The 115,343-nt window shown below is 74.7% G+C and carries 97 protein-coding genes, 1 tRNA gene and 1 pseudogene (1 of these 99 running past the window's edge); 52 read left to right on the forward strand and 47 right to left on the reverse strand.

Features of this window, described 5'->3' with window-relative positions:
* The first annotated feature begins 163 nt into the window (after nucleotides 1-163).
* The 3 genes from O2W14_RS18565 to O2W14_RS18575 all read left to right on the forward strand — a co-directional run bounded on the left by O2W14_RS18565 (nucleotide 164) and on the right by O2W14_RS18575 (nucleotide 3,668).
* The gene (locus O2W14_RS18565; protein WP_269177611.1) at nucleotides 164-1,249 is read left to right on the forward strand and encodes a glycosyltransferase family 4 protein; all 1,086 of its coding nucleotides are present in this window, start codon (nucleotides 164-166) and stop codon (nucleotides 1,247-1,249) included.
* A 417-nt stretch (nucleotides 1,250-1,666) separates the two neighbouring features.
* On the forward strand, nucleotides 1,667-2,614 hold the full coding sequence (locus O2W14_RS18570; RefSeq protein WP_269177612.1) for a glycosyltransferase family 2 protein: 948 nt from the start codon (nucleotides 1,667-1,669) through the stop codon (nucleotides 2,612-2,614).
* 103 nt (nucleotides 2,615-2,717) lie between these two features.
* Nucleotides 2,718-3,668, forward strand: a complete 951-nt coding sequence (locus O2W14_RS18575) for a glycosyltransferase family 8 protein (protein ID WP_331253611.1) — start codon at nucleotides 2,718-2,720, stop codon at nucleotides 3,666-3,668.
* 9 nt (nucleotides 3,669-3,677) lie between these two features.
* On the opposite strand, the gene O2W14_RS18580 is transcribed toward O2W14_RS18575, so the two are convergent.
* From O2W14_RS18580 to O2W14_RS18595, 4 genes are all read right to left on the reverse strand, one after another.
* Nucleotides 3,678-4,979, reverse strand: coding sequence for a lipopolysaccharide biosynthesis protein (locus tag O2W14_RS18580; protein WP_269177614.1), 1,302 nt, complete (start codon nucleotides 4,977-4,979; stop codon nucleotides 3,678-3,680).
* Nucleotides 4,980-5,158: 179 nt separating this feature from the next.
* Nucleotides 5,159-6,211, reverse strand: a complete 1,053-nt coding sequence (locus O2W14_RS18585; protein WP_269177615.1) for a glycosyltransferase — start codon at nucleotides 6,209-6,211, stop codon at nucleotides 5,159-5,161.
* Between the two features lie 253 nt (nucleotides 6,212-6,464).
* The gene (locus O2W14_RS18590; protein WP_269177616.1) at nucleotides 6,465-7,787 is read right to left on the reverse strand and encodes a hypothetical protein; all 1,323 of its coding nucleotides are present in this window, start codon (nucleotides 7,785-7,787) and stop codon (nucleotides 6,465-6,467) included.
* A gap of 103 nt (nucleotides 7,788-7,890) precedes the next feature.
* Nucleotides 7,891-8,871, reverse strand: a complete 981-nt coding sequence (locus O2W14_RS18595; RefSeq protein ID WP_269177617.1) for a glycosyltransferase — start codon at nucleotides 8,869-8,871, stop codon at nucleotides 7,891-7,893.
* 387 nt (nucleotides 8,872-9,258) lie between these two features.
* Here O2W14_RS18595 and O2W14_RS18600 point away from each other — a divergent pair, with 387 nt between their 5' ends.
* Entirely contained in the window at nucleotides 9,259-10,635 is a 1,377-nt protein-coding gene (locus tag O2W14_RS18600) for a glycosyltransferase family 2 protein (RefSeq protein WP_269177618.1), read from the forward strand.
* 21 nt (nucleotides 10,636-10,656) lie between these two features.
* Here O2W14_RS18600 and O2W14_RS18605 read toward each other — a convergent pair whose 3' ends face one another.
* The 3 genes from O2W14_RS18605 to O2W14_RS18615 all read right to left on the reverse strand — a co-directional run bounded on the left by O2W14_RS18605 (nucleotide 10,657) and on the right by O2W14_RS18615 (nucleotide 14,501).
* Nucleotides 10,657-12,060 carry a glycosyltransferase family 2 protein gene (locus O2W14_RS18605; protein ID WP_269177619.1) on the reverse strand — a complete coding sequence of 468 codons (1,404 nt, stop codon included), beginning with the start codon at nucleotides 12,058-12,060 and terminating at the stop codon, nucleotides 10,657-10,659.
* The gene (locus O2W14_RS18610; protein ID WP_269177620.1) at nucleotides 12,032-13,405 is read right to left on the reverse strand and encodes a Wzz/FepE/Etk N-terminal domain-containing protein; all 1,374 of its coding nucleotides are present in this window, start codon (nucleotides 13,403-13,405) and stop codon (nucleotides 12,032-12,034) included. The genes O2W14_RS18605 and O2W14_RS18610 overlap by 29 nt, the downstream gene beginning before the upstream one ends.
* A 118-nt stretch (nucleotides 13,406-13,523) precedes the next feature.
* Nucleotides 13,524-14,501, reverse strand: a complete 978-nt coding sequence (locus O2W14_RS18615) for a glycosyltransferase family 2 protein (RefSeq protein ID WP_269177621.1) — start codon at nucleotides 14,499-14,501, stop codon at nucleotides 13,524-13,526.
* 169 nt (nucleotides 14,502-14,670) lie between these two features.
* On the opposite strand from O2W14_RS18615, the gene O2W14_RS18620 reads away from it, so the two are divergent.
* Entirely contained in the window at nucleotides 14,671-15,360 is a 690-nt protein-coding gene (locus O2W14_RS18620) for a polysaccharide deacetylase family protein (protein ID WP_269177622.1), read from the forward strand.
* Entirely contained in the window at nucleotides 15,357-16,979 is a 1,623-nt protein-coding gene (locus O2W14_RS18625; RefSeq protein WP_269177623.1) for a glycosyltransferase, read from the forward strand. The genes O2W14_RS18620 and O2W14_RS18625 overlap by 4 nt, the downstream gene beginning before the upstream one ends.
* Here the strand turns inward: O2W14_RS18625 and O2W14_RS18630 are convergent.
* Both O2W14_RS18630 and O2W14_RS18635 read right to left on the reverse strand, forming a co-directional pair.
* A complete protein-coding gene (locus O2W14_RS18630; protein WP_269177624.1) occupies nucleotides 16,963-18,147 on the reverse strand; it encodes an ABC transporter ATP-binding protein in 1,185 nt (394 codons plus the stop codon). The two genes, O2W14_RS18625 and O2W14_RS18630, sit on opposite strands and share 17 nt — an antisense overlap.
* Nucleotides 18,148-18,978 carry an ABC transporter permease gene (locus O2W14_RS18635; protein WP_269177625.1) on the reverse strand — a complete coding sequence of 277 codons (831 nt, stop codon included), beginning with the start codon at nucleotides 18,976-18,978 and terminating at the stop codon, nucleotides 18,148-18,150.
* Nucleotides 18,979-19,240: 262 nt separating this feature from the next.
* Here O2W14_RS18635 and O2W14_RS18640 point away from each other — a divergent pair, with 262 nt between their 5' ends.
* The 8 genes from O2W14_RS18640 to O2W14_RS18675 all read left to right on the forward strand — a co-directional run bounded on the left by O2W14_RS18640 (nucleotide 19,241) and on the right by O2W14_RS18675 (nucleotide 29,167).
* The gene (locus O2W14_RS18640; protein ID WP_269177626.1) at nucleotides 19,241-21,352 is read left to right on the forward strand and encodes a glycoside hydrolase family 16 protein; all 2,112 of its coding nucleotides are present in this window, start codon (nucleotides 19,241-19,243) and stop codon (nucleotides 21,350-21,352) included.
* Between the two features lie 122 nt (nucleotides 21,353-21,474).
* A complete protein-coding gene (locus O2W14_RS18645) occupies nucleotides 21,475-22,575 on the forward strand; it encodes a glycosyltransferase (RefSeq protein WP_269177627.1) in 1,101 nt (366 codons plus the stop codon).
* Nucleotides 22,576-23,637: 1,062 nt separating this feature from the next.
* On the forward strand, nucleotides 23,638-24,315 hold the full coding sequence (locus O2W14_RS18650; protein WP_269177628.1) for an SGNH/GDSL hydrolase family protein: 678 nt from the start codon (nucleotides 23,638-23,640) through the stop codon (nucleotides 24,313-24,315).
* Between the two features lie 91 nt (nucleotides 24,316-24,406).
* Nucleotides 24,407-25,153 carry an alpha/beta fold hydrolase gene (locus O2W14_RS18655; protein ID WP_269177629.1) on the forward strand — a complete coding sequence of 249 codons (747 nt, stop codon included), beginning with the start codon at nucleotides 24,407-24,409 and terminating at the stop codon, nucleotides 25,151-25,153.
* A complete protein-coding gene (locus tag O2W14_RS18660) occupies nucleotides 25,150-26,673 on the forward strand; it encodes a Mur ligase family protein (protein WP_269177630.1) in 1,524 nt (507 codons plus the stop codon). The genes O2W14_RS18655 and O2W14_RS18660 overlap by 4 nt, the downstream gene beginning before the upstream one ends.
* A 55-nt stretch (nucleotides 26,674-26,728) precedes the next feature.
* Nucleotides 26,729-27,847 carry a D-alanine--D-alanine ligase family protein gene (locus O2W14_RS18665; RefSeq protein ID WP_269177631.1) on the forward strand — a complete coding sequence of 373 codons (1,119 nt, stop codon included), beginning with the start codon at nucleotides 26,729-26,731 and terminating at the stop codon, nucleotides 27,845-27,847.
* 119 nt (nucleotides 27,848-27,966) lie between these two features.
* The gene (locus O2W14_RS18670) at nucleotides 27,967-28,476 is read left to right on the forward strand and encodes a GGDEF domain-containing protein (protein ID WP_269177632.1); all 510 of its coding nucleotides are present in this window, start codon (nucleotides 27,967-27,969) and stop codon (nucleotides 28,474-28,476) included.
* A gap of 178 nt (nucleotides 28,477-28,654) precedes the next feature.
* The gene (locus tag O2W14_RS18675) at nucleotides 28,655-29,167 is read left to right on the forward strand and encodes a hypothetical protein (RefSeq protein WP_269177633.1); all 513 of its coding nucleotides are present in this window, start codon (nucleotides 28,655-28,657) and stop codon (nucleotides 29,165-29,167) included.
* Between the two features lie 401 nt (nucleotides 29,168-29,568).
* On the opposite strand, the gene O2W14_RS18680 is transcribed toward O2W14_RS18675, so the two are convergent.
* The 4 genes and pseudogenes from O2W14_RS18680 to fdh all read right to left on the reverse strand — a co-directional run bounded on the left by O2W14_RS18680 (nucleotide 29,569) and on the right by fdh (nucleotide 36,242).
* Nucleotides 29,569-30,558 carry a D-alanine--D-alanine ligase family protein gene (locus O2W14_RS18680; RefSeq protein WP_269177634.1) on the reverse strand — a complete coding sequence of 330 codons (990 nt, stop codon included), beginning with the start codon at nucleotides 30,556-30,558 and terminating at the stop codon, nucleotides 29,569-29,571.
* A 62-nt stretch (nucleotides 30,559-30,620) separates the two neighbouring features.
* On the reverse strand, nucleotides 30,621-31,835 hold the full coding sequence (nrfD, locus tag O2W14_RS18685; RefSeq protein ID WP_269177635.1) for an NrfD/PsrC family molybdoenzyme membrane anchor subunit: 1,215 nt from the start codon (nucleotides 31,833-31,835) through the stop codon (nucleotides 30,621-30,623).
* On the reverse strand, nucleotides 31,835-32,911 hold the full coding sequence (locus tag O2W14_RS18690) for a 4Fe-4S dicluster domain-containing protein (RefSeq protein WP_269177636.1): 1,077 nt from the start codon (nucleotides 32,909-32,911) through the stop codon (nucleotides 31,835-31,837). The genes nrfD and O2W14_RS18690 overlap by 1 nt, the downstream gene beginning before the upstream one ends.
* Nucleotides 32,912-32,948: 37 nt before the next feature.
* Nucleotides 32,949-36,242: pseudogene (fdh, locus tag O2W14_RS18695) on the reverse strand (formate dehydrogenase).
* Between the two features lie 235 nt (nucleotides 36,243-36,477).
* Between fdh and O2W14_RS18700 the strand changes: the two are divergent.
* The 10 genes from O2W14_RS18700 to O2W14_RS18745 all read left to right on the forward strand — a co-directional run bounded on the left by O2W14_RS18700 (nucleotide 36,478) and on the right by O2W14_RS18745 (nucleotide 50,734).
* Nucleotides 36,478-36,729, forward strand: a complete 252-nt coding sequence (locus O2W14_RS18700) for a hypothetical protein (RefSeq protein WP_269177637.1) — start codon at nucleotides 36,478-36,480, stop codon at nucleotides 36,727-36,729.
* A gap of 176 nt (nucleotides 36,730-36,905) precedes the next feature.
* Nucleotides 36,906-39,482 (forward strand): putative bifunctional diguanylate cyclase/phosphodiesterase, encoded by a 2,577-nt coding sequence (locus tag O2W14_RS18705; protein WP_269177638.1) that lies wholly within the window; start codon nucleotides 36,906-36,908, stop codon nucleotides 39,480-39,482.
* Nucleotides 39,479-42,082: a diguanylate cyclase domain-containing protein gene (locus O2W14_RS18710; RefSeq protein ID WP_269177639.1), complete on the forward strand. Its 2,604-nt coding sequence runs from the start codon at nucleotides 39,479-39,481 to the stop codon at nucleotides 42,080-42,082. Before O2W14_RS18705 ends, O2W14_RS18710 begins: the two co-directional genes overlap by 4 nt.
* Nucleotides 42,083-42,197: 115 nt before the next feature.
* On the forward strand, nucleotides 42,198-42,851 hold the full coding sequence (locus O2W14_RS18715) for a hypothetical protein (protein ID WP_269177640.1): 654 nt from the start codon (nucleotides 42,198-42,200) through the stop codon (nucleotides 42,849-42,851).
* A gap of 43 nt (nucleotides 42,852-42,894) precedes the next feature.
* Nucleotides 42,895-43,791 (forward strand): S24/S26 family peptidase, encoded by an 897-nt coding sequence (locus tag O2W14_RS18720; protein ID WP_269177641.1) that lies wholly within the window; start codon nucleotides 42,895-42,897, stop codon nucleotides 43,789-43,791.
* Nucleotides 43,792-43,851: 60 nt separating this feature from the next.
* On the forward strand, nucleotides 43,852-44,679 hold the full coding sequence (locus O2W14_RS18725; protein ID WP_269177642.1) for an MBL fold metallo-hydrolase: 828 nt from the start codon (nucleotides 43,852-43,854) through the stop codon (nucleotides 44,677-44,679).
* Nucleotides 44,676-45,299, forward strand: a complete 624-nt coding sequence (locus tag O2W14_RS18730; protein WP_269177643.1) for a DedA family protein — start codon at nucleotides 44,676-44,678, stop codon at nucleotides 45,297-45,299. The genes O2W14_RS18725 and O2W14_RS18730 overlap by 4 nt, the downstream gene beginning before the upstream one ends.
* Nucleotides 45,296-47,440, forward strand: a complete 2,145-nt coding sequence (locus tag O2W14_RS18735; protein WP_269177644.1) for a phage holin family protein — start codon at nucleotides 45,296-45,298, stop codon at nucleotides 47,438-47,440. The genes O2W14_RS18730 and O2W14_RS18735 overlap by 4 nt, the downstream gene beginning before the upstream one ends.
* Before the next feature lie 159 nt (nucleotides 47,441-47,599).
* Nucleotides 47,600-48,592, forward strand: coding sequence for a glucosyl-3-phosphoglycerate synthase (locus tag O2W14_RS18740; protein WP_269177645.1), 993 nt, complete (start codon nucleotides 47,600-47,602; stop codon nucleotides 48,590-48,592).
* Between the two features lie 54 nt (nucleotides 48,593-48,646).
* The gene (locus O2W14_RS18745; protein WP_269177646.1) at nucleotides 48,647-50,734 is read left to right on the forward strand and encodes a hybrid sensor histidine kinase/response regulator; all 2,088 of its coding nucleotides are present in this window, start codon (nucleotides 48,647-48,649) and stop codon (nucleotides 50,732-50,734) included.
* Between the two features lie 21 nt (nucleotides 50,735-50,755).
* Here the strand turns inward: O2W14_RS18745 and O2W14_RS18750 are convergent, their stop codons facing one another.
* Nucleotides 50,756-53,512: a hybrid sensor histidine kinase/response regulator gene (locus O2W14_RS18750; protein WP_269177647.1), complete on the reverse strand. Its 2,757-nt coding sequence runs from the start codon at nucleotides 53,510-53,512 to the stop codon at nucleotides 50,756-50,758.
* A 244-nt stretch (nucleotides 53,513-53,756) separates the two neighbouring features.
* On the opposite strand from O2W14_RS18750, the gene O2W14_RS18755 reads away from it, so the two are divergent.
* The 3 genes from O2W14_RS18755 to O2W14_RS18765 are packed head-to-tail and all read left to right on the forward strand — an operon-like array spanning nucleotide 53,757 to nucleotide 56,676.
* Nucleotides 53,757-54,143, forward strand: a complete 387-nt coding sequence (locus O2W14_RS18755) for a response regulator transcription factor (RefSeq protein WP_269177648.1) — start codon at nucleotides 53,757-53,759, stop codon at nucleotides 54,141-54,143.
* A complete protein-coding gene (locus tag O2W14_RS18760) occupies nucleotides 54,140-55,213 on the forward strand; it encodes a HEAT repeat domain-containing protein (protein WP_269177649.1) in 1,074 nt (357 codons plus the stop codon). Before O2W14_RS18755 ends, O2W14_RS18760 begins: the two co-directional genes overlap by 4 nt.
* On the forward strand, nucleotides 55,210-56,676 hold the full coding sequence (locus tag O2W14_RS18765) for a glycosyltransferase family 2 protein (RefSeq protein WP_269177650.1): 1,467 nt from the start codon (nucleotides 55,210-55,212) through the stop codon (nucleotides 56,674-56,676). Before O2W14_RS18760 ends, O2W14_RS18765 begins: the two co-directional genes overlap by 4 nt.
* A gap of 68 nt (nucleotides 56,677-56,744) precedes the next feature.
* Here the strand turns inward: O2W14_RS18765 and O2W14_RS18770 are convergent, their stop codons facing one another.
* A complete protein-coding gene (locus O2W14_RS18770; RefSeq protein WP_269177651.1) occupies nucleotides 56,745-57,410 on the reverse strand; it encodes an HAD family hydrolase in 666 nt (221 codons plus the stop codon).
* Nucleotides 57,411-57,493: 83 nt separating this feature from the next.
* Between O2W14_RS18770 and O2W14_RS18775 the strand changes: the two genes are divergently transcribed.
* Nucleotides 57,494-58,018, forward strand: coding sequence for a DUF5946 family protein (locus O2W14_RS18775; protein ID WP_269177652.1), 525 nt, complete (start codon nucleotides 57,494-57,496; stop codon nucleotides 58,016-58,018).
* 41 nt (nucleotides 58,019-58,059) lie between these two features.
* Nucleotides 58,060-58,734, forward strand: coding sequence for a TetR family transcriptional regulator (locus O2W14_RS18780; protein ID WP_269177653.1), 675 nt, complete (start codon nucleotides 58,060-58,062; stop codon nucleotides 58,732-58,734).
* 7 nt (nucleotides 58,735-58,741) lie between these two features.
* On the opposite strand, the gene O2W14_RS18785 is transcribed toward O2W14_RS18780, so the two are convergent.
* From O2W14_RS18785 to O2W14_RS18795, 3 genes are all read right to left on the reverse strand, one after another.
* A complete protein-coding gene (locus O2W14_RS18785; protein WP_269177654.1) occupies nucleotides 58,742-59,389 on the reverse strand; it encodes a TetR-like C-terminal domain-containing protein in 648 nt (215 codons plus the stop codon).
* A 114-nt stretch (nucleotides 59,390-59,503) separates the two neighbouring features.
* Complete coding sequence (locus tag O2W14_RS18790) at nucleotides 59,504-59,836, reverse strand: hypothetical protein (protein ID WP_269177655.1); 333 nt, start codon at nucleotides 59,834-59,836, stop codon at nucleotides 59,504-59,506.
* An 87-nt stretch (nucleotides 59,837-59,923) separates the two neighbouring features.
* Entirely contained in the window at nucleotides 59,924-60,814 is an 891-nt protein-coding gene (locus tag O2W14_RS18795; protein WP_269177656.1) for a 1,4-dihydroxy-2-naphthoyl-CoA synthase, read from the reverse strand.
* Nucleotides 60,815-60,921: 107 nt separating this feature from the next.
* Here O2W14_RS18795 and O2W14_RS18800 point away from each other — a divergent pair, with 107 nt between their 5' ends.
* Nucleotides 60,922-61,725, forward strand: coding sequence for an endonuclease/exonuclease/phosphatase family protein (locus O2W14_RS18800; RefSeq protein ID WP_269177657.1), 804 nt, complete (start codon nucleotides 60,922-60,924; stop codon nucleotides 61,723-61,725).
* Nucleotide 61,726: 1 nt separating this feature from the next.
* On the opposite strand, the gene O2W14_RS18805 is transcribed toward O2W14_RS18800, so the two are convergent.
* The gene (locus O2W14_RS18805) at nucleotides 61,727-62,188 is read right to left on the reverse strand and encodes an NUDIX domain-containing protein (protein ID WP_269177658.1); all 462 of its coding nucleotides are present in this window, start codon (nucleotides 62,186-62,188) and stop codon (nucleotides 61,727-61,729) included.
* An 88-nt stretch (nucleotides 62,189-62,276) separates the two neighbouring features.
* Between O2W14_RS18805 and O2W14_RS18810 the strand changes: the two genes are divergently transcribed.
* Nucleotides 62,277-62,633, forward strand: coding sequence for a VOC family protein (locus O2W14_RS18810; RefSeq protein WP_269177659.1), 357 nt, complete (start codon nucleotides 62,277-62,279; stop codon nucleotides 62,631-62,633).
* A 64-nt stretch (nucleotides 62,634-62,697) separates the two neighbouring features.
* On the forward strand, nucleotides 62,698-62,991 hold the full coding sequence (locus O2W14_RS18815; protein WP_269177660.1) for a hypothetical protein: 294 nt from the start codon (nucleotides 62,698-62,700) through the stop codon (nucleotides 62,989-62,991).
* 46 nt (nucleotides 62,992-63,037) lie between these two features.
* Here O2W14_RS18815 and O2W14_RS18820 read toward each other — a convergent pair whose 3' ends face one another.
* Together O2W14_RS18820 and O2W14_RS18825 are read right to left on the reverse strand one after the other, a co-directional pair.
* Entirely contained in the window at nucleotides 63,038-63,616 is a 579-nt protein-coding gene (locus O2W14_RS18820) for a hypothetical protein (RefSeq protein ID WP_269177661.1), read from the reverse strand.
* Nucleotides 63,616-65,313, reverse strand: coding sequence for a PHP domain-containing protein (locus O2W14_RS18825; RefSeq protein WP_269177662.1), 1,698 nt, complete (start codon nucleotides 65,311-65,313; stop codon nucleotides 63,616-63,618). Before O2W14_RS18825 ends, O2W14_RS18820 begins: the two co-directional genes overlap by 1 nt.
* Before the next feature lie 181 nt (nucleotides 65,314-65,494).
* Between O2W14_RS18825 and O2W14_RS18830 the strand changes: the two genes are divergently transcribed.
* The 3 genes from O2W14_RS18830 to O2W14_RS18840 are packed head-to-tail and all read left to right on the forward strand — an operon-like array spanning nucleotide 65,495 to nucleotide 67,412.
* On the forward strand, nucleotides 65,495-66,061 hold the full coding sequence (locus tag O2W14_RS18830) for a TIGR00730 family Rossman fold protein (RefSeq protein ID WP_269177663.1): 567 nt from the start codon (nucleotides 65,495-65,497) through the stop codon (nucleotides 66,059-66,061).
* 26 nt (nucleotides 66,062-66,087) lie between these two features.
* Nucleotides 66,088-66,285, forward strand: a complete 198-nt coding sequence (locus tag O2W14_RS18835) for a hypothetical protein (protein ID WP_269177664.1) — start codon at nucleotides 66,088-66,090, stop codon at nucleotides 66,283-66,285.
* An 11-nt stretch (nucleotides 66,286-66,296) separates the two neighbouring features.
* A complete protein-coding gene (locus tag O2W14_RS18840) occupies nucleotides 66,297-67,412 on the forward strand; it encodes an NAD(P)/FAD-dependent oxidoreductase (RefSeq protein ID WP_269177665.1) in 1,116 nt (371 codons plus the stop codon).
* A gap of 13 nt (nucleotides 67,413-67,425) precedes the next feature.
* On the opposite strand, the gene O2W14_RS18845 is transcribed toward O2W14_RS18840, so the two are convergent.
* The 5 genes from O2W14_RS18845 to O2W14_RS18865 form a co-directional block, all read right to left on the reverse strand.
* Nucleotides 67,426-68,451, reverse strand: a complete 1,026-nt coding sequence (locus tag O2W14_RS18845; RefSeq protein WP_269177666.1) for a GGDEF domain-containing protein — start codon at nucleotides 68,449-68,451, stop codon at nucleotides 67,426-67,428.
* Between the two features lie 116 nt (nucleotides 68,452-68,567).
* Nucleotides 68,568-69,485: a hypothetical protein gene (locus O2W14_RS18850; RefSeq protein ID WP_269177667.1), complete on the reverse strand. Its 918-nt coding sequence runs from the start codon at nucleotides 69,483-69,485 to the stop codon at nucleotides 68,568-68,570.
* Nucleotides 69,486-69,932: 447 nt separating this feature from the next.
* The gene (locus O2W14_RS18855; RefSeq protein WP_269177668.1) at nucleotides 69,933-70,793 is read right to left on the reverse strand and encodes a GIY-YIG nuclease family protein; all 861 of its coding nucleotides are present in this window, start codon (nucleotides 70,791-70,793) and stop codon (nucleotides 69,933-69,935) included.
* A 38-nt stretch (nucleotides 70,794-70,831) separates the two neighbouring features.
* A tRNA-Ser gene (locus O2W14_RS18860) sits at nucleotides 70,832-70,919 on the reverse strand.
* A gap of 235 nt (nucleotides 70,920-71,154) precedes the next feature.
* The gene (locus O2W14_RS18865) at nucleotides 71,155-72,963 is read right to left on the reverse strand and encodes a fibronectin type III domain-containing protein (protein WP_269177669.1); all 1,809 of its coding nucleotides are present in this window, start codon (nucleotides 72,961-72,963) and stop codon (nucleotides 71,155-71,157) included.
* Between the two features lie 359 nt (nucleotides 72,964-73,322).
* Here O2W14_RS18865 and O2W14_RS18870 point away from each other — a divergent pair, with 359 nt between their 5' ends.
* Nucleotides 73,323-75,116 (forward strand): helicase-related protein, encoded by a 1,794-nt coding sequence (locus O2W14_RS18870; RefSeq protein ID WP_269177670.1) that lies wholly within the window; start codon nucleotides 73,323-73,325, stop codon nucleotides 75,114-75,116.
* Between the two features lie 90 nt (nucleotides 75,117-75,206).
* Here the strand turns inward: O2W14_RS18870 and O2W14_RS18875 are convergent, their stop codons facing one another.
* From O2W14_RS18875 to O2W14_RS18895, 5 genes are all read right to left on the reverse strand, one after another.
* Nucleotides 75,207-75,365 (reverse strand): hypothetical protein, encoded by a 159-nt coding sequence (locus O2W14_RS18875; protein ID WP_269177671.1) that lies wholly within the window; start codon nucleotides 75,363-75,365, stop codon nucleotides 75,207-75,209.
* A gap of 3 nt (nucleotides 75,366-75,368) precedes the next feature.
* Nucleotides 75,369-76,394, reverse strand: coding sequence for a class E sortase (locus O2W14_RS18880; RefSeq protein WP_269177672.1), 1,026 nt, complete (start codon nucleotides 76,392-76,394; stop codon nucleotides 75,369-75,371).
* Nucleotides 76,395-76,494: 100 nt separating this feature from the next.
* Nucleotides 76,495-77,325, reverse strand: a complete 831-nt coding sequence (locus O2W14_RS18885; protein ID WP_269177673.1) for a MaoC/PaaZ C-terminal domain-containing protein — start codon at nucleotides 77,323-77,325, stop codon at nucleotides 76,495-76,497.
* Complete coding sequence (locus O2W14_RS18890; RefSeq protein ID WP_269177674.1) at nucleotides 77,322-78,662, reverse strand: 3-oxoacyl-ACP reductase; 1,341 nt, start codon at nucleotides 78,660-78,662, stop codon at nucleotides 77,322-77,324. The genes O2W14_RS18885 and O2W14_RS18890 overlap by 4 nt, the downstream gene beginning before the upstream one ends.
* A 168-nt stretch (nucleotides 78,663-78,830) precedes the next feature.
* On the reverse strand, nucleotides 78,831-80,114 hold the full coding sequence (locus O2W14_RS18895) for an acetyl-CoA C-acetyltransferase (RefSeq protein WP_269177675.1): 1,284 nt from the start codon (nucleotides 80,112-80,114) through the stop codon (nucleotides 78,831-78,833).
* Between the two features lie 91 nt (nucleotides 80,115-80,205).
* Between O2W14_RS18895 and O2W14_RS18900 the strand changes: the two genes are divergently transcribed.
* Entirely contained in the window at nucleotides 80,206-80,856 is a 651-nt protein-coding gene (locus O2W14_RS18900) for a TetR family transcriptional regulator (RefSeq protein ID WP_269177676.1), read from the forward strand.
* The gene (locus O2W14_RS18905; RefSeq protein ID WP_269177677.1) at nucleotides 80,853-82,892 is read left to right on the forward strand and encodes an acyl-CoA dehydrogenase family protein; all 2,040 of its coding nucleotides are present in this window, start codon (nucleotides 80,853-80,855) and stop codon (nucleotides 82,890-82,892) included. The genes O2W14_RS18900 and O2W14_RS18905 overlap by 4 nt, the downstream gene beginning before the upstream one ends.
* Before the next feature lie 187 nt (nucleotides 82,893-83,079).
* Here the strand turns inward: O2W14_RS18905 and O2W14_RS18910 are convergent, their stop codons facing one another.
* Complete coding sequence (locus O2W14_RS18910) at nucleotides 83,080-86,499, reverse strand: glycoside hydrolase family 3 N-terminal domain-containing protein (RefSeq protein WP_269177678.1); 3,420 nt, start codon at nucleotides 86,497-86,499, stop codon at nucleotides 83,080-83,082.
* Nucleotides 86,500-86,815: 316 nt separating this feature from the next.
* Here O2W14_RS18910 and O2W14_RS18915 point away from each other — a divergent pair, with 316 nt between their 5' ends.
* On the forward strand, nucleotides 86,816-87,523 hold the full coding sequence (locus O2W14_RS18915) for a trimeric intracellular cation channel family protein (protein WP_269177679.1): 708 nt from the start codon (nucleotides 86,816-86,818) through the stop codon (nucleotides 87,521-87,523).
* Between the two features lie 6 nt (nucleotides 87,524-87,529).
* On the opposite strand, the gene O2W14_RS18920 is transcribed toward O2W14_RS18915, so the two are convergent.
* Entirely contained in the window at nucleotides 87,530-90,370 is a 2,841-nt protein-coding gene (locus O2W14_RS18920; RefSeq protein WP_269177680.1) for a SpoIIE family protein phosphatase, read from the reverse strand.
* A gap of 162 nt (nucleotides 90,371-90,532) precedes the next feature.
* On the opposite strand from O2W14_RS18920, the gene O2W14_RS18925 reads away from it, so the two are divergent.
* Together O2W14_RS18925 and O2W14_RS18930 are read left to right on the forward strand one after the other, a co-directional pair.
* Nucleotides 90,533-91,624, forward strand: a complete 1,092-nt coding sequence (locus tag O2W14_RS18925) for an EAL domain-containing protein (RefSeq protein ID WP_269177681.1) — start codon at nucleotides 90,533-90,535, stop codon at nucleotides 91,622-91,624.
* A 56-nt stretch (nucleotides 91,625-91,680) separates the two neighbouring features.
* Nucleotides 91,681-91,854 carry a DUF1059 domain-containing protein gene (locus tag O2W14_RS18930; RefSeq protein ID WP_269177682.1) on the forward strand — a complete coding sequence of 58 codons (174 nt, stop codon included), beginning with the start codon at nucleotides 91,681-91,683 and terminating at the stop codon, nucleotides 91,852-91,854.
* A gap of 99 nt (nucleotides 91,855-91,953) precedes the next feature.
* Here the strand turns inward: O2W14_RS18930 and O2W14_RS18935 are convergent, their stop codons facing one another.
* Nucleotides 91,954-92,877, reverse strand: coding sequence for an aldo/keto reductase (locus tag O2W14_RS18935; protein WP_269177683.1), 924 nt, complete (start codon nucleotides 92,875-92,877; stop codon nucleotides 91,954-91,956).
* 383 nt (nucleotides 92,878-93,260) lie between these two features.
* Between O2W14_RS18935 and O2W14_RS18940 the strand changes: the two genes are divergently transcribed.
* A complete protein-coding gene (locus tag O2W14_RS18940) occupies nucleotides 93,261-93,548 on the forward strand; it encodes an HU family DNA-binding protein (RefSeq protein WP_237492505.1) in 288 nt (95 codons plus the stop codon).
* 151 nt (nucleotides 93,549-93,699) lie between these two features.
* Nucleotides 93,700-94,653, forward strand: a complete 954-nt coding sequence (locus O2W14_RS18945; protein WP_269177684.1) for an acetamidase/formamidase family protein — start codon at nucleotides 93,700-93,702, stop codon at nucleotides 94,651-94,653.
* Between the two features lie 76 nt (nucleotides 94,654-94,729).
* Here O2W14_RS18945 and O2W14_RS18950 read toward each other — a convergent pair whose 3' ends face one another.
* A complete protein-coding gene (locus O2W14_RS18950) occupies nucleotides 94,730-95,284 on the reverse strand; it encodes a DinB family protein (RefSeq protein ID WP_269177685.1) in 555 nt (184 codons plus the stop codon).
* An 11-nt stretch (nucleotides 95,285-95,295) separates the two neighbouring features.
* Here O2W14_RS18950 and folP point away from each other — a divergent pair, with 11 nt between their 5' ends.
* Genes folP through O2W14_RS18965 form a run of 3 tightly spaced genes read left to right on the forward strand, consistent with a single transcriptional unit; the run spans nucleotide 95,296 to nucleotide 98,184 of the window.
* Nucleotides 95,296-96,177, forward strand: coding sequence for a dihydropteroate synthase (gene folP / locus O2W14_RS18955; protein WP_269177686.1), 882 nt, complete (start codon nucleotides 95,296-95,298; stop codon nucleotides 96,175-96,177).
* A gap of 51 nt (nucleotides 96,178-96,228) precedes the next feature.
* Entirely contained in the window at nucleotides 96,229-97,188 is a 960-nt protein-coding gene (locus O2W14_RS18960; protein WP_269177687.1) for an alpha/beta hydrolase, read from the forward strand.
* A 9-nt stretch (nucleotides 97,189-97,197) separates the two neighbouring features.
* Entirely contained in the window at nucleotides 97,198-98,184 is a 987-nt protein-coding gene (locus O2W14_RS18965) for an NAD(P)H-quinone oxidoreductase (protein WP_269177688.1), read from the forward strand.
* A gap of 43 nt (nucleotides 98,185-98,227) precedes the next feature.
* Here the strand turns inward: O2W14_RS18965 and O2W14_RS18970 are convergent, their stop codons facing one another.
* A complete protein-coding gene (locus tag O2W14_RS18970; protein WP_269177689.1) occupies nucleotides 98,228-99,445 on the reverse strand; it encodes a cysteine desulfurase-like protein in 1,218 nt (405 codons plus the stop codon).
* A 77-nt stretch (nucleotides 99,446-99,522) separates the two neighbouring features.
* Between O2W14_RS18970 and O2W14_RS18975 the strand changes: the two genes are divergently transcribed.
* Together O2W14_RS18975 and O2W14_RS18980 are read left to right on the forward strand one after the other, a co-directional pair.
* Complete coding sequence (locus O2W14_RS18975; RefSeq protein ID WP_269177690.1) at nucleotides 99,523-100,059, forward strand: bacterial proteasome activator family protein; 537 nt, start codon at nucleotides 99,523-99,525, stop codon at nucleotides 100,057-100,059.
* Between the two features lie 166 nt (nucleotides 100,060-100,225).
* The gene (locus tag O2W14_RS18980) at nucleotides 100,226-100,504 is read left to right on the forward strand and encodes a hypothetical protein (RefSeq protein ID WP_269177691.1); all 279 of its coding nucleotides are present in this window, start codon (nucleotides 100,226-100,228) and stop codon (nucleotides 100,502-100,504) included.
* 39 nt (nucleotides 100,505-100,543) lie between these two features.
* Here the strand turns inward: O2W14_RS18980 and O2W14_RS18985 are convergent, their stop codons facing one another.
* The 5 genes from O2W14_RS18985 to serS form a co-directional block, all read right to left on the reverse strand.
* Nucleotides 100,544-102,079, reverse strand: coding sequence for a chemotaxis protein CheW (locus O2W14_RS18985; protein WP_269177692.1), 1,536 nt, complete (start codon nucleotides 102,077-102,079; stop codon nucleotides 100,544-100,546).
* 5 nt (nucleotides 102,080-102,084) lie between these two features.
* Nucleotides 102,085-104,868: a methyl-accepting chemotaxis protein gene (locus tag O2W14_RS18990; protein WP_269177693.1), complete on the reverse strand. Its 2,784-nt coding sequence runs from the start codon at nucleotides 104,866-104,868 to the stop codon at nucleotides 102,085-102,087.
* Between the two features lie 207 nt (nucleotides 104,869-105,075).
* Entirely contained in the window at nucleotides 105,076-105,885 is an 810-nt protein-coding gene (locus tag O2W14_RS18995) for an HAD family hydrolase (RefSeq protein ID WP_269177694.1), read from the reverse strand.
* The gene (locus tag O2W14_RS19000; RefSeq protein WP_269177695.1) at nucleotides 105,878-106,906 is read right to left on the reverse strand and encodes an HAD family hydrolase; all 1,029 of its coding nucleotides are present in this window, start codon (nucleotides 106,904-106,906) and stop codon (nucleotides 105,878-105,880) included. Before O2W14_RS19000 ends, O2W14_RS18995 begins: the two co-directional genes overlap by 8 nt.
* The gene (gene serS / locus O2W14_RS19005; protein ID WP_269177696.1) at nucleotides 106,903-108,207 is read right to left on the reverse strand and encodes a serine--tRNA ligase; all 1,305 of its coding nucleotides are present in this window, start codon (nucleotides 108,205-108,207) and stop codon (nucleotides 106,903-106,905) included. The genes O2W14_RS19000 and serS overlap by 4 nt, the downstream gene beginning before the upstream one ends.
* A gap of 120 nt (nucleotides 108,208-108,327) precedes the next feature.
* Between serS and O2W14_RS19010 the strand changes: the two genes are divergently transcribed.
* A complete protein-coding gene (locus O2W14_RS19010; RefSeq protein WP_269177697.1) occupies nucleotides 108,328-108,753 on the forward strand; it encodes a hypothetical protein in 426 nt (141 codons plus the stop codon).
* A 22-nt stretch (nucleotides 108,754-108,775) separates the two neighbouring features.
* On the opposite strand, the gene O2W14_RS19015 is transcribed toward O2W14_RS19010, so the two are convergent.
* Nucleotides 108,776-109,066, reverse strand: a complete 291-nt coding sequence (locus O2W14_RS19015; protein WP_269177698.1) for a DUF1540 domain-containing protein — start codon at nucleotides 109,064-109,066, stop codon at nucleotides 108,776-108,778.
* 105 nt (nucleotides 109,067-109,171) lie between these two features.
* Between O2W14_RS19015 and O2W14_RS19020 the strand changes: the two genes are divergently transcribed.
* Genes O2W14_RS19020 through O2W14_RS19030 form a run of 3 tightly spaced genes read left to right on the forward strand, consistent with a single transcriptional unit; the run spans nucleotide 109,172 to nucleotide 111,288 of the window.
* Nucleotides 109,172-110,602 carry a GuaB1 family IMP dehydrogenase-related protein gene (locus tag O2W14_RS19020; RefSeq protein WP_269177699.1) on the forward strand — a complete coding sequence of 477 codons (1,431 nt, stop codon included), beginning with the start codon at nucleotides 109,172-109,174 and terminating at the stop codon, nucleotides 110,600-110,602.
* The gene (locus O2W14_RS19025; RefSeq protein WP_269177700.1) at nucleotides 110,599-110,946 is read left to right on the forward strand and encodes a metallopeptidase family protein; all 348 of its coding nucleotides are present in this window, start codon (nucleotides 110,599-110,601) and stop codon (nucleotides 110,944-110,946) included. The genes O2W14_RS19020 and O2W14_RS19025 overlap by 4 nt, the downstream gene beginning before the upstream one ends.
* A gap of 15 nt (nucleotides 110,947-110,961) precedes the next feature.
* The gene (locus tag O2W14_RS19030; RefSeq protein ID WP_269177701.1) at nucleotides 110,962-111,288 is read left to right on the forward strand and encodes a GroES family chaperonin; all 327 of its coding nucleotides are present in this window, start codon (nucleotides 110,962-110,964) and stop codon (nucleotides 111,286-111,288) included.
* Nucleotides 111,289-111,331: 43 nt separating this feature from the next.
* Here O2W14_RS19030 and O2W14_RS19035 read toward each other — a convergent pair whose 3' ends face one another.
* The 5 genes from O2W14_RS19035 to pheA all read right to left on the reverse strand — a co-directional run.
* Nucleotides 111,332-111,808: a MerR family transcriptional regulator gene (locus O2W14_RS19035; RefSeq protein WP_269177702.1), complete on the reverse strand. Its 477-nt coding sequence runs from the start codon at nucleotides 111,806-111,808 to the stop codon at nucleotides 111,332-111,334.
* A gap of 10 nt (nucleotides 111,809-111,818) precedes the next feature.
* Nucleotides 111,819-112,652, reverse strand: coding sequence for an SDR family NAD(P)-dependent oxidoreductase (locus tag O2W14_RS19040; RefSeq protein WP_269177703.1), 834 nt, complete (start codon nucleotides 112,650-112,652; stop codon nucleotides 111,819-111,821).
* On the reverse strand, nucleotides 112,649-113,677 hold the full coding sequence (locus tag O2W14_RS19045) for an NAD(P)-dependent alcohol dehydrogenase (RefSeq protein ID WP_269177704.1): 1,029 nt from the start codon (nucleotides 113,675-113,677) through the stop codon (nucleotides 112,649-112,651). The genes O2W14_RS19040 and O2W14_RS19045 overlap by 4 nt, the downstream gene beginning before the upstream one ends.
* A 42-nt stretch (nucleotides 113,678-113,719) precedes the next feature.
* The gene (locus O2W14_RS19050) at nucleotides 113,720-114,721 is read right to left on the reverse strand and encodes a quinone oxidoreductase family protein (RefSeq protein ID WP_269177705.1); all 1,002 of its coding nucleotides are present in this window, start codon (nucleotides 114,719-114,721) and stop codon (nucleotides 113,720-113,722) included.
* 144 nt (nucleotides 114,722-114,865) lie between these two features.
* Nucleotides 114,866-115,343, reverse strand: the end of a protein-coding gene (pheA, locus tag O2W14_RS19055) for a prephenate dehydratase (RefSeq protein WP_269177706.1). The gene runs 494 nt beyond the window's last position; the window shows 478 of its 972 coding nt (coding positions 495-972); its start codon lies beyond the right edge, outside the window; its stop codon occupies nucleotides 114,866-114,868.

Raw genomic sequence — 115,343 nt, forward strand, 5'->3', positions numbered from 1 at the left:
TGCGGGTCGGGCCGGTGGAGCTGCGCGAGTCGCAGGTGATGAAGCTGTCCCGGCTGGCCGAGGGCGCCACCTACAAGAACGGACCCGCCGGGTGTGTGAGGCTGTCGGCGTGGCCCCGGGCGATGCAGCTGCTCCGACGACGCGACCCCTGCGGTGGTTGCTCATGGCCGGTCACGTGCCGGCGGACGGCCGGGGCGGGGGCATCGTGCGCTACACGGTCGAACTGGCCCGCGCGCTCGGCCGCCGCGCCGACGTCGAGCTGCACCTGCTGACCTCCCCCGCCGCGGCCGGGCCGCTGGCCGAGCTCGCCGGGGGCAGCGACCGGGTCGTGCCGCTGCCGGCGGTGCCCGACGCCGCCGTCCCGGCGTTCGAGCGGTTCGCGCTGGGGCGGCGGCTGGGGTCCCGGTTCGACGTCGTCCAGGGCACCAAGCACCTGCTCCCCCGCGGCGTGACCGCCCGCACCGTGCTCACCGTGCACGACCTGCTGCTGTTCGACCGGCCGGCGGACTTCCCGCTGCCCAAGCGCACGCTGCTGGGCAGGCCGTACGCCGGGTCGCTGCGGCAGGCGGACACCCTGCTGTGCGTCAGCGCGGCCACCCGTGACCGGCTCGTCCGCTGGGACGCCGCACTGGCGGGCCGCGCCGCCGTCGCGCCGCTCACCACGAGCCCGCAGCTGCTCGACAGCGTCCCGGTCGCCGTCCCCGCGCTGGTCGGCCGGCCCTTCGCCCTCGTGGTCGGTGACGCCTCCCAGCGCAAGAACGTCGCCGTGGCCGTCTCGGCCATGGCCCGGGTCGTCCGCCGACGCCCGGACGCCGTCCTGGCACTCGTCGGCCCGCCGGCCTGGGGCGCCGAGGCCTACGGCCCCGACCACGCCGCCCTGCTGGCCAGCGGGAACGTCGTCCAGCTCACCGGCGTGGACGACGGGACGCTCCGCTGGTGCTACGAGAACTGTGCGGTGGTGCTGGCGCCCAGCCTCGCGGAGGGGTTCGGTCTGCCGGCCGTCGAGGCGCTGGACCTCGGCGCGCCGCTGGTCACCTCGCTGGACCCGGCGCTGGTCGAGGTCAGCGGGGACCGCGCCGAGCACCTGCCCGCCGACGACGTCCCCGGCTGGGCCGACGCCGTGCTGCGCCACCTCGACCGGCCGGCGTCCGGTCGAGGTGGGCCCGCGCGCCGTCGGCGCACCTGGGACGACGTGGCGGCGGAGACCGTCGCCGCCGTCTCCGGCTCCCCGGACCCCGCCGCGAGCTGAGCCCGCACGCCCGCCGGGCCCCACCCGGAGCACCGGGGGCCCGGGCGGACCGGGTCGGGCGGACCGGGTCGGGCGGACCGCCGGCGCACGGTGGTCGGGCACGTCCCCGGGGCGCCGAGAGCGGAGGGCGGCGAGAACGCCTCCGGGGGGACCTCCTCGCGCTCGGCGACGTGCTCCGCGGCCGGTCCACCCCCGAGCGCGTCCCCGACGTGCCCGCTGCCGGGGACACCCGTGGTCCGCTCCCCCGAGGACGCCGGCCCGCCCCGGCCGGACGGGCGACAGGTGCCGCCTGCCGGTGAGTCGCAGGTCGCACTGCTCCGGGGCCGCAGGCGGGAGGCCGCGCCCACTACCCTCCTTGTGCCCCGGCACCTGCAGGAACGGTGCCACCCGCCACACCCAGCGACGATGGAGGACTCGGTGCCCGGCTCGACCCCCCGCTCGAGCCGACCCGCTCGACGTCCCGCCGGTGCGGACGACGCGACGGCTGCCCGCACGGCCGTCGTCCTCGCCTCCGCCAACCGGCCCGAGCTCCTCGGTGAGGTCGTGGCCGACCTGCAGCGGCAGACCCACCGCGACTTCACCCTCGTGCTCTCCGTGCCCGACCGCGCCAGCCTGCCCGCCGGGCCGCTGCCCGAGGGCACGGTCGTGGTCCACGACCGGGGGCTGGCCGCGCAGCGCAACGCCGGCCTGGCCGCGGTGCCGGAGGCCACCCACGTGTTCTGCTTCGACGACGACGCCGTGGTGCGCGAGGACTTCCTCGAGCAGGCGCTCCGCTTCTTCGCCGACCACCCCGACGTGGTCGGTCTCACCGGCCGGGTGCTGCTGGACGGCGCCGCGGGCGAGGAGGTCGTGCGGGCCGAGGCCGACGACGCGCTCGCCGCCTCCTCGGCCGAACCGCTCTCGGGCGCCTGGGCGCCGAGCCGTGAGCTGTACGGCTGCAACTTCGCCTTCCGGGCCGACGCCGTCGGGGGCGAGCAGTTCGACGCACGCCTGCCGCTGTACTCCTGGCTCGAGGACCACGACTTCGCCCGCCGACTGATGCGCCACGGCGCGCTGGCCAAGGTCCAGGACTGCGTCATCGTGCACCGCGGGGTCAAGTCCGGTGGCCGGATGGCGCACGAGCGGCTCGGCTACTCCCAGGTGATGAACCCCGCCTACCTGCACCACGTCGGCAGCTTCCCGATGTGGCTCACGCTGTACGAGACGCTCCCGCGGGCGGCCAAGAACCTGGTGCGGGCCGTGCGTGGCCCCGAGGCCGACTGGCGCCGGGAGCGCGTGCGGGGCAACCTGCGCGCGGCCGGCGACATCGCCCGTCGTCGCTTCACCCCCGAGCGCATCCTCGAGCTGCCCGTCTCCCGGGACTGACCCACCCGTCGTCGCCGTGGACGCGGGACCGGCCCGGCACCGCCGGAGCCGTACCGGACGTCTTCGACCCGACCGGCCCATCCGACACGACGGAGGCACCACGATGACCCGCGCAGTCTGTTACACGGCGACGGCTGGATACCTCTTCCAGACGGTCGTGAGCGCCGTCCAGGCCCGCCGGCACACCGCCGCCGGCGTCGACGTGACCGTGGTCTTCGTCGGCGACGCCACCTCGGTCGAGCACCGGGTCTTCGAGCGGATCTGCACCGAGCACGGGATCACCGTCCTCACCGCCCCGCAGGCCTCGCTGCGCGGGTTGCACCCCATGTACGCGCGGCTGTTCCTGGACCTCCTGCTCCCGGCCGAGGTGGACGAGGTGCTCTACCTCGACGGGGACACCCAGGTCGTCGACGACATCACCCCCCTGGTCGAGGCGAGCGTCCCACCCGGAGGGGCGCTGGCCTCGCTGGACCCGATGGTCTTCAACCGGCGCGCCGACGCCAGGGCGCGGGCCCGGATCGACCGCTGGTGGGACGCCAGCGGCATCCCCGCGGCCGTGCGCGAGAGGTACGTCAACTCGGGGGTGCTGCGGATCGCGCGCCGGGACATCGCCGGCCTGCGGGACCACGCCCTGCAGCAGACCGCCGAGGAGCGCGCCGCCCTGAGGTTCCCCGACCAGGACGCCATCAACACGACCCTCGGCGACCGGATCGTGCCGGTGTCGATGAGCTGGAACTTCCCTGGGTTCCTGCTGGACACCCAGCTGGTCGAGCTCGCCCCGCCGCGCATCATCCACTTCATGTCCGACCCGCGACCGTGGAACGCGGCCCTCACCCCGTGGGGGGAGACCCACCACCGGCCCTACGTCGACTTCACCCGGCAGCACCCGGAGGCGGAGCCGTACTGGTCGCGGCTCACGGGGGTGCGTCTGCTCCGCTACCGGGCTCAGCAGCGCTTCAAGCGTGCGACGGAGCGCCGCGTGTGGCAGTCCCCCGAGGCTGCCCGGGCGGTCACCGAGCTGGAGCGCGGCACGCTGGCCCTGCCGGCCCGCTGAGGTCGGCGGTCACCACCGGGAGCCGTCTCGGCCCAGGCCGGGGACGCGGGCCAGCACCAGCCGTGCCGACCGCCGGCCCTCCCGCCACAGCAGGGTGACGTCGGCGGACTTGGGGACGACGAAGTGGTGCACCGCCAGCCCCAGCACGCGTGAGGCGGCCAGCACCATCAGACCCGTCTGGACCGCGGCGCTGATGATGCTGGCCCAGCAGGCGCCGACCACACCGGCGTGCGGCACCAACAGGACGAAGGCGGTGACGTTCACCGCGAAGGTGCAGGCGTAGACGCTGCTCCGCAGCCCTGGCCGGCCCGACGACGCCAGACCGGCACCGGCCATCGGCCCCGGGATGTACAGCACGGCCGCGACACAGAGCAGGAGCGTCGGGACCACCGCGTCCTGGAACTCCGCCCCGAACAGCGGGGCGATCCACCAGGGTGCGGTGGCACCGATGGCGACCGAGACGACCAGCCCCAGCAGGAGCGTCACCCGGGTCGCCCGGGCCAGCTGCGGCGGGTTGCTCGACCGGCTGTTCACCCCGTGCAGGGCGTTGGAGACGGCGAGGGCGAACAGGACCGGGACGTCGGTGACCGCCGTCGCGACGCTGTACAACCCGAGGTCCCGGACGCTGGACAACGGCGTCATCAGCACCTGGTCGGTCTTCGCCACCAGCATGCTCGCCACCGAACCGAACCACGTCCTGCCGCCGTAGGCGACCAGCGGGACGAGCACCCGGCCCGCCGGCCGGGACGCGCCGCTGCCCCGCCGGCGCACCAACGGCCAGTAGACGACGCCGGCGACGAGCGGGACGGTGAACGTGACGACGACGGCGACCGTCGGGGTGAGGTCCCCGCTCAGCCACAGGCCCACCAGGAGCAGCACCCGCAGGCCGGCGGTGGCCAGGCTCTCCGTGGCCACCGCACCCCACATCTGCTGCCCCATGGCGGCCCCGCGGGCCGCGCCGACGAAGAGCACGGGGACGGTGAGGACCATCGCCAGCAGCATGAGCCGGCCGAGCGCGGCGTCGCCCGCGGACAGCAGGGGGAGGACCGCCCACGCGAGCACGAGGCACAGCGCCCCCAGGACGGTGGACAGGGCGACCGACCAGGCCAACGCGTGCCGCGTGACCCTGGGGTCCTTGGCGGTGAGGTAGGTCAGCGCGTCGGGCAACCCGAGGGTGGCGACCGAGCCGGCCAGCACCGCTGGGACGATCGCCGCGGTCATCTCCCCGCGGCCCGCCGCACCCAGCGCGCGGGCGAGGACCGGCTGGGTGAGCACGCCCGCGACCGGCACGAGCAGGCTCGAGGCGCTCATCAGCACGACGGCGCGGCGGAGCCCGGCCCCGGCGGGCGGGGCGCTCGGCAGCCCGGTCGACGGGCTCACCCCGGACGGGGACGGCCCGACGACCGACGCACGGTCCAGCGGGCCCGGCCGCAACGGCTCGGGTGCCCCGGCAGTGCCGGCGGGGCCGAGGAGCTCCCCGCCGGGCCCGCTCACAGGACCGATCGGTAGACCCGGTCGTAGTCCGACTGCACCCGCTGCACGGTCAGCGCCTCCAGCCCGTCCCGTGCCCGGGCCTGCCAGCTCGCCAGGACGGCGGGGTCGCTCATCAGCTCCCGCAGGACCGCGGCCATCGCCGAGGGGTCGGACGGCGGCACGAGCTGGCCGGCGCGGCCGTGGTCGAGGACCTCCGGGATGCCACCGACCGCGGTCGCGACGACGGCGCAGCCGGCCGCCCGCGCCTCCGCGACGCTGAGCCCGAAGGGCTCGTCGAGGGAGGCGGAGGCGTACACGTCGGCCTGCTCCAGCAGCCCCCACGGGGTGGGGGTCGACCCGATGAAGTGCACCGACGCCCCGAGACCGGACCGCTCGACGAGCTCTTCCAACCGCTCGCGGTCCGGCCCCTCCCCGATGATGTTGAGGTGCCAGCCGGGAGCGTGTGGCAGCGCCTCACCGAAGGCGGTGATGATGTCGCCGACGGCCTTGCGTGCGTGCAGGCCGGAGAGGCTGACCACGCACGGGGTCGCCATCTGCCGCACCTCCCTGCCCTCGCGGAGCTCCTCCCGCGCGGAGGCGACCGGGCCGTTCAGCACGGTCACCGTGCTGCGCGCCGGGAAGCCCCGGGCCAGGAGCGCCGTCCGCTCGGCCTCGCTGACCGCGACCACCACCTTGCCGAGCCGCATGAGCGCCGAGTGCCGGTCGAAGGAGTTGTGCATCGTGGTCACCAGCACGGCTCCGGTGAGCTTGGCCACCGGATGGGCCAGCACGGCCGAGGACATCATGTGCGCGTGGACGATCTGCGGCCGCACGTCGCGTGCCAGTCGCAGCAACGCCCAGCCGCTGACCAGCGGAGCCCGCAGGCCGACCGCCTCGGGCACGTCGACGACGCGGACGCCGTGGCGTCGGAGCAGTTCCTCGTAGGAGTTGCGGGTGCTGGCGAAGGTGACCTGGTGTCCGGCGTCCGCCTGGGCGCAGGCCAGGTCGACCGCCATGTGCACGTGCCCGTTGTTCTCGTACGCGTGCTTGAGCACGTGCATGATCTTCATACGTGGTGACGCCCTTCTGCTGGCTCCGGTGGTCATGGAGCGGACGCACGCAGTGACGATCCGCCTCCCACGAGGGAGGCCGACGGACCCGAGGAGGCGTCTCCGGTGGGCCGGCGGTTCGAGACCGCGGACCCGTGGCCCCGCGACCGCTCCTGGCCCGCTGGCCACCGACCTGCATCCGGCTCGAGCGACGTTGCCGAGCGCATGACTGTCAGGCGCGCACCTTACCCACCGGCCGCCGCCTCCGGGCCGGTCAGCGAGCTGGCGAGGGCGTCCCGACCGCAGTTCCCGTCCTGGGTGTGTTCCGGCGCTCGACCCGGGACGCCGCGTGCGCCAGCACCCCCAGGGACAACCAGAGCACGCCCGTGCTGTCGGACAGCTCCGGCCCGGACACCGCCCTGCCGATCACGAGGGCGATCAGCGCCCAGGCGGCCGGCCGTGCGTGCGGGACGCTCCAGGCTCCCCGGACCAGCACCACCACGACCGCGATGAACAGCACCGTCCCGACGATCCCGACGGTGCTCAGCAGGGTGGCGAAGAACGACGACCCGCGGTTGGCACCGAGGCCGGTGCCGATCCCGTAGGTGTCCAGCAGCAGCCGCAGCGAGGTGCTGTCGGACGAGGAACGGTCCACGTAGGAGGACGAACCGACCTTCTCCCCGACCTGTTCGCCGATCACGGCGGCCAGGTAGGGCAGGAGGAACAGCGAGGCCAGGGCCGCGGCACACAACGCACTCACCGCCGACCGCTGGAGCGAGCCCCCGCGCAGGACGAAGCTGGACGTCGCGACGAGGGCCGCCACGGCCACGAGGGCGATGCCGGCGATCAGGAAGGTCGTCGACGTCGAGATCGACCCGAGGAACAGCGCGGCGGCGCCGACCAGGAACACGCCCAGCTTGCGGGGTCCCCGCACCTGGCCGAACCGGGAGGCGCAGTAGGCGATGGTGACCAGGCAGGAGCCGGCGAGCCCCGCCGGCTCGGAGAAGATGCCGCGCACGCGGGGGGCGCCGCCGGGCAGCGTCTCGATGAAGGCGAACGCCGGCGAGTTGTCGAAGACGCCCTCGGGGAAGGGCAGCCCCGCGTTGATGTGCGCCCAGCTCCACAGCGACAGCAGGGTCGCCAGGCAGGTCGCCGTGCCCACCAGTTCCGGCCCGGCCCACCGCGACCTCGCCAGGAACGCGACCACGGCCACGCTGAGCAGCAGGTAGGCGATCTGGGCCAGGTTGGACTTGGTCACCACGCCTGCGGCCAGGGCCGCCCCCTCGCCCTCGGGGCGCAGGACGGGGAGCCCGTTGAACAGCAGCGGGGCGACCAGCGTCGTCAGCACCGCGCCCACGACGAAGAGCACGAGCAGCCGGCTCCCGGTGACCGGACGCCCCGGCCCGGCGGACGCCTGCCGGGACCGTTGGAGCAGGCGCAGGACCACCCCGGCGACGGCACCGACGGCCACCGCGTAGAAGGTCGGCACCGCGACGGCCCCGACCACGAAGGCGGCCCCGACGGGCGTCGCCCCGCCCAGGGCGAGTGCCCGCCCGTACCCGCGCCGGTTGAGCACGCCGTAGACCACGACCGCCACCGTGACGAGCGTCAGGCTGGTGATGGGTCCTCCTGGGCGACGAACGTGGCCGGACCCGGCCGGCGGTCCGCGTGCACCCGCGGCCGCCGGGGGGTGCACGCCCTCACGTGCCGGGCCATCGTAGACGGAGCAGGGGCCGCACGAGGCGTCCCGGGACGGCGAGCACGACCAGGCACCAGGCGGCGATGGCCAGCCGGGCGGGCCAGGGCTCAGGGCCGGGGTGGACCGGGGACCGGAGGACGTCGAGCACGAGCCGTCCCGGCCCGTCGCCCGGCAGCGGTCGCTGCCCGGGCGTCAGGCGCGCGGCCGCGGTGCGGAACTGGACGAGCTCGCGGCTGCGGAACAGGGGGCGGTCGTCGACGTCCGGGGCCGGCGTCCCGATCGACCGGTGGGCGAAGTGCCATCGCGCCCGGGCGCGTTCCACCTCACGGGCGAAGCGGGTGTCCTCGGTCAGCAGGTGGCTGTCGTTCGCCTCGTGCTGCCGGTAGCCGACCACGACCTCGGGCAGCGTGACCACGTCCCCGTGCAGGGGGGCCGCGGCCAGACACCCCGAGTCGGCGGAGTCCCCGATGCTCGCGTCCAGCGGGAAGATGCGCTCGAGGAACCAGCGGGCGTAGGCGTTCCCGGACCCGGGCGGGGTCGGCTGGGCCGAGGTCTGCAGCACCCAGTGCCGCACCCGTTCCGGGGTCGGCACCGGCCGCCATCGGGGGAACGGCCGGCGGAACGGCGCTCCGCCGGCGTCGATCCGCTGCATCCGGAACTGCGCCTTGCTGACCGAGGGCCGCCACACCGCGACCAGCAGCTCGGGGAGCTCGGGCGGCAGCAGGTCGTCGGAGTCGAGGAAGATCACCACGTCGCCGGTGGTCGCGGCGAACCCGCGGTTGGCCGCGGCGCGCTGGCCCTGGTTGCGGCCGGTCAGCAGCAGCACGCGCCCCTCGTACTGCCGGAGGACGCCGGTCGACCCGTCCGTGGAGCCGTCGTCCACGACGACCACCTCGACGTCGGGCCACCGTAGGGCCAGGGCGCTCTCCACGGCTTCGCCGACGTACCGGGCGTAGTTGTAGTTGGCGATCACCACGCTCACGCGCCTCACGCGGGTGCCGCGCTCGCCACTCGACCGCCCCGCACGTGACCTCCTCACCCGGCCGAGACGCTGCGGGACTCGGTGCGTCGCCGACCCGGGACCCCGGGCCGCGCCCGGCAGCCTAGGCGCGGGGAGGCCCGGGCAGGCGCATCGGCGTCCTCGGCCGTCCGGGACCCGCACCGCCGGCCGGCCGAGCCGGGCCCCCGGCGCCGGTCGCCACGCACACCCCGCACGGGCGAGGTCCCGTCGTCCGCCGACCCGGGTGCTGGCGCGCGCGTGCCGTCGGGCGCATGATCTCGTCCCGGGTCCGCCGGACCCGTGCCCGCCTGCACCGTGCCCGCTGGGCGGTCGGGCCGCACGTGGTCCGCCGTCGTCCCTGGAGACCCGTTGATCCTGAAGAAGGCGCTGCGCCTGAGCCGGCGGATGTGCCGGCCGGGCACGTCCCGGCTCTTCTCCTCCCTGGTCGTGGCCGACGTCGACCTGGACCGGGGCACCGCGACGGCGCAGCCGCCCCTGACCCCCGCCGACACCGCGCCGGAGGGGGTGCACGCCCTCGTCTGGCTGCACGGCGTCCCGATCGGGGAGATGACCGTCCCCGGTCCCCCCGCCGACGTGCTGGTCGGGCTGCCGGACCTGGCGCGCGCCGCCACCGCGACGGCCGCGGCGGGGCACCTCGCCCGGCACGGTCGTCCGGTCGGCCCACGCGAGGGCCGCGACGACCGCTCGCCGTGTCTCGCCGAGACCTCGTGGCGTGCCCGGGTGGACGGCTCGCTGGTGACGGTGGCCGTCTGCACCCGGGGCCGCCCCGAGGACCTGGAGCGGTGCCTGCAGGCCCTCGCCGACCTCACGGTGGACGTGGCGGAGGTCCTCGTGGTCGACAACGCCCCGACGGACGACCTGACCCGGGAGGTCGTCGCGCGCCACCCGCGGGCCCGGTACGTCCGGGAGCCGAGGCGCGGTCTGTCCTGGGCCCGCAACCGGGCGCTGCTCGAGGCGCGCACGCCGTTGATCGCCTTCACCGACGACGACGTCCTGGTCCACCCGCGGTGGGCGGAGGCGCTGCTCATGGCGTTCGACGCCCATCCCGGGGCCACCGTCGTCACCGGCCTCGTGGCACCGGCGGAGCTGTCGACCCGCGCCCAGGTGGTGTTCGAGGCCTGCGGCGGGTTCGGCCGGGGCTACGACCACCGGTGGCTGCAGGCGGCGTCGACCAGCCCGCGGGACGCCGCTGCGGCCGTGCACCGCATCGGGTCGGTGGGCACCGGCGCGAACATGGCCTTCCGGCGCGACCGGCTCGTGTCGATGGGCGGGTTCGACCCCGCGCTGGGGTCCGGCACGGTGACGCGTGGTGGTGAGGACCACGAGGCCCTCTGCCGGCTGCTCGCCCACGGGGACCTCATCGTCTACGAGCCCGCCGCCGTCGTGCGGCACCGTCACCGCCGCACGATGGCCGAGCTCCGCGAGCAGCGCGTGGGCGACGGCATCGGCAGCGCCGGCGTGCTCGTCGGTGCCGGGGCGACGCTCGGGCGTGCACACCACCGCTGGTGGACCCTGGTGGCGGCGCGGTGGTTGCTGGTGAACACGGCGTGGACCCTCACCGGGAGCCTGCTCCGTCCCGCGGCGCGGCCGATGTCGCTGACCGTCGCCACCGCCCGTGGATGGGCGACCGCCCTGACGCGGCACAGCTACCGGCGGGCGGTCACCCAGGCTCGGCTCCAGGCGCAGGCACACCCGGACGAGCCGCTCCTGGCACCCGCCCGCTGAGCGGGGCTGCGGTCCGGCTGCTCAACCGCGGGGGTGCACCAGCGGGGGCGCGGTCGGCTCCGCCGGGTGGGCGGCCGCCTGCTCGGCCGCCTGGCGCAGTGCCCTGCGGTAGAGGTCGCCGGTGGCGGCCCGCGCCGCCCCGCGGGCGTCCGCCCACGACAGCACCGGCGGGAAGAGCTCGGGGTACAGCAGGCTCCGGGCGGCGTTGAGGACGTGGTGGTGGACCGCCCAGCGGACCGCCTGCCGTCGCAGTCCGGCGTACTGCCGCCCGCCGTACCGCCGGCCCGCGCCCAGCCACCAGCTGTAGGACCCCGTCCCGTCGCCGCGTCGCTGCCGGGCCAGGCCTGCCATCGTCGCGCGGTGCCGGTGCCGGACGACTGCGGACGGCTCGTAGACCAGCGCGTGGCCGGCGGCGACGAGCCGGAACAGCAGCTCGTGGTCGCCGCCTCCTCCGGTGGGCGTGCCCACGTCCAGCGCCGGGTCGAAGCCGCCCAGCGCCAGGACCGGCTCCCGCAGCACCGCCATGTTGGCCCCGGTGCCGGTGTCGCCGAGGTCGGCGTGCTCGCGGCCCGCCGGGACACCGGGCGAGGACCGGAACACCCGCCGCGCGTAGCCGCGCCCGAAGCCGCGCGCCTCGAAGACCACCTGCGCCGGGGTGGACAGCTCCAGGGGCACGACCAGGCCGGTGACCGCGGCGGCCCCGGGCACCTCGGCGAAGCCACGGAGCAGGCCGTCGACCCAGCGGGGGTGCACGAGCGCGTCGTCGTCGGTGAAGGCGACGACGGGGGTCCGCGCCTCTAGGAGGGCCCGGTTGCGCGCCCAGTCGAGCCCCGCGCGCGGCTCGCGGACGTACCGGGCGAACGGGAAGTCGGCCACGACCCGCCGGGTGCTGTCGTCCACCGACGCGTTGTCGACCACCAGGACCTCGGCGACCGTGGTCGCCAGCGCGCCGATCGCCGTGAGGCAGTGCACCAGGTCCTCCGCCCGGTCCCGGGTGCAGACGGCGACGGTCACCCCCGACCCGTCGACGGACCCGGCCGGTCGCCCGGCGGCACCGGCCTCCGGGGCGGGACCCGCGGCCGCGGCTGCGGCCGCGTCCGCGGCGAGGGGGAGCAGCCGCGTGGACAGCTCCTCCGGACGCCCCTCGACGGTGACGTCGGCGACCGGGCGCCCTCCCGCCCACACGATCGCGTACACCCCCTCGGGGGCCTCCGCGAACGGCGTCGGGCCGGCCTGCGGGGCGAGCTCACCGGTGTCGAGGTCGACGTCGACGACCGTCAGGGCGCGGAGGTACCGCCCGCGGGGCCCGGTCCGCATCCGGGGGTTGCTCGGGCCGGGCAGCGCACGGCGCAGCAGACCGCGCACGAGCCGCACCACGCGGGCCGGCGGTGCGGGGTCAGGCGCGGGACTCGAGATCGGGGTCACCGGAGGTCCCCGGTCGGTTGGACATCCCGCCGCCGAGGTCGAGGTCGCGGACGTGGTCGACGGCCACGCTGATCGACGTCACGCGGACCCCGGCCAGCAGCTCGAGGGCGAACTGGAACTCCGAGCGCTTGGTCTGCCCGGACTCCACGACCACCAGCGCGCTGCCGGCGAGCGCGGCCGCCACCGCGGACTCCGAGCGCTCGACCAGCGGCGGGCAGGCCAGGATGACGTGGTCGAAGCGGGCGCCCAGCGAGTCGAGCACCTGGCGCATGGCCGGGGTGCTCAGCCGCTGCGCCGACGAGCTGTCCACGTGCCCGGCGGGGACCTCGTGCACGCGGTCCCCGATCGCCAGCGTCACCACGTCGTCGAGCTCCGCCGCGCCGTTGAGGACGTCGGCCACCCCCAGCGCCGACGAGGTCGGTTCGGCCGGGCTCCCGCGGCGCGCGCGTGCCCCTCCGTCGGGCACGCGGAAGTCGAGGTCCAGGACGACCACGTACGACCCGATCTCGCCGAAGGCCGCGGCGAGCTGCCGGGCGACGGCGTGCCCGTCGGAGGCGCCGGTGACACCGGCGACGGCGATCGTCCCGCCCACGTGCGAGCCGAACTGGAGGTTGGCCCGCAGCTGGCGGAAGGCCTCGAGTCGCGCGTCGGTCTCGGACAGGTGCCGCGAGCGCTTCTTCGGCCCGGTCGGCATGGACGTGAGGGTGGCCAGTCCGACGCCCCGCGGGAGGTCGGCGCTGGACCGGATCGTCGTGGACAGCGCATCGGCGACGACCACGGCGGCGAGACCCAGCACCAGCCCGACGGCCAGTCCGATCATGAGGTTGTTCCGGGGCCGGGGCTCGGTCGCGGTCTCCGGGACCTCGGCCGGCTGGACGACGGCCAGCCGCACCGCGGGCACCGGACCGGAGGCGTCCAGCCTGGCGGCCTCCGCGCCGAGCGCGGTCGCCACGGCGTTGGCGCGCTCCGCCACGACCGCCGGGTCCGTGCCACCGGCGGTGATGTCGACGAACGAGGTCTCGGCGCGAGCCGTCGCGGTCACCGACTCCCGCAGCGTGGCCACGTCGTCGGCGCCCCCGCGGGCGACCACCACCCGGTCGAGGACGGCGGTGGTCGTCACCAGGCTGGCGTACGTCGCCGCCCGCTCGGTGGCGAAGCTGTTGCCGTTCTGCAGGTCCGTCGGCGTCCCGTCACCGGGGACGGACACGTACAGCGAGGCGGTGGAGTAGTACGTGGCCGGGGTGGCGAGGGTGAGGGCGACCGCTGCCGCCACACCGAACACGGCGCCGAGCAGCACGACCCACCAGCCCCGCCGGAACAGGCGCACGTAGTCGTGCAGACTCACGCAACCACCTTCAGGCCGGAGGGTGTGCCGGGAGCTGCACTGCGATCCGGCCTGGACACGTCCGCAAGACGGTAACAGAGGACGGCGCGCCCTCCTGATCATGACGCAGCGTCGTGGATCACCTCGTCGGCGTCGAGCGCTCCTCGCCCACGGTGTCCCGGAAGCGGTCCAGCCAGCCGTCCGCGACCGGCGGCAGGGCCGGGGCCACCGGCGCGGTCCTGCGGGTCAGGCGGCCGCGGACCTTGTCCCGGGTCATGCGGAGCGAGGTGCCCGGCGGGAGCGTGGTGAACGCCTCGCGGGCGAGCTGCGCGGCGGCGCGGCGGTCGCCGAGGCCACGCGCCATGGACCACATCGACGAGTACCACCAGGCCCGGTCGGCGGCGAAGGACCGGCCGTCGGGCAGCCGGCCGTGCACCCGGGCCAGGTGCGTCAGCTCCCGCATCACCCCGAGCGGGTCGTGGAACATGCTGTCGGGGTGGACGAAGTACCCCACGAGCGGGCGGTCCACCGAGGCGACCGGCGAGGCCAGCGCCAGCCGGAGGTCGAAGTCCCAGTCCGCCAGGATCGAGATCGTCTCGTCGAACCCGCCGACCTCACGGGCCAGCGCGGTCTCCACCAGCAGACCGGACCCGCCCCCGGGCACCACGTTCATCTCCAGCAGCGCGTCGTCCACCCGGCCGGACGGCGGTGGCGCGTGGTAGGTCACGACGTCCAGGGCGCGGTCGACGTGCAGCGCGCCGGAGCACGACCAGCGGGCACCCGCGGTGGCCGCCATCGCGGCGAGCTGGTCGGCCGTCTTCGTCGGGGCCCACAGGTCGTCGTCGTCCACGAAGGCCGTGTACGGGGTGGTGACCAGGGCCAGGCCGGCGTTCCGGGCCGCGGAGACCCCCTTGCTGCGCTCGTGCCTCAGCACGCGGACACCGGGGAGGTCGAGTTCCCGGAGGGCCGCGGTGGTGCCGTCGGAGCCCCCGTCGTCGACGACCACGACGGCCATCCCCACCTCGGTCTGCGCGCGGACGGACTCCAGCGTGCGCAGCAGCAGCCCGAGCCGGTCGTGCGTGGGGACGACGGCCGTCACGGTGGGCGGCGGTGCCACGGGACCCCCTGTGCTCGCTCGTCACCAGCAGCCCGGGTGACGTCCTGTGCGGAGTCTCGCACGCACGGACGCTCACCCGCAGGGACGACGGGTGACGCCGGCGCCGTCCGCAGGACATGATGCGGTCCCGTCCGGGGCGACCGGACACGCACACCGACAGGAGCCGCTCGTGCTGCGCACCCGTGACATCGCCGGCGGCATCGGCCGCCGCGCCCGGCGCGCCCGGTGGTCGGTGGTCGAGTCGATCGGCCGGGTGGAGCGGCGGGTGGGCGCCGGCGAGGTGGCGCTGACCTTCGACGACGGCCCGCACCCCGACTCGACCCCACGGGTCCTCGACCGGCTGGGCGAGCTGGGCGTCGTCGCGACGTTCTTCTGCGTCGGGCGCAACGCGACGGCCCACCCGGAGATCGTCCGCCGCGCCCTGGCCGAGGGCCACGCTGTCGGGTCGCACAGCGGCACCCACCCCGACCCGGCGGAGCTCGGCATCGGCCCGCTCGCCGGGGAGTACCGGGACGGCCGGGCGGCCGTCACGGCGGTGGTGGGCCGGGAGGTCCCCCTGTTCCGGCCGCCGCACGGGCACCTCACACCGCGCAGCGCCGCCATGGTCCGCCGGCAGTCGCTCCGCCCCTGGCTGTGGACGGTCGACCCGACGGACTGGCGTCCGGGGGTCACCGCCGCCGAGGTGGCCGCCGTGGCGACGTCGGCGGTCTCCGGGGACGTCGTCCTGATGCACGACTGGGTGGAGCAGCCCTGGGCGCCGGAGGCGCTGGACCGCTCGGCGACGATCGAGGCGCTCCCGGCGGTCGTGCGGTCGGCCCGGGACCGGGGCCTGGTCTTCACCACCCTGCCCGCCCGGTGAGCGGCTCCCCGCCCGAGCTGGTCTCGGTCGTGATGATCTTCCGGGACGCGGTGGAGTTCTTCGACGAGGCCATCCGCAGCGTCCTGGCGCAGGACCACCCGCTGGAGCTGCTGCTCTGCGACGACGGCTCCGGGCCGGAGAGCACGGCGATCGCCCGGGACTGGGCGGCGCGGGAGCCTGCCCGGGTGCGCTACCTGGACCACCCGGGCCACGGCCACCAGGGGATGAGCAGCACCCGCAACCTCGGCATCCGCGCCGCTCGCGGCGACCTGGTCGCCTTCCTCGACGCCGACGACGTCTGGCTGCCCGGGCACGTGGCCCACGAGGTGGCCCTCCTCCGCGCCCACCCGGACGCCGGGCTGGTGTGCGGCCAGGCGATGGAGTGGCACTCGTGGCGGCCCGGCGCGACCGGCGACGAGTGGACGCCGCTGCCCTGGCCGCCCGGCACCGTCGTCGCCGTCCCGCGGATGCTCACCGCCACGCTCCGGCGCGGCGCCCACCGGACGCCCACCTGCAGCCTGATGGTGCGGCGCTCGCTGCTGACCGAGGTGGGCGGCGCCGCGGACGAGTTCCCCGGCATGTTCGAGGACCAGGCACTGCTGGCCGCGCTGCACACCGCCGCACCGGCGGTCGTCAGCGGCACCCGCACCGCGCTGTACCGGCGGCACGCCGCCTCCACGACCGCGCGGGCCGTGCGCGACCTCTCGTACCACCCCTGGACGCCCAACCCGAGCATGGAGACCTACCTCCGGTGGCTGGAGGCCCGGCTGGCCGGGTCGCCCGCGGGCGGGGACCCCGAACTGCACGCGGCCCTGGAGACTGCCCTCATGCCCTACCGCAGCGAGCACCGCCGCCGTCCTGCCGTCCGCTCCGCCGTCGCCCGTGTCCTCCCGGCGGGGGCGGCGCGCGTGGTGCGCGGCGTGGCGCGCCGGGCGCGGGACCTCGCCCCCGCCCGCGTCGGGCTGCTGCGCCGGGTCGAGCCGCTGAGCCGGCAGTTCGGCTACGACCGGGGGCTCCCGGTCGACCGCCACTACGTCGAGCAGTTCCTCACCGAGCACGCCCACCTGGTCGCCGGGCGGGTCCTGGAGGTCGGCGACCGCGACTACACCCGGCGCTTCGGGCAGGACCGGGTCACCCGGTCCGACGTCCTCAACGTCCGCGCCGGGCACCCGGAGACGACCCTCGTGGGCGACCTGGCGGACGGCGCCGGGCTGCCCTCCGACACCTTCGACTGCGTCGTGCTGACGCAGACCCTCCACCTGGTGCACGACCTGCCGGCCGCCGTACGGACCCTGCACCGCATGGTGCGGCCGGGCGGGACCGTGCTGGCCACCTTCCCGGGCATCTCACCGGTGAGCGACGACGAGTGGGCGGACACCTGGCAGTGGGCCCTGACCCCGGTGTCGGCCCGCCGGCTGTTCGGCGACGTGTTCGGCGCCGAACACGTCGAGGTCGCCCACCACGGCAACGTGCTGACCAGCGCGGCCTTCCTCTACGGGATGGCGGCGCACGAGCTCAGCGCGAGAGAGCTGGCGGTGACGGACCCCCAGTTCCCGATGCTGATCACCGTGCGGGCGGTCCGGCCGGCCACCCCCGGACCGCTCACCCCAGCGGGCTGACCTCCACCGGCAGGTCGTAGACCAGCACCCGGTCGGGCCGCCCGCGGTCGCTGCCGTGCAGCGTGAAGGTAGCCGCGGCCGGCTCGTCGAGCAGCTCGTGCTGGGCCGTGCCGAACCACACGCCGACCGCGAAGGTCCCCACGTTGAGGATCGGCGGCACCGACACCCGCGCCCGCTGCCGCCCCGGCCGGAAGGAGACCGGCCCGCTGTCACCGGCGGTCACGTCGAGCACCCGCACCCCGGTCCGGGTGGTCACGTAGACCGCCAGGTCGAGCCCGGGTACGGCCTCCGCCAGGTCGAAGTCGACGTCGATCTCGATCGGGTCGTCGCGCAGGAGGGCCGCCTCGGCCCCGCGGCCGCCGGAGCTGACCCGGACGTCGAGCACCTGGAGCGGGCCGGAGCGGATCAGCGCCGACGACGAGCCGGGGGCGCTCAGGCCGGAGGACAGGTAGTCGCGGACGATGTCGCTCGAGGCACCCTCCGCCCGGACGGCACCGGCCTCCATCCACAGCGAGCGACGGCAGAGGCTGCTGAGCGTGTCGAGGTCGTGGCTGACGAACACCAGGGTGCGCCCCTCGCGCTCGGCCTGTTCCATCCTGCCCAGGCACTTCCGCTGGAACTCCGCGTCGCCGACCGCGAGGACCTCGTCCACCACCAGGACGTCGGGCTCCAGGTGCGCCGCCACGGCGAAGGCCAGCCGCAGCGACATGCCACTGGAGTAGCGCTTGACCGGGGTGTCGAGGAACTGCCGGACCCCGGAGAACTCGACGATGTCGTCGAAGGCGCGGCCGATGTCCCGCCGGGACATCCCCAGGATGGCCCCGTTGAGGTAGACGTTCTCCCGCCCGGTGAGCTCGGGGTGGAAGCCCGTCCCGACCTCCAGCAGGGCCGCCACCCGCCCCCGCGTCCGGGACACCCCGCTCGTCGGTGCGGTGATGCCGGTCATCACCTTCAGGATCGTGCTCTTCCCGGCCCCGTTGCGGCCGACGATGCCCACGCTCTCGCCGTCGGCCACGGTGAAGGAGACGTCCCGCAGCGACCAGAGCTCCCGCGGCTCCGGGCGGCGGCCGGTCAGCCGCCGGGCCCCGGCGACGAGCGCCTCGCGGGCGGTGCGCTGCTCGCCGAGGACGTAGCGCTTGCTGACCCGGTCGAACTCGATGCGGTCCACTCAGATCACGTCGGCGAAGGAACGCTGGGCGCGGTTGAAGTAGGCCACGCCGCTGACCAGCAGGACCCCTGCGCTGACGACCGAGACCAGCAGCTGCCACCCGGGCCACGGCGTCCCCAGGAAGGACCAGCGCCCGAGGGCGATGACGCCCACCATCGGGTTGACCGCGTACAGCTGCGCCTGCCACCCGGACAGGGCAGTGGCGGCGTAGGCGACGGGACTGGCGAACAGCAGCACCTGCAGGACCGGCCCCACCGCGTGCTGGACGTCCCGGTACCGCACGTTCAGCGCCGACAGCCACAGCGCGGCGCCGAGGGCGGTGACCACCATGAGCACCAGCCAGAGCGGGGCTGCCAGCAGCCGCCAGGTCGGGCCCACCCCGTAGACCACGGTGGCGACCTCGACCAGGACGAGGGAGACGGCCAGGTCGACACCCGGGGAGAGCAGCGCGGCCGCCGGGGCGGCCATCCGCGGGAAGTAGACCTTGCTGACCAGGCTGGCGTTGGCCACCAGCACCTGGCCCCCCGCGGTCACCGACGTCGAGAAGTAGGTCCAGCTCACCATCCCCACCAGCGCGAAGACCGGGTACGGGACGCCCTGACTGCTCACCCCGGCCAGCCGGCTGAAGACCAGCGTGAACACGACGACGCTCGCGATGGGCTGGGCGAGCACCCAGATCGCGCCGAGCACCGCCTGGCGGTAGCGCAGCTTGACGTCGCGGACGGCGAAGTACCAGATGAGGTCGCGGGAACGCCACAACGCCGTCCAGGCCCGGTCCTGGACCATGCCCCGCGCGGTGTTCTCCGTCCAGGGGCCGAGGTGGTCGCTCACGGGCGGGGCCACCGGTCGGCCAGTCGTGTCACGGGACCCTCTCGGTGGACTGCGTGCCTGCGCGGACCATTCTGGCGGGAGGGTGCCACGGCCCGGGCGGTGACCTGCCCCACGTACCGCCGCACCTGCCACCGACGGGGTGGACGGACGCTCCCGCGGCGGCCCTGGCCGGGCCCGTGTCGCGTGTAACTTCGTCGGTGCCCTCGTCACGCCGTCCGGACCGGTGCGTCGCTGCGTCGACGCCCGAGCCCGAGAGGACCCCATGTCCCGCAGGTCGCTCGTCGCCGTGCTGGCGGGCGTGCTGGTCGCAGCCCTCGCCGCCCTCGCCGTCGTGGTGCTGGTGCACCGCTCGTCGGTGACGGTCTCCGCGTCGTCCACGCGCGCCGGCACCGACGCCGGCGACCTGCTGGGCGGGGACGGCGACGCGCCCGACGGTGACCGGGACGTGGCCTGGCAGAGCGACGGCGAGGCCGTCGGCGCCTGGGTGCGGCTGACCTGGCCCGAGCCCACCGAGGTCGACCACGTGGAGGTCAGCACCCCCGGCGACCCGGCGACCGCCTTCGGCTCGGCCACGGTCGAGTTCGACGGGGGTCCCTCGGTGCTGGTCACGGCGGACGCGTCCGGCCGGGCCACGGCCGACTTCCCGGCCCGCCGCGTGTCGAGCGTCCGCCTCGTCATCGCCACCGTGCCGGACGGCGCGACGTCGGTCGCCCTGTCCTCCCTCACCGTCGACGACACCGGCTCCCCGGTCGCCACCAGCCCCCCGGCCCCCGGCAGCACCACCGTCACCAGCTCGAGCGACCCCGGCTCCGCGGGCGCCCTGGTCGACGGCGACGTCGCAGCGGGAGCCACCGGCGAGGCGTGGGCCGCAGCCGCCGACGACCCCTCCCCGTGGGTGGAGCTCGCCTGGCCGCAGCCGCGACTGGTGGCCAGCGTCCAGGTCTTCGGCCCGGAGGGCACGGCCGGCGACCCCACCCAGGACCCCGACACCCCCCTGCACGGCGTGCTCCGCTTCAGCGACGGCAGCACCGTCCCGGTGTCGGGGATCGCCGCGGGTGGCGGACCGGCCACCACGCTGGCCTTCGCCCCGCGGACGGTGTCCGGCGTGCGCCTCGAGCTGGCGAGGACCGACCCCGCCGGGAGCACCCCCGTCTCGCTCCGCGAGCTCGCGGTCCACGACGCCGGCACCACGCCCCCGCCGTGGCCCCGCGGAGCCGACGGCCACGCGACCACGACGTACGCGGTGACGCCGCCCGACGCCGAGGACTGCTCCACCACGTCACCGGCCGTGGGCCGGTCCACCGGCGGTCAACTGGCCCTGGTGTGCCCCGCGCCCGGCTCCGCGGTGTCGGGGACGACGACCGTCGTCGTCGCCGGGCCCGCGGACACCGCGGTGTCCGCCACCGCGTACGTCGACCCGGCCGGCAGCGTGCCCGGCACCGTCCAGCAGGTGGCCGCGGGGACGACGGACGCCTCCGGCCGCGTGGCGCTGACCGTCGACACGAGCGTCCTCGCGGCGGGGCCCACGGCCCTGCGGGTCGACCTCGCGGCCCCCGCGGGCTCGACACCTGCCGTGCCGGTGTACGTGCAGCTGGTCAACCGGTCGGGCGTGGCGCTCGACGGCGAGAGCCACGCCCCGGCGGGGATGACGCTGCAGCACGCCGAGGAGTTCACCGACCCGCTGTCGATCAGCCGGACCGGCGCGGGCAGCCAGTACGCCGCCACCAAGCCCTCCTACGAGCAGGGCGGGACCTTCGGGGAGGCGTCCTTCGCCGACCCGGCCGACGGCGGCGGGACGCTCGCGACGCTCGACTCCTCCTACCTCCGGATCCGGACCCAGGGCACGGACCCGGAGGGACGGACGCACGAGAGCGGCATCCTCTCCTCCGCCCGGGTCGGGGGCAGCGGCTTCGCCGCCCAGTACGGCTACTTCGAGGCCCGCATGCTCGGCGCCCCCGGCACCGGCTCCTGGCCGGCCTTCTGGATGCTCGACACCGAGAACACCACCCCCCGCGGCCCCACCGCCGGTGAGATCGACGCCGTCGAGCTCTACGGCCACGACACCACCGGCACCTGCCACACCGGCCACAACTGGGGCTACGGCGTCGACGACGGGGGCGTCGCCACCTGCATCCAGGACACCATCACCGACTGGGCGCTGAGCTGGCACACCTACGGCGTCCGCTTCCTCCCCGACGGCGCCGACTTCTACATCGACGGCGTCCGCGTCGCCCAGTACACCGGCCTGCGCCAGTCCGCCGACCCCTACTACTTCCTCGTCGACCTCGCCCTCGGCGGCGGCTGGCCCGTCGACCTGGCCCCCACCGGCGACACCACCGACCTCTACGTCGACTGGATCCGCGCCTACACCTGACCGACCACCGACCGGACCTCCCCCACCGCGACGGTCAACCGGCAGGATGAGCACGTGCCGAACCAGTACCCGCTCAGTCGCAGCACTCCCTCCGTGCAGTCGGTCACGGCCGGGTGCCGCCGGTGAACCAGCCCCGTGTCGTCCTCGTACACGAGCGCTTCACCGAGTACGCGGGCTCGGAGGCGGTCGTCGAGCAGCTGGCCCGCGAGTGGCCCGACGCTCCGATCCACGCCCCCATCGGCCGGCCGGGCGTGCTGCCGGCCGACCTCGCGGCGCGGTTGCACACGACCCCGCTCAGCCGCCTGCTCCGCGGCTCGACCTACGCCCACCTGCTGCCGGCCCTCCCGGTGGCCATGAGCCGCCTGCCGCTGCCACCTGCCGACGTCGTGATCGCGTCCCACCACGCCTTCGCCACCCAGGTCGTGCGGGCCACCCCCGCGCCGGTCGTGGCCTACGTGCACACCCCCGCCCGCTGGGTCTGGGACCCCGCCATGCGCGCCGGCGAGTTCGGTGGACGCCTGGGCGAGGCGGCGCTCGGCGCCTTCTCGACGGCCTTCCGCCCGCGCGACCGGGCGGCAGCGGCCCGCGTGCACACCCTCGTCGCCAACTCGACCGCCGTGGCCGAGCGCATCAGGAACTGGTGGGACCGTGACGCGACGGTCGTGCACCCGCCGGTGGACACCGAGTTCTACGTCCCCGACGAGTCCGTCGAACGGGAGCCCTTCTTCCTCATCGCCGGCCGCCTGGTGCCCTACAAGCGTCCCGACCTCGCCGTGCGGGCCGCGGCCCGCGCCGGGGTCCCCCTGGTCGTCGCCGGCAACGGCCGCATCCGTGCCGAGCTCGAGCAGCTGGCCGGGCCGGACACCCGCTTCGTCGGCCGGGTCGACGACGAGGGACTGCGCGACCTCTTCCGGCGCTGCCGCGCGCTGCTGATGCCCGGCGTCGAGGACTTCGGCATCGTGCCGGTCGAGGCCCAGGCCTGCGGCGCGCCGGTCATCGCCATCGACGCCGGTGGCGCCCGGGACACGGTGCTGCCGGGTCGGACGGGTGAGCTGGTGCCGGTCACCGGCCCCGAGGAGGAGGTGGAGACCTGGTCCAGGCAGCTGCTGGCCTTCGACCCCACCGCCTACGACTCCCAGGACATCCGCCGGCACGCGGAGGCCTTCTCCCGGCTGGAGTTCCGGCGGGCGATGGCCGGCGTCGTGAGGGACGTGCTCGCCTAGGGCCGTCGTACGCCTCGTCCGGGACAACAGGCTCAGGGACCCCACGGTGCGCGTCCGCCTCAGGAACACGCTGGACGTCCCTGAGCCTGGCCTCCTCGTCTCGTGACTTCGCGACCACAGGACGTCACAGCGGTCGCACGATCGTCGAGGCGTTCGACGGTGCGCGCCTGCGCACACCTGTGACCAGGCGGTCCTGATGCCCGCAGGTGGCTGACCGTCATCTCGTCGGCGGTCGCCGTCCTGCTCATGACACTGGCCGCCTCGGGATGGGCGACCTGGTCGGGCGAGGCGCTGGCCACCGGGGTCCCGGGTACGCCACCCCGGACCGGTCGCGACGGCGGCGAGCACCAGCACTGCGGAGCCGGGCGCCGACGTGGTGTGGCAGAGCGACGGGGAGACGGTCGGGGCCCTGGGTGGAGCTCACCTGGCCGGCCCCCACGGAGGTCGTCCACGTCCACGTCCGCGCAGCGGGGCCCGCGTCCTCCACCTCCTCCCGCCTCGATCTCAGCGAGGGCGGGCCGGTGTCCCTGACCCCGGGCCCGGACGGCGCGGTGGACGTCGCCTTCCCCGTGCGTGAGGTCACGACCGCACGGTTCGTCGTCACCGGCGCCCCGGCCGACGCCACGTCGGTCGCACTCACCCGGCTCACCGTGGACCGGACGGGCGCCACGGCCTCGGTGGCACCAAGGCCGTGGGAAGGCACCGCAGCAGGAGGTACCACGGGCCCGGTAGGCACACTGACGGCCGGCCAGGCAGTGGCGTCGACCTCGAGTGCTCCTGCGGCCGCCGGGGCCCTCACGTCGACAGGATCCGCGCCCACACCTGAGGGGCGCACGGCCACCCAGCCGCGCGCCCGGTCCCGGAGGGGCGCGTGGTCGGCCGGTGGCGGCAGGGCGAGCCCACGGCTGCCACCTCCCACCGGTCTCGTGCGGCAGCTCAGCGCAGCGCCCGCGCACCGGTAGCGTCCGCGGCATGGCGAGGCGGTGGGCGGGACGGGGGCCGCGACGGCGTGTCCTGGGCCAGCTCGAGCGGCCACCGCTGTGGGGTTCGATCGCCTTGGGCGTGAGCATCGCCCTGCTCGCAGGGCTGCTGGTGGTCCTCGGGACCGGAGCCCGCGTGGACCGTCCCACGGCAACGCCACCACTGGCCGCCCCGACCGCCGCCCCGGCGGCCGAGCCCACACCCACCGGACCCGCGATCGTCCGGCCCGCGCAGATCGCGCGCATGCTGGTGCTGGGCGACGGCCTCAGCCTCGGACAGGGCGCGACCGACCCATCCGCCGGCTTTGCGGCCCTCGTCGAGGATGCCGTACCGCTGCCGTTCGCCTGGGACGTCCAGGCATCCGCCGGAGGGACCGTCGACGCGGTCTTCGACCAGGCCGACCTGCCCGACCGGACCGATGCCGTCGTCGTCGAGCTCGGCACCAACGACTGGGAAACGGTACCGGCGGCCCGGTTCGTCACGTCCTACCGCGACCGACTCGCCGGGCTGCGGGACCGCTACCCGGAGGCACTGCTGCTCTGCCTCGGGGTGTGGCAGCCGCCGTCCCGGCCGGAGACAGTCGGGTACGACGACGCCGTCCGGGCCGGCTGCGAGTCGGTGGGCGGCCGGTTCGTCCAGCTCTCCGACCTGTTCGCCGACCCGGCCAACCACCGGTCGGGCCAGGCGGACGCCAATCCCGGGGACGCCGGGTACCGCCTCATCGCCGACCGGGTCGTCGCCGAGCTGCGGGGCACCTAGCCGCTGCCACCGGTTGGTGCGTGCCGGTCCGACCCGAGGCCGGACCCGTCGTCCACCGGGCTGGACCAGGCCACTGGGCTAGACTCCGCAGGTGCTCGTCAGTCTCCTGGATGGTCGGTTCCTGGCCGAGCGATTCGGGAGCGAGCCCGACCGCGTGATCGCCCTGCACGGCTGGGGCCGCACCCGTCAGGACTGGGCCGGCGCGCTCGCCGGGGTCGGTGGCCTCGCCCTCGACCAGCCTGGATTCGGGTCTGCCGCACCTCCGCCGGCGGCCTGGGGCACCGACGACTACGCCCGCTGGCTGCTCCCGCTGGTCGAGTCCCTCGACCGCCCTGTGCTGGTCGGTCACTCCTTCGGTGGGCGGGTCGCCGCCCAGCTGACCGCGATGCGCCCGGAGCTCGTCGGCGGACTGCTGCTCACCGGCACCCCGCTGGTTCGCGCCGGCGCCGCCCCGAGGGCACCGCTGGCCTACCGCGTCCTGCGCAAGGCCGGGAAGCTGGGCATCCTGCCGGAGAAGCAGGTCGAGGCGGCCCGCAAGAAGTACGGCTCCGCCGACTACCGCAACGCCGAGGGCGTCATGCGTGAGGTCCTGGTCCGCACCGTCAATGAGGAGTACAGCAGCGTGCTCGATGCACTCGCCCGGTACGACGGCCCGATCGAGCTGGTCTGGGGCGCCGGTGACACGGCCGCGCCGCTGTCCACCGCCCGTCAGATCGCCGAGCGCACGGGCGGCACGCTGACCGTCGTCGACGACGCGGCGCACCTGCTGCAGCCCTCGCTCGACGACGCGATCGACCAGCGGCTGCGCGCCCTCCTGGCCACCGGGACCGACGCGTGAGCGCCGGCCTCACCGCAGCCGAGTGGATGGCCATCGCCGCCGGCACCGCCGCCGCGGACCTCACCTGGTGGCGCGTCGCCCAGCGCGAGCACTACGAGCCCGGCCGCAACACCGCGGTGCTGCGCATGTGGGCCAGCCGCACGCCGGTGTCCGTGGTGCCCTACGCGGTCGGCGCCGTCTGCGCCGCGGGCGCCTTCCGCTACCCGGTGCTGGGCATCCCGGCTGCCCTGGCCGCCGCTGCGGCGCCGGTCGGGCTGGTCTTCCGCAAGCCGTTCCCCCGCCCGGCGTTCACCCAGCGGCTGCGCCGGCTCGCGGGCGGCACCGTGGCCGTGCAGGTGGCCGCCGCGGTCGCCTTCCGCTCCCCCACCGTCAGCGCAGCTCTGGTGCTGTTCACCGCGCCGGTCACCGACGCCGTCCTGGCCGCGCTCAAGCCGGTCGAGGCGAAGCTCGGCGAGAAGTTCGTGACCAGCGCCCGGGCCCGGCTGACCCAGGTCGCCCCCGACGTCGTCGCGATCACCGGCTCCTACGGCAAGACCTCGACCAAGGCCTACGTCGAGGCCCTGCTGGCGCCGGAGAAGAGCGTCTTCGCCAGCCCGGCCAGCTTCAACAACATGATGGGGCTGTCCCGCAGCATCAACGACGGGCTGTCCGGGTCCACCGAGGTGTTCGTCGCCGAGATGGGCACCTACGGCCCCGGTGAGATCCGCCGGCTGACGGAGACCTTCCCGCCCCGCATCGCCGCGATCACCACCATCGGCGAGGCGCACCTGGAACGCATGGGCTCCCGCGCGGCCATCGTCACCGCCAAGCTCGAGATCACCGAGCGCGCCGAGATCGTCGTCCTCAACATCGACGTGCCCGAGCTCGCCGAGGCCGCCGACCGGCTGCAGTCGTCCAAGACCGTCGTCCGGGTCTCCACCCGGCCCGACACCGTCGCCGACGTCCGCGTCGTGCCGGACGGCGGCGCGTGGGTGCTCACCGACGAGGGCCGCGGCACCACCCGGATCGCGACACCCCCTGGTGGCGGCCACCCGGTCAACCTGGCGATCGCCACCGGCATCGCCCGGGTGCTGGGTGTCTCGTGGGCCAGCATCGAGGCCACCGTGGCCCGCAAGCTCCCCGGCGTCGCGCACCGCGCCGAGGCCTCGGTCAACGAGGCCGGCATCCACGTCATCGACGACACGTACAACGCCAACCCCGACGGCGCCGCCCAGGCACTGGCGCTGGCCCGTCAGCTCGGCGAAGGCCACCGGGTCTGGGTCGTGACCCCGGGCATGGTCGAGCTGGGCTCCTCCCAGGACCAGCGGAACCGCGAGTTCGCCGAGCAGGTCATGGCCACCCCGGGCGCGACGCTGGTCGTCGTCGGCGGCACCAACCGCCGTCCGCTGGTGGCCGGGTCGGCGCCCGACCGCACCGTGCTGGTCAACAGCCGGGTGGCGGCGATGGCCCACATCTCCGGCAAGGCCGAACCAGGGGACGTCGTACTGTTCGAGAACGACCTGCCTGATCACTACCCGTGACCGGTAGCGCCCCCGACAGCTGGTCAGCCACGCCCCCCAGGCAGCAGGAGGAACGATGAAGCAGGTCGCCGTCGCATTCGGTGGTCCCTCGGCCGAGCACGACATCAGCATCCTGACCGGCCTGCAGGCCGCGCGACTGCTGAACCAGGGCGGGCTCGACGTCCTCGCCGTGTACTGGGACCGCGGTGGCAACTGGCACACCGTCCCGGTCGACAGCGAGGCCCGCGACTTCATCGACGGCGCCCCCGCCCGGGCCACGCAGGTGGAGCCGGTGCTGGGCCGCAACGGTGGCTGGCGCCCGGTCAAGGGCCTGCGCCCCAAGACCTACCGCCCCGAGGCCGTGCTCAGCTGCTTCCACGGCGGCTACGCCGAGGCCGGCGGCGCCCGCGCGCTGTTCGACTGGATGGGCCTGCCCTCCACCGGCGGCTCGCTGTTCGCCGGCGCCCTGTCGGTCGACAAGCTCGCGTTCGGCTCGGTCATCGCCCAGGCCGGCCTGCCGACCCTCCCCCGGCTCATCGTCGGTGACGGCCACGCCGACCCCGACTTCGACGGCCCCTACATCGTCAAGCCGCGCTTCGGTGGCTCCAGCATCGGCATCGAGGTCGTCCAGGACCTCGCAGCAGCCAAGGGCTTGGCCAAGCAGAACGTGCACCTGGCCGACGGCGCCGTCCTCGAGCCCTACCGGCCCGACCTCTACGACCTCAACGTCGCGGTGATCACCCACCCGACGTTCCGGGCCTCGCTGATCGAGAAGCCGATCCGCCCCGGCTCGGACTCGATCTACAGCTACTCGGACAAGTACCTGCACACGTCCGGGCTGAGCCAGGCGCCGCGTGAGATGCCCGCCCCGATCTCCGACGAGCTCGCCGCGCGCATCCGCGAGCTCGCCGAGCAGGTCGCCGGCCTCGTCGGGCTGGGCAGCCTCGCCCGGTTGGACTTCCTCAGCGACGGCACCGAGGTGTTCGTCAACGAGGTCAACAACATCCCCGGCGCCATGTCGCTGTACCTGTGGCCCGACGACTCCCCGGCCGCGCTGCTCATCAACGCCCTCGAGCAGGCCGTGCGCGGCCGCAGCTCCAACGAGGCCCCCACCGTGTTCGCCCGCGGTGAGGCACTGCGCGCCGCCGGCGGCATCGCCGGCAAGCTGGCCAACCTGGGTGGCCCCACCCGCTGAGCCCGCACCCCTCGGAGCCCCGCCCCTCGCGTCGAGGAGCGGGGCTCCGCGCATCCGGGCCCAGGTGAGGATTCGGTAACGGCGCTCAACCCGGCCGGGCTGGGCGCCGACAAGACCGTATGCCGTTCGCCGCCCACCTCACCCTCGCCGCAGACCAGCGAGCCGACACCGCCACGCACGACGCGATCACGCTGCTCCCCAGCCGGGTCACGCTGCTCGACCGGCTCGCCGAGCGCGCCCGCACCGTCGCCGAGGCACCGGCCACCCTCCTGCTGATCGGGCTGCTGCGCCGCGACACCGCCTGGCCCATGCCCGGCAGCCAGCTCGACCAGGTCGCCGCGGCCCTGTCGGCGGACCTGCGCGGCACCGACTGGCTGGCCCGCTCCGGCCCCACCGAGTTCGCCGTCCTGCTCGACGGCGCCGCCCACGACGCGGAGACCGCGGCCCACCGCCTCGTCACCACCGTCGCCGACGCCGGCGTCGACGGCGTGACCGCCTGCGTCGGCATCGCCGGGCTGTCCACGGACGCCTCGCCGGGCGAGGTCCACCGCCGGGCCACCCTCTGCCTCACCGCCGCCCGCAGCATCGGCGCCGGCCGCGTCATCCGCTACAGCGGCGGGCGCCCCTGACCCTCGACGGTCAGCCGGTGCCGCACCCCAGACCTGCCCCGTGTCGCCGCGTCCCGGCGGCACGGGGCAGCTCCACGTGCGACCCGGCGAGTCGGGGACAGGGGCCCGCACCGTCCCGCGCTCCCCCTCCTGAGGGAACTCACTCCGCAGGACCGCACGAGCGGCCGACATCCCTCTCATGTCGATCACCTCCTCCCCCGTCACGCAGGAGGTCACGGCACAGCCCGACCTCCGGCACGTCGACGCGGTCACCCTGCTCCCTGGCCGGACCGCCCTGCTCGGCCGTCTCCTCGAGCGCACCGCCACCGTCGACGACTCCCCCGCCGCCCTGGTGCTGATCGGGCTGCTGCGACGCGACACCGGCTGGCCATTGCCCGGCAGGTCCCTCGACCGCATCGCCAGCGCCCTCTCCGCCGACCTGCGGGGCACCGACTGGCTGGCCTGGTCCGGTCCCACCGAGTTCGCCGTCCTGCTCGACGGGCCCGCCCACGACGCGGAGACCGCGGCCCACCGCCTCGTCCACACCGTCGCCGGTGCCGGCGTCGAGGGCGTCACCGCCTGCGTCGGCATCAGCGGGCTCGCCGCGGACGCCTCGCCCGACGAGGTCCACCGCCGCGCCACCTACTGCCTCACCGCCGCCCGCAGCCTCGGGGCCGGCCGCGTCGTCCGCTACAGCGGCGCCCGCAGCTGACGCGTCGCCGTCGTCCTGCCGGCGGTCGGCCGGGACGTCGGTCCACCGCTCGCACCCCTGCCCCGTGTCGCCGCGTCCCGGCGGCACGGGGCAGCTCCGCGTGGTGCCTCGTGCCGCGGATGCGACGGACACCCACTCGACGGGTGTCCGGGACGCGTCGACTGCTCGGGATGTGCCCGACCGCGATGGACGGTGTGCGGCCTGTCAGTGAGCCGGTGCACAGGTGGCCCACTCGCCTGGCCGGAGGCGTGCCGGTCGACCGGGCGCACCAGTGCACGTACGGCACGACGGCCGCTGCTCCGGGGACTGCACCCGCTCGGTGTCGCCGAACAGCGGCTGGCACCGAGGTCCTGCTCGGCCGAACACGCCACCCTCGACCGAGCGGAGTCGCTGATCTGCCGCTAGGGCGTCGCTGAGCCCTGCGTACGGGCAACGGCGGCCTGCAACAGGGACACCAGCACCGAGCTGAACGACCCACCGTCGGCCTGGACGCTGAACGGGAACAGCGACGTGGCCGTCATGCCGGGGATCGCCGAGACCTCCAGCACCACGAACTCGCCGTCCGGGGCGACCAGGAAGTCCACCCGGGACAGGTCGCGCATGCCCAGCGCCTCGTGTGCCGTCTCCGCGGCCGTGCGCAGCGCCGCCAGCGTCTCCTCCGGCAGCTCCGCCGGGGTGTTGACCTGCACCCGCGCCGGGTCGTAGCGGGCCACGAAGTCGAAGCGGTCCTTGCGGTCGTAGTCCAGGCCCACCGGCACCCCGGCGCGCGGCCGGCCGTCGACGTCCAGGACGGCCACGCTGACGTCCATGCCCTCGGTGAAGCTCTCGATCAGCACCGTCTCGCCGTAGGCGAAGGCCTGCATCAGGGCGTCGACCAGCGCGTCGACCGTCTCCACACCGTTGACGCCGAGCACGCTGCCACCGCGGTTGGGCTTGACCACCAGCGGCCAGCTCATGTCCTCGACCAGGAACCGCACGACCTCGCTGCTGCCCAGCTCCTTGAACGACGAGCTCGTCAGCGCCACCCACGGCGGTGCGGACAGCCCCGCCCGCTCGGTGAGGGTGCGGCCCACCGTCTTGTCCCAGGCCAGCCGGCACGCTTTGGACGACGACCCGGTGAACGGCACCCCGGCCATCTCCAGCACCGTCTGCAAGGTGCCGTCCTCGCCGATGTCACCGTGGATCGTCGGGATCACCGCCGTGTAGCCACCGGTGCGCAGCGAGGCCAGCAGCGACTGGTCGGCGTCGACCACGTGCGCGTCGACCCCCACCGACTGCAGCTCCCGCTGGATCCGCTCCCCAGACAGCAGCGACACCGCGCGCTCGTGCGACAGCCCACCGGCGACGATCGCGACCGGTCCGTGCAGATCAGGGTGCGGGCGAACGGCCATGCCCTGACGCTAGCAACTCCCGGGCGCCCCGTCGGGCCGGACTCGGTCCGGCCCGACGGGGATCAGCGGACGACGGAGCGCGCCTCGTCCTCGGCGACGGCCTCGCCGGCCTTGCGCGCCGCCATCCGCTCCTTCTGCGGGATGACGATGTACTTCGGGTCCTTCGTGCTGGCGATGCCGGCCTCGAAGACGCCCATGCGGGTCATCACCGAGCCCGCGGCCAGCAGCGTGCCGCCGATGACGGCACCGACCCGGGTACGGCCCAGCAGCGCGGTGAACGCCGCACCGGTGATCGTGGCCTTCTTGGCCGCGCGCATCAGCGTGCCGGCCTTGCCCTCGTGGTACGGCTCGCTCAGCAGGCCGTGACCGTGCTCCACCTTGTTGACCATGAACAGCTCGAGGGCCACCCCGGTCAGCGCCGTCTTGCGCGAGGGCCCGGCCTCGGCGACCGGGGTCAGGGCCATCGTGATCCCGCCGCCGGCCGCCATCGCCGACCCGGCGAAGACGAACGGCAGCTCGGTGTGCACCTCGTGCCAGCTCGGCGCCGCGGTGTTGGACAGCAGCACCGCGGTGTAGGTGGCCATCGGCCCGCCGAACGCGGCCGCGGCGATCGCCGAGGCCTTGCGGGCACCGGGGAAGAACCGGGCCAGCGCCGGCAGGAACGGCAGCACCTTCGTGCCCAGCTTCAGCAGGGGCGCCAGCTCCAGCAGCCGGAAGCCGGCCGCGGCGGAGGTGAAGGCGCTGAACGGCGACAGGATGTAGGAGCCCACGGACAGCGGGGACGTCGGCTTGAACACCCGGAGCATGTGCAGGAAGCGCTCCGGCCGGCCCAGGTCGTCGATCAGCAGCACGACCGAGCCCAGCGCCGCGGCGCCTGCGACGTACTCGGCGTTGCGGGCCAGCGTGGGCCGGTCGGTGAACTCGGCGAGGGCACCCAGCACCGACGACGTGCCCGCGGCACCACCGAGGAACAGGTACAGCGGGACCTCGGGGTTCTTCCACGTCGGCGTCTTGACGATCTGCCGGCCGTAGTAGGAGCTGAACTCCGCGTCGGGGACCATGGCCGCCTCGCGGTTGCCACTGCCCCACCCGCCACCGCCCTTGCGGCGCTTGCGCCGCTTGGGCTGGGTCAGGTCGGCGCCACCGGCGCGGTGCCAGCCACCCGCCGCCGCCGCCAGCGGCGCCTCGCCGGCCGGCTCGTTGCCGGTCGAGCCGGCGTCGACGGAGCGCCCGTTGAGGTGCGCGTCGTCCGGGCTGGTGCTGCTCGGGGTGGTCATCAGCGCCGCCGTCCCAGGAAGGAGGAGGCGACCACGCCGACGATCATCGCCGCACCGGTGGCCGCGGCCTTCCACATGGCGGGGAGGTCGCGGGTGGTGACGATCGGGTCCGGCGGCAGGCCGTAGACCTCCGGCTCGTCGAGCAGCAGGAAGAACGCCCCCACGCCACCGACGCCGTCGCTCTCGTCCCGCCCGTAGAGCCGGGCCGTCTCCACACCCTGGCTCTTGAGCGTGGCCAGCCGGGCGTCGGCCCGGGCCTGCAGCTCGTCGAGGTCGCCGAACTGGATCGACTGGGTCGGGCACGCCGTGGCACAGGCCGGCTGCAGACCGTCGGTCAGCCGGTCGTAGCACATCGTGCACTTGAAGGCCCGGCCGTCGTCCTTGCGGACGTCGATGACGCCGTAGGGGCAGGCCGAGACGCAGTAGCCGCAGCCGTTGCAGATGTCGCCCTGGACGACGACGGTGCCGAACTCGGTGCGGAAGAGCGCACCGGTCGGGCAGACGTCGAGGCAGCCGGCGTGCGTGCAGTGCTTGCAGACGTCGGAGGACATCAGCCAGCGGATCTGCGTGCCGCCGTCGCCACCGGTGACGGAGGTCTGCGGGTCGAACTCGCTCAGCGCCTCGGCGTTCAGCACGCTGGTCTGCGCGGACAGCACGCTGTCGGCCTGCGGGCTGATCGCGTTGGCACCGTGGTCGTGACCGTGGTCGTGCCGGTCGGCGCCGGGCATCCCGATCGTGGGCATCGGCAGGTCGACCGAGCGGCTCTGCTCGATGAAGGACACGTGGCGCCAGGAGTTGGCGCCCAGCTGACCGGTGTTGTCGTAGGACATGCCGGACATGCCCATCTGACCGAGCACGCCGTTCGAGTCGTCCATCGGGAGCGTGTTCCACTCCTTGCAGGCCACCTCGCACGCCTTGCAGCCGATGCAGACCGAGGTGTCGGTGAAGAAGCCCACCCGGCTCGGGTGGTCCTCCTCGTACCCCGCGTCGGCCGACACGTCGGGCAGCGGCCCGAACAGCCGGTTCCTGCTGTCGGCGCCCTCCAGGGAGGGACTGGCCGAGCTGACCGTGGTCATCGCCGTTCCCCGTTCTCGGTGTTCAGTGGACCGGTGCTCATGCGCCTGAGGCCTCCATCGCACTGGGGTCCTCGTCGGGGGCGCGGCCGTTGAGGCCGACCCGGCCCGACTCGACGCCGGCCCGCATCCGGTAGGCCTCGACGTAGTCCAGCAGCTCCGGCCCGCGCGGCCGGCGGCCGGGCACGATGTCGGCGGTGCTGACCTTGTCCTCCTGGATGTGCGTGTTCGCGTCCAGGACGATCCCGAGCAGGTCGTTGGCGTTGTCGCCGGTCGACAGACCTGCGTAGGACCAGTGGTAGGGCATGCCGATCTGGTGCACGACCTGCCCGCCCTTGAGCTTGATCGGGCGCATCCGCTCGGTCACCAGCACCTTGGCCTCGATCGCCGTCCGGGCGCTGATCAGCGTGGCGAACTCGCCATTGGTCAGGCCGCGCAGCTCGGCGAGCTCGGGGGAGACCTCGACGAAGAACTCCGGCTGGAGCTCGGACAGGTAGGGCAGGGTGCGGCTCATCGCGCCGGCCGTGTGGTGCTCGGTGAGCCGGTAGGTGGTCACCTGGAACGGGTACACCTCGCTGCGCGAGGGGTTCTCCCGGTTCCAGGGCCCCGCGATCCGCTCGATGGTCGGGCTGGACTGCTGCCCGTACAGGTGGTTCTCCGCCACCGACTCCGAGGGCTCGTAGTGCGTCGGCATCGGGCCGTCGACCAGCCCGGCCGGTGCGTACAGCCAGCCCTTGCCGTCGCCCTGCATGACGAACGGGTCGGCACCACCGATGGCGGCCTGCGCCTGCGCGCCCTCCGGCGGCACGTAGTCCGGCCGCTTGGTCGCCTCGAAGTCCGGGACGTCCTCCCCGACCCAGCGGCCGGCTGCCTCGTCCCAGGACACGTAGGCCTTGCGCTCGCTCCACGGCTTGCCGTCGGGGTCGGCCGAGGCGCGGTTGTAGAGCATGCGGCGGTTGAGCGGCCAGGCCCAGCCCCACTCGCCGGCCACCGGGCCCTGCTCGCGGGCCGGCTTGCGGCGGGCGGCCTGATTGACCTCGTCGGCGTAGACGCCGGTGTAGATCCAGCAGCCGCCGGACGTCGACCCGTCGTCCTTCATGTCGATGTAGGTCGACAGCGCCCGGCCGTCGGCGCCCACGCCGTTGATCTCGCGCAGCACCGCCTCGGCGTCGGGGTCGGCGGTGTGCCCGAGGGTCGGGTAGTCCCAGGTGAGGGTCTGCACCGGACGGTCGCGCGGGTCGGTCGAGGAGGCCAGCCGCTCGCGGATGATGCGGCCCAGGTGGAAGTAGAACCACAGGTCGCTGCGCGCGTCCATGGGCGGCTCGACGGCCTTCTCCCGCCACTGCAGCAGCCGCTGCGTCTGGGTGAAGGTGCCCTCCTTCTCCACGTGCGTCGCCGCGGGCATGAAGAAGACCTCGGTGCCGATCGTCTCCGGCGCCATCTCGCCGGACTCGATCTCCGGCCCTTCCTTCCAGAAGGTCGCCGACTCGATCATCTGCAGGTCGCGGACGACGAGCCAGTCGAGGTTGGCCAGGCCGAACCGGTTCATCTTGCCGTTGGGGTGCCCGACGGAGGGGTTCTCCCCGACCAGGAAGTAGCCGTGCACCTTGCCGGCGATCATGTCCGCGATCGTGCGGTAGGAGCTGTGGTCGCCGTTGATCTTGGGGATGTAGTCGAAGGCGAAGTCGTTCTCTTCCCGAGCCTCGTCGCCCCACCAGCTCTTGAGCATGCTGGTGATGTAGGCGGGCTTGTTGCCCCAGAAGCCGCCCTTGCCGGCGGCGTCGGCCACGTAGTCGGCCAGCGTCTCGTGCAGCGCCGCGTGCGGCATCGGCAGGTAGCCGGGCAGCAGGTTGTACAGCGTCGGGACGTCGGTCGAGCCCTGGATGCTGGCGTGGCCGCGCAGCGCCATGATCCCGCCGCCGGGGCGGCCGATGTTGCCCAGCAGCAGCTGCAGGATCGAGGCGGTGCGGATGTACTGCGCGCCGACGCTGTGCTGCGTCCAGCCCACCGAGTACACCCACGCCGTCGTCCGGTCGCGGTTGCTGTTCGACGTGACCCACTTGGCGACCTGCTCGAACACCTCCGGCTCGATGCCGCAGACGTCGGAGACCATCTCCGGGGTGTAGCGGGCGAAGTGCCGCTTCAGCACCTGGAAGACGGTGCGCGGGTGCTCCAGCGTCTCGTCGCGCTTGGGCTTGGCCGGGATCGTGGGCCCGCCGCTGCCGTGGGTCTGCGCCTGGTCGCTGGCCTCGACGGAGTCCTGCTGGTTGCCGGCCTCCTGCTCGGCGGCCCCGGCGGGGTCGTCGGAGCTGGCGTGCGGCGCCTCGGCGGGCTCGTAGGCCCAGCTGCTCTCGTCGTACTGACCGGTCTCCGGGTCGAAGCCGGAGAACAGGCCACCGAGGTCCTCGGTGTCGACGAAGTCCTCGCCCACCAGCGACGCGGCGTTGGTGTAGGAGACCACGTAGTCACGGAAGTACAGGTCGTTGTCCAGCACGTACTTGATCAGCGCGCCGAGGAACGCGATGTCGGTGCCGAGCCGGATCGGCACGTGCAGGTCGGCGATCGCCGACGTGCGCGTGAACCGCGGGTCGATGTGGATGATCTTGGCGCCGCGCGCCTTGGCCTCCGTCACCCACTGGAACCCGACCGGATGGCACTCGGCCATGTTCGAGCCCTCGATGACGATGCAGTCGGCGTTGGCGAGGTCCTGCAGGGGGTTCGTGGCGCCGCCACGACCGAACGAGGCTCCCAGACCGGGAACCGTCGCGGAGTGCTATATGCGGGCCTGGTTCTCGATCTGCACAGCACCCAGGGCGCTGTACAGCTTCTTCATCAAGTAGTTCTCTTCGTTGTCCAGCGTCGCGCCGCCCAGGCTGGCGAAGCCCATGGTGCGGTTGACGCGCTTGCCGCCGTCCATGGTCTGCCAGCCCTTCTCACGGGCCTCCAGGACGCGGTCGGCGATCATCTCCATCGCCGTGTCGAGGTCGAGGTCCTCCCAGTCCGTGGCGTACGGACGGCGGTACTTGACCGTCGTGACGCGCGTCGGGCTGGTGACCAGCTGCTTGGTCGCGCTGCCCTTGGGGCAGAGCCGGCCGCGGCTGATCGGGGAGTCGGGGTCGCCCTCGATCTGGACGATCTGCTCGTCCTTCACGAAGACCCGCTGCGCGCAACCGACGGCGCAGTACGGGCAGACCGACTTCACCACCTTGTCGGCGGTCGCGGTGCGGCTGACCACCTGCTCGGTGGCCTTGCTGCGCGCGGCCACGCCGCGCCCCAGCGGGTCGTTTCCAGTGAGCTGCCGGAACACCGGCCACGCGTCGAGCCACGTCTTCACGTCCGGGAGCTTGCCACCTGGTCGCGCCCGACGCTCGTCCACCCCACCCCCGGCGGGTCGGGTCGGCGGGTTGCGCCGTGACGGAACCGGCAGCAGGCCCGGCCCGTCCCCGATCACGGACGACCGTGTCCTCTCCGTGATCGATCGATCACTGCCCGGCGTCGTCCGCCCAGCACCGGACGGGACCGGGCCGTAACGAGGGCCGGGGGGCTGGTGCGGGCCAGTACCGTGATCGGTGACACCCAGGAGGCGCACCATCGCGATCAACCCCGCAGGCTGCACGGACGCACATCTCGGCTGCCCCTGTGCCGGCGACCCGGCGGTCCACGCCGCCCGGGCCGAGGCCGTCACCGCGGCCGCCCCCGACGCCACCGTCGAGTGCCCCGAGTGCGGTGAGGCCAGCACCCCGCGCCCCGTCGCGACCTGGGGCCACTGCCGCGCCTGCCGCACCGCGGACTCGCGCGCGATCCAGCCGCTGCGCTGGTAGCCCGGCGGCGCTGACCCCCCGTCCCCCCTGCGGGTGAGGGGGGCCCGGCACGGGTGCAGGACGGAGCCCGAACTCCCGACCACTCCTCCGTGACCTCTGGAGTCCTTGCTGCGCCGGCGCGGGCCGCGACCGCCCCTCGACGTGGCGGCGCGGCCTCCCCCGTGCTGAGACGGCACGTGCTGCTCGCCGTCCTCGCCGGCCTCGCCGTGCTCGGGGCCGGTCTGCTGTCCGGTCGGCTGGCGGTCCCGGTGGTCGTCACGCTCAACTTCCTGGTCGTCGCCGCCGTCCTGGTCGAGCTGGCCCGCAACGGGCGGACGAGTGCCCACCCCGCGGGCTGGCGCTGGTACGTCGTCTCCGTGGCGGTCAGCGCCGGCGGCGCCCTCCTCCTGGGTGCCACGATGCCCATGGGGCAGACCGCGCTGGGCAGCGTCCCCGGGCAGCTGCTGGTCGTCGTCGCGGTCCACCGGATGCTCGACCGGGCGACGCTGCGGGCGGCCCGCGCGCAGGTGACGACGATGCTCGCCCTGTTCGTCCTCGCCGACCTGCTCACCGTGCACTCGGTCCACCAGCTCACCATCGGCCGGTCCGGGGTCCTCACGCTCCCGCAGACGGGCGCGCTGTTCGCCCTGCTGACCAGCATCGCGCTCGGCACCGGGCTGTCGCTGGTCTTCGTCGCCCTCGCCCCGGTGCGACAGCGGCCGATCGGCTGGACGTTGTTCGCCGCGCAGGTCGCCACCGCACTGGCCGGCGCCGCCTCCTCCGTGGCGAGCGGCCCGGGCACCGTCCAGTACCTCGCCTGCGCCGCCAGCGTCCTCGGGCTCATGCTGCTCGCCGCCGCCTGCCGCGCCGACCGGCCCGACGACCGGCCCGCCCCGGCCGGCAGCCAGGACGGCTCCACCCTGAGCGCCCTGCTCCCGCACGCCACCGCGATGGCCGGCGGCTGCCTGCTGCTGATCAGCGTGCTCATCACCGGCGAGCTGACCTCCTCCGGCACGACGCTCGGGATCCTCGGCCTGGGCGCGCTGCTGGCCCACCAGACCGTCTCCTGGCGCACGCAGCAGCAGCTGACCACCGAACTGCAGCGCAGCGAGGCCTACTTCCGGGCGCTGGTGCGCAGCAGCGCCGACCCGGTGCTCATCCTCGACGACCAGCTCACCGTCCGGTGGGTCTCCCCCTCCATCACCGACCTGCTCGGGCTGGACCCCGCGCGCATCGTCGGCGGCCGGGTGACCGACGTCGTCCACCCCGACGACGTCACGGGACTGACCACCGCGCTCACCGCCGCCAGCACCGAGGCCGGCTCGACCAAGACCCGCACCGCCCGGGTGCGCCACCTCGACGGCCGCTGGCGGCTCATCCAGGCCCAGGTGCGCGACCTGCGCAGCGACCCGGACGTCGGCGGGCTGGTGCTCTACTGCCGCGACGTCTCGGCCACCGCACCCACCGCGGTCGAGCCCGACCTCGCCTTCAGCACCTCCGACCCGGCCACCGGGCTGCCCAACCGCTCCGCGCTCACCACCCGGCTCGGCGCCCTGCTGCGCGACCCGGCCGTGCCCACCACCTCGCTGGTGCTGCTCGGCGTCGAGGGGCTGCCCGACACCGACGACCCGGCGGTGCTCCGCGAGCTGACCACCCGGTTCTGCCGCGTCCTGCGCGGCGAGGACTGGCTGGCCCGGTCCGGCGCCGGCGAGTTCGCGGTCCTGGTCGACGGCACCATCGCCGACGCCGAGGTGGTCGCCACCCGGCTCGTCGCCGCCGTCGAGCCGGTCGTCACCGCCGCGGGGCCCCTCCGGCTGACCGCCGTCGCCGGCATCGCCTCGCTGGGCTCGGACGTCGACGCCGGCGAGGGCCTGCGCCGCGGCGACCTGGCGCTGCGCAGCGCCCGGGCCGCCGGTCCGAACCGGGTGCGCCGGCACTCCGACGCCCTGCGCATCACCCAGGACCGCCGGGAGTCGCTCCGGGTGGACCTGGACCGCGCCCTGGAGCGGGGGCAGCTGCGCCTGGTCTACCAGCCCGTCGTCGACCTGGCCCTGCACCGCACCGTCTCGGTCGAGGCGCTGCTGCGCTGGCGGCACCCCACCTACGGCGACGTCTCCCCCGCAGAGTTCGTCCCGCTGGCCGAGGAGTCCACGCTGATCAGCGAGATCAGCCGCTGGGTGCTGGCCGAGGCCATGACCACGATCGCCGCCCTGCCGCACCGTGACCTCGGCGTGGCCGTCAACGTCTCCGCGCGACACGTGCGCAGCGGTGAGCTGGTCACCGACGTCCTCGCGGCACTGGAGTCCAGCGGCCTGTCCGCCTCCCGGCTGATCCTGGAGATCACCGAGTCGGTCCTGCTGGACGACAGCCACGTCACCGACGACCTGGCGGCCCTGCGGCGGCTCGGCGTCCGGATCGCCGTCGACGACTTCGGCACCGGCTGGTCCTCGCTGGCCTACCTGGTGGGCCTGCCCATCGACGTGCTGAAGATGGACCGGCAGTTCCTGGCCGACGTCGAGACCGACCCCCAGCGGCGGGCGCTGTGCGCCTCGGTGCTGCACCTGGGCAGCAGCCTGGGCCTGGCGGTGGTCGTCGAGGGCGTGGAGACCGAACCGGAGCTCCAGCTGCTGCGCGACATGGGCCACCGCTACATCCAGGGCTTCCTGCTCGCCCGCCCGATGGACGTCGCGGCGCTGCCCGCCGGCCTGCCCGGGATCGCCGGGCCCGGCACGGCGACCCAGGTCGGCACCTCCCCCGGCGGGACGGCGTCGTGACCGGCGTCCGCCGTGCCCCGCTGACCGCGGTGCTGCTGGCCGCCCTGCTGGCCCTGGCGGCCACCGTCCCGCTCAGCGCCTCCGGCCCGGGGCCGGAGTGGGACAACCTGGTCCTGGCCGTGGTCGGCGGCTGGGCCGCCTGGCAGAGCCACCGGCTCACCCGGGTGATGCGCCGGCGGGACCGGCTGCCCTGGCGGGTGCTCGGCGGCAGTGCGCTGCTGTTCGCCCTGGCCGGACTGGTCAGCGGGGTCGGCACCGGCGTCGCCCTCGGCGGCCTGGGGCTGGGCGACCTGCTGGTCCTCCTCGCCGCGTTCGGACCCCCGGTCAGCGCGGCGCTGCTCGGCGGCCGGGTGCGCGGCACCAACTGGCCGCTGCTGGTCATCGACGGGGTGATGGTCGCCTTCGCCCTGGTCGTCGTCGCCGACGTCCTGGTGCTGACCCCCGCCCTGTCCCCCGGTGCGGTGCGCGCGGACCTGCTGCCGCTCGTGGTCGGCTACGGCGTCTACCCGGCGCTCGCGATCGGTCTCGTGGGCGCCCTGTGCACCGTCTCCACCGCCGCCGTGCGCCGGCCGGCCACCGCGGTCACCGCGATGACCGTCCTCTTCGGCGCGAGCTCGGCGTTCCAGGCGGTGTACATCGTGCTGCCGTCGGCGCTGTGGGCCGGCGCGGCCGACGTGGCCGTGGTCGCCGCGCTGGTCGTCGCCGTCCGGGCCGTCCAGCTCGCCGTCTCCGCGGCGGGCACGGGCGCACCCTCGGACGCCACCCCGGTCGTCAACGCCGCCGGCGTCGCCGTGCAGGTGGCGGCCCTGGTGGGCGTCCCGGTCACCCTGGTGGCCGCGATCGTGCTCGACGTGCCCGTGCACGACGGCGCGATCGCCTGCACCGCGGTGGTCATCACGATGCTGCTGGTGCGCATCGTGCTGCGCATCCGCGAGAGCGGGCGGGTGCAGGCCGACCTGGTGCGCAGCGAGGACGACTTCCGCGGCCTGGTCGAGGCCAGCTCCGACGGCGTGGCGATCGTCGACGCCGAGCTGCGGCTGGAGTTCACCTCCCCCGCGGCCCGCACGCTGCTCGGCGTCCTGGACTCCGACCTGCACCCCTCGCTGCTGGACCTGCTGCACGACGGCGACCGCACCCGGGTGCACCGCGAGCTGACCGAGGGCACCGGCGAGGTCGCCCCCGCACTGCACCTGCGGGTGCAGGACGCCGGCGGCGAGCCCCGCGAGCTCGAGGTCACCCACCACGAGCGCCCCGGCAGCGGGCGGCGCGTGCTGCACCTGCGCGACGTCACCACCCGCCGCCGCCGCGAGCGGGAGCTGGAGCGGATGGCCTTCACCGACCACCTCACCCGGCTGCCCAACCGCGCGATGCTGTTCCAGGAGATGGCCGCCCCCACGCCGCCGGGCGGTCAGCGCTGCCTGCTGGTGCTCGACCTCGACGGGTTCAAGGCGGTCAACGACTCCGCCGGGCACGAGGCCGGCGACCTGCTGCTGGTCGAGGTGGCCCGGCGGCTGCAGAGCCTGCTGCGCACCGACGACCTGGTCGCCCGGCTGGGCGGCGACGAGTTCGCCGTGCTGGTGTCCGGCGCCGAGGAGGACGCCGTCGAGGCGGCCCAGCGGGTCGTCGACGTCCTGGCCCACCCCTACCGGGTCGGCAACCGCAGCTTCACCGTCGGCGCCAGCGTCGGGCTGGCCCGGCTGGCCCCCGGCGGCGGGCAGGTCTCCTTCCGCCAGGCCGACGCCGCACTCGGCGCGGCCAAGCAGGCCGGCAAGGGCTGCTGGCGGGTGCACACCGACGACCGGGTCGGGCAGGCCGCGGCCAGCAGCGACGTCCTGGCCGCCATGGCCGCCGGTGAGGTGCAGCTGCGCTACGACGTGGTGTCCACCAGCGACACCGGCGAGGTCTACGGCCTGCACAGCACCCCGGTGTGGGTGCACCCCGAGCTCGGACTGCTGCCGGCACCGGAGCTCTGGGCCGCGGCCGAGCGGCAGGGCCGCAACGGCGAGCTGCAGCGGTGGCTGCTGCGGCGGGCCTGCACGGAGGTGGCGGCCCTGGACGGCGAGCTGACGCTGGGGTTCGACCTGCCGGCCGGGCAGGTGCACGCCGACACGCTCGCCGGCGAGGTCACCGCGGCGCTGGCCGCGGCCGGCATGGCGCCGCGACAGCTGGCGCTGGCCTTCGACGAGGAGGTGCTGCAGACCTCGGCGGCCGGGCTCATCCCCGCGCTGCACACCGTCCGCGCCGCCGGCGTGCACCTGTGCCTGAACGACTTCGGCATGGGCTCCACACTGTGGTCCCAGCTGGCCCGGGTGCCGCTGGACACCGTGCGCGTCGACGTCCGCGGCCTGGCCGCCCCCGGTGACCACGACCGGGCGATGCGGGTGCTCCTCGCCATCGAGAGCAGCGCGGCCGCCTTCGACGTCTACTGCTTCGCCACCGGCGTGGGCAGCCCGGAGCTGTACGAGGCGATCCGCGCGCAGTGCACGATGGCCGTCACCGGGGCGGTGCTGCCCAGCGGGCTGACCGCCGGTCAGGTCGCCGCCCTGCTGCAGCACCCGTCCTCGACGCTGCTGGCCGCGCGCGCACACGCCGAGGTCTGACACCCGGGTGGACTGCCTGCCATCAAGTGCTCAAGCACCTGGTCAGGGCAGCCGTAATAGGGGTTGACGCCGGAACGCACGCGGCGGACCTCAGACCCGGAGAGACCCCGAGACGATGAAGCACTCTGCTCCTTCCCTGCCCCGGCGGCGCGCCGTCCGCCTCGGGCTCGTCCTCACCCCCGTGCTGGCCGTGGCCCTCGGCACCTCGGTCATCTGGCAGACCTCGTACGCCGCCTTCACCGCGACCACGACCAACGGCGTCAACAACTGGAACTCCGGTGGCGTCACCCTCGTCGACGACGACGGCAGCAACGGCGGGACCGGCCTCGCGATGTTCAACGTGTCCAACCTCAAGCCCGGCATGAGCGGCGAGAAGTGCATCGTCGTGACCGGCGGCGGCTCGCTGGCGGGCGAGGTGAAGCTCTACGGCACGGGCTACACGACGAGCAAGCCCGGCACCGCGGACGCGCTCGCCGCCTCGATCGACCTAAGCATCACCAAGGGCACGGGCGGGTCGTTCGGCGGCGGCTGCGGCACGTTCTCCCCCGACCCGACGACGCCCAACACCTTCACCGGCACCCTCGCGGCCTTCAGCGCCCGGAACAGCTACTCGACCGCCGGGACCACCCTGTGGACCACGACGCCCAACGCCGACACGAGCCGGACTTTCAAGTTCAACTACACCCTGAAGTCCGACGCGCCGACAGGTAGTCAGAACGGGAACGCGTCGATCACGTTCGTCTGGGAGTCCCAGAACACCGCTCCCTGATCCGTCCCCTGACCCGCTCCCGACCCACCCGACGGAGGAACCGGTGCTCTCGCCTGCAGCGTTGCTCCGCGGGCACGTGATCGACGCGGACGGCGTCCCCCGCCCGTCCGCGCGGGCCCTGCAGGCCGCCGCCTCGGCTGCGCCCGGCCGGGACCGACGTTCGCTGCCGGCCTCCTGGCGGTCCCGCTGGCCGGCGTTCGTGGTCAGCTGCGCCGCCCGCGCGGTGCTCGTCACGCTGCTGTGGCTGGTCGGCTGGTCGCTGGTGCCCGTGGCCGTCGGCTGGGAGTCGACGGTGGTCGTCTCCGGCTCCATGGCCCCCCGGCTGCAGGTCGGGGACGTGGTCGTCGCCCGCCCCCTCGAGGTCGACCAACTGCGCACCGGGATGGTGCTGCTCGTCGACGACCCCGACCGGCCCGGTCGGCTGCGCGTCCACCGGCTCGTCGCCCTCGAGGGCGACCAGCTGCGCCTGCGCGGCGACGCCAACCGCCAGGACGACTCCACGCTGGTCGCCCGCGACGCCGTGCACGGCGTGGGTGCACTCCGGGTGCCCGCCGTGGGCTGGCCGCTGGTCTGGCTCACCCAGCGGGACGTGCTGCCCCTCGTGGCCGCCGGCGCCGGCCTGACCCTGCTCATGGCCGGCGCGCTGCTGCACGAGGGACCGGCCGGTGCCTCCTCCACCCGGAGCCGCCGGGCCACCGGCGCCCACCGGCCGGGCACGCCGCCCTCGACTCCCACCCCGGACCACGCCGCCCGGACGCCGTCCCGGCACCGGCACCGCCCGCCCCGCCCGCGGACCCGCCTCGCCGTTGCCGTCACCGGCGCCCTGACGGCGCTCCTCACCGTCGCCACGACCAGCACCGCCGACGCGCGGGACTCCGCCGTCCACCAGACCGTGCCGACCCCGGCCGAGGTGCAGGCGCACCACGACGCCGGGCGCTGACCGACCAGCACCAGGCCCAGGTCACACCACCTCGACGGCCGCACGCCCGATACTGGGCCGGTGAGCACGCCGTCGCTGAGCTTCCTCGGCCACTCGACCGTCCGGGCCGAGCTCGCCGGCCGCACCGTCCTCACCGACCCGCTGCTCACCCCCGCGCTGGGCCCGCTGCGCCGGGTGGTCGCCCCGCTGGCACCCGAGAGCTGGGCCGGCGTCGACCTGGTGCTCATCTCCCACCTGCACAACGACCACCTGCACCTGCCCTCGCTCCGGCTGCTCGGCCGCGGGACGCCGATCGTCGTCCCGCGCGGCGCCGGCCGGTGGCTGACCCGGCACGGCTTCAGCGCCGTCGAAGAGCTCGGCCCGGGCGAGAGCCTCACCGACGGCGGCCTCACCGTGACCGCCACCCACGCCGACCACGCCGCGCACCGGTGGGGGCCGCGGCTGACCCACGGGCCGCACGCTCCCGCCGTCGGCCACCTGCTCACCGGTGACGGCGTCACCGTCTACGCCGCCGGTGACACCGACGCCTTCCCCGGCATGACCGACCTCGGCGCGGACGGGATCGACGTCGCGCTGGTGCCGGTGTGGGGCTGGGGACCCTCGCTCGGCCCCGGCCACCTCGACCCGGACGGGGCCGCCGCGGCCGTGCAGCAGCTGCGCCCGCGGGTCGCGGTCCCCGTGCACTGGGGGACCTTCGCCGTCGCCGGGCTGTGCTCGCTGCCCAGTCCGTGGCGGGCCCGGATGCGCGAGCTGCTGGTCGAGCCGCCGCGCCGCTTCGCCGCCGAGGTCGCCGCGCTGGCCGCCGCCGGCGGGGCACCGACGCAGGTCGCGCTCACCGCCCCCGGCTCCCCGGTCGTGCTGCCCGCGCAGGTCGAGGGCGGCTCGTGACGGTCGACGCGCTGGCCGTCAGCTGGACCGACGGCAGCTCGCTGGGCCACCCGCTGGTGTTCGGCGGGGTGCTGCTGGGCTCCGTCGTCCCGGTCGTGCCCACCGGGGCGGTCGTCGGGGCGGCCGCGGCCGTGGCCGTCAGCGGCGGGCAGCTGTCCCTGCCGGTCGTGGTGCTGCTGTCTGTCCTGGGCGCCTTCCTCGGCGACGTCCTCACCTTCGCCGTCTGCCGCTCCGGCGGCCCGACCGCGGTGCGTTGGGTGGCCCGCCACCAGCAGGCCGACCGGGTCGCCGAGGTGCGCGAGCAGTTCCGCCGGCACGGCTGGCAGATCGTCGTCGTCGGCCGGCTGCTGCCCGCCGGGCGCATCCCGGTGCTGCTCGCCGCCGGTGCGCTGGCCTACCCGTGGCGCCGGCTGCTGCCCGCCTCCCTGGCCGGCGCCACGCTGTGGGCGCTGGCCTACGCGCTGCTCGGCGTGGCCAGCGGCGGCGTCTTCGACTCCCCGCTCGTCGCCACCCTGATCGCGACCGGGCTGGTGCTGCTGGTGGGCCTCGCGCTGAACCTGGTCGCCGGGCGCCGCCGCCGGGCTCCCGTCCTCACGCCGACCGCCGACCGGACGCCGTGAGCGGGCCCACCCGTCCGGGCCGGGTGCTGCGCGGCGGCCGGACGCTGGCCCGGCTGCTCCTGGTCTGGGCCACCGTCAGCGGCGTGCTCGTCGTCCTGGACCGCTGGCTGTCCGGGTTCGCCATGCGCGACCGGTGGCAGCCGCCCGTCGCCGCGCTGGTGCTGGGCGTGCTCGCCGCGGTCGTCTGGCCGCTGGTCATGCGGATCGCGCTGCCGATCGCGGTGTTCACCTTCGGGTTGGGCAGCTTCCTGCTGCTCGGCGGGGGCGTGCTCGCGGTCGCCCTCGCCATCCCCGGCGTCGAGGTGCGCAGCTTCGGCACCGCCCTGGTGGTGGCCGTGGCGATGGCCGCCACCGCCGGGGTGATCAGCAGCGTGCTGGCCGTCAACGAGGACGAGGTCTTCTACCGCCGCACCCGCCGTCGCGGCCGGCACGCCCCCGACGCCGGCGAGTGCCCGCCGGGCGTGGTGTTCCTGCAGATCGACGGGCTCGGGCACGAGGTCGCCCGCCGCGCCGTGCGGGACGGGTCGATGCCCACCCTGGCCGCATGGCTGCGCGCCGGCAGCCACGAGCTGCGCGCCTGGCACACCGACTGGAGCTCGCAGACCGGCGCCAGCCAGTGCGGGATCCTGCAGGGCTCCAACGACGACGTCCTGGGCTTCCGCTGGTACGAGAAGGAGCACGATCGGGTCGTCACCGTCTCCTCCCCCGGCGACGCCGCGGAGATCGAGCGCCGGCACTCCGACGGGCGTGGGCTGCTCGCCGGGGACGGCGCCGGCCGCGGGAACCTGTTCACCGGCGACGCCGCGCACGTGTCGCTGACCATGAGCTCGCTGGCCGTGGTGGGCCGCCGGTCCCGGCGCGAGCGGCGCACCCGCGACCGGATCGGCGCCGGCTACTACGGCTACTTCGCCAACCCGGTCAACGCGCTGCGCACCCTGTGCGTCTACGTCGTCGACGTGTTCCGGGAGCTGTCGGCGGCCGCGGCGCAGCGGCGGGCCGACGTCCGGCCGCGGATCAGGCGCGGCGGGGTCTACCCGCTGGTGCGGCCGGCGACCACGGTGCTCACCCGCGACGTGGTGGTCAACGCGATCGTCGAGGACGTGCTGGCCGGGCGGCCGGTCGTCTACGCGGACCTCGTCGGTTACGACGAGGTCGCCCACCACTCCGGCATCGAGCGGTTCGACGCCCTGGACGTCCTGCGCGGCATCGACCAGCAGGTCGGCCGGCTCTGGCGGGCCATCCAGCTGGCGCCACGGCGCTACCACCTGGTCTGCCTCTCCGACCACGGCCAGACCCAGGGCGAGGCGTTCGCCGACCGGTTCGGCGAGACCGTCGAGGAGCTCGTCGGCCGGCTGGCCGGGGCCGAGCCGCCGGCACCCCGCCGCCGGCTGCTGGGCCTGCTGCCCCCGCCCACCGCCCGGACGACGCCCGGCTGGCAGATGACCACCGCGCTGGCCGAGGCCTCCTCCGGCGGCGGCATGGTCGCCCGGCGGCTGCGCGCGCGGGTGGAGCGCACCGCCGCCCGCGAGGCGCCCACCCCGCCCGGCGAGCCCGGCGCGGTCACCCGGGTCGCCCCCGGCGTGGTGGTCACCGTCAGCGGCCACATGGCGATGGTCTCCTTCACCGACCACCCGGGCCGGGTGCCGCTGGAGACCATCGAGCAGCACTGGCCCGACCTGCTGCCCAGCCTGGTCGACCACGCCGGCATCGGCTTCATGCTGGTGCACTCGGAGGAGTTCGGACCCGTGGTGCTCGGCCGCGAGGGGCTGCACCGGCTGCGCACCGGCGTGGTCATCGGCACCGACCCGCTCGCCCCCTACGGCCCGCACGCGCACCGCCTGGTCGCCCGGGCGTCGGGCTTCGCGCACTGCCCGGACGTCGTGGTCAACAGCGCCTACGACCCGGTCACCGACGAGGCCTCCCCCTTCGAGCCGCACGTCGGCTCACACGGTGGTCTCGGCGGCCCCCAGCAGCACGGGTTCCTGCTCGCGCCCCGGGCGTGGGCCGACCCCGGCGAGGTCGTCGGCGCCGAGCACCTGCACCGGGTGCTGCGCGGGTGGCTCACCGACCTGGGTCACCCCGAGCCGGCCGGCGACGCCCCGGCGGACGACGCCGCGCTGACCGCTCCGGCCCCGGTCTGACCGGGCGGGAGCGCTGTTCAGCGGCCGTTCGCCGGGGGGCCGTCCGGTGGTCGCCCGGCTGAATCCGGCTGGTCACACTGGCGCCACGGGACGTGAAGTTCGTGTGAACGACGTCCCGGCGGCGTGCGGAGGGGGACGGCCGTGCCCGACAGTGGGCCGATGCGACCTGACGCCCGCGCATGGTTCGAGCACCGCACCACGTCGGCCACCTCCCTGGCCGAGATCGACGTCCGCGCCCTGCTGCTGGCCAAGCGCCGCGGCGGGCACCGGATCAGCGTCGTCCTCCCGGCGCGCAACGAGGAGGCGACGGTCGGCGTCCTGGTACGGGACCTGGTGACCCGCTGGGTCGAGGACGTCCCGCTGGTCGACGAGCTGCTGGTCATCGACTCCAACTCCACCGACGCCACCGCCGAGGTCGCCCGCGCCGCCGGCGCCGAGGTCGTGGCCGCCGGCGAGGTGCTGCCCTCCCACGGCGACCGCCCCGGCAAGGGCGAGGCGCTGTGGAAGTCGCTGGCCGCCACCACCGGCGACCTCGTCGTCTTCATGGACTCCGACCTGCTCGGCGACGTCAGCCACTACGTGCCCGGGCTGCTCACCCCGCTGCTGCTCGACCCGCGCGTCGACTACGTCAAGGGCTGCTACACCCGCCCGCTCACCGTCGACGGCGAGCACCGCCCGGTCGGCGGTGGCCGGGTCACCGAGCTCACCGCCCGGCCGCTGCTCAACGCCCTGTGGCCCGAGCTCGCCGGCTTCGTGCAGCCCCTCGGCGGGGAGTACGCCGGCCGCCGCTCGGTGCTCGAGCAGGTGCCGTTCGTCTCCGGCTACGGCGTCGAGGTGGGCCTGCTGGTCGACCTGCTGCGGATCTGCGGGCTCCAGGGCCTGGCCCAGGTCGACCTGGGCACCCGCACCCACTCCCACCAGACCGACGCCGCGCTGGGCAAGATGGCCGGCCAGATCGTGTCGACGGTGCTGTCCCGGGCCGAGCGCGGCCGCCCCGCCCGCGGCCGCCTGGAGCCCGGGGGCCTGCTCACCCAGTTCGCCCACGACGGCAGCGGGTTCGTGCCGACCAGCCACAGCGTGGCCGTCGACGAGCGCCCACCGATGGCCGACGTCGAGGAGTACGCCGTGCTGCGGGCCGGCGTCGTCGGCTGACGCCGCTGCGGCGGACCGGTCACACGCCCGCCGCGGGGCGCCGATGACCACAGGGTGACGACTGTCCTCACGCCCGTCCCCGGTGCGGCCGACCTGCTCCTCGCCGAGTACCAGCTGCCCGGGCACGCCCCGGTCGAGCAGCTGCGGGCCGTCACCCGGGTGGCGGCCACCGTGGCCGGCGTGCCCACGGCCGTGGTCAACCTGCTCGGCGACTGCTCCCAGCACCAGGTCGCCTCCGTCGGCTTCGCGGGTGGGGACTCCCCCGTGTCGGGGTCCATGTGCGCCGCGGCGCTGCGGGACGAGCGGCTGCGCCACCTCCCGGACGCCTCGAAGGAACCGGCCTTCACCGGCAACCCCTGGGTGGACGGCCGGCTGGCCGCGGTGCGGCTCTACGCCTCGGCGCCCATGCTGCTGCCCGACGGCCGCGTCCTCGGCACGCTCTGCGTCTTCTCCGACGAGCCCGGGCACCTGTCGCCGGCCCAGCTCGAGGCGCTCACCGACCTCGCCGGTCAGGCGGTCGCGCTCTTCGAGCAGGCCCGGCTGACCCGGCTGGCCGACGAGCAGGCCGCCCGCTTCCGGGAGTCCCGCGACGAGGCCGAGCGCCGCGGCGCGCTGACCGCCGCCGTCCTGGAGACGATCGACGTGGGCATCGTGGCCTGCGACGCAGCGGGGATGCCGACCCTGCTCAACCGGGCGGCGCGGGAGTTCCGCGGCCTGCCGGCGGACCTCCCGGCCGGCGCCGGGGTGTGGGACGGCCAGTACGTCCTCTTCCGCGAGGACGGGACGACGCCGCTGCCGATGGCGGAGGTGCCGCTGTTGCGGGCCCTGGCCGACGGGCACGTGCGGGACGCCGTCGTCGTCATCGCCCCGCAGGAGGGGGACCCGGTGACCGTCCGCTGCGACGGGCAGGCCATGGTCGACGACGCCGGCCGGCTGCTGGGGGCCGTGATCGCCCAGAAGGACGTCAGCGGCGCCCGCGCGCAGGCCCGCGCCCTGACCGAGGCCCGCGACCAGGCCCTGGCGGCGACCCGGGCCAAGACCGCGTTCCTCGCCGCTGCCAGCCACGAGATCCGCACGCCGCTCAACGGCGTCCTGGGCATGCTCGAGATGCTCTCCCTGGACGCGCTGACGCCCACCCAGCACGAGCACGTCGCGGTGGCCCGCCGCTCCGGTGAGGCCCTGCTGCACCTGCTCAACGACGTGCTCGACCTGTCCAAGGCCGAGACCACCGCCGTGACGCTGGCCCGGGAGCCGTTCCGGCCGGCCGACGTCGTCGCCGAGGTGGTCGCCGCGCTGGAGCCCTCCGCGCGGCACCGGGGGCTGACGCTGGAGCTCACCGGCGACGCCGTCGGCGCACGGGTCGGCGACCCGCACCGGCTGCGGCAGGTCGTGATGAACCTGGTGGGCAACGCGGTCAAGTTCACCGAGCGCGGCGGGGTGACCGTCGACGTCTCCGGGGACGGCACCGCCCCGCTGCGGGTCGCGGTCGGCGACACGGGGGCCGGGATGTCGGCCACCGAGGTCGCCCAGCTGTTCCAGCCCTTCACCCAGGGCGCCCAGGGGGCCCGCCACGGCGGCACCGGCCTGGGCCTGGCCCTCAGCCGGCAGCTCGTCGAGCTGATGGGCGGCCGGATCGACGTGGTCAGCGAGCCGGGCGTCGGGTCGACGTTCACCGTGGTCCTCGACCTGCCGGCCGCCGCGGCGCCCGCGCAGCCGGCGGCGGCGCCGGCACCGGCCGCGGCACCGGCGTCCACCGGGCGGCGTCCGCGGGTCCTGGTGGCCGACGACAACGACATCAACCTCATGGTCGCCAGCGGCCTGCTGACCGCCGAGGGCGCCGACGTCGTGACCGCCGGCGACGGCCTGGCGGCGTTGCGGGCGGTGCAGGACGGCGCCTTCGACCTGGTGCTGCTGGACCTGCAGATGCCGCGGATGTCCGGGCTGGAGGCCGTCGCGGCGATCCGGGCGCTGCCGGGCGGGGCCGGGCGCACCCGGGTGGTCGCCCTGACCGCCGAGACCCTCGCCGGGTCCGAGGCCGCCTGCCGCGCCGCCGGCATGGACGGCGTGCTGGTGAAGCCGGTGCGCGGGGCCGACGTGCGGCGGGTGCTCGCCGGGCTGGACCTGCCCGGCGGCCCCGCCTGACCCGGGCCGGGACCCCCCGGGTCAGGCGCTGACCGGAGTCCCCGCCAGGAGCGCGCGGACGGCGACCGCGACCTGACCGGCCTCGATCCGGAAGGCCTGCAGCAGCTCGTCGCGCTCGGCACCGGACAGCTCGTCGACGTGCTCGATCCGCTGGCAGAGGGCGGCCAGTCCGGCCGCGCCCAGTGAGGCGCTGCTGCCCTTGAGCCGGTGTGCCAGCCGGGGCGCGGAGTCCTCGGCGTCGGCAGCGGCCGCGTCCCCGGACGCTGCCGCGACGAGCCCGGCGACCCAGGCGTCGAGGTTGTCGGCGAAGCGGGTGTAGACCTGCTGGAAGCCCTCCTCCCCCAGGTCGTGGAGCTCCTCGACGACCTCCCGGTCGAGCACGTCGGCGGGCACCGTCACGGGGGCCGGCTGCACGGCAGCGGCGGCCACCGCGCCGGGGAACTGCTTGCCCAGCGCCCCGTCGAGCACGGCGAGCCGCACCGGCTTGGTGAGGAAGTCGTCGGCCCCGGCGGCGAGGAACGCCGCCCGGTCACTGGCCAGCACGCTCGCCGTCACCGCGATGACCACGGGCCGGTGCCCGGGCAGTGCCCGGATCTCCGCCGTCGCGTCGGCGCCCCCGAGCACCGGCATCTGCGCGTCCATCAGGACGACGTCGTACCGGCCGGCGCGCACGGCGTCGACCGCGGCCCGGCCGTCGGCCACCCGCTCGCTGGTGTGGCCCAGCTGGCGGAGGTAGAGCTGCATGAGCTGGGCGTTGACCTCGTGGTCCTCGGCGATCAGCACGTGCAGCGAGGCGCCCTCGTGCCCGGTGGCCACCGGGCCGGTGGAGGTGGCCGGCTCCCGGACCGGTCCCGGCCGCACCAGCGACCAGAGCGTGCGCAGCAGCCGGTCGGGGTGCACCGGCTTGTGCAGCCGGGCGTCGAAGAGCCCGGCGGTGCCGACCGGGACGGTGGTGGAGCTGCTGAGCAGCACCAGCGGCAGCCCGGCCGTGGCCGGGGTGTCCCGCATCCGGCGGGCGAGCTCGTCCCCGCTCGTGCCCGGCATGTGCTGGTCGAGCACGCAGACGTCGAAGCCGTGACCGGCGCCGGTCGCGCCCAGCAGGTACAGCGCCTGGGCGGGGCTGTCGGCGAGCACCACGGTGGCCCCCGCCCGGGTCAGCTGGTGCTCGAGGATGTCGAGGTTGGTGCGGTTGTCGTCGACCGCCAGCACCCGGTACCCGGCCAGCGAGACCGCCGGGGGCACCTCGTCCTCGGCCGTCCCCAGCTGCAGCCCGACGTGGATGGTGAACGTCGAGCCGACCGCCACCTCGCTGTCGACGGTGATCTCCCCGCCCATCGCCTGGACGATCCGCTGGCTGATCGCCAGGCCGAGGCCGGTGCCGCCGTACACGCGGGTGGTCGACCCGTCGACCTGGCTGAAGGAGCGGAACAGCCGGTGCCGGTGCTCGTCGGGGATGCCGATGCCGGTGTCCAGCACCGCGATCTGCGCGTGCAGCACGTCGTGCCGGACCTCGCCGGTGACCCGGACGACGACGTGCCCGCGCGGGGTGAACTTCACCGCGTTGGACACCAGGTTCATCAGCACCTGGCGCAGCCGCAGCCCGTCGCCGATGAGCTGCCGGCCCTCGGCGGCCCGCACGTCGACCAGCAGGTCGATGGCCTTGGCCCCGGCGGCGCCGGCGAACAGCTGCCCCACGTCGTAGACCAGCTCGGCCAGGTCGAAGGGGGCCTCATCCAGGTCCAGCTCGCCGGCCTCGATCTTGGAGAAGTCGAGCACGTCGTTGATCAGCGTCAGCAGGCTGTCGCCGCTGCGCGAGACGGTCTCCAGGTGCCCGCGCTGCAGCTCGGTCAGCTCGGTGGTCAGCAGCAGGTCGGTCAGCCCGAGGACGGCGTTGAGCGGCGTGCGGATCTCGTGGCTCATCGTGGCCAGGAACGCCGTCTTGGCCTGACCGGCCCGCTCGGCCTCGTCCCGGGCGGCGACCAGCTGCTCCTCGCGGGCCGAGACCTGCTCGCCGCGCAACCGGAGCGCGTCGCTGAGGGTGTTGACGTCGGTGGCCATCTCCCGCAGCTCGACCGGCCCGGTGGGCGCCACGGCCCGGTCGACGTCGCCCTGGGCAAGGTCGGAGAGCTGGTCGCGCAGCTGCTGGATGGGCGGCAGCACCTCGTCGCTGACCCGCCGGTTGACCCGCCGCACGACCAGCGCGACGGCGACCGCGACGCCGATGCCCACGGCGGTGCCGGTGGCCAGCACCAGCCGGGTCTGCGCGATGGCGGCCTCGCGGCGCGCGGTGAGGACCTCCCGGGCGCCGGCCTCCACCTCGCGGTAGCGGTCGAACAGCGCCTTGTCCTGCAGCAGCAGGGCCGTCAGCGACTCCCCGTCCCCGATCCCGGGCTGGACCTGCTGCACCGGCGTCGCCCACTGCTCGACCCAGGCCTGCTCGGCCACGTGCAGCTGGTCGACCCAGTACCGCAGGTCCTCGTCGCCCTCGGACCACTCGATCATCTGCGCGTCGAGCACGGCCATGTCCGCGGCACCCTGCCGGTAGGGCTCGAGGAACTGCGGGTCGCGGGTGATCAGGAACCCGCGCAGCCCGGTCTCCTGGTTGAGCATCGCGACGTGCCCGTCCTGGAGCGCGACCAGCACCTGCCCGGCCCGGGACCAGTTCGCCATCAGGAAGGCCGCGACGACCAGGTTCAGCGCCACCACCGTCGTCATCACGGCCACCAGGGCGGCCAGGCCGACCCGGGCCGGCCGCCGCATCAGCGTCTGCAGGGGCACCGGCGGGTGGCCGGCACCGGGGTGCCGGGAGGAGGTGGTCCGCCCGGGCCGATCGGTCGGACGGACCGGTGTGAGGGACGCCATGGTCTGGTTGTCGGCCGTTCCCGTGCGCCTCTTGAGCGGACGCGCCGCACACCGCGCGCCGGCGGCGGCCGGGCCGGCGCAGGACGTCGGCGGGGAGTCCTTCAGTTCTCCCCCGGAGTCGCCGATCACCGTGTCAGTCCCCACCGCTGATCGGAGCCCCATGACCCGCGTGCTCGTCGTCGACGACGACCCCGTGATCGCCGACCTCGTCGCCTTCCGGCTGACCCGGCTCGGCCTCGACGTCTCCGTCGAGACCGACGGGCAGGCCGGCCTGGCCGCGGCACGTGAACTGCGCCCGGACCTCGTCGTCCTGGACTGGATGATGCCGCGGATGAACGGCCTGGAGATGTGCGCGGCGCTGCGGGCCGACCCCGACGAGGCGCTCGCCCGCACCCCGGTCCTGCTGCTCACCGCCAAGGCCCAGGAGCCCGACCTCGAGCGCGGCTTCGCCGCCGGGGCGACCGACTACATCGTCAAGCCGTTCAGCCCGCGCGAGCTGGCGACCCGGGTGACCGCGGCGCTGCCCCCGGGGAGCGTCGCGCCGTGACCTCGCTGGCCCAGGCGGTGTTCATCGGCTCCCTGGTCGTGACCCTGCTGGTGGTCGTGCTGCTCGTCGCGGTGGCCGTGGAGCACGGGGCGCGCACCCGCCGCCTCGCCCGGGACGCCCGCCGGCGCGCCGAGCTGACGCCGCTCGTGCACGCCCTCCTCGACGGGGACGCCGGGGACGAGGCGGCGATGACCGCCGCCCCCGCCCTGCTCGACGAGCTCGTCCTGGAGCTCCTCCCCCAGCTCCGCGGCGCCGACCGGACCGCCCTGCAGTCGGTCCTGCTCGACCGCGGGGTGGTGACCCGGGCCGCCGGGGACCTGACCGCCCGCGGCGCCGCCCGGCGCGGCCGGGCCGCCGTGCTGCTGGGCAACGCCGCGAGCGTCGAGCACACCGGCGCCCTCGTGGAGCTGCTGGGCGACCGCGCCCCCGAGGTGCGCAACGCCGCCGCCCGCGCGCTGGGCAAGAACGGCGACGCCGCCGCCGTCGGACCGCTGCTGGCCGCCGTCACCGCCGGGCAGCCGCTGCCCCCGGGCGTGGCCGGGATGGCCCTGCTCGACCTCGGTGTCGCCGCGCTGCCCTCGCTGCGCGCCGCCCTGGACGCCGGTTTCCCGGTCGCCCAGACACTGGCCGCGGAGCTGCTCGGCCTGCACGGCGACCCCGCGTCCACCACCACCCTCATCGCCCTGGTCGGCGACGACCACCGTGACCCGCACGCCCGCCGGGCCGCCGCCCAGGCCCTGGGCCGGATCGGTTCCCCCGTCGCCACCGCGGCCCTGGCCGACGTCCTCCTCGGGTCCGGTCACGCGCCGTTGCAGTGCGCCGCCGCCGAGGCACTGGGCCGGATCGGTGATGCCGGTGGCCTCCGCGCGCTGACCACCGGCCTGCGCTGCGCGCCCACGGTGGACGTGCGCGGGGCCTGCGCCGACGCACTGGCCCTCACCGGCGACGCCGGCCACCGCCAGCTCGTCGCCCACGCCCAGCTGCGCAGTGCCACCGGGGAGGCCGCGCGCTCGGCGCTCGACGTCCTCGCGCTGTCCCGCCGGCCCGCCCGTCAGGCGGCCGCCGCGTGAACGACGCCGCCACCTCCCTCATCCAGACGGTCAACTGGACCGTGCTGGGCTACGTGGTCCTGCTCGACGTCGCCATGCTCGTGCTGGTCGCCTTCGGTGCCCGCCGGGTGCTGGCCAACCGGCGCTGGGCCGGCGCCGAGGGCCACGAGCAGATCTTCGCCAGCCCGCTGACCCCCGCCGTCTCGGTCATCGTCCCGGCCCACGACGAGGAGGCCGGGATCCTGGACACCCTGGCGGCGACCCTCGCCCAGCGCTACCCCTCCCTGGAGGTGGTGATGGTCGACGACGGCTCGAAGGACCGCACCTTCGATCTCGTCGCGCAGCGGTACGCCCTCACCCGCGTGACGCCCCGTCGCACGGCCGACCTGCAGGTCGACGGCGAGGTCCTCTCGGTGCACCGGGCGACGACCGGCGACCCGCTCACCGTCATCCGCAAGACCAGCGTCGGACGACGCTCCGACGCGGTCAACGCCGCACTCAACGTGGCCCGGCACCCGCTGGTGTGCATGGTCGACGGGGACTCCCTGCTCGAGCCCGACGCCCTGCTGAAGGTGGCCCGCCCGTTCGTGGAGGACCCGGTCAACGTGATCGGCACCGGCGGCGTCATCCGCACCGTCAACGGGGCACTGACCGACGGCGGCGCGGTGCTCGAGCCGCGGCTGTCCCGGCGCTGGCTGGTGCGGATCCAGGCCGTGGAGTACCTGCGCTCGTTCCTGCTCGGTCGCACCGGCTGGGCCGACGCGAACGCCCTGCTCATCATCTCCGGGGCGTTCGGGCTCTTCCGGCGCGACCTCGTGGTCGAGATCGGCGGGCTGGACCCGCTCTCCCTGGCCGAGGACGCCGAGCTGGTGGTCAGCCTGCAGGAGCACATGCGCCGGCAGGGCCGCCCGCACCGGCTGGTGTTCGTGCCCGAACCGGTCTGCTGGACCGAGGTCCCGGAGACCTGGGAGGTGCTGGGCCGCCAGCGCCGCCGCTGGTCACACGGGCTGGGCCAGCTGCTGTGGAAGCACAAGCACATGATCGCCAACCCGCGCTACGGCACCGTCGGTCTCCTCGCGCTGCCGTTCTTCCTGCTGTTCGAGCTGCTCGGGCCGGTGGTCGAGGTGCTGGGACTGCTCTCGGTCGTCCTGGCCGCCGCGATCGGCGTCCTGGACCCCGCCTCGGCCGGTGTGATGATCGGCTTCGCCCTGCTGGTGGGCACCCTGCTGTCGACCACTGTGGTCGCCGTCGAGGAGTTCACCTTCCACCGCTACCGCAACGGCCGCGACCTGCTGGCCCTGCTGGCCGCCGGGGTGCTGGAGAACGTCGGCTACCGCCAGGTGCACGCCTGGTACCGCCTGCAGGGCCTGTGCATGGCCCTCACCCGCCGCAAGCCGGTGTGGACCGCCATGCCCCGCACCGGGTTCACCACCGCCGCCGACGAGGCCCCGGCAGCCGGGCGCCCCGCTCTCAGCGGCGCCTGAACGGGCAGCCCCCTCACCCCCCGGCCCCCTGCCGCGAGCCTGCGGGGGTGGGGGCGAGGGGTCCGCCGTCAGGCGAGCGGGGTGTCGTCCAGCGCGGCTGCCAGGTCGGCGGGGGTGTCGTAGATCCCGACCGCCCCCGCGTCGCGCAGCTCGTCGTCACCGAAGCCGCCGGAGCGCACGACGATCGCGGGCATCCCGGCCTTCTTCGCCGCCTCCACGTCCCACACCGAGTCACCGATCATCACGCTGTCGGCGTCCGGGGCCGCGCCCAGCTTCTGCAGCGCCACCTGCAGCAGGTCCGGCGCGGGCTTGGAGGCCTCGGCGTCCTCGCTGGAGGTGATCGCGTCGGCGAGGTCCCGCACGCCCAGCAGGTCGACGAACTGGTCCACGTGCTGGGGCTTGCCGGAGCTGGCGAGCACCAGTCGGTGACCGCGGTCCTTGACCGCTGCGATCAGGTCCCGGGCGCCGGGCAGCGGGGCGATCTCGTCGATGAGCGCGTCGACCTCCTCGACCCACCGTTCCCGGGCCTGGTCACCGATGCGGGCCTCGACCTCGTCCCCGCCGAGGGCGCCGACGAGCTGGTCCCCGCCCATCCCGATCAGGCGGTGGATGCGCCAGATCGGGAACGTCTCCCCGAGCGAGCGCAACGCCCGGTACCAGGCCAGGGCGTGCTGGTAGTTCGAGTCGACGAGCGTGCCGTCGACGTCCAGGACGGCGATCGTGGGTTCGGCCATGCTGCTGGGCTTCCCCGTCGGTGCACCGGCCAACCGGTGTCCCGGTCGGCGACTCCCCGGCGAGTGCGGCACGATCGACCGTCGTGACCACCGCCGACACCGCGCCCGAGACCGCCGACCAGCTCCGGACGACGGTCTGCCCCGGCTGCGGCGCGGTCCTGGTCGCCACCCCCGACGCCGACGGCCAGCACCCCGGCGCCTCCGCCAGCTGCTGGCGGCTGTTCCAGGTGACCGTGCGCGGGCTGCGCGACGAGGCGGCGCAGGACCTGCAGACGGCGGCGCTGCTGCAGCTGGCCCGCGACACCTACGACGCCCAGCACCTGCTGCCCGGCGGACCGGCCGCGGCTGCGGTGCGGCTGTGCCTGGAGCGCGACCGTGGGCAGGACCCACTGGCCGCCGCGGCCCTGGCCGCCCGGGTGGAGGACGCCGCGCCCCGGTCGCTGCAGCCGCCGGCCCGCTGGACGACGACGGTGGCCGACCTCGCCGCCGACCTCGACGTGGTGGACCTGCCGGCACTGGTCAGCGCCTGGGCCGACGCCACCTGGGCGGACTGGGCACCGGCCGCCCCCGAGCTGCGCCGGGCCGCCGACACCGCGCTGACCAGCTGATCCACCGGGGAGCCGACCGCAGGGCCGCCTACGCTGACGGGGTGGAGGACGTCACCGGGGGGCGGCGGGAGCTGCGCAAGGCCCGGACGAGGGCAGAGATCCGCGCTGCGGCGCACCGGCTGTTCGCCGAGCGCGGGTTCGAGGCCGTCACGACCGCCGACATCGCCGCCGCCGCGGACGTCGCCGTCCAGACGGTGTTCAACCACTTCGAGAGCAAGGAGGCGCTCTTCCACGACGGGCGCATCCCCGACATCAGCGGTCCGGCCGCCGCCGTCGCCGGGCGCCCGCCGGGGACCGGACCGCTGACCGCGCTGCGGCGCCAGGTGGAGCGGGACATCAGCGCGCTGGTCGCCGACGCCGGCCGGCCCGAGCGCAGCAGCTACGTCGAGGCGATGGTGCACTCCCCCGACCTGCAGACCCGCAGCCGCATGCTCGTGGCCGAGGCCGTCGAGCTGACCGTCGACGCGCTGGCCACCGCCCTCGCCGGACCGGCACGGCCCGCGCCCGCGCCGGTGGAGCTGCTCGCCCGGCTCGCCGCCGAGCTGTTCTTCAACGCCGGCGCGGTGCTCGTGGCCGAGCACCGCCGTACCGGCCTGGCCGAGGGCTGGACGCCGGCCGGCCAGGCGGCCGCGCTGGCCGCGGTGACCGCCACCTTCGGCGTCCTCGAGGACGCCGTCCGGGAGCTGGCCGGGCAGCTGGGCCTGTCGGTGGACTGAGCGCCGGTCAGCCGGCCGTGGCCACGTGCTCGGGCCCGGCCACGTGCTCCGGCTCGACGATGGGCACCAGCACGTCGGCGACCAGGTGCTCGACCTCGGTGGCGCTGCGCGGGGCGGCGGCGACGGAGGTGTAGCGCTGCCACCACAGCGCCTCCAGCACCGAGCCCAGCAGCACCACGCGCTCGGCCGCCAGCTCGTGCCCGCGGGCGGCCTCCCGGGCGGCGATCTCGCGCACCGCGGCGCCCAGCGGGCGCAGCAGCGCCTCGTCCAGGCCGGCGCGCAGCTCCTCGTCGTGCCGGGCAGCGCCCATCAGGCTGGCCGCCGCGCGCTCGGACCGGTCCAGCGGCTGGGTCCAGCGCACCAGCAGGGCGCACAGGTCCGCGGTGAGCGAGCCGGCGTCGGCGGGCACCTCCACCAGCGAGGTGGTGGAGAGCGCGTGCCGGGCCAGGGCGGCCATCGTGGGCCACCGGCGGTAGATGCCGGCCTTGCCGGCCCTGGCCCGGGCCGCGACGCGGTCGCTGTTCAGCCGCCCCCAGCCCTCGTCGGCCAGGATGTCCATCGCCACGGCGACCAGTTGGTCGGAGAGCTCCGAGGACAGCGGACGGCCCGGAGGACGTGAGCCGGCGGGTCGCTGGGGGAGGTCTGTGGTCGCCACCGTGCAATCGTGCCCAAGAAACTGGAGTGACCACAACAACCAGGCCGGCACACATCGACCTCACAGCGGCGCCGGGCGGGCCGCGCCGGGGCCGCGACCGGGTGGACGCGCTGGTCAGGCGGACGCGGCGGGCTCTATGTGCACCTGCAGGCCGGCGCCGTCGTCCGCGGTCCAGCCCTTGTCCGCGGCGAAGATCACCATCGCGTCGAAGCGGTCGCCCCAGTCCGCGGCCGTCGCCTGCGGCTCGGCGGCCGCACGCAGCGCGGCGACGGACACCACGCCGGTGTCACCGTCGGTCAGCCGGCCCATGCCGGCCGTGCGCAGCGCCGCGTCGGCCTCCTCGTCGGTCACCGCGCCCACGGCCAGGTGCAGCCGGGTCAGGTCGTCGACGTCGGCCACCCGCACCTCGGGCACCTCGTCGGCACCGCCGATCACCTCGATGATCACAAGGACCCCCTTCTCCCCAGCACTCGCAAGCTCGCACTGGGCCCCGGAAGGGGGCCACAGGCGTACGTCTGATGCCCGGCCTGCCGCCTACACATGCCACGGAAAGCGGGAGAAGTCGGCGGGGCGCTTCTCCAGGAAGGAGTCGCGGCCCTCGACGGCCTCCTCGGCCATGTAGGCCAGCCGGGTGGTCTCCCCGGCGAAGAGCTGCTGACCGACCAGGCCGTCGTCGATCGCGTTGAACGAGTACTTGAGCATCCGCTGGGCGGTCGGGCTCTTGGCCACGATCCGGCGTCCCCAGTCCAGCGCGATGGCCTCCAGCTCGGCGTGCGGCACCACCCGGTTGACCATGCCCATCGCGTGCGCGTCCGCGGCTGAGTACTCCTCGCCGAGGAAGAAGATCTCGCGGGCGAACTTCTGGCCCACCTGCCGGGCGAGGTAGGCCGAGCCGAAGCCGCCGTCGAAGCTGCCGACGTCTGCGTCGGTCTGCTTGAACCGGGCGTGCTCGGCGCTGGCCAGGGTGAGGTCGGCGACCACGTGCAGGCTGTGCCCACCGCCGGCCGCCCACCCCGGGACGACGCAGACGACGACCTTGGGCATGAACCGGATCAGCCGCTGCACCTCCAGGATGTGCAGCCGGCCGCTGACCCCGTCCCCGGCCTCGTAGCCGTACCTCCCGCGCACCCGCTGGTCACCGCCGGAGCAGAACGCCCAGCCGCCGTCCTTCTCGCTGGGGCCGTTGCCGGTGAGCAGCACGCAGCCGACGTCGGTCGACAGCCGCGCGTGCTCGAACACGGCGAGCAGCTGGTCGACCGTCTGCGGCCGGAAGGCGTTGCGCACCTCGGGCCGGTCGAGGGCGATCCGCACCACCCCGGCGTCGACCGCCCGGTGGTAGGTGACGTCGGTGAGCTGCTCGAAGCCCTCGACCTCCTGCCACGCGGTGGGGTCGAAGATCTCGGAGACGTCGGCGCGGGCACTCACGGGTGCGAACCTAACGGCCGCGCCGGGCACCTGCTCCCCGAGGAGCTCGTCCCCTGCCCACCACGGTGAGCAGAGCACGAGCGTCGCGACCCTGGTCTGATGGGCGGGTGGAACTCCGGGTCGGCACGCTGAACCTCGCCTCTGCCCGGGACTCCCGGGGCCGTTCGCTCGACGCCACCGGGTTGCGGGCCGCCCTGGCCGGGCTGGACGTCGACGTCCTCGCCGTCCAGGAGGTCGACGTCGCCCAGCCGCGGTCACACGGGGTCGACCAGCCGGCCGAGGTGGCCGCCGCGCTCGGCGTCTCCCAGTGGCGGTTCGCCGCCGCGGTCGCCGGCACGCCCGACCCCTTCCGCAGCTGGACTCCGGTCGACCCGCCCGTGCTGCGCGGGTCGTGGGAGCAGCTCGCCGGCCCCCACTACGGCATCGCGCTGTTCAGCCGGCTGCCCGTGCGGCGCTGGTCGGTGCAGGCGCTGGGCGCCGGCCGCGCCAAGCTGCCGATCCGGGCCCCCGACCCGCGCACCGGCGAGGTCCGCACCTGGTGGTTCCCCGACGAGCCGCGGCTGGCCGTGGCCGCCGAGCTCGACGGGGTCACCGTGATCGGCACCCACCTGTCCTTCGCGCCGCACACCGCGGCCCGCCAGCTGTTCCGGCTGCGCAGCTGGGCGCGCACGCTGCCCGGCCCGGTGCTCCTCGCCGGCGACCTGAACCTGATCGGCCCGCTGCCGGCGACGCTGGTCCGCGCCCAGCGGCTGGCGACCGCCCCGACCTACCCCGCGCCCGCGCCCCGGGTGCAGTTCGACCACGTGCTGGCCCTCGACCCGGTGCAGGCCGGGCCGGCGGAGGTGCGGGCGATGGAGTTCGGCGACCACCGGCTCGTCGTCGTCCCGGTCACCGTCCCCGGGAAGGCGTGAGTCAGGCCGCCAGCAGCGGCAGCAGGGTCGGCAGCGAGCCGGCCAGGCCCGGGTGCAGGACCGGGAGCGCGTCGAGGGCGAACCACCCGACGTCGGTGCTCTCCTCGTTCAGCACCAGGTCGGTGGGCTCCAGCCGCCCGGCGGGGACGGCCAGCACGGTCGTGTAGCTCCAGCCGCCGTGGTCGTCGACCGACGCCGTCCCGAGCAGGACGTCCGAACGGCGCAGGCCCAGCTCCTCCCCCGCCTCGCGCAGCGCGCCGTCGGCCGCGTCCTCACCGGCGTGCAGCGCACCACCGGGGGTGCCCCAGGTGCCGCCGTGGTGCGACCAGTCCACCCGCAGGTGCAGCAGGACCTCGGTGCCGACCGGGCCGGGGCGGTGCAGCAGCAGCCCGGCTGCGCCGGCCCGCCCCCAGTGGCGGTGCCCCAGCGCACACGTCGTCCAGCCGTCGGTCGAGGTGCGCACCGTCCCAGTCTGCCGTGACGCCGCCGTGGTTGCCGGGCCACCCGGGTGGGCACGGGTCGTGCACGACCTACTGACGAGGAGAACTGACGTGGCGAGTGGTGTGGCGAGCGTGTGGGTGCCGGTCGACGACATGGACCGGGCCCGGGCCTTCTACCGGGACGTCCTGGGGCTGACCGAGAAGAAGGTCACCGAGGACTGGAGCGAGTACGACTCGAACGGCCTGATGATCGGGCTGAACGCGCGTGAGGGGACGGCGAAGCACGCCGACGGCGGCGCCGTCATCACCTTCCAGCCCGACGGTGACCTCGACGCCGAGGTGGCCGAGCTGCAGGGCAAGGGCGTGGAGTTCTCCGGCGGCATCAGCGACCACCCGTGGGGCCGGATCGCGCCGTTCAAGGACTCCGAGGGCAACGACCTGCAGTTCTACGTCCCGCCGTCGTCCTGACCCCGCGCTGATGGGGTCCCAGGGCGCGCTCTCCGCACCGCTGGGACTCCATCAGACTGGGCGCATGACCGTGCAGCTGCGTCGTTACGAGATCGAACCGGGCCGGATGGCCGACTTCCTGGCGTGGTTCCCGACCATCGTCCCGGTGCGGGAGCAGTTCGGCTTCCGGGTGCTGTTCGCCCTGTCCGAGCAGGAGCACTCCACCTTCACCTGGGCGGTGGCCCACGACGGCGACGAGGCCGACTTCCTGGAGGTGGAGGAGCGCTACAACGCCTCGCCCGAGCGTGCGGCGGCCTTCGAGACCTTCCCGGCCTGCATCGCCGGCAAGGAGATCGGCTTCGCCACCCCGGCGGTGTGACGTGCCGGAGGGGCCGACGCCGGGACGTCGGCCCCTCCGGGACCGCTCAGTGACCGGCGCCGCCGCAGCACTCGTGCGGCGACTCGATCTCGAAGGGTCGCAACACCCCTCCGGCCCCCTGCTCCACCAGCAGCGTCAGCCGGCCGCCCGACCACTGCGGACGCAGGAAGCCCAGCGTGTCCACGACGGCATCCGGGGCCACCTCGACCCCCACGCCGACGAGCTCGTCGATGGCGGTCCCGGAGACCAGGTCCGCGACCGGGAGCCGGCCGCGGACCGCCTGCTGGCCCGGGAAGCGCACGCAGCGCCCCGCCGTTCCCTGCCGCGCCGCCTGCAGTGCGGCCGAGGCGACGACGTCAGGCTGACCGGCCTCCTCGTCGAGCACGACGACGGGTCCGCCCAGCGTCTGCGACAGGGCCGACCGGGTGGCCGACGGGTCCGCCGGCTCCCCGGTCAGCCGCAGCGCCACACCGGTCCGGGGAACCCCGGCCGAGCGGTCCACCGACGTGCAGACCAGCTCGGCCGAGACACCCGACCCGATCAGGGCCTCGTCGACGGCCGCGAGCAGGTGGGCGTCGGCGAGGACCTCGTCCCGGGGGGCGCCCGCCCACCAGCGGTCGACCATCAGACGACGTCGACGAAGACCGGGTTGGCGTAGAACCAGAGGTCGTCCCACGGGTTCGCGTCGCCCACCTTGTCCATCGGCGGGTTGCCGGCGGAGTCCAGCTGCTTGCCGTCACTGCCGCGCAGTCGCAGGTAGAAGGAGTCCTGGACGTTGCGGAAGGTGTGGTTGAACGTGGCCGTCTTGCGGCCCTTGCGCACCTCGAAGGTCTCGACCACACGGGTCTCGGGTGCCCGGAAGGTGTCCTTGTCCTTGACCCGGCCGGTGACCGGACCGCTGATCAGGTCCACCTTCGCCAGCTTCGGGACGTCGCCGTTGGCGTTCGGGCCGGCGGCCAGCTCGACGGTGATCGAGACGTCGACGTCACCACCCCGGCGCACCCAGGTCGTGCCGCCGAGGGTGACCCCCCGGGCGTCCCCCTGCCGGGGCGACCGCACACGGAGGTCCAGGCCCTCGATGAGCCGACCGTGCACGGCGATGACCTTGCCGGCCTGCAGCGACTTCATCAGGTCGACGTACTTGCGGGCGTTGGAGGCGACCAGCGTGCTGCTGTACTGGCCGGGCCAGAAGTCCCCGTAGGACGTGATGGGTGCGCCGGTGTCGATCGGGGCGCCCCGGCTGCCGGTCGTGGCGTAGTCCTGCGTGCCCGGCGTGAACGTGTCGCGGTAGACCTGGTGCGAGTCCGAGGTCGCGGTGACCCAGAAGGGGAGCCCCTCGGCCAGGAGGGAGTCCCACAGCCCGCCGACGGTCGCGGTCATCCAGTCGAAGCCACCGAAGGTGCGGTAGGACTCGGGCGGGTAGGCCGCGAAGCTGTTGGCCCCCGCGGAGCGGTCGTAGTACCCGCGACCCCCACCCGGTCCGGCCGGGGCCGGGATGCCGGCAGCCTGGTGACCCGGGGCGCCCTCCATGCCCACGGCGACGCCCGGGGCGGTCTCCCGCCAGTTGCGGATCTCGTGCGGGCTGTCGATGCCCTGCCGGCTCGGGTGGTTGGCGAACATCAGCGCGATCTCGGTGCGCCGGTTGCGGACCTGCTGCTCGAGGTAGCGCAGTCCGTCGATGGCGAAGGGCTCGGCACCGGCGGGGTTGTTCGCGGTGGTCCGCCCCTGCGCGGTGAGGACGCTGCCGTCGTATCCGCCCTCGAACGCCTTGAGGATGTCGACGGTGGACCGGCCGGGCGGCATGAAGACCGTGGCGTGCTCGGCGCCCGGGATGTTCCACTCCAGGCCCTGGTACACCAGCATGTCCGGGTGGGCCTTGCGGGTGGCCTCGATGCGCGGCGTCACCTGGTCGATCGAGAACTTCTGGTGCGCGACGCTGCCGTGGTCGGTGATGACGACCCAGTCCAGCCCGTACTCCTGGGCCTTCGACACCTGGGTCTCGATCTCGTACTGCGCGTCGGGCGAGAACTGGGTGTGGATGTGGTGGTCACCGGCGAGGAAGTAGGGCCGGCCGGACCACGCGTTGCTCGTCCTGCCCTTGCGGTCGGTGGCGGCGGCGACGCCCTGACCGACACCGGCCACGGTGCCGCCGAGGCCGGCTGCCGCGCCCGCGACGACGGTCGCGGTGGCCAGGAAGGCCCGCCGCGAGACCGACAACGGGTCGTCGGCCTCGGGGTCGACCCAGGTGCCCTCGACACCAGCGGCGTCGGCATGGTGGTGGTCATGGCCGCCGTGGTGGTGGTGCTCGTGGTCGTGGCTCATCGACTCGCTCCCGCATCGTCGTCCGTGCATCTGTCGCGCCGACTCTGCGGTGTGGGTCCCTCCAACGGGTGACCCTGAGGAGAGCATCAGGAGAACAGCAGGGAGTTGCCCGCCCGCCGCCGCACACGGCCTCCGGACGTGCCGACGCGGGGTGCCCGAGGGCCCACCTAGGGTCGGGCACATGCGCATCGCCGTCTTCACCGGATCGCACGCCGGCCCGCCCGCCCACCAGCAGGCGGCTGCGACGTTCGCCGCGGACCTGGCCCGCGCCGGCGTCGGGATCGTCTACGGCGGCGGCGACGTGGGCCTGATGGGCGTGGTCGCCGACGCCGCGCTGGCCGCCGGCGGCGAGGTGGTCGGGGTGATCCCGCAGCACCTGGTCGACGACGAGGTGGCCCACCGCGGGCTGCCCCGGCTGGAGGTCGTGGCGACGATGCACGAGCGCAAGCAGGTCATGGCCGACCTCGCCGACGCCTTCGTCGCACTGCCGGGGGCCGCCGGCACCCTGGAGGAGCTGTTCGAGGCCTGGACCTGGGGGATGCTCGGGCTGCACGCCAAGCCGGTCGCCCTGCTGGACGTCGAGGGCTTCTGGCAGCCGCAGCTGGCCCAGCTGCGCCGGATGGTCGACGACGGCTACCTCGACGCCGCCCGGCTCGAGGCCCTCGGGGTGGTGCACGACGCTGCTGGGCTGCTGGCCTTCGTGGCCGGCTACGTCCACCCGGCCCGGAAGTGGACCGCACCCCGGTGATGACAGCCGGTTGCACACCGCTGATCGTGGGCAACGCCCCCACCATGCACATCAAGCGGACCCTCGTGGCCCTCGCCATCGCCGGCAGCACGGTGCTCACCGGCTGCGGTGGCTCCAACCTCGACGTCGAGCGTGGTGAGACCAACTGCGACGCCGGGAACAACAGCAACAGCCAGGACGAGAACTGCAACCCCGGCACCCCGACGCCGGCGAACAACACCTGAGCCCGGCCGCGGTGGAGCACGCGGACGTCCTCGTCGTCGGCGGCGGCCCGGCCGGTGCGGCCTGCGCGGCCGCGGTGCGCCGGGCCCGTCCGGACGCCGACGTGCTCGTGCTCGACCGGTCGGTGTTCCCGCGCGACAAGGTCTGCGGTGACGGCATCGCGCCCGAGGCGCTCGACGTGCTGGCCGGCCTCGGCCTCGACGTCGCGACGTTGACCGCCGGGTACCCGACCGTCCCGCGGTTGCGGCTGCACGGCCCGGGCGGGACGACGGTCGAGCGCGCCCTGCACCGCCCCTCGTCCGTGGTGCCCCGCGCGGTGCTCGACGGCCGGCTGCTGGCGCAGGTGCTCGACCGCGGCGTCCGGTTCCGGCAGCACACCGTCCGCGAGGTGACCGTGCACGCCGACCACGTGGAGGTCGACGGCCGGTTCCGCGCCGGCGTGCTGGTCGGCGCGGACGGTGCGGAGTCCGTCGTCCGCCGGGCGCTGGGCCTGGCCGGCAACAGCCCGGACCGGCTGGCGGTGGCGATCCGCGGCTACGCGCCGGTGCTGACCGGCGCCGAGGGCGTGCAGGTGGTCACCACGACCGAGCAGCGCTGGCCGGCCTACGCCTGGTCGTTCCCGCTCGGCGACGGCCGGGCCAACGTCGGCTACGGCGAGCTGGTGTCCGGTGGGGTGACCCGCGCGGAGCTGGTCGCCGGCCTGCAGCGGATGCTGCCCGGTGTCGAGCCCGAGGGCCTGCGCGCACACCGGCTGCCGCTGTCGACCGGGCGGCCGCGGCTGCCCGACGGCCGGGTGCTGCTGGCCGGGGACGCGCAGTCGCTGATCAACCCGCTCACCGGGGAGGGCATCTTCTACGCCGTCCTGTCCGGTGCGCTGGCCGGCGAGGCGGCCGCGCACGGCGCCCGCGCGGGCCAGGTGCACCGCCGGCTGCTGCGCCGGCGGCTGGGCGGCCACCTGCGCTCGTCCGGGGTCGCCTCGCAGCTGAGCCGGTGGCCGGTGCTCATGGAGGCCGTGGTGCGCGCGGCGCGCGAGGACCAGCGGGCCTTCGACGACGTCGTGGCCCTGGGGCTGGCCGACGGCCGGCTCACCGCCCGCACCCTGGCCGGCACGGTGCGCCGGCTTCGGTAGTCGGGCAGGTGTCTCAGCACACCTCGGCGACGCGGACCTGGTCGCGACCGGCCCGCTTGGCGGCGTAGAGCGCAGTGTCGGCGGCGGCGTAGAGCTCCTCGAGCTGCTCGGCGTGCGAGGGCGCGTGGGCCACGCCCAGGCTGACCGACACCGCCAGCAGGGTGCCGTCGCGCAGCTGCAGCGGCGCCGCACGGACCGCGTCGAGCACGTCGGTGGCGCGCCGGGCGGCGACCTCGGCCGGGCAGTCGGGCAGCAGGACGGCGAGCTCGTCGCCGCCCATCCGGCTCAGGACGGCGTCGCCGGGGCGGACCACCGACCGCAGCACGCCGGCGATGTGCACCAGGGCGTCGTCACCGACGGGGTGGCCGTACTGGTCGTTGATGGTCTTGAACGAGTCGATGTCGACCAGCACCAGGGAGGTGCCCAGCGGCCGGGTCTGCGTGGTCAGGGCCTCGGTCAGCGCCTCGTCGAGCACCCGGCGGTTGACCAGCCCGGTGAGCGAGTCCACGGAGGCCTGCTCCTGGAGCATCGCGACCAGCCGGTCCTGGGTCTCCCCGGAGCGGGTGAGCATGAACGCCATGACGGCGAGCACCGAGCCGAAGAAGCTGAGGTCGCTGATCGCGTTGCCGACCGGCTCCAGGTGGAACAGCACCACGGCGTCCCCGACCAGGGCGGCGACGGTGACCACCCGGACGGCGGCCCGGCGCAGGTGCACCCCGGCCCACAGCACCGGGAAGGCCAGGAACGCCTGGCCACCGGCGGAGGGGTCCCGGGTGATCCAGTTCATCCCGCAGCAGAGCACCACCCCGATGAGGGCGATCAGCACGTACCCGCCGCGCCGGTCGATCCGCTCCGGCGGCGTCACGCGGTAGGTGACGGCCAGCCCGACCAGCAGCGCGGCGGTCACCCAGGAGGCGACGATCCCGGCCGTGGAGACGGCGTTGGGGCCGAAGAGCGAGAAGACCAGCATCGTGACCGCGCAGACCAGCAGCACCAGGACGGCGGTCCTGGCTGCGGCCCGCGGGTCCCGGGCCCTCATCGACTGGGGCAGCTGCACACCTCCTCATCGGCACGGGGCTCGCGGAGCTGCGCAGCGCCCCGGGGCCGGTCACCTCCTGCGAGTGAGTGCCGCCCCTCACAGCACCCGGCGTCGCCTCACCGGCCCGACCGTGCGTCGATGACCAGGGAGCAGCCCGCCGCGCCGACCGGCGCCACCAGGAAGCCCAGCAGCTGGAGGCACTCGGCGACCGCGGCGTTCATCGCCCGCTGGACCGCGACGACCGCCTCGGCGCCGCGCACCTGGTCGCGGCTCATCCGGTCGTGCTGGTGCCAGCTGACCAGGACGCCGTCGCAGCCCGGCTCCGGGGTCAGGCACACCCCGCCGGCCACACCGTCGCCGGCGCAGTCGTGCACGGGGATGCCGGACTCGACCAGCGCCGCGGTCACCTCCACGACGAGAGACACCATCGGGTCGTCGTCGTCCATCCGCTCGTCCCACGCCTGGGGCAGCCGGTCGAGCTGGTCGCCCAGCTCGGTCAGCCAGGCCAGGTCCTCCGGCGTCTGGCGCCGCGCCACCCCGCCGTCCGGGCGGCGCAGGCCGTAGAGCGCGTGCACCGGGGCGTCCTCCGGGCCGGTGAGGAGTGCCCAGTCGGCCTCCACCCGGTCGGTGAAGGGGCCGGCGAGCACCTGGTGGTCGCCCTCGGCGACCAGCCACCAGGCCGGCACCGAGTCGGCATCGCCGGGGAGCCCGGCCGGGCGGGTCTGCGGCAGTGTGGCGACGCTGCCCGAGGCCTCCTGCCGGTCGAGCGCGTGCGCCGCGACCGCCGGGTCGGCGAGGTCGGCCCCACGGCCGGCCGCCGGGTGCGTCCCGGCTGCGGCCAGCGGGGCACCCCCGCCGGGGACGGTGGCGCCGGGGGCATCGGCCGGAGCGGGCGCGAGTGCGGGCTCGACCCGGTTCCTGGCCCGGTCGCGCTCTGCCTCGTACCGGACCGTGGACCCCCGGCCGAGGGCGACCACCAGGCCGACGGAGAACACGAAGCCGAAGGCCGACACGGTCGGCCAGACGAGGCTCACAGCGCACCCGTGCACAGGGGTGCGGGCAGCGCGGACGGCGTGACGGCGCCGTCGGCCGGGGCCGGGCGGGTGCGTGGTGACGCGAGCTGGTGCACGCGGCTCTCCTCGGTGTCCGTCGCGGCGGGGAGTGCCGCGGACAGCCGAAAGGTAGGGCCGGCGCGGGTGCGCCGACGGGGTCCGGACAGGGCCGCGGACACCTGCGTCACCCAATCGTTGCGGAGGGCCCCCCGCAGAGCCGGTGACCGTGCGCTCCCAGGTCCACGAGTCGACAGGACGACCCGGTTGAGCTGGGCTTTCACGGTCATCGACCGTTCTGGGCGGGTTGTGCGGTCGATGACCTCCGACGCCCCACGCGCGTCCGGCGTGGCGCGAGGAGGGGCGGCCGGGAGCGCAGGCGTGCCGTTGAGCACGCGGACGGCGGAGGGGGCGGCCCAGGGGCTCCGGGGGTCAGTTGCGGTTGAGCCCGTGCTGCCGGGTGAGCAGCGCCCTCTTGAAGTGCGCCTCGGCCTCGTCGACCTCGGCCACGGGCGTGGCCGGCCCGAAGACCCGCAGGATGCTGAACAGGAAGTGGCGGCTGTGGGCGACGTCGGCCTCGGCCAGTTCCCGCAGGGCGAGGTTCCCGCCGTGACCGTCGCGGGCGTAGGCCGTCCACCTGCCGAGCAGCCGTTCGCTGCCGTCGGCCTTGCCCACGTACAGCTTGCCGGTGCTCGTGTCGGCGATCAGGTAGATGCCCTGCACGACGGCCAGGGCGGTCCGCCACTCGTCGTAGCGGGGGTCCTCGACGACGGCCGTCAACTGGTCGTGGGTGAGCAGCACCCGGTCGAAGCCCGGGAACGCCACACGCGCGGGGTCGGCGATCTCGACCACGGGCATCTGCGCAGCGGCTGCACCGCCCTTCGCCCAGTTGATCGTGTCCGCCGACCACTCGATGACCAGCCGATCGCGCAGGGCTGCCAGTGCCTCCGAGGGGTGCAGGTCGTAGAAGCGGCCCGTCGCGGTCCGCTCGCCCACGTCCTCCCCATGGTTCTCGTACGCCGTGAGGAAGCGCGAGCGTCGCTTGCCGTCGGCCATGAAGACCAGCCACAGGGACGGCGGCGACCTCGGGAACTTGCCGCCCTTGACGTCCTGCGCCCGCGTGTACTCGCGCACGGCGTCGACCGTCGCCCCCTGCGGGTGGCTCAGGCCGTCCGCCCGGTAGGTGTGCCGTACGACGAGCACCTCCGCGGGGTCCAGCCGGGCTGCGCCGAGCACGTGGCCGAGGGTCAGGTCGCCCCGTCGTGCCGACGGGCCGTCCGACGAGGTCGTCACCGGCGCAGCCACCTCCTCCACCACCCGAGAGCACGAGGCGGAGGGCGTGGGATTCGAACCCACGAAGAGCTGTGAACTCTTAGCGGTTTTCAAGACCGCCGCCATCGGCCACTAGGCGAGCCCTCCTGGCTGCACGGACGCGTCGCCGCCCCGTGCCGCTGCCCGCCGATGCTACGGACCCGACCCCTCCCGTGGTCGCGCGGCACCTCCTCTCGCTGTCTCCCAGGTCACGACCCAGGGAGGGCCTGTAGGCGGCACGCGGTGGCGAGGCCGCTCCCGCCGGACACGCCCCACAACGGGACCGGCCCCGTCCCGCGGGTGCGGGACGGGGCCGGAGCGGCGAGCAGGTGGTGCGGGGAGGTCAGGCGGCCTGACGACGACGGGAGACGACCAGCAGGCCGCCACCGGCGATCAGGGCCAGCGCACCGGCGCCGGCGACGGGCAGGGCCGAGAAGCCGGTCATGGCCAGCACGGCGGTGCCACCGGAGACGGTGACCTCGACGACCAGGACGCGGGGGTTGCCGTTGACGTCGACACCGGAGGCCACCAGGTGGTGGACGCCGTTGGTCAGGTCCTTGGGCAGCGTGACCGTGGCGCTGAAGGTGCCGTCGGCGAGGACGGTGGCGGTGCCGAGCTTGACCGGGGTGGAGTAGACGACCAGGTCGACGGTGGAGCCGGGCAGGAAGTCCGTGCCGCTGATGGTGATCTGCTCACCGGCGACGACCTTGCCGTCGGCGTCGTTGCTGGTCAGCGTGCCGTCGGCCTTGGGGAGCGAGGAGGCGACGGAAGAGGCGAGCACCGGCCCGACGGTGACCCACTCGGAGCGGCCGAGCGTCTCGCCCTCGGCGTCGAGGGAGTGCACGCTCAGGGAGTAGGTGGTGCCGGGGACGGCGGGCATGGCGCAGGAGGTGCCCAGGTCGGCGGTGGGCTGGCACTCGATGGAGCCCTCGCTGCTCTGCGAACCCTCGGGACCACCGACGACGAGGTAGCCGGCGACGCCCTCGAGGTTGGCCGGGGGCGCCCAGCTCACCTTGATCGCGCCGGGGCCGGCGACGGCCTTGACGTCCAGCGGGCCGGGCACGGCGGTGCGGGCGGTGAGGGTCTCCGACGCCTCGGTGACGCCGTTCTTCGTCGTGAAGCGGAAGGAGACCGAGTAGGTCGCGCCCGACTCGAGGCCGGTGATGGTGCCGGAGTACTGGAAGTCGTCCAGGTTCTCGGTGGCGACACCCTTCCAGGTCTTCCCGGCGTCGAGGGTGTACTCGACACCGGTCACGGGGTCCTCGGAGTCCAGGCTGCTGATCCAGAGCTGGAACTCCAGGCCGCCCTCGACGCCGAGGACCCAGTTGGCGTTGGGGGCGCCGGTGACCTGCTCGTACTCGCCGTCGGGGTTCTCGGTGCCCGGGTTGCTGGGGGTGCCGGGGTCGGGGACGACGGGGGTCTCCGGGGTGATGACGACGGGGACCTCGCACGGGAAGACCTCGCCGTCGATCCGCGCGCCGTCGGCGATCCGTCCGCCCACCACGAAGGTCGCCGGGAGGTCCGCACCGCCGCCGGCACCACCGGTCGGGTGTGCCGCGTCGTCGGAGCCGCCCGCGCCGCCCTTGACGGAGATGACGACCTCGTCGTCGAGGCTGATCGTGGTGGCGCCGCCACCACCGCCGCCCCAGCCGTTGACCTCGTCGCCGACGCCGTCCTTGCCACCCACGGCGCCACCGAGTCCACCAGCACCCGGGACAGCGTCCGCGGGGACGACCGTCGGGTCCCCGGCGACCGCCTCGACCGCGGGAGTGCCACGCTTGGCGTCGCCGCCGGCCTCCCCGAGGGTGAAGACGTACTCCTGCCCGGCCTCGACGACGGTCTTCCCCGACAGACTGCGCCCCTCGGTGTTGGCAGCCGGGCCGCTCGCAGCACCACCCATGGCGGCGTTGACGTCCCACTCGATGCCGCAGTACCCGGCCGGGACGATCAGGCTGGTCGCGTTGACGACGTCGTAGGAGTCGCTGTCACTCGTGGTGAACGTGAACGACTCACCGGCCGGCGGGACGAAGTCGGTGGCGGCCGAGGCGACACCGGTGACGCTGAGGACGGCGGTGGACAGGCCGATGGTCGTGACGGCCAGGAGGCCTGCTGCACGACGGGTCGGGGAGGAGAAGCGCACGTCGAACTCCATGGGGAGAGGGGGCCCGGGACGCCGGGCTCGTCACCCGGAGGTCCGGGCGCTGGGGGCACCAGACCACCGACGACCCTGGCCACCACGACCCGCCGAGCCGATGGTGCGTCGCGTTATCGGATCGTGACCTGCGCACATCTGTGCAGATCATGGGCAGGATCTGACTGCGGAACGACACCTGGTCGGATCATCGACCCTTGATCGGTGGTCAGTTCCTGCCTAACATCCCGCCGGGAGCCGTCTGCTCTCTCAGTAGGGCATGATGTACGGGACGGCGGCGTTCCACTCCGTGAAGGTCCGCGCCCACGCGCGTCGATCTCCTCCCGCCTGCCCCAGCCTTCGAATGGACCTGCCTGCCCGTGACCGTCCCCCCGAACGCCCCCGCTCGCCGCCGCGAGCGCTCCGCAGCCCGCCAGACCGCGGCCCGCGACGCCGACCGCACCGCCGCCCGCGACGAGAAGCGCGCCCAGCAGATCTGGGTCGACGGCGCCGCCCCGGAGCTGCCCACCCGCGCCACCCGGCCCGAGAAGGTCGTCTTCCACCTCGGCCCCACGAACTCCGGCAAGACCTACGAGTCGCTGCAGGCGCTGGCCGCCACCGGCTCGGGCGTCTACGCCGCGCCGCTGCGCCAGCTGGCACACGAGGCCTACGCCAAGCTCTCCGCGCAGCTGCCCGCCGGCACCGTGGGTCTGTCCACCGGCGAGGAGGAGATCGACCCGCACGCGCCGATCGTCTGCTGCACCGTGGAGAAGGCCCCCGACCGCGGCGAGATGCTCGTCCTCGACGAGTCGCACTGGGTCACCGACCCCGACCGCGGCCACCACTGGGCCCGGCTGCTGCTCACCGGCGAGTACCGCGAGATGCACCTGATCTCCGCCGCCGAGGCCTACCTGGTGCTCAAGCCGCTGGTGACCGACGCCCAGCAGGTGCAGGTCGTCAACCACAAGCGACTGTCCCGCCTCGACGTCCTCCGCTCCCCCGTGCGGGCCGACGGCGTCAAGCCGCAGACGCTGGTCGTCGCCTTCTCCCGCAAGACGGTCTACGCCGTCGCCGCGGAGCTCGACCAGCACCGCCCGGGCAAGGTCGGCGTCCTCTACGGCGCGCTGCCCCCGGCCACCCGCCGCGACGTCATCGACCGGTTCACCAAGGGCGAGCTCGACGTCCTGGTCACCACCGACGTCATCGGTCACGGCATCAACGTCCCGGCCACCACCGTGCTGTTCGCCGACACCACCAAGTTCGACGGCCAGGAGCTGCGCCCGCTGCGCACCTGGGAGGTCGCCCAGATCGCCGGGCGCGCCGGCCGCTACGGCCTCACCGGTCACGGCCAGGTCGGCATCCTGATCGGGGTCGCCGGGCTCAAGCCGGTCGGCGCCCTGGTCGGCGCCGGTGCCGCTGTCGCTCGCGGCGACGAGATGAGCGACCTGCCCAAGCGCATGCCGCGACTGCGCCCGGAGCTGGAGGACCTCGGCGCCCACGAGGCCGTGGACCTGCCCGAGGCGCTGACCCGCTGGTCGGCCTGGGCCCGCGCCGCCACCCGCGACGAGGGCATGACCGCCGACGACGTGACCAGCCTGGTGCTGCGCGTGCACGCCCTGCTGCCCATGCTCAAGGGGCCGCTCGGCGAGGCCGGTGACCTGCAGACCGTCTGGCGCCTGGTCAACCTGGCGATCGACTACAACCCGCCGCGGCGCACCCGCTGGCTGGTGCTGGCCCGCGCCGCGCTGCAGCACGCCATCGGCCTGCCGGTGCCGGTCGAGACGATCCTGCCGGAGTACCCGGTCAAGGGCACCGTCGAGGACTACGAGCAGACCGCGGCCGCGGCCCGGGACGCCCAGACCCTGCTGCGCCAGTTCCCCGGCGTCGCCGGACTCGACAGCGACGACGCCGCCGACCTCGAGGACGCCTGCGCCGAGACGATCACCGAGCTGCTGCCCGACGCGATCGCCATCGGCCGGTCGGGCAAGTGCATGGAGTGCGGCACGTCCATCGCGCCGTGGTTCACCACCTGCCGCCCCTGCAGCGCCGGCCCGGCCAAGGGCCGTGGCCCCGGCCGCGACGGTGCGCCCCGCGAGGGCGCCGGCCGCTCGTCGCGTCCCGGTTCACGCTCCGGCTCCCGCCAGGGCCGCCGCCCCAGCCGCAGCGGCCGCTGACCCCCCAGCCCACAGGACCCCGCAGGCCCTCCGGCCCCGCTGCAGAGGCTCACGCCGAGCTTGCGAGGTGGGAGGGGCAGCGGGGCCCTTCTACTGGTCGACGGTGACGTCGTTGAAGGGCAGCCGGGGCTCGACGTAGGGGAAGACGACGAAGAGCAGCAGGGCGACCACCGCGAGCACCAGCACCAGGGCCAGCACCGCCTTGCTCGCCGTCGGGCCGGGCAGGTGTCGCCAGATCCAGCCGTACACGGGTCAGCCCTCCTGGAGTGCCGGAGGGCCGTCGGGCGCCTCGGTCTTGCTGATGGGGCCGCCGTCGAGGACCGCGTGCACGATGAGCCGCTGCCGCGCCGAGTACTTCGGGTGGCACGTGGTCAGGGTCAGGTAGGCGCCGGCCGGCGCCGCGTCGGCGGTGCCGCCGGGCACCGGGTTGATGACGGCGACCTGGTCGGGGGTGACGATCTGCTGGCCGGGCACGCCGTTGGCGTCCACGCCGTAGTCGGTCGTCCCCGGGGTGCCGAGCACCCGGTAGACGTACCAGCTGGAGGCGGTCTCGACCACGATCGGGTCGCCGGGCAGCAGCTTGTCGGCGTCGAGGAACGGTGAGCCCTTGCCCACCCGGTGGCCGGCCAGGGCGAAGTTGCCCTGCTGCCCGGGCAGCGCGCTGTCCACGTAGCGGCCCGGCCCCTGGGACAGCTCGTCCTCGGTGGTGCCCTCCAGGACGACCTTCTCGTAGTCCTCACCCAGCCGCGGGATGTGCACGACGGCGACCGGGGCACCCACCGGCGGGGCCACCTGCTCGGCGGCGGGGTCGGTGGCCGGTGCGGCGTCCCACTGCTCGTGGATCTGGTCGCTGAGCTGGCCCTGCGTGCGGTCGTTGAGGAAGTCGGTCACGTAGACCTCGTAGAACACGAACAGCATCACCACGAGCCCGGCGGTCACCAGCAGCTGGCCGAAGCCGCGCACCGCGACCTGCCACAGCGGGTCGCGGGGGCGCCGGCCGGCGGGGGCGTCGTCGTCCTCGTGCCAGTCGTCGTCGTACCGGTCGTCGTACCGGTCGTCGTCGTAGCGGTCGTCCTGGTACCGGACGCCGGTCGCCGTCTCGTCCCAGCGCAGGTCGGGCTGCTGGTCGGTCTCGGCCTCCCGGTGCGGCGTCCTCGGCGGCACGGCCGGGCGGCCCGGCACCGGCGGCAGTCCGCCGCGCACGCTGCGCCCACCGGACACCAGGTCCATCCGCTGGGTGCGGTCCTGCTCGTCACGCCGACCACGGCTCGGGTCCACGGTGCCCTCCCCGGTTGTCCTCGTGACGCACGACAGCTGCACGCCGCAGGCGAGCGTAAGCGAGGTGGCGGGAGCGTCCGGCTCCACCACGCGAGATGGGTCAGGTGGGACGGACGGTGCCGATCAGGTGCTCGGTGTCCCGGCTCCGGACGGCGAGGTCCCAGCCCTCGCCGGCGCGGGCGGTGGCCAGATCGACGGTCGAGGGCAGCAGCAGCGGCTTGCGGAAGGCGACGTCGACGGTGAGCGCGTCGGGCAGCCGGCCGGCCAGCGCGGCCAGTGCGCGTGCCTCCACCCACATGCCGTGCGCGATCGCCCGCGGGAAGCCGAACAGCCGCGCGCTCAGCGCCGAGAGGTGGATCGGGTTCACGTCGCCGGAGACCCGGGCGTAGCGCCGTCCGGCGTCCGCGGGGACCCGCCAGCGCGCGCTGGTGCGGTCCAGCGCGCCCACGGGCACGTCGACGTCGGCCTCCGGGGCGCCGTCGGGTACCGTCGCACCGCGGGCCAGGTAGGTCGACCGGCCCCGCCACACCTCGGCACCGCCGGCTGAGACCGCCGCGCACAGGTCGACGGTGGCACCGCGCCGGTGACTAGACAACCGCTCGGCCCACACCTCGACGTCCAGCGCCTCGTCCGCCCCGATCGGCCGGACCACCGAGACCTGCTGCCGCACGTGCACGAGACCGGGCAGCGCCAGCGGGAACGCCCGCTCGGTCATCAGCGCGGTCTGCAGCGGGAAGGCCAGCAGGTGCGGGAAGGTCACCGGCAGCGCGCCGGTGAGCGGGTACCCGCAGACCGCCGAGTAGTCGGCCAGTCGCGCGGGGTCGACGGTGACCCTGGCCCGGGCCAGCCGGGTGCCGGGCAGCTCGCCGCCCCGGCCGCGCGCGGTGAGCGCGGCCCGCACGAAGAGCCGGGGCAAGGACGGGGCCGTCACGCGCCCACCAGCGACTGGCCGCAGACCCGCACGACCTGGCCGTTGACCCCGGCACTGGCCGGCTGGGCGAGCCAGGCGATCGTCTCGGCGACGTCGACCGGCAGCCCGCCCTGCTGCAGCGAGTTCAGCCGCGCGCCGATCTCCCGGGTGCCCAGCGGCATCCCCGCCGTCATCTCGGTGACGATGAACCCGGGCGCGACGGCGTTGACCGTGGCCCCGCGCTCGGCGAACGCCGGCGCCCAGGCGCGCACCATGCCGATGATCCCGGCCTTGGACGCCGCGTAGTTGGTCTGCCCGCGGTTGCCGGCGATGCCCGACTGCGAACTGACGCTGACCACCCGGGCGCCGGCCTTGAGCGCGCCCTCGGTGTCCAGCAGCGCCTGGGTCAGGTCGAGCTGGGCCTGCAGGTTCACCGCCAGCACGGCGTTCCAGCGGTCGGCGTCCATGTTGACCAGCAGCTTGTCCCGGGTGATGCCGGCGTTGTGCACCACGACGTCGGCACCGCCGTGCCGCGCGAGGAGCTGGCGGGCCAGCCGCGGTCCGGCGTCGGGGGCGGTGATGTCCATGGCGACCGCCGTCCCGCCGACCTCGTTGGCCACCGCGGCGAGGGACTCCCCCGCCGCCGGGACGTCGACCAGCACCACGTGCGCGCCGTCGCGGGACAGCACCCGGGCGATCGCCGCACCGATGCCGCGGGCGGCGCCGGTGACCACCGCGGTCCTCCCGGCGAGCGGGCGGTCCTCGTCCTGGCCGGCCGGGACGTCGGCCGCGGCGAGGGTGAGCACCTGCCCGTCGACGTAGGCCGAGCGGCCGGAGAGGAAGAACCGCACCGGCCCGGCCAGGCCTGCCTCCGCACCGGCGGGCACCAGCACCAGGTTCGCGGTGGCGCCCGCGCGCAGCTCCTTGGCCAGTGAGCGGACCAGGCCCTCCAGCGCCTGCCGGGCCGCGGCCTGCGCCGGGGAGTCGGCGTCGGCGGGCGGGTCGGCGAGCACCAGCACCCGGCCGCTGGGTGCCAGCCGCTTGACCGCCGGGGCGAGCAGCGCGTGTGCGCCGGCCAGGTCGGCGGGGCCGGTGAGCCCGGTGGCGTCGAGCAGGACGGCGGACAGCCGCTCGCCGTCCGCGGTCGGGCTGCTCACCGTCACCCCGGCGTCGATCAGCAGGGTGGTCAGCTGTTCCTGCAGTCGCCCCTGCCCGGCGGAGCCGACCACGGCGGGGCCGGGCAGCAGCGGCTGACCCGGCTCGAAGCGGCGCAGCTCCACCGGCCGGGGCAGGCCGAGCTGCTTGGTGATCGTCGCGCCGAGGCCGGAGTTGGCGAAGTCGCGGTACCAGTCGCTCATGTCGTCGTCCTCACGTAGGTGCGGCCGGGTCAGGCCGCGCGGAACAGGGTCAAGCCGCGTGCGCATGCGGCTCCACCCTGCCGTGGCCGGGTCGAGCCGCGTGGCCTGACGTTGAGCCGCGCCGTGGCCCGGCTCCACGTCAGGTCGTCCGGGTCGACCCGGACGAGGTCAGGACTCGAGGATCGCGACGACGCCCTGGCCGCCGGCGGCGCAGATGCTGATCAGCCCGCGCTTGCCCGGGCCGGCCTCGGCCAGCAGCTTGGCCAGCGTCGCCACGATCCGCCCGCCGGTCGCGGCGAACGGGTGCCCGGCGGCCAGCGAGGAGCCGGCGACGTTGAGCTTCGACCGGTCGATCGACCCGAGCGCGCCGTCCAGGCCGAGCGTCTCCTTGCAGTAGGCGTCGTCCTCCCACGCCTTGAGCGTGGCGAGCACGGTGGAGGCGAAGGCCTCGTGCACCTCGTAGAAGTCGAAGTCCTGCAGCGTGAGGCCGTTGCGGGCCAGCAGCACCGGGACGGCGTGGACCGGCGCCATCAGCAGGCCCTCGCCGCCGTGCACGTGGTCGACCGCCGCGGTCTGCGCGTCGACCAGGTGGGCCAGCACCGGCAGCCCGCGCTCGGCGGCCCACTCGTCGCTGGCCAGCAGCACGGCCGAGGCCCCGTCGGTGAGGGGCGTGGAGTTGCCCGCCGTCATCGTGGCGTCGGCGCCCTTCCCGAACACCGGCTTGAGCTTGCCCAGCTTCTCCATCGAGGTGTCCGGCCGCAGGTTGTTGTCCCGCGCCAGGCCCAGGTAAGGGGTGACCAGGTCGTCGAAGAAGCCGCGCTCGTAGGCGGCGGCCAGGTTCCGGTGCGAGGCCAGCGCGAGCTCGTCCTGTTCGGTGCGGCCGATGCCCCAGTGCGCGGCGGTGACCGCGGCGTGCTCGCCCATCGACAGCCCGGTGCGCGGCTCGGACGTGCTCGGCACCGACGGCGACAGGTGCCCGGGCCGCAGACCGCTGAGCGCCTTGAGCCGCTGCTGCAGGGTCTTGGCGCGGTTGAGCTCCATGAGCACCCGGCGCAGGTCCTCGTTCACCGCGACCGGGGCGTCGGAGGCGGTGTCGACGCCGCCGGCGACGCCCGACTCGACCTGGCCCAGGGCGATCTTGTTGGCGACCAGCACGGCCGCCTCCAGCCCGGTGCCGCACGCCTGCTGGACGTCGTAGGCCGGCGTCGCCGCGGACAGCCGGGAGCCGAGCACCGCCTCGCGGGTCAGGTTGAAGTCCCGGGAGTGCTTGAGCACCGCACCGGCGACGACCTCGCCGACCTGGGCGTCCTGCAGCCCGAAGCGGGCGACCAGGCCGTCGATCGCCGCGGTGAGCATGTCCTGGTTGCTCGCCCGGGCGTAGACGGAGTTGGCGCGGGCGAACGGGGTGCGGTTGCCCCCCACGATCGCGGCCTTGCGGGTCTGCGCTGCCATCGAGGACCTCCGTTGGTCTTCCGGCCATGTTCGCCGACATGGCCCTCATGGGTGGTGGGCGGTACTCAAAGTACCAGGTACCGTTCGTCCCGTGGACGCTCCGACGACGACGCCGCGCGACCGGCGCAGCACGCGCTGGGACGAGCACCGCCGCACCCGGCGCGAGCAGCTGGTGCAGGCCACCCTCGCCGCCGTCGGCAAGCACGGCGCGGGCGTCGGGATGGACGAGATCGCCGCCGAGGCAGGGACCTCCAAGACCGTCGTCTACCGGCACTTCACCGACCGCAACGAGCTCTACGTCGCCGTCTGCACCCGGGTCGCCGAGCAGCTGACCCGCAAGCTGCGCGAGGCCGTGGGCAGCAGCGGCCACCCGCGCGAGATGGTCGCCGCCGCGGTCGACACCTACCTGCACTTCCTGGAGGCCGACCCCGAGGTCTACCGCTTCGTGGTCTCCCACCAGCTCCCCACCGACGGCGAGGACCCGCTGACCAGCCTCTCCGACCTCGTCGGCGACGAGCTGGGCCAGATGGTCGCCGCCGCCCTGCGCCGCGCCGGGCAGGACACCGCCGCCGCCGTCCCGTGGGGGCACAGCGTCATCGGCGGGATCCGCGCCGCCGCCGACTGGTGGCTGCGCGCCGACCGCCCGATGCCCCGCTCCCAGCTCGCCGCGTCGCTGACCGACCTGGCCTGGGCCGGGCTCGGTGGCGTCGTCACCCCGCACACCCCCCTGGAGGACAGATGACCGGCAGCCCCGCACTCCAGCCCGTCGACCCCCGCGCGATCCAGCAGGTGCTCGACGGCCGTTGGGCGCACGTCCGCCAGGACGCCCGCGATCTGCTGGGCACCGCCGAGTACGCGGTGGTCCACGGGGAGACGATGGAGCAGGCCCGGGCCCGGATCACCGCGCTGGTCGCGAAGCTGGCCGCCACCGGCCAGGTCGGGCTGGCCTTCCCGGCCGCGTACGGCGGCTCGGACGACGCCGGCGGCTCGGTCGCCGCGATCGAGATGCTCGCGCTCGCCGACCTCTCGCTGATGGTCAAGGCCGGTGTGCAGTGGGGGCTGTTCGGTGGCGCGGTGCAGGCACTGGGCAACCAGCGCCAGCACGACGTGTACCTGCCGGCGATCATCGGCTTCGACCTGCCCGGCTGCTTCGCCATGACCGAGACCGGACACGGCTCCGACGTCCAGCAGCTGCGCACCACCTGCACCTACGACCCGGCGACCCAGACGTTCGACCTGCACACCCCGCACGCCGCGGCCCGCAAGGACTACATCGGCAACGCCGCGCAGGACGGCCGGATGGCCGTCGTCTTCGCCCAGCTGGTGACGCAGGGGCAGGGCCGGGGCGTGCACGCCTTCCTGGTGCCGATCCGGGACGCCGACGGCACCCCCGCCCCCGGCGTGACCATCGGCGACGACGGCTCCAAGGCCGGGCTGCTCGGGGTGGACAACGGCCGGCTGTCCTTCGACCACGTCACCGTGCCGCGGGACATGCTGCTGGACCGCTACGGCCAGGTGGCCGCCGACGGCACCTACAGCTCCTCGATCGAGAACGAGTCCCGGCGCTTCTTCACCATGCTCGGCACGCTGGTGCGCGGCCGGGTCAGCGTCGGCGGCTCGGCCTCCTCGGCGGCCAAGGTGGCCCTGGAGATCGCCGTCCGGTACGGCGACGTCCGGCGGCAGTTCGCCGCCCCCGGCGAGGACCGCGAGGTGGTCGTCAACGACTACCTGGTGCACCAGCGCAAGCTGCTGCCCGCGCTGGCCCGCACCTATGCGTTGGCCTTTGCGCAGGAGGAGCTGACCAGCACGATGCACGACGTGCTGTCGGCCCGGGAGCCGGACGACGCTGCGCAGCGGGAGCTGGAGTCACGCGCCGCCGGGCTCAAGGCCGTGCAGACCTGGCACGCCACGGCGACCGTCCAGCTGTGCCGCGAGGCGTGCGGCGGCGCGGGCTACCTGGCGGAGAACCGGCTGCCGGGCCTGCGCGCCGACGTCGACGTCTTCACCACCTTCGAGGGCGACAACACGGTGCTCATGCAGCTGGTCGCCAAGGGCCTGCTCACCGGCTACCGGGACGCCTTCGGCTCGCTCGACGGCTGGGGTCGCGCGCAGTTCGTCGCCGACCAGGTGCGGGAGACCGTGCTGGAGCGCACCGCCGCCCGCGGGCTGATCCAGCGACTGGTCGACGCGGTCCCCCGCCGGGACGAGGACACCTCGATGCTCGACCGCGGCTGGCAGCTGCGCGCCTTCGAGGACCGCGAGCAGCACCTGCTGGACGGAGCCGTGAAGCGGCTGCGGAAGAACGCCGCCACCAAGCGCGACCGGCCGTTCGACGTCTTCAACGACGTCCAGGACCACGTGCTGGCCACCGCGCAGGCCCACGTGGACCGGGTCGTGCTCGAGGCGTTCGTCGCCGGCATCGAGCGGACCCCCGACCCGGCCGCGAAGGCCCTGCTCGGGCGGGTGTGCGACCTGTACGCGCTGACCACCATCGAGGCGGAGAAGGGCTGGTTCCTGCAGCACGGCCGGCTCACCCCGGCGCGGGCCAAGACGCTCACCAGCGTGGTCAACGACCTGCTCCGCGAGCTGCGGCCGCACATGCGCACCCTGGTCGACGCCTTCGGCACCCCCGAGCCGTGGCTCAACGCCGCGCTGCTGACCGAGGAGCCGGCCCGGCAGGCGGAGATGGCCGCGCACGACGCCGCCCTCCGCCGCGCCGGCGGCGAGCCCCAGCAGCCCGCCACCGCCACAGACCTGGCGGTCGCCCCCGCCCAGTGACGCCGTCCCCTGAGGGCGGAAGTGGCCACCTTCGCCCCTAGGGGGCGAGTGCTGCGATCTCGTGGTCTCCCGGGCCGGGTGGCCACGAGATCGCAGAGCTCGCGCTCCCCGGCACCCGGACGCGGACAGACCACTGCCCCGGTGCCCGTACGGGCACCGGGGCAGTGGTCTGCCTGCCGGGAGACGGCTACTTGACCGTCACCGTGGCCGTCCGCGAGTACTTCGCGCCGGCCAGGTCGGCCACCACGGTCACCCGGACGACGCCGCGCTGGGTGGCGGTGAGCCGCCCGTCGGGGGTCACCGTCGCCCCCGCGGTGTTGTCCTCGTTGAGCGCCAGGCGATAGGTGTAGGTCACGCCCTCGGCAGCCGGGGTGAGCCCGGCCGTCAGCGCCACACCGCGCCGGGCGTCACGCGCCGCGACCGTGGAGTCCGCGAAGGACACCAGGTGGTCGTGCAGCGTCACGTCGCCGTCGACCAGGGCGCCGTTGCGCACGACCACCGGGAAGCTGGTCGACTGCGTGTCGCCCCCGGCGACCACCGTGGCGGTGATCGTCGCGACGCCGGCACCGACCGGCCGCACGGCACCGGTCCGGTCCACCTTCGCGACCGCTGGGTCCGAGCTCTCGTACCGGACGTTGGACTTGGACAGGTCGTAGAACGAGTCGTCGTCCCGCGTGGCGGAGAGGTTGGCGTGGATGGCGTTGTCCGGCGTCGCGGTGTTGAGCACCACGCCGTCGGGCACCGCGGCCACGACACCGATGCCGGGCTTGAGCGCCCCGCCCAGGGTGAACGTCGAGGTCAGGGCCTTCGAGGTGTCCGAGGACGCCCCCACCCGCAGGGTCCAGCGGCCCCGGTCCCAGGTCTTGCGGTCCTTGGCGGTGTCCCAGGACCAGAGGTCCTCGCCGTCGATCTCCAGCGAGACGGTGCGGGTCTCACCGGCGGGCACGGACACCTTCTCGAAGCTCTTCAGCTGCTGGTCGGGCCGCGTGGCGTCCCCCGCCTTCGGCGAGGACACGTAGGCCTGCACCACCTCGGCGCCGTCGACGTCGGAGGTGTTGCGGACGTCGACCGTGGCGGTCACCGTGTCGTCCGGGTCGGCGTGCTTCCGGTCGATCTGGAGGTTCGAGTACTCGAACTGCGAGTACGAGAGCCCGTGGCCGAACGGGTAGGTCACGTCACCGGTGAAGTACTGGTAGCTGCGCCCGTTGCGCCCCTCGGTGGGGGTCATCACGTAGTCGCGGGCGTCGGCGAGCTGCTCGATGTCCGAATACTGCGTGAAGGGCAGCTTGCCGTTGGGGTTGACGGTGCCGAACAGCACCCGGCCCACCGTGTCGCCCTGGTACATGCCGTTGTAGGTCGACCACACGATCGCCGCGGCCGAGTCCTTGAAGGGCTCGATGTCCACGGTGCTCACCGATTGGATCCACGCCACCGTGCGCGGGTTGAGCGCGGCGACGGTGCTGACCAGGTCGGCCTGCCCACGGGGCAGCTCGATGTCGGGCCGGTCCTCGTCCTCGGAGGAGTCCGAGGGGTTGCCGGCGATGGCCGGGGTCGTCGAGTTGTTGCCCGCGATGGTGCCCACGTAGGTGACGACCGCGTCAGCGTCACGGATGGTCTGCTGCTCCTCCGGCGTGAGCTGGGGTTGGAAGGAGTCGTTCTCGTAGACGAAGTACAGCGTCTGCGCGCCCGTGGGGCCGCTGTACGCCGTCGCCGCCGTGGCGCCCGCGGCGGGCACGGAGCCCGCGACCGCACCGTCGCGCGAGCCGACCCGGACGTCGAAGCGGCCGCCCTCGAGGGTCGAGGTGGCGCTGCCCTGCCGGACCTCGACGCTGGCGGTGCCGGCCGGGACCTGGACGTCGGCGCCGAACCAGCCGTTCCACGCACCGAGGGTCTGCATGCTGTTGTAGGCGGTCGCCGGGTTGCTCCACGGCTGCACGCCGCGCCAGCCGGAGAACATGTCGCTGCGCAGGATCGTCTCCGGGCTCACCCGGCCCAGCTCGTTGCCGGCGGCGTCGAGGAAGCGCACCGCGGCGGGCGTGGCCGCCTGACCGGCGGCCGGGGCGACGGGCGAGCCGATGGAGGGCTTGCGCTTGTTCTCCAGGCCCGTCTTGTTCATGCCCGAGATGTAGGTGACCTCGGCGCCGGGGTTGCTCGCCGCCACCGCCTCCTCGATGCCCTGCAGCGCGTTGGAGTTCTCGGCGATGCGGGTGGGCGAGTAGTCGCCGTGCACCTCGGTGGTGGCCAGCGGACCCACGACGACGACGCTGTCCGCGTCCTCCGCCGTCAGCGGCAGGGCCGGGGCCGCACCCGCCGGGGCGTCGTTCTTCAGCAGGACGACGGCCTCGTCGCTCATCTGCTGCGAGATCGCGAGGTGCTCAGGGCTGGAGACCTGGTTCTCGATCGTGTAGTCGCCGTTGCGCCACGGCACCTGGTCGGCCGGGTCGAACTCGCCGGTCCGCATGCGGATGGTGAACGTGCGGGTCAGCGAGACGTCCATGTCCGCCTCGGTGACGTTCCCCTCGGCGTGGGACTGCTCCAGGTGGTTCGGGTAGTCCTGGTCCATGCAGTCCAGGTCGACGCCCGTCTTCAGCGTCCAGGCCACGGCCTGCGGGGCTGTCAGCGGTGCCGCGAAGCCCGGCGGCGTCCAGTTGTGGTTGGAGGTCTGCCAGACGTCGCGGACGGCGTCGCAGTCGGACACGACGGTGCCGTCGAAGCCGAAGGTGCGCCGCGCGAGGTCCTCCACCAGCTCCTTGCTGGCCGAGACCGGCGTGCCGTTGACCTCGTTGTAGGAGGTCATCAGCGACCCGGCGCCGTACTCGCCCACCAGCGCGGCGAAGGCCGGCGTGTAGTACTCGCGCAGCTCCGCCTCGCTGACGTTCGAGCTGCCGGTGTGCCGGTTGTTCTCGGAGTTGTTGGCCAGGTAGTGCTTGGGGGTGGCGACCGTCTTGAGGTACTTCTCGTCCTCACCCTGCATGCCGACGACGAACTGCCCGCCGATCGCGGAGGTGAGGAACGGGTCCTCGCCGTAGGTCTCCTCGGCCCGGCCCCAGCGCGGGTCGCGGTCCATGTTGATCGTGGGCGACCAGTAGGTCAGGCCCTTGTTGGCCGCGGCCACGCCCGGGGAGGCGAAGTTGTTCATGGCGCGCGCCTCGTCGGAGGTCGCCGACGCCATCCGCTTGACCAGCTCCGGGTTCCAGGTGGCGGCGATGCCCAGGCCCGTGGGGAACTCGGTGGCCTCGCCCCCCTGGTTGAGCTTGCGCTCGGGGTCCTCCGCCGCGCGGGCGACGCCGTGCAGTGCCTCGTTCCAGTAGTCGTAGGCCGCGACGCCCAGCCGCGGGATCGCGGGGGCGACCCCGACGTTGTGCTGCCGCTCGGCGCGGAACTGCTGGATCTTCTCCGCCCGGGTCATCCGGGAGACCAGGTCCGCGGCGCGGACCTGGAAGGGCAGCGCGGTGTTCCGGAAGGCGGCGAGCTCCGCGGCGACCGCGGGGGCCGGCGGCGCCGGTGCCGCGGCGGCGACGGCGGGCGCCACCAGGCCGGCGGACAGCACCGCCGTGGTGACGAGCGCGCCGACGTGTGTGCGGCGGCGGGTGACAGGTGACTTCATCGTCAGTCCATCTCGTTCGGGGAACGTGCAGGCCAGAGCGGCGGACCAGCGGCGCACGAAGGCGGCGGCGGGCTCGCGGTGGTGCGGTGGCCCGGGCGGGCGGCCACCTGGTGCTGTCGGGAGTGAAGTGACTGAACGCGTGCTGTGAGTCACAGTAGCGTTTCATCGTGCAACCGGGAACTTGCGGTCGGAGGCCGCCCGGCACGGCCCGCTGACCAGGGAGGACGGCCCGTCTCGTGCCCGGTGAGGCCCGGATCGCGGACCCGGTCGGGTCGGACGGCGGGGCGCGCACGGGCACCCGGGATGATGTGCGGCTGTGGAACTGGTGGCAGCGGCCGAGGGGCTGCACGTGCCGGTCGCGGTCGACCTGGTCGCGATCGTCATCGGGGCGCTGACCGGCGGGCTGCTCGCCGCGCGCGAGGGCTTCGCCGTCTCCGGCGTCCTGCTGCTGGCGGTCAGCACCGGACTGGGCGGCGGGCTGATCCGCGACGTCCTGCTGGCGTCGGGGCCGCCGGTCGCGCTGACCGACCCCGCCTACCTGCCCACCGTGGCGATCACCGCGGCGGTGACCTTCTGGTTCTCCGGCGTGCTGTCCCGGTTCAACCGGCTGCTGGTCGGGCTGGACGCGGTCACCCTCGGCTTCTTCACCGTGATCGGCGCGCAGAAGGCCCAGCTCGCCGGGCTGCCCAGCGCCTCGGTGGTCTTCATCGGCACGCTCACCGCCGTCGGCGGGGCGGTGATCCGCGACGTGCTGCTGGCCCAGCGCGCCGACATCGTCCAGCCCGGCCCGTACAACGCCGTGGCCGCGCTGCTGGGCGCCACCGCCCTCACGGTGCTGGCCGGACCGGTCGGGCTGCCGCCGCTGCCGGTGGCCGCCGTGGTGATCGTGCTGGTCGCCGGCCTGCGGGTGCTGTCGGTGGAACGGGGCTGGGAGGCGCCGGTCGCCGTCGACCTGGCCGAGCGGGCCCGCGCGCGGCGGCAGCAGCGCGCGACCCGGGCACAGCGGCGCCGCCGCCGGGGCTGAGCGGGCTCAGTCCAGGTCGGTGCCCGCGCCCGGGACGACCGGCGGCGCGGCGGGGATGCCCGGGGGCACCACCTGGGGGCCGGCCTCGGGCGGGCGCGGCTCGTCCTGCGGGTGCACCCGCACGGCCAGCAGCGCGACGTCGTCCTCGGTGTCGGGCAGGTACATCCGCTGCAGGAGCTGGTCGCACAACTGCTGCAGCGGGAGCCCGGTCAGCCCGCCGAGGACCCGGCACAGCTCGGCGATCCCGGCGTCGAGGTCGCGGTCGCGCCGCTCGACCAGCCCGTCGGTGTAGAGCAGCAGCGTGCCGCCGCGGCCGATGGTGGCCACCCGGTCGTGGCGCGGGCTGGTGGGGTCGACGCCCAGCAGCAGGTCGGGGTCCTGGCAGTCGAGCAGCGTGACCGTGCCGTCGGCGTCGATCAGGACCGGCGGGGGGTGGCCGGCGGTCGACCAACGCACCCGGGTCTCGTCCTTGGCGAGCTCCGGAGCGTCCTGTTCCAGCCGGGCGACCAGCGCGGTGGCCAGGGTGTCCAGGTCCAGCCCGATGCCGGCGCGGTCCAGCCCGGTCAGCACCTCGGCCGGGGTGCCGCCGGTGTGGTGGCCGATGCCGCGCAGCAGCCCGCGCAGCTGGCCCATCGCGGCCGCCGCCCCGCTGTCGTGGCCCACGACGTCCCCGATGACCAGCATCGTCGCCCCGTCGGGCTGGACGAACGCGTCGTACCAGTCCCCGCCCACCTCGGCCCCGGCCGCGGCCGGGGAGTACCGGACGGCGATCTCGCAGTGGTCGGGCGCCGGCGGGGCGGTGAGCATGCTGCGCTGCAGGACCTCCGCCAGCTGGCGCTGCTGACCGAACAGCTGCGCCTGGTGCACCGCCACCCCCGCGCGCCGACCCACCTCCAGCGCGGTGTCCAGCTCGGCGTCGGTGTGCGGACCGCGCTCGGCGTCGCGGTAGATGCCCAGCGCGCCCAGCGTGCGCCCCCGCGCGGCCAGCGGGACGACGATGCCCGAGCCCGGCGCGAGCCGGGCGAGCATCTCCTGGGCCGTGGGGTCCGGCAGCGCCCGCTGCACGTACTCCGCGTCCAGCGCGCCGACGACGAGCGGGCGCCCGGTGCGGGTGACGACCCGCGCGGCCGCGGCGTCGGTGATGCCGGCGACCATGGCGCGCACGTAGGCGGCCAGCTCGGGGTTGCGGTCGGTGTCGCGGTGCGCCGAGGCCAGCTGGCGCATGCGGCCGTGCTCGTCGGGCACCACGACCCAGCACCAGTCGCCGAGCGCCGGCACGACCAGCCCGGCGAGCCGGCCCAGCTGCTCGGTGATCTCCAGGGTGTCCGACAGCACCCGGCCGGCCTCGGCGAGCAGCTCGAGCCGGGCGTTGGCCGCGCGCAGCGCCTCGACCGCGGCGTCGCGCTCGGCGTCGGCCTGCAGCCGGGAGACGCTCAGCCCGATCTGCGCGGTCAGGGCCTCCAGGAGCTCGACGTCCTCGTCGGCGAAGGTGCGGTCCGCACCCCACACGGCGACGAAGCTGCCCAGCACCCGGCCCTCGACCCGCAGCGGCAGCGCCGCCACGGCGCGCACCCCGATCAGGTCGCCGACCTCGGCCATCTGCGGGAACCGGGCCACCGCCTCCGCCCGGTCGGCCAGCAGCACCCGCTCGCCGTGGTGGGCCGCCCACTGGGTGGGCAGCTCGTCGTCCAGCTCGATCTCCACCCCACCGGCGGGCAGGTCGACGTCGGTGCCGGACTCGACGGCGTCGACCAGGCGGCTGGTCAGGTGCAGCCGCAGCGGGCCACCGCCGGCGTCGAAGACGGCCAGCGCACTGCCGTCGGCGCCGAGCACGGCCGCGCAGCCGCGCAGCGCGACCTCGGCGAGCTGCTCCATCCGCTGCGCGTTGGCGAGCGCGGCGGCGACCTCGGCGATCGCCGCCGCGCGCTGCACCGCCGACAGCCGCCGGGCCGCGGCCTCACGGGCGTCGGTGACGTCGACGGTGGTGCCGATCAGCCGCACCGGCTCGCCCCGCGGGTCGCGGACGACCCGGCCGCGGGAGACCGTCCAGCGCTCGCTGCCGTCGGGGCGCAGCACGCGCATCTCCACGGCGAACTCACCGCTGCCGGCCAGCGCCGCGCGCATGGCCTCCTGGACCGGGGCGTGGTCGTCGGGGTGGACGCTGGTGACCAGGACCGCGTCGCCGTCCTCGATCGTCCGGGCGCCGTCCAGCCCGAAGATCGCGGCGTTGCGCTCGTCCCAGTGCACGGCGCCGGTGCGCAGGTCACGGTCCCAGGTGCCCACGGAGGCGGCCTCGAGGGCGACGTCGAGCCGGGTGAGGGAGGCCCCGACCGCCGAGCGGGCCGCGGAGAGCTCCAGTTCGGCGACGACCGAGGCGGCCAGCTGCTCGAGCAGCTCGGCGGCGTCGGCGGACCAGGCGCGTGGCTCCGGGGCGTAGACGGCCAGCACCCCGACCACGTGCCCGGAGGCGGCGACCAGCGGCGCCCCGAGGTAGGCCTGCACCTCCCCGGAGACCACCCCGGGCAGGTGGGCCACCCGGTCGTCGGCCGCGGCCGTCGGCACGTGCAGCGGCACGCCCGTGCGGACGACGAGGGCGGAGAAGGCGCCGGTCAGCAACGCCGGCCCGCCGATCGCACCGGCCGGCAGCCCGTGCCCGCCGACGACGACGTCGGAGTCGGTGAGGAGGGTGACCTTGGCGTGCGGCGCACCGACCAATCGGGCGGCGAGCGCGGACAGCCGGTCGAACGCGGCCGGGCCGGCGGCCTCCTCCAGCAGGCGGCGGGCCGCGGCCACCCGGTGCGGGTCGGTCAGCGGGTCGGGCGCGGCCGACGTGCTCGGTGCGGACACGACCAGTCGACCTCCCCTGTCCCCCGGCGGGAGCTCTCGCCCACCCCGGACCGCCGTCCCCCGTGCCGAACGCCCCCATGCTGGCAGATCGGCGACCCGATCCCCGCACTCCGGGCCGGACCGCCGCTCAAGCACCGCCGGGCGGCGGCCGATCAGGAGGAGGTGACGTCGACCCTCTCCCCCCGCTGGGACTGTCGCCCGCTGCTGGCCGGCGAGGACGACCTGTCCGTCGTGTTCCAGCCGATCGTCGACCTGGCCGGCGCCACGGTCGCCGGCTACGAGGCGCTGGCCCGGTTCCCCGGCACCGCCACCCCCGACGTCTGGTTCGCCGCCGCCCACGAGGCCGGGCTGGGTGCGGAGCTGGAGGCGCTCGCGCTGCGCAAGGCGCTGGCCGCCCTGCCCGACCTCCCGCCCGACACGTTCCTGACCGTCAACGTCAGCCCGCACCTGCTCGGCACCGCCCCCGTGGCCGCCGCCCTGGCCGCGCCCCCCACGCTGCGCCGGGTCGTGGTCGAGCTGACCGAGCACATGCCCACCCCCGACCTCGCCGCGCTGCGCGAGCAGACCGCCCTGCTGCGCGGCCGCGGCGCACTGATCGCCATCGACGACGCGGGCTCGGGCTACGCCGGCCTGCAGCAGCTGGCCGAGGTGCGGCCCCAGCTGGTGAAGCTGGACCGGGCACTGGTCGCCGGCGCCGACACCGACCCGGTCAAGGCCGCACTCGCCGAGATGGTCGGCACCTTCACCAGCCGGATCGACGCCTGGCTGCTCGCCGAGGGCATCGAGACCGTCGGGGAGCTGGCCGTCTTCGCCCGGCTCGGCGTCCCGCTGGCGCAGGGCTGGCTGCTCGGCCGCCCCACTCCGCACTTCGCCCCGCTGGCGCCCGAGGTCGTGCAGCTCGTCCGCGCCCAGGTCGCCCGCGTGCAGCTCACCGAGAGCGTCGCCAGCCTGCTGCGCCCGGTCCGCCAGCTCGACGTCGGCGAGGAGACGGGCTCCCCGGCGCCCTACGTGCTGCTGGACCGCACGGGCGTGCCGGTGGAGCTGGTGCTCGCCGACCCGCGCACCAACGCCGCCTACCGGGCCCCGGTCTCCCTGCGCGTCCCGCCCTCGGCCCCGGTCACCGAGACGCTGCAGCGGGCGCTCACCCGCGCGCCGGTGCACCGCTTCGACCCGGTGCTGTGCACCGACCGTTCCGGCACCGTCGTCGGCCTGCTGCGCGTCGAGGACCTGGCCGCGGCCGCCGCCGCCGGCTGACCCACTGCTCCCGACCCCGTCCGGCGGCCGGGCCCTCCTGATCACCCGGAGCTGCGATGAAGAGCTTTGCCTGCGGGGACGTCGTCCCCGGTTGCACCCAGACGTTCACCGGCCCCGACGACGGAGCCGTCCTCTCCCAGGTGGCCGCGCACGCGTCCGCCGACCACGGGCTGACCACGGTCCCGCCCGAGCTGGTCGAGCAGGTCCGCGCCTCGATCGTCTTCGCCTGACGAAGGACCCCTCCGCCCCCCACGACGCGCTCCGCACGCCGCGGGTCCCTGCGGAGGGGCCGATGACGAGGGTGGGCTGCCTGCGGCAGCCCACCCTCGTCAGGCGCTGGCGTCGGTGAGGCGCTGGCGCTCGTCGTCGGTGAGCACCAGGTCCTGCATCGGCAGCAGGTCGGCGAGCTGCTCGACCGAGCGGCCGCTGGCGATGGGGGCGGTGACGGCGGGCTGGTCGGCCAGCCAGCGCAGTGCGACCGCCGCGCCGGTGACCGCGTGCGCCTCGGCGACCTCGGTGAGGGCGGCCAGCACCCGGTCGCCCTTCTCGCCCACGTACTGCGCCGCGCCCTTGGCCCGCGGCGAGTCGATGGTCTCCCCGGCGGAGTACTTGCCGGTCAGGAAGCCCTTGGCCAGCCCGAAGTAGGGCATCGAACCCAGCCCGCGCTCGGCCACGACACCGGCCAGCGCGTCCTCGTAGACCGGGCGCTCCATCAGGTTGTAGTGCGGCTGCAGCGCCACGTAGCCGGTGACGCCCAGCCGGTCGGCGGTGTCGAGGGCCTCGGTCAGCCGCTCGGCCGTGTAGTTGGACGCCGCGACGTACCGGACCTTGCCCGCCTGCACCAGCTCGTCGAAGGCCGTGAGGGTCTCCTCCAGTGGCGTCGTCTGGTCGTCGTAGTGGGCGTAGTACAGGTCGATCGTGTCGATCCGCAGGTTGCGCAGCGACCGCTCGCACGCGTCCCGGATCTCGGCCGCGGACAGCGGGTGCTCCTTCTCCCCCGGGCTGGCCTTGGTGGCCACGACCATCCGGTCACGGACGCCGCGCTCGGCCATCCAGTTGCCCAGGATCGTCTCCGAGACGCCGTTGCCGTACATCTCGGCGGTGTCGACGAACGGTGACTGCGTGCTGGGGACGGCGTCGAGGAAACGGTCGAGCAGGGCGAAGGACGTCGGCTCGTCGGCGGTCCACCCGAAGACGTTGCCGCCCAGGCAGAGGTCGCTGACGGTCAGGTCGGTGCGGGGCAGCTGAGGCATGCCCCCACGCTAGAAGGGCCCTCCGACACCCACCACTCGCCGGTGGGGGTCGGTCCCCCGCCGGACGCCGTGGCTGCACGCGACGGCCGCGGAAACGTGACGGTTGTGACGGCTGAACCGGAAAACCGCGGATTCCCGGGCCTCCGGCTGGCCATGACCCACTTCTCGTGGCAACGTGCCCGCCGTTCCCGGTCGACGCCGGGGACGGCCCAGATCCGCCCCACAGGACCCCCGCCGCGCACCCGGTGCAGGGCGGCAGGGCACCGTGGAGGACCCGGACGTCCCCGCGGACGCCGGGACGCGACCGGTCGTACCGGGCGCGACACGAGCTGCGACCGCTCCACCGGGGCCGGCCGCGAGAACCCACTTCGAGAGGAACCACGATGAACAAGGCCGAACTCGTCTCTGCCATCGCCAAGCGCGCCGACGTCCCCACCGCCACGGTCGACTCCGTGATCAACGGTCTCCAGGAGGAGCTCGTCGAGGCCATCACCCGCGGCGACAAGGTCGCCCTGCCGGGTCTGCTGACCGTCGAGCGCTCGCAGCGCTCGGCCCGTACCGGCCGCAACCCGCAGACCGGTGAGTCGATCGAGATCGCCGCGGCCCACACCGCCAAGGTGACCGCCGGCTCGAACCTCAAGAAGGCCGCTGCCGCCGTCCCCGTCAAGTGACGCGGGGCCCGGCATCCGGGCCACCTCAGCACTGACCGCGCCCCCGTCCGCGCCGCCGACCTCACCGTCGGCGCGCGGGCGGGGGCGTCGTGCTGAGCGGAGTGGATCCGCCGCCGTCAGCGGCACCAGGTCACTCCGCCAGGATGGGCGCATGGAGCCCCGCCACGTCCTGATGCCCGACGAGCGCACGCTGCACGGGCACTGGGACCCCTCCCTGCCGCCCGCGCTGACCGTCGAGCCCGGGACGACGGTGCGCATCGGCACGCTGGACTCGGGCTGGAACAGCGGCCCCTACACCGGCCCGGACACCACCGCGGGGCTGGCCGCCCGCCCCCGGCACCCGGCGCACGACCCGGCGGCCGGGCACGCGCTCACCGGGCCGGTCGCGGTCGCCGGCGCGGAGGTCGGCCAGGTGCTCGCCGTCCGCATCGACGACGTCGTCCCCGGGGCGTTCGGCACCACGTACGTGGGGCTGCGGTCCACCGCGCTCAACGAGCGGCTCGGGGTGACCGCGGACCCCAAGGTGCACCGATGGACCCTCGACGCCACCGCCGGCGTCGGCCGCAACCACGCCGGCCACTCGGTCGCGCTGCGGCCCTTCCTCGGCGTGATGGGCGTGCCGCCGGCCGAGCCGGGCCGGCACTCGACCATCCCGCCGTACTGGCACGGCGGGAACATCGACTGCCGCGAGCTGGTCGCCGGCTCCACGCTGTACCTGCCGGTGACCGTGCCCGGCGGGCTGCTGTCGGTCGGCGACGGGCACGCCGCGCAGGGCGACGGCGAGGTGGCCGGGACGGCGATCGAGTGCCCGATGGACGCCGTCGACCTGCATCTGGACGTGCTGCCGGACCTCTTCGGCGCACCCGTCCGCACGCCCGTGGCCCGGACGCCGGCCGGCTGGGTGACCATGGGCGTGGCCGACGACCTGGACGAGGCGATGGCGGTCGCGCTGGACGCGATGCTCGACGTGATGGCCGCGGTGCACGGCATCGGCCGCTCCGACGCCCTGGCGCTGGCCAGCGTGGTCGTCGACCTGCGGGTCACCCAGGTGGTCAACGAGGTCGTCGGCGTCCACGCCGTCCTCCCCTGGGGCGCCGTCCGCTGACGCAGCTGCGGTGACCGACATGGCCGCCAGAGGGCGAAAGTGGCCACTTTCGCCCTCTGGCGGCGGCGGCTCTGGACTAGTCGCCGGTGACGCCGTCGATGCGCTCGCGGAGCAGGTCGGCGTGGCCGTTGTGCCGGGCGTACTCCTCGATCATGTGCAGGTACACCCAGCGCACCGACACCTGGTCCCCGCTGCGGCTGGTGCGCCCTCGGCCCACGTCGTCCAGCGAGGCGAAGCCGTCTGCGATCGTCCGGCTGGCCGTGCACTCGGCGCTGAACGCGGCGATCTCCCGCATGACGGCGGCCTCGGCGTCGGGTACGTCGACGTCCCGGCCCACGCCGTCGAAGTCGCCGTCCGGGTCGCCGGCGGAGCTGTAGAGGTCCGGGGCGTCCTGACCGTCCAGCACACCGCGGAACCACCCGCGCTCGACGTCGGTCATGTGTCGCACCAGCCCCCGCAGGCTGAGCGCCGACGGTGGCACCGACCGCTCACCCAGCTGCCTGGTCGTCAGGCCGGCGCACTTGTGCAGCAGCGTCTCGCGGTGGAACTCCAGCCACGCCCGGACGGCGTCGCGCTCGCCGTCCAGGTAGGGCGGGTCGACGCGGTCGGGCGCAGCGGGGAACTCGGTCATGGGTGCAGATCATGGCGTGGTTGGGTGACGGCGTGCTGCGCATCGGCTCCCTCGACGTCCCCGACGGCGGGCTGGTCGTGATGGCCATCGTCAACCGCACCCCCGACTCCTTCTACGACCGCGGCGCCACCTTCGGCCTGGACGCCGCGCTGGCCCGGGTCGACCAGGTGGTGGCCGAGGGCGCGGACATGGTCGACGTCGGCGGGGTCAAGGCCGCACCCGGTGCGGAGGTCGACCCGGCCGAGGAGATCCGCCGCACCGTCGACCTGGTCGCGCGGATCCGCGCTGCACACCCCGCGCTGCCGATCTCGATCGACACCTACCGGGCCGAGGTGGCCCGCGAGGCGCTGGCCGCCGGCGCCGACGTGGTCAACGACGCCTGGGGCGGGGTCGACCCGAAGCTGGCGGTGGTCGCCGCAGCGGCCGGCGCCGGGATCGTCTGCACCCACGCCGGCGGCCTGCCGCCGCGCACCCGGCCGCACCGGGTCACCTACGACGACGTGGTGGCCGACGTCGTGCGCCGGACGACGGCCCTGGCCGAGGCCGCCGTGGCCGCCGGGGTCGACCCGGAGCGGGTGCTCGTCGACCCCGGGCACGACTTCGGCAAGAACACCCGGCACTCGCTGGAGGCCACCCGCCGGCTCGACGAGCTGGTCGCGACCGGCTGGCCGGTGCTGGTGGCGCTGTCGAACAAGGACTTCGTCGGGGAGACCCTCGACGTCCCGGTGGAGGGCCGGCTGACCGGCACGCTGGCCGCGACGGCGGTCAGCGCCTGGCTGGGTGCCCGGGTGTTCCGGGCGCACGACGTGGCCGCCACGCGGCAGACGCTGGACATGGTCGCCTCGATCCGCGGCGACCGGCCGCCGACGCGCACCACCCGCGGCCTCGCCTGACCCGCCCCAGGACGGGGTGCCAGGATCCGGAGGACGCCGGGGAGGTGGGGCATGGTCGGGCTGGACGCCCGCGTGCAGGTGTTCGGCCGGCTGATGCGGGCCGCCTCGCGCACCGGGGTGCCGCAGGGGTGGCTGGCCGCCCTCGGCGGCAACCCCCTCCGGCGCGGCCCGGTCACCGACGGTCTCCTCGGCCCGACGCGCCCCCTCACCGTGACCGACGGGACGGTGGCCGGGCAGGTCGGCCCGCTCGCGGCGCGCACCTACCGGCCCGCCGACGCCACCGGCCCGCTGCCGCTGGTGCTGGCCTTCCACGGCGGCGGCTGGGTCCTCGGCTCGCTGGACGCCATGGACCGGCTGTGCCGCACCGTCGCCGCCGGGGTCGGCGCCGTCGTCGTCTCGGTCGACTACCGGCTGGCACCGGCACACCCCTGGCCGGCCGCCGCCGAGGACTGCCTCGCCGCCACCGCCGACGTCGCGGCACGGGCCGAGGAGCTCGGTGGCGACGCGACCCGGCTGGCAGTCCTCGGCGACAGCGCCGGCGGCAACCTGGCCGCCGTGGTCAGCCTCATGGCCCGGGACCGCGGCGGCCCGCCGATCGCCGTCCAGGCGCTGCTCTACCCGGCGACGGACCTGACGATGTCGAGCCCGTCGATGCAGGAGAACGCCGACGCGCCGGTCCTGACCCGGGCCACGATGCTCGACTTCGCGGCCCGGTACCTGGCCGGGGCCGACCCGGTCGAGCCCTACGCCTCCCCGCTGCTGACGCCCGACCACACCGGGCTGCCGCCGGCGCTGGTCCAGGTCGCCGAGCACGACCCGCTGCGGGACGACGGCGTGCGCTACGCCGCCGTGCTCCGGGCGGCCGGCGTCCCCGTGCGGCTCACCGAGTACGTCGGCATGCCGCACGGCTACCTCGACCACCCCTGGCTGTGCCGGTCGGCGCCCCAGGCGGCCGCCGAGCTGGTCGGCGAACTGCGCACCGCCCTGGGGGCCCGGGCCGCCCCGTCCTAGGGTCGGGGCATGCGTGCGGTGACGATCAGCTCCCCCGGCGGCCCCGAGGTGCTCGGCTGGGGCGAGGCGCCCGACCCCGTCTGCGGGCCCGGCGAGGTGCTCGTCGACGTCACCGCCGCCGCGGTCAACCGGGCCGACCTCATGCAGCGGCAGGGGAAGTACCCGCCGCCGCCGGGGGCCTCGGAGGTGCTCGGCCTGGAGTGCAGCGGCGTGATCGGCGAGGTCGGCGCCGACGTCACCGGCTGGGCGGTCGGCGACGAGGTGTGCGCGCTGCTGTCCGGCGGCGGGTACGCCGAGCGGGTCGCCGTCCCGGCCGGTCAGCTGCTCCCCCGCCCGGCCGGGGTCGAGCTGGCCACCGCCGCCGCGCTGCCCGAGGTCACCTGCACCGTCTGGTCGAACGTGTTCATGCTGGCCGGGCTGCGCGCCGGTGACGTGTTCCTCGTCCACGGCGGGTCCAGCGGCATCGGCACGATGGCCGTCCAGCTCGCCGCCCGCGCCGGCGCCCGGGTCGCGGTGACCGCCGGCAGCCCGGAGAAGCTCGCCTTCTGCCGCGAGCTGGGCGCCGACATCACCGTGGCCTACCGGGACACCGACTTCGTCGAGGCGGTCCGGACGGCGACCGGCGGGCACGGCGCGGACGTCGTCCTGGACAACATGGGCGCGGCCTACCTGGCCCGCAACGTCGACGTCCTGGCCGACGGCGGACGGCTGGTGGTGATCGGCATGCAGGGCGGCGCGCGCGCCGAGCTCGACCTGGGGAGGCTGCTGGCCAAGCGGGGCAGCGTGACGGCCACCGCGCTGCGGTCCCGCCCGGCGACCGGGCCCGGGGGCAAGGCCGAGATCGTCGCCGCGGTCCGGCGCGAGGTCTGGCCCGACGTCGAGCGCGGCGTGATCCGCCCGGTCGTCGACCGCCGGCTGCCGATGTCCCGCGCCGGCGAGGCGCACGCCCTGCTGGAGTCCAGCACCCACATCGGCAAGGTCCTGCTCGTGCCGTGAGCGGAGTGGATCCGTGCAGGTGACCTGCACGGATCCACTCCGCTCAGCGCAGCGAGGCGACGCAGTCGAGCAGGTGCTCGACCTCCTCGACGGTGTTGTAGTGCATCAGGCCCAGCCGCACGGCCCCGCCGGACTCGTTGACCCCGATGGCGTCGAAGAGCTCGCGGCAGTAGAAGTCGCCGTCCCAGGCGCAGACGCCGCGGCGGGCCAGCTCCCGGGCCACCGCCCGCGGGCGCAGCCGGGACACGGTGAACGACAGGGTCGGCGTGGTGTACCGGGGCTCGCCGAGCACCTGCACGTGCCCCATCGACCGCAGCCCGCGGTCCAGCCGGGCGAACAGCGCGCTCTCGTACAGGCTCACCGCGGTCATCGAGGTGGCCAGCCGCTCGCGCCGGGTGCCCTCGGTCTCCGGGCACAGGCCGGCCAGGTGGTCGACGGAGGCCGCGACGCCGGCGTAGAGCTCGTAGGGCGGGGCGCCGAGCTCGAACCGGTCGGGCACCCGGTCGGGCGCGGGCACGAGCTTGTCCGGGTGCAGCTCCTCGAGCAGGCCGGGGTGGGCCACCACCGCGCCCACGTGCGGGCCGCCCCACTTGTAGGCCGACAGCGCCAGGAAGTCCGCGCCCAGGACGCCGGCGTCCAGCAGCGCGTGCGGGGCGGCGTGCGCCCCGTCGATGAACACCAGGGCCCCGACCCGGTGGGCGCGCAACGCGATCGCGGCGACGTCCGGGCAGGTGCCGATCGCGTTGCTGGCCGCGGTGACGGCGACCAGCCGGGTGCGGCTGGTGAGCAGCTCGTCGTACTGCCAGTCCGGCAGCTCCCCGGTCTCGATGTCGACCTCGGCCCACCGGACGACCAGGCCGAACTCGGCGGCGATCTGCAGCCAGGGCCGGACGTTGGCGTCGTGGTCGAGCCGGCTGACCACGATCTCGTCGCCGCGCCGCCAGTGCTTGGCCAGCGCCCGGGCCACCGCGTAGGTCAGCGTGGTCATGTTCGGACCCAGGACGACGCCGGCCGGCACCCCGCCGACGAGGTCCGCGATCGCCGCGCGGGCACCGGAGACCAGCTGTTCGGCGCGCGCGGAGGGGGCGAACACCCCGCCGCGGTCGGCGATCGGCACCCGCATGGCCTGCGAGACCGCCCGCACCACGCTCTCGGGCACCAGTGAGCCGCCGGGTCCCTCGGCGTGCACCAGACCGTCGGACAGACCCGGGAACAGCCCCCGGACCCGGGCCACGTCCAGCTGGCCCTCCCCCGACGCCATGCCCGGGAGCGTAGTTCGACCGGGCCCCCACCGGGCACCTCGGCACGTCCGTCCGGGGCCGGGGCAGGATGGGGGGCATGACAGCACCAGGCAGCGGTGACCCCCGGGCGCAGCAGGTCCTCGTCGTGGGACCGGACGGCCAGCCGGTCGGGGCGGCACCCGCCCCCTACGACGACGGCGACGGCGACGCCATGGGCGGCATCGGTGACCTGGTCGAGCAGCCGGCCAAGGTCATGCGGATCGGCACGATGATCAAGCAGCTGCTGGAGGAGGTCCGCGCCGCTCCCCTGGACGACGCCAGCCGCAACCGGCTGCGCGACATCCACGCCTCCTCCATCCGCGAGCTCGAGCAGGGCCTGGCCCCCGAGCTGCGCGAGGAGCTGGAGCGCATCGCGCTGCCGTTCAACGAGGACGAGACGCCCTCGGACGCCGAGCTGCGGATCGCCCAGGCCCAGCTGGTCGGCTGGCTGGAAGGGGTCTTCCACGGCATCCAGACCGCGCTGTTCGCCCAGCAGATGGCCGCCCGGGCCCAGCTGGAGGAGATGCGCCGCAAGGCCCTGCCCCCGGGCTCCACCAGCCCGGACACCCGCCCCGGCGGCGGCCAGTACCTCTAGGAGGACCCCTTCCCCCCGCCCCTCGCACGCTCGGGGCGGGCCCCTGACGGGGGCCTTGCACCCGATCGGGTGGTCCGGCGGGTCCTGCGTTGCCGTCGACCCTGCCGGTCGTCACCGTCGGTCACCGGAGGCCGGAGTCACCGGCCCCGTCCACGGGAGGACCAGCATGACCGCAGCACACCGGCCCGACACCACCGGCACGGCCACCGGCTCCAACGGCCAGGCCGTCGCCGGGTTCGTCACCGGCCTGCTCAGCCCGATCTCGGCGCTCTTCGTCCCGATCCTCGGCATCGTCCTGGGCGTCGTCGGCATCGTGCTCGGCCTGCGCGCCCGCAAGCAGCCGGGTTCGACCGGGCTGGCCACCGCCGGCGTCGTGCTCGGCGCCGTCGGCATCGTCCTGGCGATCGTGCTGGTCGTCGCCGCCGTGGCGATCGTCACCAGCTGACCCCTCCCGCCGGCCGGGGCGCACCCCCGGCCGGCGGGCTCAGCCGGCGACCAGCTCCTCCGACCACGGCACCCGGGGCACCGGGACGGCGACCGGCCCCTGCACGGCGCGGGCCACCCGCTGCAGGTCCAGCCCGGGCAGCAGCCGTGTCTGTCCGCCGACCTGCACCAGCGGCGAGGTCTGCAGCACCCGCTCCAGCTGGTCGGTCCCGCGGTCGCGGACCTGCTCGGGGTCGGTCCAGGTCAGCGGGTCGATGCTGCGCAGCGTGTCCACGGCGAACGCGACCGACGCACCGTCGACGTCCACCAGCAGCAGACAGGTCGAGGCGGTCACCGGCGGGCTCGGGCGGCCGATGAGCGTGGCCAGGCACAGCACCGGCACCACCGCCCGCCGGTGCGTGATCAGCCCGAGCAGCCCCGGCACCGACGTCCGGGTGAGGGTCTGCGGGAACGGCAGGATCTCGCTGACCTGCTCCAGCGGCGTGGCGACGTCCAGGCCGATCGAGTACGTCAGGTACGCCGGCGCCCCGCCGGCCGCCGCGGCGGCCGCCGACAGCGTCGCCTCGTCACCGCCGTGGGTGGGCTCCAGCGCGGTGTTCACCGACGCGAAGCCCGAGAGCTGGGCGTCGGCCAGCAGCGCCGCCCCGTCCAGCACCAGGCAGTCACCGACGTCCTCGACCTGCACCATCCCGTCGAGCAGGTCCGGCCGCGGCAGCGCGAACGACGGGGTCGGCAGGACGTCGTCCGGGCCGACGTGGGCGAGCTCGAGCAGCTCGCTCAGGGCGAGCACCACGTAGCCGGTGCCCAGGTCGAGCACGAGCCCGGCGCCGGTGTCGGCGCGCGCGAGCTCCCCGAGGCCGAGCAGGACCAGCGGGTCGACGACCGGCACCTCCCGGTCGTCGTAGACCACCGTGCCCGGGCACATCCGGCTGCTCAGCACGGACGGGCGCAGGTCCGGCGTGGGGATGGTGGTGTGCACGTGCGCGGCGTCGACCGCCAGCCGGTACTCCCCGCAGCGCAGCACGGTGAGGGTGCGCCGGCCGGCCGACGGGCCGCCGTCGCGCACGGCGGTGGGGGCCCGGGTCACGTCGGTGACCGTGGGCACGCCCGGCAGCCGCAGCACCGCCGCGGCGTCCAGCACGCTGTAGGCCCGCCCGGTCTCGGGGTGCCGGAAGGTGTGCGAGAACAGCAGACCGCCGCCGTGCGCCTGCGCGGCCACCAGGATGTCGGCGGGGACCTCGCAGATGCCCTGCACCTGGTCGGCCAGCAGCCCGAGGACCCGCTCGCCCGAGGCCACGACCACGACGACCTGGTCCGCGCGCCGCTCCTGCGAGCGGCCGGTCACCGCCTGCAGGTCGAGCACGGGCAGCACGAGCCGGCGCAGCTCGATCGCACCGAGCAGCCCCGGTGCCACCGCGGGCAGCCCGGCCAGCTCGGCCGGGCAGGGCACGACCTCCCGCAGCGCCGACAGCGGCAGGGCGACGTCGGTCCCGGCCAGCCGGAGCAGGCCGTAGACGACGTCCCCGCGCTCGCCCTCGGCGTCGGCGGACAGCAGCTCCTGCAGCGAGGTGGTCACGACCGTCAGTCCGCGGCGGCGAGCTGGGCGATGAGCTCGTCGACCTCACGGGAGGCGGCCTGCTGCTGGTGCGTGGACTCGGAGATGCTCAGGATCGTCTCGTTGGTCCGGGTGACGCTGCTGACGATCCGCTCGAAGGCGTTCTCGGCCCGCTTGGAGACCTCCGAGCCCTGCGACACCCGCTCGGCCGACTCCTCGATGAGCTTGCCGATCTGCTGGGAGGCGGTGAACGAGCGCTCGGCCAGCTTGCGCACCTCGCCGGCGACGATGGAGAAGCCGACGCCGTGCTCACCGGCCCGGGCGGCCTCGATCGAGGCGTTGAACGCCAGCAGGTTGGTCTGGTTGGCGATCTCGCCCATGACCCGCACGATCTCGGTGATCGAGTTCGACGACTTCTGGATCAGCGCGATGGCCTCCAGCGAGGCGCGCAGCGCCTCCACGCCCTGCCGGGCGTTGTCCTGGGTCTCGGCGGCCAGGCCGGTCGCGGTCTGGGAGCTACGGGCGATGTCCTCGATGGAGGCCGACAGCTGCTGCACCGAGGAGGTCATCTCCTTGGTGCCCAGGGCGATCCGGCGCTCGCGCTCGACCTCGGCGGTCACGTCGTAGGCGAACTTGACCACCTTGAAGGGCTTGCCGGTCAGGTCCAGGATCGGGTTGTAGGTGGCCTGGATGTGCACGTCGCGGCCGTACTTGCCCTTGCGGTGGAACCGGCCGGCCAGCACCTCGCCGTCGGCCAGCCGGATCCAGAAGTCGCGGTACTCCGGCGAGCGGATGTAGTCGTCGCTGCAGAACTCGCTGTGGTGGTGGCCCACGACCTCGCGCCGCGAGTAGCCCATCGTGCGCAGGAAGTTGTCGTTGGCGGCCAGGACGTTGCCCTCGAGGTCGAACTCGATGACCGCCTGGGCGCGGTCCACCGCGTTGACCCGGGCCTCGATCTCGGCGTTGCGCAGCTTGGTCGCGGTGACGTCGCTGGCGAACTTGACCACCTTGAAGGGCCGGCCGGCGTCGTCGAGGATCGGGTTGTAGGTCGCCTGGATCCACACGTCCCGGCCGCTCTTGTGCAGCCGGCGGTACTCCCCGCTGTGGAAGTCCCCGCTGCCCAGCTTCTCCCAGAAGTCCCGGTACTCCTCGGTGGTCGTGTACAGCGGGTCGCAGAAGATGCGGTGGTGCTTGCCCTGCACCTCCGACAGCGTGTAGCCCAGCGTGTCGAGGAAGTTGGGGTTGGCGGTGAGGATCGTGCCGTCCAGGGCGAACTCGATCACCGCCTGGGCGCGCTCGATCGCGGCGACCTTGCCGGTGAACTCGGCGTTCTGCCGCTTCGCCCGGGTGACGTCGGTGGCGAACTTGACCACCTTCAGCACACGGCCGGAGTCGTCCAGGATCGGGTTGTAGGTGGCCTGCAGCCACACCTCGCGCCCGTCCTTGTCCCGGCGCTTGTACTCACCGGACGAGTGGTGGCCCTGGCCCAGGCGCTGCCAGAGCTCCGCGTACTCGTCGGAGGCGGCCTCCACGGGGTCGCAGAACAGCCGGTGGTGCTTGCCGCGGATCTCGGTGAGCGCGTAGCCCATCGTGTCGACGAAGTTCTGGTTGGCGGTCAGGACCCGGCCGCTGAGGTCGAACTCGATGACCGCCTGCGCCCGGTCGATGGCGGCCACCTTGCCGCGGGCCTCGGCGTCGGCGAACTTGGCGTCGGTGATGTCGCTGGCGAACTTGACGATCTTGATCGGCTTGCCGCTGTCGTCGAGGATCGGGTTGTAGGTGGCCTGCAGCCACACCTCGCGCCCGTCCTTGGCCAGCCGCTTGAACTCCCCCGCCTCGTACGCGCCGCTGCCCAGCCGCGCCCAGAACTCCTCGTACTCCGGGCTGCTGGCCAGGGTCGGCTCGCAGAAGACGCGGTGGTGCCTGCCCACGACCTCGTGCAGGGCGTAGCCCATCGTCTCCAGGAAATTGGTGTTCGCGCCGAGCACGGTGCCGTCGGTCTTGAACTCGATGACCGCCTGGGCCCGGTCGATGGCGGCGACCTTGCCCCGGGACTCGGCGTCGGCCAGCCGCGCGACGGTGATGTCGCTGGCGAACTTGACGACCTTGAGCGGGTGGCCCTCGTCGTCCAGGATCGGGTTGTAGGTGGCCTGCAGCCACACCTCGCGGCCGCCCTTGGCCAGCCGCTTGTAGACGCCGCCCTCGAACTGACCGGTGCCCAGCCGCTGCCAGAACTCGGTGTACTCGGCGCTGGCGGCCACTGCGGGCTCGACGAACATGCGGTGGTGCTTGCCGCGCACCTCGGAGAGCCGGTAGCCCATCGCGTGCAGGAAGTTGCTGTTGGCGGTGAGGATCGTCCCGTCGAGGGCGAACTCGATCACGGCCTGCGACCGGTCGAGGGCGACGGCCTGGCTCTGCCGCTCCAGCGCGGCGACCTTCCCCTCGGTGATGTCGGTGGCCAGCACGACGACCTTCACCGGCCGGCCGGAGGCGTCGGGCATCGGGATGTAGGAGCCGCGCAGCCACACCTCGCGGCCGCCCTTGGCCCGCCGCTTGACCACCACGCCGGCGTCGATCTCCCCGGCGGCCATCCGCTCCCAGAACGCCGCGTACTCGGCGGACGCGGCGTGGACGGGGTCGCAGACCATCCGGTGGTGCTGCCCGATCAGCTCCTCGGCGGAGTACCCCATGAGGTCGAGGTAGTGCTGGTTGGCCGTGAGCACGGTGCCGTCGAGCGCGAGCTCGACCATCGCGGAGGACTCCCGCATGGCGGTCGCGATGCGGCGCAGCTCGAGGACGTCCTCGGGCACGGCTGCGGGGACCGGTGTGCCGGGCGCCGGGGTGGGTCGGTCGGGCAAGGGGAACCTCCGGGCAGCACGGGATGGCCTGGTCCGGCCGCGTACCGACCGGTGTCCCCTCCCTCATCGGCAGCCCCACCGCCGGGATGACCGGTACCGGGCACTCCGGTCGTGCACCACCGGACCGGACCCGGCGCGCCCGCGCCGGGTCCCGTCGGTCTAGCGCGGCAGCGACGCCAGGAAGACCGCGACGCCGTCGGCGGTGTGCGCGTCGGTGACGTCGGTGGCCGCAGCCAGCACGTCGGGGTGGGCGTTGGCCATGGCCACCGCCCGGCCGCCGCCCTCGCGCACCCAGTCGAAGGCGGCCAGGTCGTTGGGCATGTCGCCGAAGTAGACGACGTCGGCCGGCCCGAGCCCGCGCTCGGCGGCGACCCGGGCCAGCCCGGTGGCCTTGGTGACACCGCGGGCCGAGATCTCGGCCAGCGCGTCGGAGGAGGAGTTGGTGACCGTCGCGGTGTCGCCGACGACGTCGGCGACCATCTCCACGAACTGCTCCCGGGGCAGGTGCTCGTGCCGGGCCAGCAGCTTGGCCACCGGCTGGGCGACCATCTCCGCCAGCGTGGCGACCGAGACGCCGGGGGCGTCGACGTCCCACCGCGGCTGGTAGATCGGCTCGTGTCGGAACTGGTCGCCGTACTCGACGGCGAACCAGGTGTCCGGCTCGCGGCGCCGCAGCTCGCCGGTGACCTCCTCCAGCACGTCGGTGGTGACCGGGTGCTCCTCCAGCACGGTGAACGGCTCGAGGTCCAGCAGCACCGCGCCGTTGCAGCAGACCGCGAGGCCGCTGCCCAGCTGCTCCCGGATGCCCAGCATCCAGCGCGGCGGCCGGCCGGTGGCCAGCAGCAGCGGGACACCGGCCTCGGCCCAGCGGCCCAGCTCCTCCAGCGTCGTGTCGGTGATGACCTCGTCGGGGCCCAGCAGGGTGCCGTCGATGTCGCTGACGATCAGCGACGGGCGCCAGTCAGCCACCGTGCACCCCCGGCGCACCGTCGTCGAGTGCACCGTGGTCGAGGGCACCGTCGTCGAGGGCCAGGAGGGCCTCGAGGTAGCGGGCCACCCCGTCGGCGTCGTGACCGCTGGTGCGGTCGGCGGCAGCGGCGCGGACCGCGGGGTGCGCGTTGGCCATCGCCACCGCACGGCCCCCGCCGGCGGTGACCGCCTCGATCATCGGCAGGTCGTTGGGCATGTCGCCGAACACCAGCACGTCGGACAGCTCCAGGCCGAGGTCGGCCAGGACGACGGCGAGGCCGGTCGCCTTGGTGACCCCGGGCGGCAGCACCTCGATGAAGCCGAGACCCGCGTGGGTCAGCTCGGCGTCGGCGGGGTCGACGACGGTGCGGGCGAGGGCGACCAGCTCGTCCTCCACCAGGCTCGGCGAGCGCAGGAAGACCTTGAGCACCGCCCCGACCGGGAGCACCTCGTGCCGCGGCAGCAGCTGCGCGGGCTCGGGGTAGGGCCAGTCGAAGCCGTGCTGGACGCGCAGCGGGCGCAGCGCCTCCACCTGGTCGGCGGCGTCCTCGACGGCGACCACGAGCTCACCGGCCACCTCCTCGATGGCCGCGATGACCCGGGTGGCGACCTCGCGCGACATCCCGACCGTGCGCAGCACCTCGTCGGGCGCACCACCGGTGCCGAGGCGGACGACGTACCCGCCCTGGGCCAGGACGGCGAGGCCCTGCCCGGCGAGCGCCTCCCGGACGCTCTCCAGCAGGCGCGGCCCCCGGCCGGTCGCCCCGACCACCGGCAGCCCGGCGGCACGGCAGGCGGCGACGGCCGCGTGCGTGCGTGCGCTCACCACGCCCGCGCCGTCGAGCAGCGTGCCGTCCATGTCGCTGACCACGACCCGGGGCCGCCAGCTGCCCAGCCGCGCGCCGAGGTCGCCCAGGTCGACGACGTCCCGGGCCAGGGCCGCCCCCGCCGGCGCGGTCAGGCCGGCGCCGGTCGGGACGCCGAGCACCGGGGCAGCGCCGTCCGGCAGCAGGCTGCTCATGCGGGCACCCCCGGCCCGGCGACCGCGGCCAGCGACATGCCGGGGGTGAGCACGGCGTGCCCGCCCAACCAGGGGCGCAGCGCGGCGGGCACGTGCACCGAGCCGTCGGCCTGCTGGTGCACCTCGAGCAGGCAGGCGATGGTGCGGGCGATGGCGCAGAGCGTGCCGTTGAGGGTGGCCAGCGGCTGCGGCTTGCCGTCGGCGTCACGGGAGCGGATGGCCAGCCGGCGGGACTGGAAGGTGGTGCAGTCCGAGGTGCTGGTCAGCTCGCGGTAGGCGCCCTGGCTGGGGAACCACGCCTCGATGTCGAACTTGCGGGCGGCACTCGTGCCCAGGTCGCCGGCGGCGATGTCCACCACCCGGTAGGGCAGCTCGAGGAGCTGGAGGAACTCCTCCTCCCACTGCAGCAGGCGGCGGTGCTCGGCCTCGGCCTCCTCGGGCGGACAGAAGCTGAACATCTCGACCTTGTCGAACCAGTGCACCCGGATGATGCCGCGGGTGTCCTTGCCGTAGGAGCCGGCCTCGCGGCGGAAGCAGGAGGACCAGCCGGCGTAGCGGCGGGGCCCGGCGGAGAGGTCGAGCACCTCCTTGCTGTGCATCCCGGCGAGCGCGACCTCCGAGGTGCCGACGAGGTACAGGTCGTCGCGCTCGACCCGGTAGATCTCCTCGTCGTGCTCGCCGGTGAAGCCGGTGCCCTCCATCGCCTCGGGCTTGACCAGCGCCGGGGCGATCACCGGGATGAAGCCGGCGGCCACCGCCCGGGTGATCGCCAGCTGGGCGAGGGCGAACTCCAGCAGGGCGCCGGGGCCGGTGAGGAAGTAGAAACGGGCGCCGGAGACCTTCGCGCCGCGCTCCATGTCGATCGCGCCGAGGGCCTCCCCGATCTGCAGGTGGTCGCGCACCTCGAAGTCATAGGTGGGCACCTCGCCCACGGTGCGCAGCGTGACCGCGTCGTCCTCACCGCCCGGCGGGACGTCGGGGTGGACGACGTTGGGGATGCGCAGGTGCGCGGCGCGCAGGACCTCGTCGGCGGCGCGCTCGGCCTCCTCGGCCTCCTTCACCGCGGCGGCCAGCGCCTTGGCCTTCTCCAGGATGGCCGGACGCTCCTCCTTGGAGGCGCCGCGGACGGCGAGGGAGGCGGCCTTCTGCTCCCCGCGCAGGTCGTCGGCGGCCTTCACCGCGGCCCGCCGGTCGGCGTCGGCGGACAGCAGGGCGTCGACCAGGGACTCGTCGGCTCCCCGGGCACGCTGGCTGGCGCGGACGAGGTCGGGGTTCTCGCGGACGAGGCGCAGGTCGATCACGCCTGTGATCGTAGGTGGCGGACCGCCCGGCTCCGGTGATCTCCCGGTGACGACGGTGGACGTCCCGTGCACCTGAGGTTAGCCTCACCTTGCCGGAGGCCGTCGTCGAGAGGTGTGTTCGTGTCCCTGCAACTGCCGGTGCGCAGTGTCGTGGTCCTGCTGGGCCCCGCCGCCCGGCGCGCAGCGGTCCTCGCCGCCCTCGACCCGGACAGCGCCCGGTGCGCCGGGGGGCACGCAGCGCTCGGGGTGGGCCGGGTGACGGCCGGCGCCGGTGACGGCGTCCCCGCCCGGCTGCGCACCCTGGCCGCGGCTGCAGGACAGGCCGTCGTCCTCGTCGACCGGCTGACCGACGGGCTGGGCACGTCCGACCGGCGCACGGTCCTGGCCGCGCTCGCGACCCTGGCGGCGGCCGGGCACACCGTGCTGGTCGACGACGCCGACCCGGTGGCCGCCCTGGCCGTGGCGCAGGCCGCACTGCGGGTGCCCGAGACCGGCCGGCCGCACCTGGAGACGGCGCTCGACGACCTGGCGGTGCCCGCCGGCTGACCGCTCGAGGCGGTCGGTGGACTCAGCGCGCGGAGTAGGTCAGACAGTCGGCCTTGTCGTCCGCCGACCCCACCTGGACGCTCGCCGCGGTGCACTCGAGCGACTCGTTGTGGGTGCAGTCGCTGCGGTGGCAGGCGCCGACCACACCGGTGCGGTCGAGGCCGGAGCGGAACGAGATCTCGACGAAGGTCCCGCAGTGCGCGTGGTCGCCGCCGATGGTGATCGCACCGGCGTGACACGCCTCCTCGGCGTTGTAGGAGCAGCTGCTCGCCGAGCAACCCTGGACCTGGGGCATCTCCTGGAGTGTGGTCATGGTCACAACGATGACAGCCTCCACACCCGCCCGCCAGCAAGGCGAGGCTGGCCTGAGGACCCCTCCGGCGCGGCGCCGCCGTCCCGCGGCTGGGACCATCGGGGCATGCGCTTCCTGGGCGACCGCCGTCCCGACCACGACCTGACCTACTCCGACGTCTTCATGGTGCCGGGGCACTCGACGGTCGGCTCCCGGCTCGAGGTCGACCTGACCACGCCGGACCGGGTCGGGACGACGATCCCGGTCGTGGTCGCCAACATGACGGCGATCTCCGGCCGGCGGATGGCCGAGACCGTCGCCCGGCGTGGCGGGGTCGCCGTGCTGCCGCAGGACATCCCGGTCGACGTGATCGGCGAGGTCGTGTCCTGGATCAAGTCCCGCGACACCGTCTACGACACCCCGATCACGCTGGGCCGCACGGCCACGGTGTCGGAGGCGCTGTCGCTGATGGGCAAGCGCGCGCACGGCGTCGTGGTCGTGGTCGAGGCCGGGCGCCCGGTCGGCATCGTCACCGACGGCGCCTGCCGGGACGTCGACCGGTTCACCCAGCTGTCGGAGGTCATGACCCACGACCCGCTCACCATCCCGGCCGGCACCGACCTGGCCAAGGTCTTCGACGTGCTCTCCGACGAGCGGGTCAACGCCGCCCCCGTGCTCGACGGCGACCGGCTGGTCGGCCTCATCACCCGCAAGGGCGCGCTGCGCTCGGCGATCTACGCCCCGGCCGTCGACGCGCAGGGCCGGCTGCTGACGTCAGCGGCCGTGGGCATCAACGGCGACGTCGCCGGCAAGGCCGAGGCGCTGCTGGCGCACGGCGTCGACGTGCTCGTGGTGGACACCGCGCACGGCCACCAGGAGAAGGCCATCGAGGCCGTCCGCGCGGTCCGCGCCGTTGCCGGGTCGGTCCCGGTGGTGGCCGGCAACGTGGTCACCGCCGAGGGCACCCGTGACCTCGTCCAGGCCGGCGCGGACGTCGTCAAGGTCGGCGTCGGCCCGGGCGCCATGTGCACCACCCGGATGATGACCGGCGTCGGGCGCCCGCAGTTCTCCGCCGTCGAGGAGTGCGCCGCGGCCGCCCGCGAGCTGGGGAAGCACGTGTGGGCCGACGGCGGCGTCAAGCACCCCCGCGACGTGGCCCTGGCGCTGGCCGCGGGTGCGGCGAACGTGATGGTCGGCTCCTGGTTCGCCGGCACCTACGAGAGCGCCGGCGACCTCTACGACGACGGTGGCCGCAAGTACAAGGAGAGCTTCGGGATGGCCTCGGCGCGCGCGGTGAAGGCCCGCACGTCGACCCAGAGCGGCTTCGACCGGGCCCGTGCGGCGCTGTTCGAGGAGGGCATCAGCTCCTCGCGGATGTACCTGGACCCGGCCCGCCCCGGCGTCGAGGACCTCATCGACGGGATCGTGGCCGGGGTGCGGTCCTCGGCGACCTACGCCGGCGCGCGCACCGTCGACGAGTTCCACGAGCGGGCGGTGCTGGGGGTGCAGAGCGCGGCCGGCTACGAGGAGGGCCGCCCGCAGCCCACCAGCTGGTGAACCCGCTCCCGCTCCCCCGGTTCGAGGAGCTGGTCGCCGACGCCCTCGACGAGGTGCCCCCGCAGCTGATGGGCCTGCTGGACAACGTCGTCGTCCTGGTGGAGGACCGGCACCCCGAGGAACCGGACCTGCTGGGCGTCTACGAGGGGTACGCGCTCACCGAGCGGGGTGCGGACTACGGCGGCACCCTGCCGGACCGGATCATGATCTACCGCGAGGCCATCTGCGACATCTGCGACGACGAGGACCAGGTGGCCGAGGAGGTCACCATCACCGTCGTCCACGAGATCGCGCACCACTTCGGCATCGACGAGGAGAAGCTCCACAGCTTGGGTTGGGGCTGACGTAGCGTCGTCGCCGTGCCCGAGGACGCTGCCCGTCTCCCGATCAAGATGCTGCACGACCGCCTGCTGGTCTCCCTCCGCAAGGAGGACGGCGACCGGCGGTCCACCGGCGGCATCCTGATACCGGCCACCGCGCAGGTCGCCAAGCGCCTGGTCTGGGGCGAGGCCCGCGGCGTCGGGCCGAACGTCCGGCAGGTCGCGGTGGGCGACCAGGTGCTGTTCTCCCCGGAGGACCAGCACGAGGTCGAGGTGCACGGCGAGGACCTGATCATCCTGCGCGAGCGCGACGTGCACGCCGTCGCCGCCGAGCGGATCGAGGAGTCGACCGGCCTCTACCTGTAGCGGTGGGAGGACCTCCCCACCCCTCGCACGCTCGGGCGGGCCCCTACGAGGAGGCCTGGGGCAGCAGGCCGGCCAGCAGGCCGTCGTCGTCCATCTGCTCGAGCACGTCCTCGGGGACGTCGTCCTCGCAGTCCAAGCCGCGGGCGATCAACCGGCGGTAGGTCTCGATCTTGGCCTGCACCACCGCCAGGTCGTCCTGCAGCTCGGCCAGCCGCAGCTCGATCTGGACGCACTGCCGCTCCAGCAGCGCCATCCGGCCCGGGTGGTTGGCCAGCTCGCCGCTGCCGGCCTCGACGAACGCCCGCACGTCGGCCACGGGCATGCCGGTGCGGCGCAGCGCCTGCACCAGCCGGATGAAGCGCAGCGCCCCCGGCGGGTAGCGCCGCTGGCCGCTCGCGCTGCGCTCGACCAGCGGCAGCAGCCCCTCGCGCTCGTACCAGCGCAGCGTGTCGATGCTCAGGCCGGTCTCCTCGGAGACCTGCCGGATGCCGAGGGACGTCTCCCGGGTGACCGCGGTCATGACGGCCAGGCTAGGCGGCGGCACGGCGTCCCGTCCGGTCCTCGGCCGCCGCCCGCCCGGTGATCGCCGCCATCAGCAGCACCGCGCGCCGCCGGGTCAGCAGCCGCACGACCGGGAGCGTGGCCCGGTTCGCCCGCCCGACCGCCACGCTGGGCGGCGGGGTGCGACTCTCCAGCGCCCGGAACGCGGTGAGCACCACCTCCTGCGGGGACTGCCGGCCGCGACCTCCGTCCGCGGCGTCGGTGCCCAGGACGTCGAAGAACTCGGTGTCGGTGGCGCCCGGGGAGAGGGCGAGCACCCGCAGCCCGCTGTCCCGCGACTCGGCCCAGAGCGCCTCGGTGAAGCTGAGCACGAACGCCTTCGCCGCGGCGTAGGTCGCCATGTCGGGCGTGGACAGGTAGGCGGCCATGCTCGCCACGTTCACCAGCACGCCGGTGCCGGCCGCCCGCAGCCGGTCGACGAAGGCCCGGCTGACGTCGACCAGCGCGGTGACGTCGACGGCGATCATCTCGGCCAGCCGGTCGGCGTCCTCGGAGTGGAAGGGACCGTGCGTTCCGAAGCCGGCGCAGTTCACCACGCTGGTGACCGCGATCCCTCGCCGGTCGACCTCCGCGGCCAGCGCCCGGCCGGCCGCTGGCCGGCTGAGGTCGGCCGGGACGACGTCGACCCGGACGCCGGAGGACGCGGTCAGCTCGACGGCCAGGGCGGCGAGCCGGTCGGCCCGCCGGGCGACGAGCACCAGGTCCGAACCACGGGTGGCCAGCTGCCGGGCGAACTCGGCGCCGATCCCCGCGCTGGCGCCGGTGACCAGCGTGGTCTGCCTGCGCCAGTCGACCCGGCTCACGGAGCCACCGCCAGCACGAACCGGTACCGGACGTCGCCCTTCGCCAGCCGCTCGAACGCCGTGTTCACCTCGGCGAACGGCAACACCTCGACGTCGGCGGTCAGCCCGTGCTCGCCGCAGAAGTCGAGCATCGCCTGGGTCTCGGCGGTGCCGCCGGAGCCGGAGACGGTGAGGCTGCGGCCCAGCAGGCCCATCGGCGAGACCGTGTAGCTCTCCGGCAGGCCGAGCACGCACAGCGTCCCGTCCAGCCGCAGCGCCCCCAGGTAGGGGCCCAGGTCGTGCGCCCCGGAGGCGGTGTCCAGCACGAAGTCCAGCCGCCCGGCGACCGCGGCCATCGCCTCGGCGTCGGTGGAGACGACGACGTCGTGCGCCCCGAGGGCCCGGGCGTCGTCGGCCTTGGCCGCCGAGGTGGTGAACACCGTGACCCGGGCGCCCAGCGCGACGGCGAACTTGACCGCCAGGTGGCCGAGACCGCCCAGGCCCACGACGCCCACCTGCGTGCCCGGCCCGATTCCGGCCCGGCTCAGCGGTGACCAGGTGGTGACCCCGGCGCACAGCAGCGGGGCGACCGCGGCCGGGTCCAGCCCGGCGGGCAGGGCGTAGACGAAGGCGTCGCGGACGACGTACTCGGTGGAGTAGGCCCCCTGGGTGGGGCTGCCGTCGCGCAGGTCCCGGCCGCCGTAGGTGGTGGCGGGGAACTGGCGGCAGTAGGGCTCGCGGTGCGCGAGGCAGCTGTCGCACTCCCCGCAGGAGTCGACGATGTTGCCCACGGCGACCGCGTCACCGACAGCGAAGCGGGTGACGTCGGCGCCGACGGCGGTGACCTCGCCGGTGAACTCGTGCCCGGGCACCAGCGGCGGGCTCCCGGCGGAGAGGCTGTCGACGGCGTGCAGGTCGCTGTGGCAGACCCCGACGTGGGTGACCCGCACGGCGACGTCGTCGGCCCGCAGGTCGCGGCGGGTGAACTCGATGGGCTGCAGCGGCTCGGACGGTGCGTACGCGGCGAACCCGGTGACTGTCCTCATGCCCGGCGACGCTAGGAGCTGGAGTGCACTCCAGCGCAAGCGTCAGGGCAGCAGCGCGAGCTTCCCGCCGGGGTGACCGCCGGCCAGCAGCTCCAGCGCGGCGCGCGCCTCGGTCAGCGGGAACGTCCGGGCCATCGGGACGACGAGCCGGCCCTGGCCGGCCAGCTCGACCAGCCGGGCCCGCGCCGCGTCCCGGAACGCCTTGCTGGCCGGCATCGCGCCGCCGATCGCCCGGATCCCGTCGCGCGCCGCCCGGCCCTGCGCGGCGGTGGTGACGATCCGCTGCCGGTCGGCGACCAGCTCCAGCGAGACGTCGACGGCCTCGTCGGTGCCCACGGCGTCCAGCGCGGCGACCACCCCGTCGGGCGCGAGCGCGCGCACCCGGTCGGCCAGCCCGTCGCCGTAGCGCACCGGCTCGCCCCCGAACCGGGCGACGACGTCGGCGCCGGCCTCCCCCGCCGTCCCGACGACCCGGACGCCGAGCAGCGCGGCCTGCTGCAGCACGCTCACGCCGACCGCGCCGGACGCCCCGTGCAGCAGCACCGTGTCGCCGTCCCGCACGCCGGTGACGTGCAGCATCTCGGCGGCCGTCGTCCCGGCCAGGAGCAGGTTCGCCGCCTCCTCGGGCGTGAGCGCCGCCGGCCGGGCGAACACCGCGGACGCCGGCACCGTCACCTCGGTGGCGTAGCCGCCGCGGACCCGGAAGGCGAGCACCTCGTCGCCCACCTCCCCACTGCCGGAGGCGATCTCGGTGTCCGGGCCGAGGGCGGTGATGCGGCCGGCGATCTCGTAGCCGATCGCGATCGGCAGCTGGTCGCGGTCACCCGAGCGCGCGACGTGCTTGGCGTCGGCGGGGTTCACGCCCGCGGCGGTGACCGCGATCGTCACCTCCCCCGGCCCGGGGGCCGGGACGTCGACGTCCACGAACCGGAACACGTCGAGCCCGCCGAAGTCCGTCGCCACCCAGTGCTGCGCCACGTCCCCAGCGAACACCCGCGCGTCGGACCCGGCGACCGGGAGGCTGCGCGGCGACCGTGCGGTCACCGGGGTCAGGAGGGTCGCCGGTGCCCGCTGAGCGCACTGTCGACGAGGGAGCGTGACGAACCGGTCCGGTACGAGGGGTTGCGCTCGGTCTGGGCTGCGACACACTGGGTGATCATGACGATCGTCGGGCGCACCGGGCCGGTCTCAGCCGGCCCGACCGGCGCGCACCCGCGTCAGCCACGCCTCTGCCTCGGCGAAGGCGGCGTCCCCGACCCGGTCGGCGACCGGCTTGCCGGCCAGCGCGTCGGCCCGCGGGTAGGAACCCAGGAAGCGCACCTCCGCGGCGAGCCGGTGCAGCGCCGCCAGCGCGTCGCCCACCCGGGCGTCTGCGACGTGGCCCTCGCAGTCGATGGAGAACGAGTAGACGCCCAGGCGCTCGCGGGTCGGCCGGGACTCGATCCGGGTCAGGCTGATCCCGCGCACGGCGAACTCGGTGAGCAGGTCCAGCAGGGCCCCGGTGCGGTCGGGCACCACCGCGGTGACCGTCGTCTTGTCCGCGCCGGTGGGCGCGGGCAGCGCACCCGGGCGCTCGACCAGCACGAAGCGGGTCACCGCGCCGGGGTGGTCGGCCAGGTCGGTCGACAGCGCGGTCAGGCCGTAGCGCTCGGCGGCGATGGCGGCG

It is taken from the genome of Modestobacter sp. VKM Ac-2986 (assembly GCF_026967795.1).
Taxonomy (GTDB): domain Bacteria; phylum Actinomycetota; class Actinomycetes; order Mycobacteriales; family Geodermatophilaceae; genus Modestobacter.

What these genes read in the sequence shown, in the direction of transcription:
- O2W14_RS18580 (WP_269177614.1), bottom strand. Translation starts at nt 4,979, where the DNA reads ATGAGCGCCTCGAGCCTGCTCGTGCCGGTCGCGGGCGTGCTCACCCAG.
- nrfD (WP_269177635.1), bottom strand. Translation starts at nt 31,835, where the DNA reads ATGACCACCCCGAGCAGCACCAGCCCGGACGACGCGCACCTCAACGGG.
- O2W14_RS18680 (WP_269177634.1), bottom strand. Translation starts at nt 30,558, where the DNA reads ATGGCCGTTCGCCCGCACCCTGATCTGCACGGACCGGTCGCGATCGTC.
- O2W14_RS18930 (WP_269177682.1), top strand. Translation starts at nt 91,681, where the DNA reads ATGAAGAGCTTTGCCTGCGGGGACGTCGTCCCCGGTTGCACCCAGACG.
- O2W14_RS18890 (WP_269177674.1), bottom strand. Translation starts at nt 78,662, where the DNA reads ATGAGCGACTGGTACCGCGACTTCGCCAACTCCGGCCTCGGCGCGACG.
- O2W14_RS18975 (WP_269177690.1), top strand. Translation starts at nt 99,523, where the DNA reads ATGACAGCACCAGGCAGCGGTGACCCCCGGGCGCAGCAGGTCCTCGTC.
- O2W14_RS18935 (WP_269177683.1), bottom strand. Translation starts at nt 92,877, where the DNA reads ATGCCTCAGCTGCCCCGCACCGACCTGACCGTCAGCGACCTCTGCCTG.
- O2W14_RS18575 (WP_331253611.1), top strand. Translation starts at nt 2,718, where the DNA reads ATGACCCGCGCAGTCTGTTACACGGCGACGGCTGGATACCTCTTCCAG.
- O2W14_RS18755 (WP_269177648.1), top strand. Translation starts at nt 53,757, where the DNA reads ATGACCCGCGTGCTCGTCGTCGACGACGACCCCGTGATCGCCGACCTC.
- O2W14_RS19020 (WP_269177699.1), top strand. Translation starts at nt 109,172, where the DNA reads ATGCGCTTCCTGGGCGACCGCCGTCCCGACCACGACCTGACCTACTCC.
- O2W14_RS18740 (WP_269177645.1), top strand. Translation starts at nt 47,600, where the DNA reads ATGCGACCTGACGCCCGCGCATGGTTCGAGCACCGCACCACGTCGGCC.
- O2W14_RS19015 (WP_269177698.1), bottom strand. Translation starts at nt 109,066, where the DNA reads ATGACCACACTCCAGGAGATGCCCCAGGTCCAGGGTTGCTCGGCGAGC.
- O2W14_RS18865 (WP_269177669.1), bottom strand. Translation starts at nt 72,963, where the DNA reads ATGGAGTTCGACGTGCGCTTCTCCTCCCCGACCCGTCGTGCAGCAGGC.
- O2W14_RS18910 (WP_269177678.1), bottom strand. Translation starts at nt 86,499, where the DNA reads ATGAAGTCACCTGTCACCCGCCGCCGCACACACGTCGGCGCGCTCGTC.
- O2W14_RS18585 (WP_269177615.1), bottom strand. Translation starts at nt 6,211, where the DNA reads ATGAAGATCATGCACGTGCTCAAGCACGCGTACGAGAACAACGGGCAC.
- O2W14_RS18830 (WP_269177663.1), top strand. Translation starts at nt 65,495, where the DNA reads ATGCGCATCGCCGTCTTCACCGGATCGCACGCCGGCCCGCCCGCCCAC.
- O2W14_RS18820 (WP_269177661.1), bottom strand. Translation starts at nt 63,616, where the DNA reads ATGGTCGACCGCTGGTGGGCGGGCGCCCCCCGGGACGAGGTCCTCGCC.
- O2W14_RS18965 (WP_269177688.1), top strand. Translation starts at nt 97,198, where the DNA reads ATGCGTGCGGTGACGATCAGCTCCCCCGGCGGCCCCGAGGTGCTCGGC.
- O2W14_RS18845 (WP_269177666.1), bottom strand. Translation starts at nt 68,451, where the DNA reads ATGAGGGCCCGGGACCCGCGGGCCGCAGCCAGGACCGCCGTCCTGGTG.
- O2W14_RS18715 (WP_269177640.1), top strand. Translation starts at nt 42,198, where the DNA reads ATGAAGCACTCTGCTCCTTCCCTGCCCCGGCGGCGCGCCGTCCGCCTC.
- O2W14_RS18675 (WP_269177633.1), top strand. Translation starts at nt 28,655, where the DNA reads ATGTCGATCACCTCCTCCCCCGTCACGCAGGAGGTCACGGCACAGCCC.
- O2W14_RS18825 (WP_269177662.1), bottom strand. Translation starts at nt 65,313, where the DNA reads ATGAGCCACGACCACGAGCACCACCACCACGGCGGCCATGACCACCAC.
- O2W14_RS18960 (WP_269177687.1), top strand. Translation starts at nt 96,229, where the DNA reads ATGGTCGGGCTGGACGCCCGCGTGCAGGTGTTCGGCCGGCTGATGCGG.
- O2W14_RS19035 (WP_269177702.1), bottom strand. Translation starts at nt 111,808, where the DNA reads ATGACCGCGGTCACCCGGGAGACGTCCCTCGGCATCCGGCAGGTCTCC.
- folP (WP_269177686.1), top strand. Translation starts at nt 95,296, where the DNA reads ATGGCGTGGTTGGGTGACGGCGTGCTGCGCATCGGCTCCCTCGACGTC.
- O2W14_RS18905 (WP_269177677.1), top strand. Translation starts at nt 80,853, where the DNA reads ATGACCGGCAGCCCCGCACTCCAGCCCGTCGACCCCCGCGCGATCCAG.
- O2W14_RS19000 (WP_269177695.1), bottom strand. Translation starts at nt 106,906, where the DNA reads ATGAGCAGCCTGCTGCCGGACGGCGCTGCCCCGGTGCTCGGCGTCCCG.
- O2W14_RS18665 (WP_269177631.1), top strand. Translation starts at nt 26,729, where the DNA reads ATGAAGCAGGTCGCCGTCGCATTCGGTGGTCCCTCGGCCGAGCACGAC.
- O2W14_RS18940 (WP_237492505.1), top strand. Translation starts at nt 93,261, where the DNA reads ATGAACAAGGCCGAACTCGTCTCTGCCATCGCCAAGCGCGCCGACGTC.
- O2W14_RS18895 (WP_269177675.1), bottom strand. Translation starts at nt 80,114, where the DNA reads ATGGCAGCGCAGACCCGCAAGGCCGCGATCGTGGGGGGCAACCGCACC.
- O2W14_RS18770 (WP_269177651.1), bottom strand. Translation starts at nt 57,410, where the DNA reads ATGGCCGAACCCACGATCGCCGTCCTGGACGTCGACGGCACGCTCGTC.
- O2W14_RS18670 (WP_269177632.1), top strand. Translation starts at nt 27,967, where the DNA reads ATGCCGTTCGCCGCCCACCTCACCCTCGCCGCAGACCAGCGAGCCGAC.
- O2W14_RS18970 (WP_269177689.1), bottom strand. Translation starts at nt 99,445, where the DNA reads ATGGCGTCGGGGGAGGGCCAGCTGGACGTGGCCCGGGTCCGGGGGCTG.
- O2W14_RS18945 (WP_269177684.1), top strand. Translation starts at nt 93,700, where the DNA reads ATGGAGCCCCGCCACGTCCTGATGCCCGACGAGCGCACGCTGCACGGG.
- O2W14_RS18640 (WP_269177626.1), top strand. Translation starts at nt 19,241, where the DNA reads ATGTCCCGCAGGTCGCTCGTCGCCGTGCTGGCGGGCGTGCTGGTCGCA.
- O2W14_RS19045 (WP_269177704.1), bottom strand. Translation starts at nt 113,677, where the DNA reads ATGAGGACAGTCACCGGGTTCGCCGCGTACGCACCGTCCGAGCCGCTG.
- O2W14_RS18980 (WP_269177691.1), top strand. Translation starts at nt 100,226, where the DNA reads ATGACCGCAGCACACCGGCCCGACACCACCGGCACGGCCACCGGCTCC.
- O2W14_RS18815 (WP_269177660.1), top strand. Translation starts at nt 62,698, where the DNA reads ATGACCGTGCAGCTGCGTCGTTACGAGATCGAACCGGGCCGGATGGCC.
- O2W14_RS18565 (WP_269177611.1), top strand. Translation starts at nt 164, where the DNA reads ATGGCCGGTCACGTGCCGGCGGACGGCCGGGGCGGGGGCATCGTGCGC.
- O2W14_RS18690 (WP_269177636.1), bottom strand. Translation starts at nt 32,911, where the DNA reads ATGACCACGGTCAGCTCGGCCAGTCCCTCCCTGGAGGGCGCCGACAGC.
- O2W14_RS18950 (WP_269177685.1), bottom strand. Translation starts at nt 95,284, where the DNA reads ATGACCGAGTTCCCCGCTGCGCCCGACCGCGTCGACCCGCCCTACCTG.